This is a genomic window from Mycolicibacter kumamotonensis (assembly GCF_002086285.1).
GTDB classification, from domain to species: Bacteria; Actinomycetota; Actinomycetes; order Mycobacteriales; family Mycobacteriaceae; genus Mycobacterium; species Mycobacterium kumamotonense.
This window is the reverse complement of sequence record NZ_MVHU01000006.1, coordinates 1-115343: the sequence shown is the minus strand read 5'-3', so window position 1 is coordinate 115343 and position 115343 is coordinate 1. Positions and strand designations below refer to the sequence as shown.

Sequence of the window (115343 nt, the reverse complement as noted above, 5' to 3'; positions counted from 1 at the left end):
AGGTAGAGGTGCGACACACCGAGTTCGTCGAAATAGTCCAGCAGCTGTTCGGCGTCGGCGAAGGTGAACGCGAACCCGCTTTCCTGGCCGCGCAGCTGTAACCGGTAAGTGGACAGCACCGGGAGCGCCATACCTCAGCGCACTTTCCGCAAGACGAGCAGCGAGCGGCCCGCGACGGGCACCTCCTCGCCGGCCTGCACAGCCTGCTCGGCCGGGGCCTGCGGCTGCGCGGTGTCCAGTTCAACGGACCACTCTTGGGCGTAATCCCCGCCCGGAACCGCGAACCCGACCGTGTCGGCGTGCGCATTGAAGCACAGCAGAAATGAGTCGTCCACCACTGGCTGACCGCGCGCATCGGGCTCGCGGATCGCCTCACCGTTGAGGAAGACCATGATGCACTTGTCGAAGCCGTTGTCCCAATCGTCTTGGCTCATCTCCTGACCGGCGGGGGTGAACCAGGCGATGTCACCGATCCCGTCGCCGTGGCGTACCGGCCGGCCCTCGAAGAACCGGCGACGGCGAAACACCGGGTGGTCCTTTCGAAGCCGTGTCACGCGGCGGGTGAAGTCCAGCAGATCGGCGTTCTTCTCCGCCAGCGACCAATCCATCCAGGCGATTTCGGAATCCTGACAGTAGGCGTTGTTGTTGCCGCGCTGAGTGCGGCCCAGTTCGTCGCCGTGCGCGAGCATCGGTGTGCCTTGCGACAGCATCAGGGTGGCCATGATGTTGCGCATCTGCCGCGCCCGTAGTGCCAGGATGTCCGGGTCGTCGGTGGGCCCTTCGACGCCACAGTTCCACGACCGGTTGTGGCTCTCGCCGTCGGTGTTGTCGTCACCGTTGGCCTCATTGTGTTTTTCGTTGTAGGAGACCAGGTCATGCAGCGTGAATCCGTCGTGAGCGATGACGAAGTTGATGCTGGCGCCGGGGCGTCGTCCGGTGGCCTCGTAGAGATCCGATGACCCGGTAAGCCGGGAGGCGAACTCGCCCAACGTTTCCGGCTCGCCGCGCCAGTAATCACGCACGGTGTCGCGGTACTTGCCGTTCCATTCGGTCCACAGGCCGGGAAAGTTACCGACCTGGTAACCGCCTTCCCCCACATCCCACGGCTCGGCGATCAGCTTCACCTGGCTGACCACCGGATCCTGCTGGATCAGGTCGAAGAAGGCCGAAAGGCGGTCGACGTCATAGAACTCGCGGGCCAAGGTCGATGCCAGATCGAAGCGGAACCCGTCCACGTGCATCTCGGTCACCCAGTACCGCAGTGAATCCATGATCAGCTGCAGCGCATGCGGGTGACGCGCGTTGAGGCTGTTTCCGGTGCCGGTGTAATCCATATACATGCTGCGATCGTCGTCGACGAGCCGGTAATAGGCGGCGTTGTCGATTCCCCGGAAGTTGATGGTCGGGCCGAGGTGGTTGCCTTCGGCGGTGTGGTTGTAGACCACGTCGAGGATCACCTCGATGCCGGCCTCATGGAAGGTCCGCACCATCGTCTTGAACTCCGCGACCGCTGCGCCGGGCTGCTGATTCGCCGCGTACTGGCTATGCGGGGCGAAGAACCCGAAAGTGTTGTAACCCCAGTAGTTCCGCAGACCCATCTTCAGCAGGCGATCGTCGTGCATGAACTGGTGTACCGGCATCAGCTCGATCGCCGTGACATTGAGCGACTCGAGGTGGTCGATGATCACCGGGTGAGCCAGCCCCGCATAGGTGCCGCGCAGTTCCTCCGGGATACCCGGATGGGTCTGCGTCATGCCTTTCACATGCGTCTCGTAAATGATCGTCTCGTTGTAGGGAGTCTTGGGCGGCCGATCGGTTGCCCAGTCGAAGTACGGGTTGATCACCACGCTGGTCATGGTGTGACCGAGCGAGTCGACCCTCGGCAGGGTTTCGGTTCGCGGTGGCTCTTCGCCCGCTGCCATGTCGTAGGAGAACAGCGCCTGAGTGAAGTCGAAGTCGCCGTCGAACGCCCTGCCGTACGGGTCCAGCAGTAGCTTGCTGGAATCACAGCGGTGCCCGGCCGGCGGATCGAACGGCCCGTGCACCCGGAAGCCGTAATGCTGCCCCGGCGACACCGTCGGCAGGTAGGCGTGCCAGACGTAGCCGTCCACCTCCTCGAGCGGGATGCAGGTCTGGTTACCGCTGTCGTCGATCAGGCACAGATCGACCTGCTCGGCGATCTCGGAGAACAGGGCGAAGTTGGTTCCCCCGCCGTCGTAGCCGGCTCCGAGCGGGGCGCTGTTGCCCGGCCAGGTGCTGTGCGACACGCTCTCGGCTGAAGCCGGGGCAGCGGTGACCGTCTTCGCTGGATCTCGGGTAGCGCCCATATTCACCCAATCTCATCCAAGACTTTCGATTCCGCGACACCTCGGCCGGGGTGTGGCTACCCGCCTGCCGGGCGCTCAAACTAGGCCCGCCTACGACATTACGGTCAGGGCCGCGGTCGGCGCCGCCGATCGCGGGGTGTGAACGCTGGCACGCGCACTGTTGAAACTGCCCCAACCCGGGTATAGGCGTTGTCGTGGTGCCTGATGACCTGCGCCGGCTGGCCGCGGCACACGGTGTGGCCACCGCCTACCGCGATGAGCGGCGCGAGTTGGTGCAGGTCGACGACGACGTCGTGATCCGGGTCCTGCAGCTGCTCGAGGTCGAGGCCGGCAGCGCCGCCGACCGCCGCCACGAACTGATCAGGCTGGACGAACGCGACCGCGCAGGTCTGACACCGCCGACGGTGGCGGTGCGGGTGGCCGGGCGAACCCAGCCGTTGCCCGGGGCCGTTGCGCTGGTAAGCGAGGACGGCGAACGACGCACGGTGCGGGACGAACTGCCCGCCGATCTGTCGCCGGGCTGGTATGACCTGGCGCTGTCCGACGGCCGACAGGTCACCTTGGTGGCGGCTCCGCCTCAGGTTCGGCCCGCGCCCCTGACATGGGGATGGATGCTGCAGTCCTACGCGCTGCGCTCCGCCCGCTCGTGGGGCCTGGGCGACCTCGGCGATCTGCGGGATTGGGTGACGTGGACGGCCGCCGAGCACGGCGCCGGAGCGGTGCTGCTCAACCCGCTGCACGCGCCGGGGCCCACGCATCCGGTGCAGCCGTCACCGTATACGCCGTCGAGTCGACGCTTCGCCAACCCGCTGGCGCTGTGCATCTCCGACCTCGCCAGCTATCGGCGCGCCGACCCGGCCACCCGGGCCGAGGTCGATGCGCTGCGGGTGGCCGCCGATACCTCGCGGATCGACTACGACCTGGTCTGGTCGGCTAAACGCGCCGCCTTGGAGTTGCTGTGGCGAGCTGACGGTCGCCCCTGCCCACCGGAGTCGGACGGCAGGGCGTTGCGTGACTGGGCGACCTACTGCGCGCTGGCCGAACGCCATGGCGGTCGGTGGCCGGCATGGCCTGCGCCGCTGCACGACGCGGCCGGTGCCGCGGTGGCGGCCGCGCGGCGAGAGCTCGCCCCCCGGATCGCGTTTCACGCCTGGGTGCAGCAGCGCTGCGTCGAGCAGTTACTGGCGGTCCAGGGCGCCGCAAAGGACTCGGGTATGGCGCTGGGCGTGTTGCACGACTTGGCCGTCGGCGTCGACCCCGACGGCGCCGACGCCTGGGCGCTGGCCGACGTGCTGGCCGGCGCAGCCAGCATCGGGGCGCCCCCGGACACCTTCAGCCCGCACGGCCAGGACTGGCGGCTACCGCCCTGGCGGCCGGACCGGCTGGCGGCCACCGGCTACCGCGCGGTGCGCGACATGCTGCGGGCGGTCCTCGCCCATGCCGACGGGGTCCGCATCGATCACGTCGCCGGCTTGTGGCGGCTGTGGTGGATCCCGCCCGGGGAGAGCCCGGACCGCGGTACCTATGTGCACTACGACGCCGATGTCATGCTCGCGGTATTGGCGCTGGAAGCGCATCGCGCCAACGCGGTCGTCATCGGTGAGGACCTGGGCACAGTGGAACCGGAAGTCACCCGGGCACTGGCCGACAACGCGATGCTGGGCTGCGCGGTCTCCTGGTTCACCCGCGACGAGGCGGCTCCCGGCCGGCCCTTGCTCCGGCCGGGACAGTGGCCCTCGCGGGTGGCTGCCAGCATCTCCACCCACGATCTGCCCACCGCAGCCGGATTTCTGCGCGCCGAGCACGTGCGGGCCCGCGCCGAGCGGGGGCTGCTCGACGACGTGGCGGCCGCGCGGTCCGCCGCCGAGCGGGAACGGGCCGAGTGGCTGGCGCTGCTGCGTTCCGAAGGGTTTCTTGACGATGACGATCCGACTCCCGATGAGCCGCAGATCATCGACGCCATGCACCGCTTTCTGGCCGCCACGCCGAGCCGGCTCAAGCTGGTCTCGCCTTACGACGTCCTGGCCGAACCCTGTCAGCCCAATCTGCCCGGCACCGTCGATGAATACCCGAACTGGCGTCTGCCGCTGTCCGAGCCGCTCGAGCAACTGCGCACCGACCCGAGGATCGCAGGCACCGCGGCGTTGTTCTCCGATGGGCAAGCTCACCAGATATCCGGCCGGTAATCACGTCCGGATTGGGGTACATGTCGAGATATGGCCGCCGACGTTGACCGCGAGTTTCGCCAGGACCAAGCGGACCCCGCAGCGGGTAGCCATGTCGAGGGCGGCGTCGTGGAGCATCCGACCGCCGACGACTTCGCCGATGCGGCGGCCCCGCCCGCGGATCCCGTCTGGTTCAAGCGGGCGGTGTTCTATGAGGTGCTGGTTCGGGCGTTCTATGACTCCAACGGGGACGGCATCGGTGACCTGCGCGGCCTGACCGAGCAGCTGGACTATCTGGAGTGGCTCGGGGTCGATTGCCTGTGGTTGCCGCCGTTCTACGACTCACCGCTGCGCGATGGCGGCTACGACATCCGGGACTTCTACAAGGTGTTGCCCGAGTTCGGCACGGTCGATGATTTCGTCGAACTGATCGACGCGGCGCACCGGCGCGGCATTCGGGTCATCACCGATCTGGTGATGAACCACACCTCCGACAGCCACCCCTGGTTTCAGCAGTCCCGCCGCGACCCGGACGGCCCCTACGGCGACTACTACGTGTGGAGCGACACCAGCGAGCGCTACGCCGATGCCCGGATCATCTTCGTCGACACCGAGGAGTCCAACTGGACATTCGACGCGGTGCGCAAGCAGTTCTATTGGCACCGGTTCTTCTCCCACCAGCCCGACCTGAACTATGCCAACCCGGCGGTGCAGGAAGCCATGATCGAAGTGCTGCGGTTCTGGCTGAACCTGGGCATCGACGGTTTTCGGTTGGATGCGGTGCCATACCTGTTCGAGCGCGAAGGAACCAACTGCGAAAACCTGCCCGAGACACATGATTTCCTCAAACGCTGCCGCAAGGTGGTCGACGACGAGTTCCCGGGCCGGGTACTGCTGGCCGAGGCCAATCAGTGGCCCACCGATGTCGTGGAATATTTCGGGGACCCCGAGACCGGCGGCGACGAATGCCACATGGCATTCCACTTCCCTTTGATGCCACGCATTTTCATGGCAGTGCGCCGCGAGTCGCGCTTCCCGATTTCGGAGATCATGGCGCAGACGCCGCCGATCCCCCATCTGGCACAGTGGGGCATCTTCCTGCGCAACCACGACGAGCTGACACTGGAGATGGTCACCGACGACGAGCGCGACTACATGTACGCCGAATACGCCAAAGATCCGCGGATGAAGGCGAACGTGGGAATCCGGCGCCGGCTGGCCCCGCTACTGGACAAGGACCGCAACCAGATCGAGTTGTTCACCGCTCTGTTGTTGTCGCTACCGGGCTCCCCGATCCTCTACTACGGTGATGAGATCGGAATGGGCGACATCATCTGGCTGGGCGACCGCGACGCGGTGCGCACCCCGATGCAGTGGACACCGGACCGCAACGCCGGTTTCTCCACCGCGAACCCGGGCCGGCTCTACCTGCCCCCGATCCAAGACGCGGTCTACGGTCATCAGTCGGTCAATGTCGAAGCACAGCGCGACACGTCGACATCGCTGCTGAACTGGACGCGCACCATGCTCGCTGTTCGGCGCCGCTACGACGCCTTCGCCCTGGGCGAGTTCCGGGAGCTGGGCGGGTCCAATCCGTCGGTGCTGGCGTATGTGCGGGAGATGTCGGGCGACGACGGCGCCACCGTCCTCTGCGTCAACAACCTGTCGCGGTTTCCCCAGCCGATCGAATTGAATCTGCAGCACTGGGACGGCCACACGCCGGTGGAACTGACCGGGTCCGTGGAGTTTCCCCGGATCGGAAAACTTCCGTACCTGCTCACTCTGCCCGGATATGGCTTCTACTGGTTCCAGCTGTGCGAGCCGAAGGAGGACATGTCATGACCGATGTCACCGGCGGGCCAGCGGGTCTGCCGTGGGCGGAATGGCTGCCGACACGGCGCTGGTACGCCGGGCGTAATCGGCAGCTGGCCGGTGCAGAGCCCGTTCTGGTGGTGCAGTTGGGCGACACACTGGATCTGGTGCTGGTCGACGTCACCTACACCGAAGGGCCCGATGAGCGCTACCAGGTGTTGGTCAGCTGGGATGCCGACCTGCCACCGGAGTACGCCCAGATCGCGATGATCGGAACCCATCGGGGGCGTACCGCCTATGACGCACTGTATGACGCTGCGGCCACCCGGTTGTTGTTGTCCCTGATCGATTCGTCGGCCCAACGCGGCGACGTCACGTTCACTCCGGAGGCGGGGGCGTCGCTGCCGATCGGGGCGAGCGCTCGGGTATCAGAAGCCGAGCAGAGCAACACCAGCGTGATCGTCGAGGAGGAAGTGGTCTTCAAGGTGTTCCGCCGGTTGAAGGAAGGCATCAATCCAGATATCGAGTTGAACGCGGCGCTGGGCCGGGCGGCCAACCCGCACGTGCCGCGACTGCTGGGCTCCTATCAGATCGAGTTGCCCGGCGACTCCGGCGTTTCGCCCTACGCGCTGGGCATGGTCAGTGAGTACGCGGTGAACTCGGCGGAGGGTTGGGCGATGGCCACCGCCAGCGTGCGTGACCTGTTCGCCGAAGCCGATCTGTACGCCTACGAGGTGGGCGGCGACTTCGCCGGTGAGTCCTACCGGCTCGGTGAGGCGGTCGCGTCGGTGCACCGGGCACTGGCCGGCAGCCTGGGCACCGCTGAAGCGGTCTTCCCGGCGCAGGCTCTGCTGTCGCGGTTGGCGGCGACCGCGGCGACCGTGCCGCAGATACGCCCGCACGTCGCCGCTGTCGAACAGCGATTCCAGGAGCTGGCCGGGGAGAAGATCACCGTGCAGCGCGTCCACGGCGACCTGCATCTGGGCCAGGTGCTGCGCACCCCGAACGGTTGGCTGCTGATCGATTTCGAAGGCGAACCGGGGGCGCCGTTGTCGGAGCGCCGCCGGCCGGATTCGCCGCTGCGGGACGTCGCGGGTGTGTTGCGGTCTTATGAGTACGCGGCCTACGGAAAATTGGCCGACTTGTCGCGGGACGGGCAGGACCGGCAATTGGCCACCCGGGCCCGCGAATGGCTGGACCGCTGTCGCAGCGCCTTCTGCGACGGTTACACAGCGGAATCCGGTTCCGACCCGCGTGACCAGGCGGCGCTGCTCACCGCCTACGAAGTCGACAAGGCGGTCTATGAGGCCGGTTATGAAGCCCGGCACCGGCCGGCGTGGCTGCCGATTCCGTTGCGCGCCCTGAGCCGGCTGATCGCTGCGTAGGCGGCCGGACGTCACTCGGCAGGTTCGAGCCACAGCGCCGACAGCGGGGGCAGTACCAGCACGGCCGAGGCCGGGCGGCCGTGACGGGGCTCGTCGACGGCCTCGACGCCACCGAAGTTGCCGACGCCGCCGCCGTTGTATTCGGCGGCGTCGGTGTTGAGAATCTCGCGCCACCGGCCGGCGGACGGCAGCCCGAGGTGGTAATCGGCATGCGCCACACCGGAGAAGTTGAACACGGCGGCCAGCACCGATCCGTCGGTTCCGTAGCGCAGAAAGCTCAGCACGTTGTTGGCGGAGTCGTTGGCGTCGATCCAGGAATAGCCGGCCGGGTTGATGTCTTCACTCCACAGTGCGGGATGGTTGCGGTAGACGAGGTTGAGATCGCGTGTCAGACGCAGGATTCCGGCGGAGAAACCGGCTGCCTCACCTTCGGAGTCGAGTTGGTGCCAGTCCAATCCGCGCTCCTCGGACCATTCGGCGCGCTGGCCGAACTCCTGGCCCATGAACAGCAGCTGCTTGCCCGGGTGGGCCCACTGGTAGGCGAGCAGACTCCGGACCCCGGCGGCCTTGGCGTGATCGTCGCCGGGCATGCGGCTCCACAGCGTGCCCTTGCCGTGCACCACTTCGTCGTGGCTGATCGGCAGTACGAAGTTCTCGGTGTAGGCGTAGAGCATCGAGAAGGTCATCTCGTGGTGATGGTAGGAGCGATGCACCGGGTCGTGCCCGAGGTAGGCGAGCGTGTCATGCATCCAGCCCATGTTCCATTTCATCGAAAAGCCCAGACCGCCCAGGCTGGTCGACCTGGACACTCCCGGCCAGGAGGTCGACTCCTCGGCAATGGTCGCGATGCCGGGAGCCGACTTGTGCGCGGTCGCGTTCATCTCCTCCAGGAACTGCACCGCCTCGAGATTCTCTCGGCCGCCGTGGACGTTGGGTGTCCAGCCGCCCTCGGGCCGTGAGTAATCCAGGTAGAGCATCGACGCGACGGCATCGACTCGTAGGCCGTCGATGTGAAACTCGCTGAGCCAATACAGCGCGTTGGCCACCAGGAAGTTGCGCACCTCGGGACGGCCGAAGTCGAAAACGTAGGTGCCCCAGTCCAGTTGCTCACCGCGACGCGGATCAGCATGTTCATACAGCGCAGTACCGTCGAACCGGCCCAGCGCCCACGCGTCTTTGGGGAAGTGCGCCGGAACCCAGTCCACGATGACGCCGATGCCGGCGCGGTGCAGTGCGTCGACCAGCGCACGGAAATCGTCGGGAGAGCCGAACCGGGCGGTCGGCGCATAGTACGAGGTGACCTGATAGCCCCATGACCCGCCGAACGGATGCTCGGCGACCGGCAGGAGTTCGACGTGGGTGAACCCCTGTTCCACAACGTAATCCGTCAGCTCGGTGGCAAGCTGACGGTAGCTGCGGCCGGGACGCCAGGACCCGAGGTGAACTTCGTAGATGCTCATCGCCTCGAATACCGGGTTCGCGGTGGCACGCTGCTGCATCCACTCGTCATCGCTCCAGCTATAGCGGCTGGTGGTCACCCGGGAGGCGGTCTGAGGTGGGGTTTCGGCAGAGAACGCCATCGGGTCCGCCCGCTCGGTGACCACATCGTCCGCGCCGTGCACCCGGAACTTGTACAGGCCGCCGATCGGGAAGTCCGGCCAGAACAGTTCCCACACACCGGAAGAGCCCAGTGCCCGCATCGGTGCACCGATCCCGTCCCAGCCGGTGGCGTCGCTGACCAGACCGACGCCCTTGGCGTTGGGCGCCCACACCGCGAACGACACCCCGGTCACCGTCCCGTCCGGGGTGGTGAACGTGCGCGGATGGGCGCCGAGCACCTCCCACAGCCGTTCGTGTCGCCCCTCGGCGAACAGGTGCAGGTCCATCTCACCCAGCGTGGGCAGGAAACGATATCCGTCGGCGACGATCTGCGGTTGTCCGGCGCCGAGATAGTCGATCTGCAGCCGATAGTCGATCAGATCGACGAACGGCAACGTCGCGGCGAACAACCCGCCGCCCAGGTGTTGCATCGGCACTCGGTCGCCCCCCACCAGCACCGTCGCGACAGCCGCGCCCGGCCGCAGGGTTCGGATCACGGTACGTTCACCGTCGTCGTGGGCGCCCAGGATCGCGTGCGGATCGTGATGCACGCCGGACAGCAACCGGTCGACGTCCGCGGGCGTCACCGCCGGCCCGGGGCCGCGCGTGTGCTTACTTCGCGTCATCGGGTCTTCACCTCCGAAGCAACCGTGCTCGCGCGTCGGCGTCGATCACCGGCATGTTGACGATATGGGCGACCGCTCGGCTCGGCTCGAGTCGGACGTAATTGTCCTGCCCCCACTGGTATTCCTCCCCGCTGATCTCGTCGCGCACCCAGAACCGCTCGTAGGGTTCCATCCCCAGCACCGCCATGTCCAGCGACAATGTCGCCTCTTCGGCGGCGAACGGGTTCAACGTCACCACCACCAGCACCGTGTCGCCGCTGATCGGGTCGAACTTGCTGTAGGCCAGCAGCGCATCGTTGTCGACGTGATGGACCCGCAGGGTGCGCAGTTGCTGCAGGGCCGGGTGCTGACGGCGAATGGCGTTGAGGCGTGCAATGAACGGCTCGAGCGATCTGCCCTCCTGCACCGCGGCGGCGAAGTCACGTGGACGCAGTTCGTACTTCTCCGAGTGAAGGTATTCTTCGCTTCCCTCGTGCAGTGCCTGGTTTTCGAACAACTCGTAGCCGGAGTACACCCCCCACGACGGACCCATCGTCGCCGCCAGCACCGCGCGGATCGCGAACATGCCGGGGCCGTAATGCTGCAGGCTGGCATGCAGGATGTCCGGTGTGTTGACGAACAGATTCGGGCGTCGAAAATCGGCCAGTTCGGCGATCTCCTCGCCGAACTCGGTGAGTTCGGGCTTGGAGGTGCGCCAGGTGAAATAGGTGTAGGACTGGGTGAAGCCGAGCTTGGCCAGCCCGTACTGGCGCACCGGCGGGGTGAACGCCTCGGACAGGAACAACACGTCGGGATCGGCGGATTTGATCTTCGCGATCAGCCATGCCCAGAAGCCCGGCGGTTTGGTGTGGGGATTGTCGACCCGAAAGATCTTGACCCCGTGGTCGATCCAGTGCTGCACCACCCGGAGCACCTCGGCATACAACCCGGCGGGATCGTTGTCGAAGTTCAGCGGGTAGATGTCCTGATATTTCTTCGGCGGGTTCTCCGCGTAGGCAATCGTCCCGTCCGGCAACTCGGTGAACCACTGGCGGTGCCGGTCGGCCCAGGGGTGATCGGGAGCGCACTGCAACGCCAGGTCCAAGGCGACCTCCATGCCGAGTTCGCCTGCGCAGCTGACGAAACGGTCGAAGTCGTCGAGCGTTCCCAGATCGGGATGAACGGCGTCGTGGCCACCCTCGTCGCTGCCGATCGCCCAGGGCGAACCGACGTCACCCGGTTCGGCGGCGACGCTGTTGTTGCGGCCCTTTCGGTGCACCTTTCCGATCGGGTGGATAGGCGGCAGATAGACCACGTCGAATCCCATCTCGGCGATGCGCGGCAGCGCCGACGCCGCGGTGGCAAACGTGCCGTGCACCGGATTGCCGGCAGGGTCTCGTCCGCCGGTGGAGCGGGGGAACATCTCATACCAGGCGCCGAACCGGGCCAGCGGCCGGTCTACCCAGACCCGGAACTGTTGGCCCCGGGTGAGATGGTCACGCAGGGGGTAGTGAGTGATCAGCTCACGGATCTGCTCCGATAACGCCGGCGCCGACCGCATCACCGGGTCGCCCGGCTGACGCAAGGCCGCAGCCGCTGCCAGCAGGGTCTTCCGCATGCCGACCGGCATCGCTGCGGCGGCACGGTCGAACAGGTCGGCGCCGATCAACAGATCGTTGGACAGTTCGGCTTCGCCCTGACCGGCGTCCAATTTCGCGACCACCGCATCACGCCAGGTGCGGAAGGAATCGGTCCAGCCGTCGACCCGAAACACCCACAACCCGACCCGGTCCGGGATGAACTGGCCGTGAAACACGTACGGCTGGGCGCCGGTACTCATCGGCAGCAGCACGGGCTTGCCCCGACACGACGCGGCAACACCGTCCGACTCCTCGGCACGTATCCCGGCCGGCAGCGGGTAATCGGGTCCCAGGTAGCGCACGGCCAAGGTCGCCGCGACGGCCTCATGTCCCTCACGCCACACCCCGGCGTCGACCGGCACCACCTCCCCGACCACCGCCTTGGCGGGGTGCCTGCCGCAGGACACAACCGGCGTAACGCCATCGACCTCGATTCGGCCCGGCACCCACCCCTCCGTTCGTCGGCTGCGGTTCCGACAGTGGGTACCCGCGGGGAGGGCAAGCTACGCGAACCGACATCGGGGCTTGCGGGCCGACGCCGGGCCGACCCGACCGAACAGCGAATCGCCGCTGGTAGCGGTCGCTGCCCCGGGCGGGCGAGGGCCACCCGAATCCTGCTGGGCGACTTCGCATCGCCTGCCGTTAGGCGGTTAGGACGCGACGAACGCGCGGGTCAGCGCGGCGGGAGCTGAAGCAGTGGTCTACCCGCGCGGCAGGCCCAGCAGCCGCTCGGCGGCCAGGGTCAGCAGGATCTGTTCGGTACCGCCGGCGATCGACAGACACCGGGTGTTGAGGAAGTCGTGCACCTCGCGTCCGGCCACCGCGCCGGCCCCGTCGGTCACGTCCATCCGGAACTCGGCCAGATCCTGGCGGTAGCGCACCCCGATCAGCTTGCGCACCGAGGACTCCGAGCCGGGGTCCTGACCGCCGACGGCAAGCTGGGCGATGCGTTGGTCGAGCAGCGAGCCTGCCTGCGCGGCGATGATCAGCCGAGCCAGCCGCTCGGCGGTGGCGGTGTCCGGCTCACGATCCGCCAGCGTCTTGAGCAGTTCTTCCATCGGGTTGCCCAGCGCGGTGCCGCCGGCGATCGCGACCCGCTCATTGGCCAAGGTGGTGCGGGCCAGCCGCCAGCCGTCGTTGACGCCGCCGACAACCTGCTCGTCCGGGACGAATACGTCGTCGAGGAAGACCTCGTTGAACAGGGCCTCGCCGGTGATCTCCCGCAGCGGCCGGATGTCGATGCCCTCGGCGGCCATGTCGACCAGGAAGTAGGTGATGCCCTTGTGCTTCGGCGCCTCGGGGTCGGTTCTGGCCAGGCAGACACCCCACTGCGAGTCGTGCGCTCGCGACGTCCACACCTTCTGCCCGGTCAGGCGCCAGCCGCCGTCGACCTTGACCGCCTTGGTGCGCAGCGCCGCCAGGTCCGAGCCGGCGCCCGGCTCGGAGAACAGCTGGCACCAGAACACCTCGCCGGTCAGCGTGGCCGGGATGAAGCGCTCGATCTGCTCGGGCGTGCCGTGCTCGAGGATGGTCGGCGCCGCCCACCATCCCACCACCAGGTCGGGGCGTTGGACACCGGCCGCGGCGAGCTCCTGGTCGATCACCAGCTGCTCGGCGGGACCGGCCGCGCGGCCATACGGTGCCGGCCAGTGCGGCGCCAGCAGACCCGATTCGGCCAGCGCCACCTGGCGCTGGTCGTCCGGCAGCGCGGCGATGCGGGCCACCTCCGCGGCGATCTCGGTCCGGATTCCGGTGGCCTCACCCAGGTCGATCTCGAGCCGTCGGCGCGCCCCGGCGCGGGTCAGCGCGGCGGTGCGGTGCAGCCAGCGCTGCGATCCGCCCAGCGCCTGCCCGATACCGTAGGCCCGGCGCAGGTACAGATGAGCGTCGTGCTCCCAGGTGATGCCGATGCCGCCGAGCACCTGGATGCAGTCCTTGGCGTTGGCCTTGGCGGCGTCGATGCAGATGGCGGCGGCTACCGCCGCCGCGATCGCGAACTGCTGGTCATCGGAGTCGGCGGCGGCGCGCGCGACGTCGGCGGCGGCAACCGCAGCCTGATCGGCCCGACACAGCATCTCGGCGCACAGGTGCTTGACGGCCTGAAAGCTCCCGATCGGCTTACCGAATTGCTCGCGCACCTTGGCGTATTCGACAGCGGTGTCCAACGCCCAGCGGGCCACCCCGGCTGCCTCGGCGGACAGCACGGTGACCACCAGGTTCTCCACCCGGCTGCCCGCCTCGAGCACCACCGCCGGCGCGGCGGTCAACGTCACCTTCGCCAGCGGGCGGGAGAAGTCGGTGGCGACCAGCGGCTCGACCTGCACCCCGTCGGCGCGGGCATCCACCAGCACCCAGGTCGCGCCGTCTTTGCCGGCCGGAAGCACCAGCAGCCCGTCGGCGGTCGCGCCCAGCACCCGCGCGGCGGTGCCGGACACCCGGGCGGTCGCGGTGTCGAGGTCCAGATCGGCGTCGATCGCCGCCCCGGCGACGCGTTCGCCGCCCGCCAGCGCCTCGGCCAGCTGCGGATCGGTGACCACCAAGGTGGCCAGCGCGGTGGTCGCGACCGGTCCGGGAACCAGTGCCCGGGCCGCCTCGTCGACCATCGCGCACAGGTCTTCGAGCCGGCCGCCGGCGCCGCCGGACTCCTCGGGGACGGCCACCCCGAACAGGCCCAGGTCGGCCAGGCGAGCGAAAACCGGTTTCCAGGCATCGGTTTGACCCAGTTCGACGGCCCGGATCGCCTCGGCGGTGCCTGCTGCGGCGGCCCAGTCGCGGACCAGCTCACGAGCGGCGAGCTGTTCGTCGTTGATGGTCACGGACACGCTGGGCTCCTCGGGGTTATAACGGTGTTGAACTTCGGCGAGCGAGGAAGTCCACCCGGTTGACTAGAACGTGTTCTAATAGTGCCAGCGTCTGAGCGTCAAGTCGAACCGTTGTGGCAGGACACGCAGTATCCCGCCGGTGTTGGGAGTGAGAGAATCAGCTACGCGATGCGTATCGTTACTCGCGAGTAGGCCGACTAAAGGAGCTGCCCACCACATGTCGTCACCAGCCGACAGCAATCCAGCTCGCGGATCGGGCACCCAGCCCCGCGAGGTCACCAGCGTGGCTGTGCTGACCGAGTCGGACCTCGGCTCCGAAGCGCAGCGGGAACGCCGTAAGCGCATCCTGGACGCGACGCTGGCGATCGCCTCCAAAGGCGGCTACGACGCGGTCCAGATGCGGGCGGTTGCTGATCGGGCCGACGTGGCCGTCGGCACCCTGTACCGGTACTTCCCGTCGAAGGTCCACCTGCTGGTCTCGGCGATGGGCCGCGAGATCGCACGTGTCGATACCAAAACCGATCCGGCCACCTACGCCGAAATGACCCGGCATCAGCGGCTCAACCTGGTGGTCAACAAACTCAACCGAGCCATGCAGCGCAATCCGCTGCTCACCGAAGCCATGACCAGGGCGTACGTCTTCGCCGACGCGTCGGCGGCCGGTGAGGTCGACCACGTGCAGAAGCTGATCGACTCGATGTTCGCCGGGGCCATGAGCGACGGGGAGCCGACCGAGGAGCAGTACCACATCTCCCGGGTGATCTCCGACGTGTGGCTGTCCAACCTGCTCGCCTGGCTGACCCGGCGAGCGTCGGCCACCGACTTCACCACCCGTCTGGACCTGGCGGTCCGGCTGCTGATCGGCGACGACGACCAGCCCAAGGTCTGACCGGCTGCCCGATGCGCCTCAAGCTCGGCCGCCCCGACCTGGGCGAGTATGCGCACCGGTTCACCGTCCCGGCCGCGGCGCCGGACGCACCGCTGCGGGTGACCTGGCTCGGTGTGTCGACACAGCTGATCGACGACGGATCGTCGGCGCTGCTGACCGACGGCTATTTCTCCCGGCCTGGCCTGGCGCGCTTGCGATTCGGCAAGGTGGCCCCGATGCCGGCCCGGGTCGACGGCTGCCTGGCGCGCGCCGGGGTGCGGGACCTGGCCGCGGTCGTGGCGGTACACACCCACATCGACCACGTGCTGGATTCGGCGTTGGTCGCCGAACGCACCGGCGCGATGCTGGTCGGCGGTGAATCGGCCGCCAACGTCGGACGCGGCCACGGGTTGGCCGAAGACCGTCTGATCATCGCGACGCCGGATCAGCCGATCACGTTGGGTTCCTACGACGTCACGCTGGTCGAGTCGCGGCATTGCCCGCCGGACCGCTTCCCGGGCCACATCAGCGCCCCGGTCGTTCCCCCGGTGCGGGTGGGGGCCTACCGATGCGGTGAGGCGTGGTCGGCCGTGGTGGCCCACCGCCCGTCGGGCCGGCGACTGCTGATCGTCGGCAGCGCCGGGTTCGTTCCCGGGGCCTTGGCCGACCACCACGCCGAGGTCGTGTACCTGGGCGTGGGCCAACTCGGCTTGCAACCCCGCCAGTACCTGGTCGACTACTGGTCGGAGACGGTGCGTGCGGTAGGCGCGCGCACGGTGGTGTTGACCCACTGGGACGACTTCTTTCGGCCACTGTCAAAGCCGTTGCGCGCCTTACCCTATGCCGGGGATGACCTGGACGTATCGATGCGGATTCTCAGCGAGCTAGCCGAGGCCGATGGGATCGCCCTGCACCTGCCCACGGTGTGGCGCCGCGAAGACCCGTGGACCTGAAGCCGGCTCTTGCGCTGCTGCTGCTCGCCGTGGTGCTGGGCTTCGCGGTGGCCCGTCCGCGGGGCTGGCCAGAGGTGTTCGCCGCAGTACCGGCGGCGGCCATTCTGGTTGCAGCCGGAGCGATCTCGGTGCACGACGCCGCCGCCGAAGCCGCCGCCCTACTGCGTGTCGTCGCGTTTCTGGGTGCGGTGCTGGTGCTGGCGCAACTCTGCGACGACGAGGGCTTGTTCGAGGCCGCCGGCGCGGCGATGGCACGCGCCGATGTCGGGCCGCCCCAGCATCTGTTGCGCCGGGTCTTCGTCATCGCGGCCTGCCTGACCGCGGCGCTGAGCCTGGACGCGACGGTGGTGCTGCTGACCCCGGTGGTGTTGATGATGGCCCGCCGCCGTCACGCACCGATGCGTCCGCACGCCTACGCGACCGCGCACCTGGCCAACACGGCGTCGCTGCTGCTGCCGGTGTCCAACCTGACCAACCTGCTGGCATTCCACGAAACCGGCTTGTCCTTCATGAGATTCACCGCGTTGATGGCAACGCCGTGGCTCGCCGCGACCGCGGTCGTCTACCTGATCTTCCGGTGGTTCTTCCGCGCCGACCTGCACGCCACACCAGAGCACCACCAGGCCGGACCGCCGCCGCCGGTGCCGGTGTTCGCGCTGGTGGTGCTCGGCCTGACGCTGGCCGGGTTCGTGATCGCCGAGACGTTCGGTGTCGCTCCGGCGTGGGCGGCCGTCGCCGGTGCCACCATGCTGGCCGGGCGCGGCCTGGCTTTGCGGCGCAGCACACCGGCCGGCATCCTGCGGTCCGCCAACGTGGGTTTTCTGGTGTTCGTGCTGGCCCTCGGGGTGGTGGTGCGCGCGGTCGTCGACAACGGTCTGGGCGATCGGATGAGCGCCGTGCTGCCGGCGGGTTCGGGGCTGGTGGCGCTGCTGGCGGTCGCGACGGTGGCCGCGCTGCTGGCCAACGTGGTCAATAACCTGCCGGCGACGCTGGTGCTGGCGTCGCTGGTGGCGCCGGCCGGCCCGGTGGCGGTGCTGGCGGTGTTGATCGGTGTCAACATCGGCCCCAATCTGACCTATGCCGGTTCGCTGTCCAACCTGCTGTGGCGCCGGGTGCTGCGCCGGTATGACGTTCCGGCCAGTGTCGGCGAGTACACCCGGCTGGGGTTGTGCACGGTTCCGCCGACCCTGCTGGCGGCGGTGCTGGCGCTGTGGGCGGGTGCGCGGCTGTTGGGCGTCTAGCGGTGATCGCAAGCGCGGCGGGTCACCGCCACCGGATCAGCCTCGGCGGTAGGCCGGCGGCAGCGGCATGCCCAGCTCGGCCATGATCGTGCGCAGCCTTGCCGGGTAATCGGTGATGAGCCCGTCTACGCCGCAGGCGATCTGCTCGCGCATCGCAGCGGCGTCGTTGACCGTCCACGGGATGACCTTGAGCCCGGCCCGGTGTGCCCGCTCGACGAACGCCTGGTCCACCACCGCGTAGTCCGGGGAAACGATGTCGGCACCGACCGCTGCCGCACCGTCGATCGGATCCTGTCCGTGTTCCCACAGCGCGGCCAGGGGGATGGCCGGCTCGGTGGCGCGCACCAGCGACAGGGTGCGCCAGTCGAAGCTCTGGATCTCGATGGCGTCCAGCTTGCCGGCGGTCCGCGCCGCCGCCAGGATCACCTCGACGATCTGCTGGGGACCGTGCGCATCGACTTTGGTCTCGATGTTGTAGCGCACGTCTGCGTGATACGAGTCGGCCAGGGCGAACACCTGCGGCAGCGTCGCGATCACGTTGCCGGGCACCACTTCCGCATCGGGGAACTCCGGCTGTGGTCGGCCGCAGTCCAGGGTGTGGATCTGCACCAAGGAGAGGTCGGCCACCCGCTTGCCCACATACGGGTACTGCGGGTCGCCGGCAACGGTCGGACCGGTGTCGGCGCACTTGGACGGCTCGATCACCGGGTCGTGCCAGACCAGCGGTTGGCCCTCACGGGTCAGGACGACGTCCAATTCGAGTGTGCTGACGCCTGATTCGATCGACTTGGCGAAGCCGCGCAGCGATCCCTCGGTGGTCTCGCCGCGGCCGCCGCGATGCGCCTGCAGATCGAAGCTCTGCGGTTGCCCGGCGGCTATCGGGGCTATCGGGGCGCCCGAGACGGCCGGTGCGGCCAGTAGCGCCGAGCAGACGCAGAGTCGCACAAAGTTGCGCAGATTGATGCGATTCTCTGTCTGCTGGCGGCGCGAACTTTCCGCGGCGCGGCGGATCACCGTCGCTGACGGGCGATCTCGGCCAGCACCACCCCGGCGGCCACCGAGGCGTTGAGCGACTCGGTGGGGCCGGCCATCGGAATCGACACGATCGCATCGCAGTTCTGCCGCACCAACCGGGACAGGCCCTTGCCCTCGGACCCGACGACCAGCACCATCGGACCGGTCCCGTCCAACTCGTCGACCACGGTGTCGCCCCCGGCATCCAAACCGACCACCTGCAGCCCCCGATCCGCCCACCCCTTCAGGGTCTGGGTCAGGTTGGGCGCGCGGGCCACCGGGATGCGGGCTGCCGCACCGGCACTGGTGCGCCAGGCCACCGCGGTGACCGAGGCGGAGCGACGCTGCGGGATGAGCACGCCGTGCCCGCCGAATGCGGCCACCGACCGCACGATGGCGCCGAGGTTGCGCGGATCGGAGATGTTGTCCAAGGCGACCAGCAGCGCGGGCGCGACGTCTTCTCGCGCGGCGGCGAGCAGGTCGTCGGGGTGGGCGTAGTTGTACGGCGGCACCTGCAAAGCGATGCCCTGATGCAGGCCGTTCGTGGTCATCTTGTCCAGGTCCGATCGCGGGACCTCGAGAATCGGCAACCCGGAATCTGCTGCCCGGGTTACTGATTCGGTCAAGCGCTCGTCGGCCTCGGCGCCGAGCGCCACATACAACGCGGTCGCCGGGATCCCGGCCCGCAGGCATTCCAGCACCGGGTTGCGACCCAGCACGGTCTCGGTGTCGTCGGTGCGCTTGGTGGCCCGGTAGGCCCGCTGCTTGGCGGCGCGCTTGGCGGCTTTGGCCGCCGGGTGGTATTCCCGCTTGTGGGCCGGCGGCGTGGCGCCACGGCCCTCGAGGCCGCGGCGGCGCTGGCCGCCCGAGCCCACCGTCGGGCCCTTCTTGGTCCCCGGCTTGCGCACCGCGCCCTTGCGCTTGGAGTTGCCGGCCACCTAGCTCGCCCCGTCCACGATCAGCGACCACTGAGGGCCGTCACCGGTGTCGGTGACGTCGATGCCGGCGTCTTTGAGCCTGCCGCGAATCTCGTCGGCCAGCTGCCAATCCCGTTCGGCACGAGCGGTTTCCCGGCGTTGCAGTTCCGCTCGCACCAGCACGTCGACCGCCGCGAGCGCCGCCGACGTCTCATCGCGTGATTCCCAGCGTTCGTCGAGCGGATCACAGCCCAGCACGCCCATCATCGCCCGGATGGAGCCGGCGGCGGCCAGCGCACCCTCGTGATCGCCGGCGTCGAGGGCCCGGTTGCCTTCCGCACGGGTGCGGTGCACCTCGGCCAGCGCGATCGGCACCGACAGGTCGTCGTCGAGCGCGGCGGCGAAACGAGGCGTCCAGTCCCCGGGAATCACCGCGCCCACCCGAGAGCGGACCCGGTGCAGGAAGTCCTCGATGCCGACGTAGGCGTTGACGGCGTCGTGCAGGGCGGTCTCGGAGAATTCCAGCATCGAACGGTAGTGCGCGCTGCCCAGGTAGTAGCGCAGTTCGGCGGGCCGGACCCGTTGCAGCACCGCCGACATCGACAACACATTGCCCAGCGACTTGCTCATCTTCTCGCCACCGAGGGTGACCCAGCCGTTGTGCAGCCAGTAGTTGGCGAACCCGTCGCCGGCGGCACGACTCTGGGCGATCTCGTTCTCGTGGTGAGGAAATATGAGATCCATTCCGCCACAGTGAATGTCGAACTCGGGGCCCAGGTAGGCACGGGCCATAGCCGAACATTCCAGATGCCAGCCCGGACGGCCGGGTCCCCACGGCGTCGGCCAGCTGGGTTCACCGGGTTTGACGCCCTTCCACAGCGTGAAGTCCCGCGGATCACGTTTGCCGGTGGCCACCCCCTCCCCCTGGTGCACGTCGTCGATCTTGTGGCCGGACAACTGGCCGTACTCGGGGTAGCTGAGCACGTCGAAGTACACGTCGCCGTTGCCGGTGTAGGCGTGCCCGGACGCGATCAGGCGATCGATCAGCTCGACCATCTGGGTGATGTGTCCGGTCGCACGCGGCTCGGCCGACGGCGGCAGCACGCCCAGCGCGTCATAGGCGGCGGTGAACTCCCGCTCGTGGGTGGCGGCCCACTCCCACCACGGCCGGCGGGCTGCGGCGGCCTTGGTGAGGATCTTGTCGTCGATGTCGGTCACGTTGCGCACGAAGGCGACGTCGTAGCCGCGCGCGGTCAGCCACCGGCGCAGCACGTCGAAAGCCACACCGCTGCGGACGTGGCCGATGTGCGGCGGGGCCTGCACGGTCGCACCGCACAGGTAAATCGACGCGTGGCCGGGCCGCAGCGGAACGAAGTCACGAACGGCGCCGGTTGCCGTGTCGTGCAGCCGCAGACGGGGGCGATCGGTCACGACGGGCCAGCTTACCGGGGCGGGCCGGGCTCGGCCGTCCCGGCCGCTGCTCAGCAACCGTCGAACCCGGCTCTAACAGGCAATTGCCAGGAACGGAAACCTCTTGCCACATGTGTGGACAGGTGCGCACCGGTCGCATATATTGCCAAAGTGACCAGACTTCTGGCGGCAGCCTCGGGAACGCTTCTGGCTGTGGCCGCAATCGCCTCCTCCGCAACGGTGTACGCCGACGAGCCCACCGATCAGGGCTCACAGGTGTCAACACATTCAGCGCCAGGGGCGAATCTGGCCGGCGCGGTCCAGCCGACCGAGCCCGGCGGTGCAAACCCGGCCGATGCCGCAGCGATCGCCCCCGGTGGCGCCGCGAACCCGGCCCCGGGCGGTGCCGCGAACCCGGCTCAGGACGGCATGGCGAACCCACATGACGGCACGGCACGGCCCGAGGACGAGATGGCGCACCCGGGCGACGACGGCGGTGCTGCTGCGGCCGCTCCGGCCGCCGCGGGCGGGATGAACTCGATCGGGGCCTCGCTGGGCACCTCGATGGCGATGATGGCCCCGATGATGGCGATGTATCTGCCGATGATGGGCGCACCACTGCTGATGTCCGGCCTGGGCAGTCTCGGCGCTGCTCCGGCTACCGGCGCGGACGCCGCCGACGCCGCTTCGGCCGCGGCTTCCGACCTCGCCGGTTCGGCCGCGGCGACCGACGCGTTCGGTCTGGCCGCGCCCGTAGCCGCCGACCTGTCCAACCTCGACCTGACCCCGGTCCTCGACCCTGACCTTCTGACCGGCGCACTTGCCGACACCACCGGGCTGACGGCCGATGCGACCACCGACGCTGTCAGTGCCGCGGCAGAGGCCGCCGGCCAAGCCGCCGCCGATGCCGCCAGCGGTGTTGCCTCCGAGGTGCCCGGGGTGGCACTAGACACCACTGGGGACCTCGCCGGCGCGGGTGCCAGTGTCGGTGGCGACATCGCCTGCGGGGTGCTCGGAATCTTCGGCTGGTGCTAGCGCACACCGCGCGAACTACAGGGGTGCCACCAGCGCGGTAGCAACGGCGGCCAGCCCCTCGCCCCGACCGGTCAGTCCCAGCCCGTCGGTGGTCGTCGCGGAGACCGACACCGGTGCACCCACGAGCCCGGACAGCAGTTGTTGCGCCTCGACGCGGCGCGGTCCCACCTTCGGCCGGTTCCCGATGACCTGCACCGCGGCGTTGCCGACGGTGAAGCCGCTGTCACGCAGCAGGCCGCGTACGTGGCCGAGCATCACAGCACCTGTTACTCCTGCCCAGCGTGGATCGTCGACGCCGAACACCGTGCCCAGGTCCCCCAACCCCGCCGCCGACAGCAGCGCGTCGCACAGCGCGTGTACGGCGACGTCACCGTCGGAGTGCCCCGCACAGCCGTCGGCGTCGGGAAACAGCAACCCCAGCAGCCAGCAGGGCCGGCCCGGCTCGACCGGGTGCACATCGGTGCCGAGTCCCACCCGCGGCAGGGCGGTCACCGGCTGATCACCGCCTCGGCCAGCATCGCGTCCAGCCTGGTCGTGATCTTGAACGCCAGCGGGTCGCCGTCGACGGTCTGGACCGGACCGCCGATGTGCTCGACCATCGAGGCGTCGTCGGTGAACTGTGCTGCCGCACCGGCCTGCTGATAGGCCCGCAACAACAGATCGGCGGCGAACCCCTGCGGTGTCTGCACCGCCCGCAGACCGGCGCGCTCGGGCGTACCCAGCACCACCCCGTTGGCGTCGACCGCCTTGATCGTGTCGGGGACCGGCAGGGCGGGCACCACCGCGCGGTGCCCGTCGCGCAACGCCTCGACCACCCGGACAATCAAGTCCGGCGGAGTCAACGGACGTGCGGCGTCGTGGACCAAAACGAAATCGGCCTCGCCGGCGTTCTCCAACGCAAGCCGGACCGAGTCGACGCGGTGCGCGCCGCCGGGGACCACGGTGGCCGTCCGCCCGAGGATCAGCTTGGCCTCATCGGTGCGATCCGGTGGGACCGCGACCACCACCTGGTCGACCACCCCGGATTCCCGCAGACCCGCCACGGCGCGCTCGACCAGGGTCTGTTCGCCCAGCAGAAAGAACGCCTTGGGGACGCCAGCCCCCAGCCGCACACCCGAACCTGCGGCCGGAACCACGGCTACTGTGCTTGCCACCGAGTACCCCCGGCGGTTCAGGACGCCGCGGCCAGCACCTCGTCGAGGATGGTCTCGGCCTTGGCGTCGTCAGTGTTCTCGGCCAGCGCCAGCTCGCCCACCAGGATCTGGCGTGCCTTGGCCAGCATCCGCTTCTCGCCGGCGGACAGGCCGCGTTCCTGGTCGCGACGCCAGAGGTCACGGACGACTTCGGCCACCTTGTGCACGTCGCCGGAGGCGAGCTTTTCGAGGTTGGCCTTGTAACGGCGCGACCAGTTGGTCGGCTCCTCGGTGTGCGGGGCACGCAGTACCTGGAATACCTTGTCCAGACCCTCCTGGCCGACTACGTCACGCACGCCGACATATTCGGCATTTTCCGCGGGAACTCGAACTGTGAGGTCACCCTGAGCCACCTTGAGGACCAGATAGTCCTTCTGCTCGCCTTTGATGGTCCGGGTTTCAATCGCCTCGATTAACGCTGCACCGTGATGTGGATATACGACGGTGTCTCCGACCTTAAAGATCATCTGATTTGAGCCCCTTTCGCTACCCCATCCTAACACGTCGGCCAGACACCGGACGATCAACGGTGCAGGTCAGGGGCATCGCAGCCCTGGTCGGGGGCTTGACAGCAACGATAAACCGTGCATGACGTGGGCCACCGCGGCGCGGTTCCGGGAGCTCGATCACGCTCTGAGGCAAGGCCTAACCCTGAGCTACCGCCGCTGTAAGCGTGCTACTACAGTGCATAGTCACCAACCGCAGCGCCGAGCAGGAGGCCTTCAGTGAACCGGTTCTACAGGGTCATCACCGCGTTGGCCTTCGCCGCGGTAGTCGCCGGGTGCGGCACCGGCCAGATCTCCCAGACCGCCGACCAGGCCCCCGCGGTCAACGGCGCCTCCGCCACGGAGGGTGATCTGGCGCTGCGCGACGTGCGCATCCAGGCGGCGCAGACCGGCGATGCGCTGGAGGCCGGCCAGACGGTGGACCTGGTGTTCGTCGCCAGCAATCAGTCGACGGACACCGGTGATGAACTCACCGCGGTCACCAGCTCGGTCGGCAAGGTGTCGGTGACCGGCGGCAAGTCGGTTCCCGCCGGCGGCGTCCTGGTCGTCAGCGCCCCGGCCGGCCCGGACCTGCCGACCGCACCCGCCTCCAAGGCGCTGCCCGAGGTCTCCAACGCCAGCACCGCGGCGGCCACGGTGACACTGGACAAGGCGATCTCCAACGGGCTGACCTACGACTTCACCTTCGACTTCAAGAAGGGTGGCCCGATCCGCGTGGCCGTGCCGATCTCGGCCGGCACACTTTCACACCACTGACTCCCCGCGTCGCCGGCCGGCACTGTCGGACCCACCGGTTAGCGTCAGCGGGTGGCTAAATCCTCCAGGGCTCGATCGCTGTACCGCTGCTCGGAGTGCGGGAACACCTGCGCGAAATGGCTGGGTCGCTGCCCGGAGTGCGGCAGTTGGGGCGGTATCGACCCGGTGGCCGAGTCGGTCGCTCCATCGAACGGGCTGCAGCCGGCGACACTTGCCCGGCCCGCGGTTCCGATCAGCTCCATCGCGCCCGGCTGCGCCCGCCCCCAACAAACCGGCGTATCCGAACTGGACCGGGTGCTGGGCGGCGGGGTGGTGCCCGGGTCGGTGACGCTGATGGCCGGCGACCCCGGCGTCGGTAAGTCCACCTTGCTGCTCGAGGTCGCCCACCGCTGGGCGCTGGCGGGGCGGCGGGCGCTCTACGTCTCGGGCGAGGAGTCCGGCGGGCAGATCCGGCTGCGCGCCGAACGCACCGGGTGCAGCCATGACGAGATCTACCTGGCCGCCGAATCCGATCTGCAGACCGTGCTGGGCCATATCGAGGCGGTCCGGCCGTCGCTGGTCGTGGTGGACTCGGTGCAGACGATCGCCGCCGCCGACACCGACGGGGTGGCCGGCGGGGTCACCCAGGTGCGTGCGGTGACGGCCGCGTTGACCGCGGCCGCCAAGGGCGCCGACGTGGCCCTGATCCTGGTCGGCCATGTGACCAAGGACGGCGCGATCGCCGGCCCACGTTCACTGGAGCACCTCGTCGACGTGGTGCTGCATTTCGACGGCGACCGCAACTCGGTGCTGCGGATGGTGCGCGCAGTCAAGAACCGTTTCGGCGCCACCGATGAGGTGGGCTGTTTCCTGCTGCGCGACAGCGGAATCGAAGGAATCGCCGACCCGTCCGGACTCTTCCTGGAACAGCGCAGCGAACCGGTGCCCGGCACCGCGATCACCGTCGCCCTCGATGGCAAACGCCCGTTGATCGGCGAAGTGCAGGCCCTGCTGGCGGACCCGGTCGGCGGGTCGCCGCGCCGTGCGGTCAGCGGAATCGACCACGCCCGGGCCGCCATGATCACCGCGGTGCTCGGCAAGCACGCGAACCTGCCGATCGCGGCCGCTGACATCTACCTGTCCACCGTGGGCGGCATGCGGTTGACCGATCCGTCGACGGATCTGGCCGTCGCCATCGCCTTGGCGTCGGCGTATGCCGATCTGCCGCTGCCGGCGACCACGGTGGTGGTGGGCGAAGTGGGGCTGGCCGGCGACTTGCGCCCGGTCAGCGGCATGGACCGTCGGCTGGCCGAGGCGGCCCGGCTCGGGTTCACCACCGCGCTGACGCCGCCGGGTGCCCCGGCCTCGGTGGGCGGCCTGCGCACGGTGGCGGCGGCGAATATCGTTGCGGCGCTGCAACACCTGAAAAGCATCGCCGACCATCGCAGCAGACAGGCGCCGCTGCAGTTACTGGATCGGGCCTAGCGCTCAGTTGCCCGGCGGCACGGCATCCGGGGGGAAGTCGGCGGCCGGGGGTGGCGGCGCATCCGGCAACGGCTCGGTCAACATGAAAGGCACCGTCGCCGATCTGAGATTGCCCAGTTGAACCACCAGGTTGTAGGTGCCCGGGCCGATCGGCTGCCGCGGCAGCGGGCACTGCGGCGCCGAACCCATACCCGTCCAGGTCACCGTGGTCGTCACCTGTTCGCCGGGATCGAAGGTCTTGACCAGGGTCTCATTCGACGGCGCGCAGTCCAGGTTCGACCACAGCCGCTGGTTGTCCAGCGAGTAGACGTAGGCGGCCAGCACCGCCGCTCCCACATCCCGCTTGCAGGCGACCAGGCCGATGTTGGTGACCACCATGGTGAACTGGGGCTGCTCGCCCACCACGTACTGCGGACCGGTGATGCCCTTGACCGCCAGGGTCGAGTCGGGGCAGTCGTCGCCCTCCTTGAGCACCGGGGGCGGGATCACCGCCGCGGTCGGAGTCGGCGCTGGCGGGGGCGCCTGCTCGGCGGGCGGAACCACCGGCGTCTTGGCCTCTTCGGGCGGGGCGCCATGCGGCTTGGCGTCCTGCGCGGCGGTCGTCTTGTTCGCATCAGCGTTCTCGGCACCCGCGCTGCCGTGCATCACGGCGAAGACGATGGCCGCCACCAGCCCGATCACCGCGACCGCGATGCCCAGCGCCAGACCTCGGCGTCGCCAGTAGATCTGCGAAGGCAGCGGACCCTGCGGTTCCAAATCGAGCACGTTCTCACGGTAGGACGTGCTCAGCGCGAATTGTCCGACCCGTCTCGGCGTGTCGTTGCCGCATTGTGACCTGGCCCGAGTATTCAGACCGTCCGGCGCCGACTAGGCCGGGCCACCAGAACCAGCGGCCCAGCACGACCGGGGTGTCCCGCGACAACCCGATGCAGAGCTTCTACTCCTCGCCGATATCGCCGATGTGTTCCCGAGCCTGCACCCGCCCGTCGGACAGGTGGTAGGTGGCGCCGACGATCGCCAGCGTCCCGGCCTCGATCTGGTCGGCGATAACGGTCGATCGGCTCGCCAGTTGCCGCACGGTCTCGTTGACATGGCAGGTCTCGAACTCATCGATGCTGCGCAGGCCCTCGCGCCGGCCGACCAGGATCGACGAGGCGACCCGTTCGGCGATGTCACGCAGGTAGCCCCCCGGCACGGCACCATCGTCGAGAGCCGCCAGCGCGGCCTTGACCGCACCGCAGCTGTCGTGACCGAGCACCACGATCAGCGGCACGTCGAGCACCGCCACCCCGAATTCGATCGAGCCCAACACCGCCGAGTCGATGACATGACCCGCGGTGCGGACCACGAACATGTCGCCCAGGCCCTGGTCGAAGATGATCTCGGCGGCCACCCGGCTGTCACCACAGCCGAACACCACCGCGGTCGGCTTCTGGCCGTCGGCCAGCGCGGCACGCCGCGCCACATCCTGGCTCGGGTGCATGGGCTTGCCCGCGACGAAGCGATCGTTACCCTCCTTGAGTGCCTTCCACGCGGATATCGGGTTCGAATTCGGCATACCCGACATTGTGCACGGCCGGGCGATGACCATCGACGTCGGCGATCTCCTCGGCTGGTTCGACGTCGCCGAACGCGCACTGCCGTGGCGGGCGGACGGCGTGACCCCGTGGCAGATCCTGGTCAGCGAGTTCATGCTGCAGCAGACCCCGGTCTCGCGGGTGCTGCCGATCTGGTCGGACTGGGTGGCGCGGTGGCCGACACCGTCGGCGACGGCGGCCGCGACCCCCGCCGAGGTACTGCGGGCGTGGGGAAAGCTCGGCTACCCGCGGCGGGCGAAACGGCTCCATGAATGCGCGACGGTCATCGCCCGCGAATTCGCCGACGTGGTGCCCGACGATGTCGAGACGCTGGAACAACTGCCGGGGATCGGCAGCTACACCGCGCGGGCGGTGGCCTGTTTCGCCTACCGTCAACCGGTTCCGGTGGTCGACACCAATGTGCGCCGGGTCGTGGCCCGCGCCGTGCACGGACGTGCCGACGCCGCCGCCCCGTCGGCGAAGCGCGATCACGCCGATGTCGCCGCGCTGCTGCCCGACGCCGCTCGGGCGGCCCGGTTTTCGGCGGCGTTGATGGAGTTGGGTGCCACGGTGTGCACGGCCCGGGCGCCGCGCTGTGCTGTGTGCCCGGTGACCTCGTGCCGGTGGCGCGCGGCCGGGCACCCGCCCGGCACCGAACAGCGACGGCCCGCCCAACGATATGCCGGCACCGATCGCCAGGTCCGCGGTCGTCTGCTGGATGTGTTGCGGGACAACGTGCTACCGGTCACAAAGGCCGAACTCGACGTGGCATGGCCGGTCGATGCGGCCCAGCGCGAACGCGCCCTGGCTTCGCTGCTGGACGACGGCTTGGTCGAACGGCTCGGCGACGACCGCTACGCGCTGCCCGGTCAGGACAGAAACGACTCGACGGCCTCGCGATAGACCTGTGGGGCCTCGTCGTGCACCAGGTGGCCGGCGTCGGGCACGTGCAGGTAGGTGCTGCCCGAGGCGATGCGGTGCATCTGGCGCATCTGGCCCGGGGGCGTCACCGAGTTGCCGGCTTCGATGAGCAGGGCCGGCGCCTGCACGGCGCGCCACTGATCCCAGTAGTCGCGGGTGCCCCACTCGGCGGCGATCTGCACCCAGCGCGCGGGCAGACCGTGCAGCCGCCAGCCGGTCTCGGTGCGGTCGAAGGCTTCCAGGAAATAGCGCCCGGCGATCTCGCCGAACTCGGCGACCACCTCCTCTGCCCGGGCGAACTCGACCGGCAGGGCATGCACCCACGGCTCCCACGGTCCGGTGGTGCGGCCCCGGAAGTCCGGCGCCATGTCCTCGACCACCAGCGCGGAGACCAACTCCGGATGGCGGGCGGCCAGGCACCACGAATGCAGCGCCCCCATCGAATGGCCGACCAGGCGCACCGGGGCCGGCAACTGTTGCACCGCGGTGACCAGGTCGGCCACGAACCGTTCGGTGGAGATCGGATGCGGGTCGACGACGTCGCGGCCCCGGTGCCACGGCGCGTCATAGGTGTAGACCGCCCCGAGCCGGGTCAGCCAGGGCAATTGCCGCGGCCAGGTGCTGCCACGGCCCATCAGGCCGTGGACCAGGACCAGCGGCGCCCCGTGCCCACCGCGATAGGTCAGCAGCTCACTCGAGGCGGTATTCACCCGGGGCACGGTAGCCTAGGCCGCATGGCAGTGGTCAAGATCAATGCAATCGAGGTACCCGCCGAGGCCGGCCCCGAATTGGAAAAGCGGTTCGCACACCGCGCGCACGCGGTGGAGAACCAGCCCGGCTTCCTCGGTTTCCAACTGCTGCGCCCGGTCAAGGGTGAGGATCGCTACTTCGTGGTCACCCACTGGGAGTCCGACGAAGCGTTCCAGGCGTGGGCGCAGGGACCCGCCGTCGAAGCCCACGCCGGGCAGCGGGCCAACCCGGTGGCGACCGGCGCGTCGTTGCTGGAGTTCGAGGTCGTGCTTGACGTTGCCGGAACCGCCGCACAAGACTAGCCCCGTGCGGCGTCACCTGGCGGTATGGACGGCCACGGTAAGCATGGCGGCGCTCGCCGGCTGCGCCCCCTCCCCCGCTTCGCCTTCCGACCAGAACGCCGGCGAAGTGACGATCTCCACCAAGACCCCGCCGGGCCTGCGCGCCAAGCAGACCATGGACATGCTGAACTCCGATTGGCCGATCGGCCCGATCGGGGTGGCCACCCTGGCGGCCCCGGACAAGGTCGAGCAGGTCGTGACGACCATGGAATCGCTGTGGTGGGATCGGCCGTTCCGCCTCGACGGCGTCGACATCCGCGCCGGCGCGGCCACCCTGCACCTGACCACCTCCTACGGTGCACGCCAGGACATCAGGATCCGCACCGACGACAACGGCATGGTCGACCTGTTCAAACCGACCACCGAGGCACCGCCCATCCATTCCTGGCATGACGTCGACGCGGTGCTGAGCCGCACCGGCGCCCGCTACTCCTATCAGGCCTCCCGCATCGAGGGCGGCACGTGCAAGCCGGTGGCCGGCACCAACACGAGCCGGTCGCTGCCGCTGGCATCGATCTTCAAGCTGTATGTGCTGCTGGCCGTGGCCAACGAGGTGAAGGCCGGCACGGTGTCCTGGGACGATCCGCTGACCATCACCGGGCGGGCCAAAGTGGTCGGGTCGTCCGGACTGGAGGAACTGCCCGAGGGTTCCCACGTATCGGTGCGCAAAGCGGCCGAGAAGATGATCGCCACCAGCGACAACATGGCGACCGACCTGCTGATCGCCCACGTCGGCACCCGCGCCGTCGAGCGGGCACTGGTCGCTGCCGGCCATCACGACCCGGCCAGCATGACGCCGTTCCCGACCATGTACGAAATGTTCTCGGTCGGCTGGGGGAAACCGGACCTGCGGGAGAAATGGCAGCGCGGTTCACCCCAGGAGCGGGCAAAGCTCCTGCAGCAGGCCAACTCTCGGCCTTACGAACCGGATCCGGTCCGCGCGCACCTTCCGGCGTCGGCGTATGGCGCCGAGTGGTACGGCAGCGCCGAGGACATCTGCCGAGTGCACGTCGCGCTGCAGTCCGGGGCGGTCGGCAAGGCCGCACCGGTCAAGGAGATCCTGTCCGCGGTCCGCGGCATCGACCTGAGCCGCGCCGACTGGCCCTACATCGGCGCCAAAGCCGGCGGTCTGCCCGGCGATCTGACCTTCAGCTGGTACGCCGTCGATCGGGGCGGCCAGCCGTGGGTGGTCAGCTTTCAGCTCAACTGGCCGCGTGACCACGGCAAGAGTGTCGGCAGCTGGATGCTGCAGATCGCCAAGCAGGCCTTCGGTCTGCTGCCGGTGTAGGCCAACGCTTCGAGCCTGTAGTTAGCGCGCTGCCCTCTCGGACTTTCCCGCGCCAACTACAGGCTCGATGAAGCGTGGCTACTCGGCCGGCGCACCCGCCTGAGCGAGGTCGGCCTCCGCCGGCTTCTGACTGCCGGCGAAGGTGAACACCGCATTCTCGTGTGCGCCCTCGCCGTCCCAGTTCTCGACGTCGACGGTGACCAGCTGGCCTGGGCGGAGCTCCTCGAACAGGATCTTCTCGGAGAGCTGGTCCTCGATCTCGCGCTGGATGGTCCGCCGCAACGGACGCGCCCCCAGCACCGGGTCGAAACCACGCTTGGCCAGCAGCGACTTCGCCTTGTCGGTCAGCACGATGTCCATGTCCTTGGCCCGAAGCTGCTGGGCCACCCGCCCGATCATCAGATCGACCATCTGGATGATCTCTTCCTTGCTGAGCTGGTGGAAGACGATGATGTCATCGATGCGGTTGAGGAACTCCGGACGGAAGTGCTTCTTGAGCTCGTCATTGACCTTGAGCTTCATCCGCTCGTAGTTGTTCTCCCCACCGCCCTGGGTGAAGCCCAGCCCGACCGCCTTGGAGATGTCGGAGGTACCCAGGTTGGAGGTGAAGATCAGCACGCAGTTCTTGAAGTCCACCGTGCGGCCCTGACCGTCGGTGAGGCGGCCGTCCTCCAGCACCTGCAACAGCGAGTTGTAGATCTCCTGGTGAGCCTTCTCGATCTCGTCGAACAGCACCACCGAGAACGGCTTGCGCCGCACCTTCTCGGTCAGCTGGCCGCCCTCTTCGTAGCCGACGTAGCCCGGAGGGGCACCGAACAGCCGCGACGCGGTGAACCGGTCGTGGAACTCGCCCATGTCGATCTGGATGAGCGCGTCGTCATCACCGAAGAGGAACTCCGCCAGCGCCTTAGACAGCTCGGTCTTACCGACACCGGACGGGCCGGCGAAGATGAACGAGCCCGAGGGCCGCTTGGGGTCCTTCAGTCCGGCGCGGGTGCGACGGATGGCCTTGGAGACCGCGGCGACCGCGTCCTTCTGCCCGATGATCCGCTTGTGCAGCTCGTCTTCCATCCGCAGCAGGCGGGTGGTCTCGGCCTCGGTCAGCTTGAACACCGGAATACCGGTCCAGTTGCCCAGCACCTCGGCGATCTGCTCGTCGTCGACTTCCGCGACCACGTCCAGATCACCAGAGCGCCACTGCTTTTCACGCTCGGCACGCTGCGCGACGAGTTGCTTCTCCCGGTCGCGCAGGCTGGCGGCCTTCTCGAAGTCCTGCGCGTCGATCGCGGACTCCTTCTCGCGGCGGGCGTCGGCGATCTTCTCGTCGAACTCGCGCAGGTCCGGCGGTGCGGTCATCCGGCGGATCCGCATCCGGGCACCGGCCTCGTCGATCAAGTCGATCGCCTTGTCCGGCAAGAACCGGTCATTGATGTAGCGGTCGGCCAGGGTGGCTGCCGCCACGATCGCCGAGTCGCTGATCGAGACCCGGTGGTGGGCCTCGTAGCGGTCCCGCAGACCCTTGAGGATCTCGATGGTGTGCTCGACGGTGGGCTCACCGACCTGCACCGGCTGGAACCGGCGCTCCAGGGCGGCGTCCTTCTCGATGTACTTGCGGTACTCGTCGAGAGTCGTGGCGCCGATGGTCTGGAGTTCACCGCGGGCCAGCTTCGGCTTGAGGATCGAGGCCGCGTCGATGGCACCCTCGGCCGCGCCGGCACCGACGAGCGTGTGCAGCTCGTCGATAAACAAGATGATGTCGCCGCGAGTGTTGATCTCCTTGAGAACCTTCTTCAGGCGCTCCTCGAAGTCACCGCGGTAACGGCTGCCGGCCACCAGCGAACCCAGGTCCAGGGTGTAGAGCTGCTTGTCCTTCAGCGTCTCGGGGACCTCGCCGGCCACGATCGCCTGCGCCAGCCCCTCCACGACGGCGGTCTTGCCGACGCCGGGCTCACCGATCAGCACCGGGTTGTTCTTGGTGCGCCGGCTCAGCACCTGCATGACCCGCTCGATTTCCTTCTCCCGGCCGATCACCGGGTCGAGCTTGCCCTCCATCGCCGCGGCGGTCAGGTTGCGACCGAACTGGTCGAGCACCAGCGAGGTGGACGGCGAGCCGGACTCACCACCGCGTCCGCCGGTGCCGGCCTCCGCGGTCTCCTTGCCCTGGTAGCCACTCAGCAGCTGGATCACCTGCTGGCGGACCCGGGTCAGGTCCGCGCCCAGCTTCACCAGCACCTGGGCGGCGACGCCCTCACCCTCACGGATCAGGCCGAGCAGAATGTGCTCGGTGCCGATGTAGTTGTGGCCGAGCTGCAGCGCCTCACGCAGGCTCAGCTCGAGCACCTTTTTGGCGCGGGGGGTGAAGGGGATGTGCCCGGACGGCGCCTGCTGGCCCTGGCCGATGATCTCTTCGACCTGGCTGCGCACCCCTTCCAGGGAGATGCCCAGCGACTCCAGCGACTTGGCGGCCACGCCTTCACCCTCGTGGATCAGACCGAGCAGGATGTGCTCGGTCCCGATGTAGTTGTGGTTGAGCATCCGCGCCTCTTCCTGCGCGAGGACGACAACCCTGCGGGCCCGGTCGGTAAATCTTTCGAACATCGGCGGCTACCTGCTCTCCCTCACCATCGGCACTTGGTCGGCCTCGGCTCGGCCTCGCGTACCTGCCGTCCACTGTAATGGGCGGCCGGGCGCGCTGTGACCTGCCGGGCAATGCGTACCGAATCGAATGCTTGCGGTGACAGGCCTCGAAAGGCCCGGCACCTGATGCAAGAGAGCAACGCGCTCACCCCGGATTGCGTTCCGAAGCGTCACCTGATTCGCCAGAAGCGAAATGGGGAGTCCCGTCGGATTAGGTGGCGGCGTGAAAGGCGTCGATGATGTCGGCCGGGATACGGCCGCGGGTCGACACATTGTGGCCGTTGCGGCGAGCCCATTCGCGGATCGCGGCACTCTGTTCACGGTCGATCGCCCCCCGGCGGCCGCCACCGGAGCGCCCTCGCCGGCGCCCACCGACCCGCCGGCCCGCATCGGCCCACTTCTTCAACTCAGCGCGCAGTTTCGCGGCATTCTTGCTTGAAAGGTCGATCTCGTAGGTCACCCCGTCCAGTCCGAATTCGACTGTTTCGTCGGCGGCACCCTCACCATCGAAATCATCGATCAAGGTGACGGTCACTTTTTTCGCCATTGGTAGCCCCTCGTTAGCTTTCCCGCGCGCAAACTCTGCGCAAAGTCGTATTCGACCTCGCGGACCAATGTGCCATAAAAAATCGCCTGCTTCAACACAACAGGCACCGGCGTCGTTCAGTTGCCGTGACGCCGAACAATCGGAAACAAAACCGTGTCCCTAATTGACAGACCTGTCAGAACCATCAGCAGGCGGTCGATGCCCATTCCGGTGCCGGTGCAGGGCGGCATCGCGTGCTCCATCGCCGCCAGGAAGTCCTCGTCGAGCGCCATCGCCTCGTCGTCGCCGGCGGCCGCGGCACGCGCTTGCGCCGCAAAGCGTTCGCGCTGCACCACCGGGTCGATGAGCTCGGAGTACCCGGTGGCCAACTCGACACCGCGCATGTAGAGGTCCCACTTCTCGGTAACCCCCTCGATACTGCGATGTTGGCGGGTCAGCGGCGTCGTCTCCACCGGGAAATCGCGGACGAACGTGGGTGCGCTCAGGGCATTGCCGACCGCGTGTTCCCACAACTCTTCGACCAGCTTGCCGTGCCCATAGCCGCGGTCTCGGGGAATTGCGACTCCCCGGTCGTCGGCGATGGCCCATAACCTGTCGACCGATGTCGCCGGAGTGATCTCCTCGCCGATCGCTTCCGACAGAGACGGATACATTTCCACCGTCGCCCATTCACCGTCAATGTCGTAGATGCTGCCGTCGGGCAACGGCAGTTGACGCGTCCCGATCACCTCGTCGGCGATCTCTTGAATAATCTCCCGGGTGGCCACGGCCGAGTCGTCGTAGGTGCCATAGGCCTGATAGGTCTCCAGCATCGAGAACTCCGGCGAATGGGTTGAATCGGCACCTTCGTTGCGGAACACCCGATTGAGTTCGAAGACGCGGTCGAACCCGCCGACAACACACCGTTTCAGGAACAGTTCGGGAGCGATTCGCAGGTAAAGGTCCGCATCGAGCGCGTTCGAATGGGTGACGAACGGCCGGGCGGCCGCCCCACCGGCCAATGTCTGCAACATCGGCGTTTCGACTTCGAGGAATCCGCGGCGCTCCAGCGCGCAGCGCACCGCGCGGATGACCGCGATCCGCTGACGGGCCACGGTGCGCGCCTCCGGGCGAACGATCAGGTCGACGTAGCGTTGCCGAACCCGGGACTCCTCGCTCATCTCCTTGTGCGCGACGGGCAGTGGACGCAACGACTTGGACGCCATCTGCCAGGAGTCGGCGAGCACCGATAGTTCGCCGCGACGCGAGCTGATCACCTCGCCGTGCACGAAGACGATGTCGCCGAGATCGACATCGGCCTTCCACGCCTCCAGGTCCTGCTCGCCGACGCTGGCCAGGCTGATCATCACCTGCAGCTGGGTGCCGTCACCCTCCTGCAAGGTGGCGAAGCACAGTTTGCCGGAGTTGCGGGCGAAAACCACCCGGCCGGCCACGCCGACGACGTCGCCGGTCTCGGTGTCGGCGGCAAGGTCGGGGTAGGCGGCCCGGATCTCGGCGAGTGTGTGGGTGCGGTCCACCGCGACCGGGTACGGGTCGCGGCCCTGCGCCAGCAGCCGCGCCCGCTTGTCGCGGCGGATCCGGAACTGCTCGGGGAGGTCGGGATCGTCAGGCTGCGACTGTTCTGGGGTATCGGCGGAGCTCACGACGTGCCAGCTTAATCAACCCGTAGGAACTCAGCGCGCCGGCCGCAACCTGCCCCGTTGACTGTCGCGGTTGCGTTCGAAAACCAACCGCAGTCCGTCCAGGGTGAGGTTGGCGTCGTAGTGGTCGACGGTTTCCAGGTCGTTGAGCAACAGCGGGGCGGTGTGCCCGGTGGCCACCACGGTCACGTTGTCGGCGAAACCGGGCGTATCGTCGCGAATCCGGCGCACCAGCCCGTCGACCAGGCCGGCGAAACCGAACACCGCACCGGACTGCATGCATTCGACGGTGTTCTTGCCGATCACCGAGCGCGGGCGGGTGAGCTCTACGCGCCGCAGCCCGGCCGAGCGGGCCGCGGCGGCATCCGAGGAGATCTGCAGACCGGGCGCGATGGCGCCGCCCAGGAACTCGCCCTTGGCGGAGACCACGTCGACGCAGATCGACGAACCGAAGTCGACGACGATCGCCGCCGTGTTGAACTTGTGGAAAGCCGCCAGGCAGTTGACGATACGGTCGGCGCCGACTTCTTTGGGGTTGTCGACCAGCAGGGGGATCCCGGTGCGCACTCCCGGTTCGATCAGCACCGAGGCCACCGAGGGCCAGTACTGATCGAGCATCACTCGCACTTCGTGCAGCACCGACGGCACGGTGGACAGCGCGGCAGCGCCGGTGAGCTGTTCCCCGTCGTCGCCGATCAGACCGTCCAGCGTCAAGGCCAGCTCGTCGGCGGTGATCTCTGCTTCGGTGCGAATCCGCCACTGCTGCACGACGTTCCCGTTCTCACCCGAACCGGCGATCAGGCCGATCACGGTGTGGGTGTTACGGACGTCGATCGCCAGTAGCACGGCTATCCCACGCTTCTGGGCGAGAGCAGGTCCGCTACGTCATCCGGCACGAAGGCCGGGTCGTCGCCGAGGTCCACCTGCTTGTTGTCGGAGTCGACGAACACGATCCGGGGCCGGTAGCGACGGGCCTCGGCGTCTTCCATCGTGCCGTAGGCGATCAGAATCACCAGGTCCCCGGGATGCACCAGATGTGCTGCGGCGCCGTTGATTCCGATGACCCCGGTGCCCCGTTCGCCGGTGATGGCGTAGGTGACCAGCCGAGCGCCGTTGTCGATGTCGACGATCGTGACCTGCTCACCCTCGAGCAGGTCGGCGGCCTCCATCAGATCGGCGTCGATGGTCACCGACCCGACGTAGTGCAGGTCGGCGTGGGTGACGGTGGCACGGTGAATCTTCGACTTGAGCATCGTGCGAAACATCAATTCCTCCGGTTTTCTGCGGGATATCCATCCGAACCGACCGACGCCGCGGCGGCGGTGGTGGAAAGTCCGAGTGTTATGGCGGCGTTGTCGATCAATCGGGTCGTTCCGACGCGGGCAGCGATCAGCAGCCGCGCCGGACCTTCGGTAGGTGCCGGACCGAGGTCGACCCCGCGCACCTGCACGTAGTCGACGTCGACCGCCGGCACGGCGTCCAGTGCCGCGCCGGCCGCTGCGAGCGCCGCGGCGGCCCCGGCCGACGCGGCGTGCTCACCGGCGGCCAGCGCCGCCGACAATGCCGCCGCCGCCTCGCGCTGCACCGCATCGAGGTAGCGGTTGCGGGACGACATCGCCAGGCCGTCGGCTTCGCGCACCGTGGGCACGCCCACCACGGTCACGTCGAGGTTGAGGTCGGCGACCATCTGTCGCACCAGCACCAGCTGCTGATAGTCCTTCTCGCCGAAGAAGACCCGGTCGGGTCGCACGATCGACAGCAGTTTGCCCACCACGGTGAGCATCCCGGCGAAGTGCGTCGGGCGGGCGGCGCCTTCGAGCTCGGATCCCAGCGGACCCGGGTGCACGGCGGTGCGCGGACCGTCGGGATACATCGCTGCGGCGGTCGGTGTGAAGGCCAGCTCGACACCTTCGGCGCGCAACAGGGTCAGGTCCTGGTCGAGGGTGCGCGGATAAGCGTCGAGGTCCTCGCCGGCACCGAACTGCAGCGGGTTGACGAAGATCGAGACCACCACCACCGAACCGGGCGCCTTACGGGCGGCTCGCACCAGCGCCAGGTGCCCGTCGTGCAGGGCGCCCATCGTCGGGACCAGCATCACCCGACGACCGGTCGAGCGCAGCGCGCGGGTGACGCGGGCGACCTCATCCGGCCGGGCGTAGCAGTTGAGCGCACCGGCGGTGAAGGTGGGCGAGGCGCCCCCGGAAGCGTCGGGCCTCACCGGGCCAGCACCGTCAGCACGTCGTCGGCGGCATCGGCGCGGTGCGCCGTGCGCAGCGCGTTGGTGCGATAGGCCTCGGCCAGATCGGTGTCCACGCCGGCCAGCGCTTGCAGGTGCCGGGCCAGGGTGGCCGAGTCGCCGCGGGCCACCGGCCCGGTCAACGCGGCCCGGCCGTCGCGCAGGGTGTTGGCCAGCGCGGCCCGCACCAGCGGCCCCAGCACCCGTTCGGCGATGCCGTCGGGGTCGGGCACTTTGCTGGAGCCGAGGCGGCCCGGCAGCGCGGCCCGCAACGCTGCCAGCGCGTCGTCGATCACGGTGACCACGTGGTTGCCGCCGTGGCAGAGCGCGGCGTGGTAGAGCGTGCGGGCGGTTTCGTCGACCCGGAAGGGCTCGGCACCGATCTCCAACGTCAGCGCCTCGGCGATGGCGTAGCCGATCTCGTCGGCGGCGGTGATGCCGAAGCAGCTGTCCGCCAGCCGGTCGATGTCCTCGTCCCCGCCGGTGAAGGTCATGGCGGGGTGGATCGCCAACGGCAGACAGCCCTGCTCGGTCAGCGGCGCCAGCACACCGATCCCGGTGGCACCGGAGGTGTGCACGACGATGGTTCCGGCGCGCACCGCACCGGTGGCTGCCAGGCCGGAGACGATGCCGGCCAGTTCGGTGTCGGGAACCGACAGCAGCAGCAGTTCCGCATCGCCGGCGACATCGTGGGCCGGACGCACGAGGGTGTCGGGCAGTCGCCGCTGCGCACGCTGCCGCGAGGCTTCGGAGATGGCGCTACACGCCACCACGACGTGCTCGGCGCGCTCCAAGGCGACGCCCAACGCGGTGCCGACCCGGCCCGCCGAAATGACACCTACCTTGAGCCGAGCGGGCCGCAGTCCGTCGAACTGCACCATCGCAGACGACCTCACAAGTTCTCTTGGTTCGTTCCAGTCCCGCGCTGCGGGTACCGGACGGTCGCGGGAGAGTCTATCCCGCTCGGCGCCAGCCCGGCGAGTGACGTTCGTCGCAGGCGCGGCTCAATCCTCGCGGCGGCGACGCCGGCGGCCCACGGTGTGCGTGGGCTGCAGCCGGGCCAGCAGCTCGGCCACCGACTGGCCGCCGGTGCTCGGGTCGGCCTCGGTTCCCGGCTCGGCACCGGCGGAATGCCGTGCCGTGCCCGCGGAGGCGCCGGCGGGTTCCGGCTGGGCCGGCTGCGCCGGCTGGGTCTGCTGCGCCTGGTCGTCGGGTGAGTCCGCCGCGTGCCGGGAGCGGGCCCGCCGGCGCCCCTCCCCGTCCTGGCGGGCCGCATCGGCGCCGTTCACCGGACCCTCGGCCTCCGAACCCGGTCCGGCATGGCGGCCGCGCCGGGGCGGCGCCTCGGCACTGCGCTCGGGTGCGGCTGCCGCGTGGTCACCGGAATGCTTGGACTCGGCGCCGTGCCGGCCGGCGTCCGCGGGGGCATCCGCGGCCCAGTGGCTGCCGGGGGCGCCCGGCGGCCGCCATTCCCCCTCGGCGCCAACCGGTTTCCAAGCCGGCGGAGGCGGTGGCGCCACCCAGGGTTGCTGCGGCGCCGGTGGCGGGGGAGGTTCGGGCTCGCGGCGGGATTCCGGCGCGACGAACGGCTGCGGCGGCTGGGCCCAACGGCCTCCGGGTTGCGGGGCTTCGTCGGTGGCCCGGTGCGGGGCTTCGTCGGCGGCCCGACGATGCGATCCCCGGTGGGCCGGCTCGACCGGCGCCTTAGGCGCCTGGGGTGGCTGCGGCGCTTGAGTGGTCTGGGGCGCCGGGGGTGGTTGAGTAGGCTGCGGCGCCTGCGGTGGCTGAGATGCCGGCGGTGCCTGGGGTGCTTGTGGTGCCTGCGGCATGGGGATTCCGCCGGTGGGAATCCGCACCTCCGGAACGTCGATGATCGGGTTCTCGGCGGTCTGGCCGACCGAGTCCTCGGGGTAGAACGTCGCGGTCACCGGCGTGACCCGGGCAGTGCCGGATTCGCCGCCCGAACGGGCCCAGTCGCTGTAGGCGCGGACCGTGGTGCGCTCGGGCTCCAACGCCGGCCGCTGACTCAGGTCGGCGTCGAAGAGGATCTCCAGGTTGGTCCGCAGCGCGGCCAACTCGGCGCGCAACGCGGCGACCTCATCGGCGGCCTGGGCTCGCAGCTCCGATGCCAACTCCCGGCGCAGCTGCGACTCCACCGTCAGCTCGTACTCGCGCCGCGCCGAGATCTCCCGATCCAGTTGCAGGTCGTACACCAGCTTCAGGTCGCGGGCGCGGGCCTGATCCACGTCGCTCTGCCGCCGGTAGATCACCGACACGAACGCCGCCGCAACCGCGGCCCACAGCGCCACGATCACCGCGAGCTTCAACAGCTCCACCCGGCTGGTGAACACCAGCGCCGAACTCGCCGCGATCGCAAGGATCAGCAACGCCGTCATCAACGTCCAGCCGGGCCTGCGAGCACCACGCCGACCTGGGGCGCGGGACAGGACCGAATTCATCTGCGCCGCTCCACCTCGTCGCTTTGGCCCCCTCGCCGCTGCGCGGCCGGGGGTGCCCACACCGCAGCCGCATCATTGCTGGCCCGCATGGCCCGACTGTACCTGTACCAGGTCACTCCGCGTGTCGCCCCGCTCCGGCGATTCTCACCCCGGTTGATTTCCGGGGAGCTGCCCGGACTGTCCGGGATCCTGCGGGGACTTGCAGCAGTTCTGCAACCACAACGCGGCGACGAGCAGAGCCAGCGCGCTGGCCGCGGCGACCACGGCGCCGCCGGTGTCCTCGGCGGCGACGTGCAGGGTGGACCGGTGCGGCAGCAGGTAGCCCAGTACACCCAACCAGAAGCCCAGGACCAGCGCGCCCACCCAGGCCGAGGCCTTGGCGACCACGACGGTGCGGGCCACCGCCAACGGGTGCAGCCAGCCGGATGCGACGCCGATCTGGCCGTCATCGATCTTGGCGCGGACATAGTGGCCCCACGCCGCTTCGGCGATGGCCACCACCAGCAGCGATATCCCGGTCCACACGGTGATCGGCGGGAACCACCGATACAGCAGCTGCACCGCCAGAAAGCTCAGCACCGCGGCCACCGCCGCCGCTACGGTGACGTCTCGCTTACGGGTCGGGCCCATCAGCCGTCCCCGGCCCCGTCGCGCCGCTGCAGCACCAGGTCGGTCCGCCGCAGTTCGCTGCGGTCGGCGGGGTCCAGTTCGTCCAGCAGATCGGCCACCGCACAGTGCCGGCCGGAAACCGTCAGCTGCGCCGCCGGTTCAACCTCCAGCCACGGGACCAGCACGAACGCCCGCAGGTGGGCCAGTGGATGCGGCAGGGTCAGCCCCTTGTCCCGGGACAGCAGCTCCACCGATTCGCCGTCGGCGATGTCTCGGCAGCTGATCACGTCGACGTCGAGGGTTCGCGGTCCCCACCGTTCGCCCCGCACCCGGTCGGCTGCCTGTTCGAGCTCGTGAGCCCGGCGCAGCCACCCGTGCTCGTCTGTCGCCGGGTCCTCCACGATCAGCACCGCGTTGAGGAAACGCCCCTGGTCGACCACGCCCCACGGCTCGGTCTCGTACACCCCGGACACCTCGCGCACCGCCGCGCCGAACCCGTCGACCGCCGACTGCAAGCGGGCCAGCCGATCACCCAGGTTGGACCCGATGGAAAGAACCGCTTCGGTCATGGCGCCGCTCTCCCCCGTCGCTGGTGCTCCGCATCCTCGACAACGCGCGTCACGCCGGCACCACCGTCCCGCGCCGGTCGCGCCGGGAGCGCCGCGCCACCACGGCGACGTCGGCGAAGGTCAGTGGGATCGGGGCGTGCGGCTTGTGCAACGTCACCTCGACCGCCTGCACCCGCGCATCGGCCATGACCTCCTCGGCGATCTCGGCGGCCACGGTCTCGATGAGATCCCGGGCCGGACCCGTGACGATGTCCGCGGCGCGCTGCGCCAACACCCCGTAGTCGTAGGTGTCGGCAAGGGCATCGCTGGCGGCCGCGGCGGACAGGTCCATCCACAGCGTGATGTCGACGATGAAATCCTGACCGTCGGCCCGCTCATGGGCGAACACCCCGTGGTTTCCGCGAACCTTCAGGCCGCGCAATTCGATCCGGTCAGTCATCGCTTGTGCCTCCTCGGGTCCAGGCTTCGACGACCCTAAGCGCGTCGACCGAGCCCCGTACGTCGTGCACCCGCACGCCCCAAACCCCGTGCAGGCCGGCCAGCGCCGACACCACCGCGGTCGCCGTCTCGCGCTCATCAGGCGGCCGCGGCTGGCCATCCGCCCCGGACAGCAGGGTACCGAGAAACCGCTTGCGCGACGCCCCGACGAGAACCGGCATGCCGATTCCGACCAGCTGCGGCAATCCTTTGAGCAGAGCCCAATTGTGTTGCGCCGTTTTGGCGAAGCCCAGCCCCGGATCGACGATCAGCTTCCCCGGGTCCACACCGGCGGCGACCGCGGCGTCGACGGATGCCAGTAGATCCTTGCGGACCTCGGCGACGACGTCGCGGTAGTCCGGTACGCGATGCGGTTGCGCCGGATCGACCGGGCGCCAGTGCATCAGCACCCACCGGGCACCCGAGGAGGCCAGCAACGGCGCCATCGCCGGATCCGCGCCCCCACCGGACACGTCATTGACGATCCCGGCACCGCAGTCCAGCGCGGCCCCCGCCACCGCAGCGTTCATCGTATCGATGCTGACCGTAATACCTTGGGAAACAAGTTCTTTCACCACCGGGATCACCCGCTGCGCCTCCGCGTTCGGGTCGGCGCGCACCGCGCCGGGCCGGGTCGATTCCCCACCGACGTCGATGATCGCCGCACCCTGGGCCACCAGCGCCAAGCCATGTTCGACGGCGCGATCGACGTTCAGATAGCGGCCGCCATCGGAGAACGAGTCGGCGGTGACGTTGACCACCCCGACGACCTGGGCGCGGGTCGGGCTCACTTCCGCCGGATGAGTTCCAGGGCCTCGGCGCGCGACGCGCTGTCGGACTTGAACTGCCCACGCACCGCCGACGTCGTGGTGATCGCGCCGGGCTTGCGCACGCCGCGCATCGCCATGCACAGGTGCTCGGCCTCGACCACCACGATGACCCCGCGCGGGTCGAGTTTGCGCATCAGGGCGTCGGCGACCTGACCGGTCAACCGCTCCTGCACCTGCGGACGCTTGGCGTAGAGATCGACCACCCGCGCCAGCTTGGACAGGCCGGTGATCCGGCCGTCGGCGCCGGGAATGTAGCCGATATGCGCGACGCCGTGGAAGGAGACCAGGTGGTGCTCGCAGGTCGAGTACAGCGGGATCTCCTTGACCAGCACCAGCTCGTCATGCTGCTCGTCGAAGGTGGTCTCCAGCACCGTGTCCGGGTCGGTGTAGAGCCCGGCGAACATCTCCTGGTAGGCCCGAGCCACCCGCGCCGGCGTGTCGAGCAGACCCGGGCGGTCGGGATCTTCGCCCACCGCGTACAGCAGTTCACGCACCGCGGCCTCGGCGCGCGCCTGATCGAAGACTGTCGAAGCCATCGACGATCTCACTTTCTCAGTCGCCGGACGGCGGTTCGGACCGGTTCTTCTCGGCACCACGCTGCTGACCGTCGCCCTCGCCGGGCGGTGCCGGCGGTGGCGGTGGCGCCGCGGGATACGGCTGATAGGGCTGATAGGGCTGGGCGGGCGGGTAACCCTGTTGCGGCCACTGCTGCGGCGGGTACCAGTAGCCGGCCTGCTGCGGCTGATTCGCCGGGGGTGGCCAGCCGGGTGCATGCCAGCCCGCCGGGGCGCCGTAGTCGGGCTGAGTGCCCGCCGGCACGGCCTCGTCGCCGGCGGGCGCGCCGTTGCTGCCGTTGGACGCGCGACCGGCGGCCGCAGCCGCCTCCCGCGAGGCTTGGGCGATGGCGGCCTTGAACGCCGGCTCCGGCATCGGTTGCGGCCAGGGCTCCCCGCGTTCGATCGCCAACTCGCCCGGGGTCTTGATCGGCGGCTTGTCGGACGGGACCCGGCCGCCGAAGTCGTCGAAGATGGTCAGCCGCGGCCGCTTGGCGACGTCGGCGAAGATCTTCTCCAGATCGGCGCGATGCAGGGTCTCCTTCTCCAGCAGCTCACCGGCCAGGATGTCGAGCACATCGCGGTACTCGGTGAGAATCTCCCAGGCCTCGGTGTGGGCCGCCTCGATGAGCTTGCGCACCTCGTCGTCGATGTCGCGCGCCACCTCGTGGGAGTAGTCGGGCTGGGTGCCCATGGTGCGGCCCAGGAACGGATCGCCGTGTTCGCTGCCGTAGCGCACCGCGCCGAGTTTGGCGCTCATCCCGTATTCGGTGACCATAGCGCGGGCCACCTGGGTGGCCTTTTCGATGTCGGAGACCGCGCCGGTGGTCGGCTCGTGGAACACCAACTCCTCGGCGGCACGCCCACCCATGGCGAACACCAGCTGGGCGATCATCTCCGAGCGGGTGCGCAGCCCCTTGTCCTCTTCAGGCACCGCCACCGCGTGGCCACCGGTGCGGCCACGGGCCAGGATGGTGACCTTGTAGACCGGGTCGATGTCGGGCATCGCCCAGGCAGCCAGGGTGTGCCCGCCCTCGTGGTAGGCGGTGATCTTCTTCTCGTGCTCGCTGATGATCCGGCTCTTGCGGCGCGGCCCGCCGATCACCCGGTCCACCGCCTCCTCCAGCGCCGCCCCGGTGATGACGGTGCCGTTCTCCCGCGCCGTCAGCAGCGCCGCCTCGTTGATCACGTTGGCCAGGTCGGCACCGGACATGCCGACGGTGCGCTTGGCCAGGCCGTCCAGATCGGCGTCGGGAGCGATCGGTTTGCCCGCCGAATGCACCCGCAGCACCGCGCGCCGGCCCGCGATGTCGGGGTTGGACACCGGGATCTGGCGGTCGAACCGGCCGGGCCGCAGCAGGGCCGGGTCGAGGATGTCGGGCCGGTTGGTGGCCGCGATCAAGATGACGCCGGCGCGCTCACCGAAGCCGTCCATCTCCACCAGCAGCTGGTTGAGGGTCTGTTCCCGCTCGTCGTGCCCACCGCCCAGACCGGCGCCGCGCTGCCGTCCGACCGCATCGATCTCGTCGACGAACACGATGCACGGGCTGTTCTGCTTGGCCTGCTCGAACAGGTCACGCACCCGGGAGGCACCCACGCCGACGAACATCTCCACGAAGTCCGAGCCGGAGATGGTGAAGAACGGCACGCCCGCCTCACCGGCCACCGCTCGGGCCAGCAGCGTCTTGCCGGTGCCCGGCGGGCCGTAGAGCAGTACGCCCTTGGGGATCTTGGCGCCCAACGCCTGGTAGCGGCCGGGGTTCTGCAGGAAGTCTTTGATCTCGTAGAGCTCCTCGACCGCCTCGTCGACGCCGGCGACGTCGGCGAAGGTGGTCTTGGGCATGTCCTTGCCCAGCTGCTTGGCCCGTGACTTGCCGAATCCGAAGCCCATCCGGGCGCCGCCCTGCATCCGGGAGAACATCACGAACAGCCCGATCAGCAACAGCATCGGCAGCAGGTAGATCAGCAACGAGCCCAGCACGCTGCCCTGGTTGACGACGGTGTTGATCTCCGCCTTCTTGTTGGTCAGCGCGTTATAAAGCGGCACCGCGTACCCGGTCGGGTACTTGGCGATCAGCTTGTCGACCTTCTCGGTCTTGTCGGCGCGGCCGGGCTTGACGGAGTGGTCGCCCTTGTCGGAGATTTCGACGCTGGTGAGCGGGTTCTTCAGGACCAGCCGCAGCTGTTGTTCCCGGTCGTCGATCTGGGCGCTTTTGACGTTGCCGCTGTGGATCTGGGCGACCGCGACCGAGGTGTCGACCGGCTTGTATCCGCGGGTGTCGTCACTGAAATAAAAGAACGACCAACCGAGCAGCAGCACCACTGCGATCGCGGTGATGGTTCGGATCACGTTTTTGCGATTCATCAGGCATCGGCCGAACTCGGCCCAAATCCTTCCAGTACATGCGGCTGGGCATGTTCAGGCTACCGTCCGGGTGCTTAGACCGGGCAATCCCTTCTCCACTCCCGCCCGGGTGTGCTTTGGTGAGACCGTGGCCAACCCGATCGAACGTTTCATCGACACCAACGGCGTGACCCTGCGGGTCACCGAAGCGGGGGAGCGCGGCGCACCGGTGGTGTTACTGGCACACGGTTTCCCCGAACTGGCCTATTCCTGGCGACATCAGATCCCGGCGCTCGCCGACGCGGGTTTTCACGTATTGGCCCCCGACCAGCGCGGCTACGGCGGTTCGACGCGCCCGGATGAGCTGATCGACTACGACATCGCCGCATTGACCGGCGATCTGGTCGGGCTGCTCGACGACGTCGGGGCCGACCGCGCGGTCTGGGTCGGTCACGATTGGGGCGGCCCGGTGGTGTGGAGCGCCGCGCAGCTGCACCCCGAACGGGTCTCCGGTGTGGTAGGGCTCAGCGTTCCACCGGTGCCACGCGCCCAGGTGCCGCCGACCGAGGCGTTCAGCAAGATCTTCGGCGAGAACTTCTTCTACATGCTCTATTTCCAGCAACCCGGCGTCGCCGACGCCGAATTGGATGCCGACCCGGCGCGAACCATGCGCCGGATGATGGGCAGCCTCAGTCCGGCCGACCGCGACTCGGCGCTGCTGATGACCGCCCCCGGCCCGATGGGTTTCATCGATCGACTGGCCGAACCGGCCGCGCGGCCGGACTGGATCAGCGCCGACGAACTCGACCACTACATCGCCGAATTCACCCGCACCGGTTTCACCGGCGGGCTGAACTGGTACCGCAACCTCGACCGAAACTGGGAGATCATGGCGAACCCGCCGTCGGCCACAATTGACGTCCCCGCATTGTTCATCGCCGGAACCGCCGACCCGGTGCTGACTTTTACCCGGCGCGACCGGGCCAATGAATTGGTGAGCGGCCCCTACCGCGAGGTGTTGATCGACGGAGCCGGCCACTGGCTGCAGCAGGAACGGCCCGACGAGGTCAATGCGGCGCTGCTGGAGTTCTTGGCGGCCGTGCCGTCCGGGCGGGTGTCATGACGGCCGCGCCGCTGCGCTTCGGGGTCTTCATCACCCCGTTCCACGCGCTGGGGCAGTCGCCCACGGTGGCACTGGAATACGACTTGGAGCGCGTGGTCGCCCTGGACCGGCTGGGGTTCGACGAGGCCTGGTTCGGCGAGCACCACTCGGGCGGCTACGAGTTGATCGCCTGCCCCGAGGTGTTCATCGCGGCGGCCGCCGAACGCACCAAACACATCCGGCTCGGCACCGGGGTGGTCTCGCTGCCCTACCACCACCCGCTGATGGTGGCCGACCGCTGGGTGCTGCTGGACCACCTGACCCGCGGCCGGGTGATGTTCGGCGCCGGTCCGGGCGCCCTGCCCACCGACGCCCACATGATGGGTATCGACCCCGTCGAGCAGCGCCGGATGATGCAGGAGTCTCTGGAGGCGATCCTGGCATTGTTCCGTGCCGAGCCCGGCGAATTGATCACCCGGCACTCGGACTGGTTCACATTGCGCGACGCCGCGCTGCACATCCGGCCCTACACCTGGCCGTACCCGGAGATCTCGTGCGCGGCCATGGTCTCCCCCTCGGGCCCGCGGCTGGCCGGCGCGCTGGGCACCTCGCTGCTGTCGCTGTCGATGTCGATTCCGGGCGGCTTCGCCGCACTCGAGAGCGCCTGGGAGGTGGTGCGCGACCAGGCCGCCAAGGCCGGCCGCGAGGAACCGGACCGGGCCGACTGGCGGGTGCTGAGCATCATGCACGTCGCCGACACCCGCGAGCAGGCGGTAGCCGACTGCACCTACGGATTACAGGACTTCGCGAACTACTTCGGCGCGGCCGGGTTCGTACCGCTGGCAAGCGAAGTCGAAGGATCGCCACAGACGCCGACCGAGTTCGTCGAGGCCTACGCCGCGGCGGGCAGCTGCTGCATCGGAACCCCCGACGACGCGATCGAACACATCACCGGTCTGCTGGATCGCTCCGGCGGTTTCGGCACCCTGCTGGTCCTCGGCCACGACTGGGCCTCCCCGGAAGCTACGTATCACAGCTACGAGCTGTTGGCCCGCAAGGTGATTCCACACTTCAAGGGCCAACTCACCGCGCCCAAGGCATCACACGAATGGGCCCGCGGCATGCGCGACACGCTGTTCGGCCGAGCCGGCGAAGCGATCAAGAACGCCGTCGTCGAGCACGTGACCGAGTCGGCGTCCCCCGAAACGAATAGTTCACCCTGATGCGCGCGGCGGTGCTGCGCGACGGGCGAATGGTCTACCGCGACGATGTTCCGGAACCCACTCCCGGTCCGGGCCAAGTGCTCGTTGCGGTGACCGCCTGCGGAATATGCGGATCCGACTTGCATTTCGCCTCGCAAGGCGAGCAGGTGCTGGCGGCGACGCAGGCTATGTCGGGCAGCCCCTCCGCGCGGGCGTCCGTCGATCTGGGCGCCGATATCTTCATGGGGCACGAGTTCAGCGCGACGGTGCTCGACGCCGGTCCGGGAACCGACACCTTCGCCCCCGGAACGCCGGTCACCTCCATCCCGGTCTTGTTGGCCAACAAAGGTATTGAACCGATCGTCTATTCCAACACCACGGTGGGAGGCTACGCAGAGAAGATGCTGCTGTCGGCTCCGCTGCTGATGCCGATCCCCAACGGGCTGGATCCCCGCCACGCTGCCTTGACCGAGCCGATGGCCGTGGGACTGCATGCGGTCAACAAATCCGGTATCACGCCGGAAGAGACGGCGCTGGTGTTGGGCTGCGGACCGATCGGGATGGCGATCGTCGCGGCCTTGCGCACCGCCGGCGTGGAAGACATTGTGGCCGCAGATTATTCGCCAATCCGGCGAGAGCTTGCAACGGCGATGGGGGCGCATCGCACCTTCGACCCGGCGCAGGGTTCACCGTTCGACAGTGTCACCCCGAAAGTGATCTTCGAGGCGGTCGGCGTGCCGGGCATCATCGACGACGTGCTGCGGCGCGCACCGGTGCGCAGCCGGCTGGTCGTCGCGGGGGTGTGCATGCAGCCCGACACCGTGCACCCGTTCTTCGGTGTCGCCAAAGAGATCAGCGTGCAGTTCGTGCTGGCCTATGAGCCCGCGGAGTTCGCCGCGTCACTGCGGGCCATCGCCGAGGGCCGGATCGACGTGGCCCCGCTGATCACCGGCGAAGTCGGACTCGACGGCGTGGGCAGGGCTTTCGACGAGCTGGCCGACCCCGACCGACACTGCAAGATCCTGGTCACGCCTTAGGGAAGGCACCGGCGTCAACCAGCCGCTTCGACCATCCGCCCACCACCTCGACCAGCTCACCGAGGTTGTCGCCGAGGCGGGTGACGATCGGGGCACACGCTGCGTCAGTCGCCGTCTCGACCGACTCGCGGGCCGCGCGTCCGGCATCGCTGAGTACACCGTCACGCGCCAGGCCACGCTCGGCCAGCCGCTCCTCGCCGGCAGTCAGGTCCGCATCGCTCCACGCCCGCGACCGCACGTAGGAGCGCGGCGCCAAGCCGCGATAGAGCTCGGTGATCAGACCGATCTCGACACCGTCGAATCCGGCTGCGGCCCAGGCGTTCACGTGCGCGTCGCCACGGAACTCGCGCAGTTGATCGGCCAGCCGCCAGGCGTCGGTGAGCGGGTCCCCCGCCAGCCCGTCGGCCACCAGCCCGGAGAACAGCGGCTTGCCGGCCAGCGAGAGCCCGTCGGCGGCGCGGCGCAGCAGCTGCACCGCGCGGTCCAGCCCCTCGGGCGCGTCGCCGAGCACGCGACGCAGTTGGGCGACCGAGCCTTCGGCGCGGGCCGCGCGGATCGTCGCCGCATCGGTGAGGCTCCAGCCGTAGTCGACCGCGGGCACCACCACTGCCGGGTTGAACACGGCGAAGGCCGCGGCGATCACCTCCCCAGAGGCCTGTCCGAGCGCCGAGCCGCGACTGCAGAAGTAGGCCGGCCCGTCCGGCATCTCGACGCCCCTGGAGGTTGCGGGGCTGGGCCGGAAACCCAGTGCCGCGTAACCACGGTGACATTCCGGTGCGAAGTACACCTGCCCGGCGAAGGCTTCGATGGCGTTGGACAGTGCTCTGGCGGGCGCGATGGTCATGCCGTGACTTCCTGTTGACGGGATCTCACGACGTGATCACATCGCAGAGCCACTCGGCTTCCCTGCGCGGTGCACACCGTGGCGACATCATCAGCGAGACTACCGGTACGGGTCAGGCGGCTCCACGGCCGGTGTTGCGCCGGCTCGCCGAGGGCGTCACGTCTTGGCGGAGTTGCCGATGATCGCCTCGCTCACGCTCGGATAGATCTCCAGGACGCTGTCCAGTTTGGTGACCTGGATGGGATTGAGAACCTCCGGTTGAGTGGCGACCAGCCGCACTGATGCTCCATTGGCCGTGCCCTTCTCGTGGCAGGCGAGCACGGCGTTGAGCCCTGCGCTGCCGAAAAAGGTCACGCCCTGCAGATCGATGACAAACGGCCCCGACCCACGGTCGCCGTTCTGGGACATCACGGCCGCCAACTGCTCGGCGAACTCCCCGACGTTGCTGGAGTCGATCTCACCCACGATCCGCAGCATCACCGCGCCTTCGACACTCTCCCGCGAAACGACCAACCGCATCCCGCACGCCTCCACTTGTCCAACGTGTCAACATCGAGACAGCCGACTAACGCGAACCAGAATAGTCGCCCACGCGGTGGTCAGCTCAACTCCCGGCACCGTCTGCGCCGGCGCGCTGGTGAACGGTCAGCAGCAGGTTGTCGAACTGGCTTCGGGCGGCCGCCGGTGCCGGCGGCAGCGCGTGCATCTCCTCGATCAACCGAGTGGCCAGTGTCCGCAACTTGGTGTTGGTTTGCTGGGATCGCCACTGCAAGATCCGGAACGCCTGCCCGGCGCTGATCCGATAGACATACATCAGCGCCCCTTTCGCCTGCTCGATCGCGGCCCGGCCTTCGAGCAGCCCGGGTAGGACTTCGTCGAGGATCTCCTGGCGGGTCTCGTCGACCGTGTCGGTCAGGTCGATGTAATAGCCCTCCGTCCCGGCGACCGCGCCCCGCTCGTCATACATCCGGTCGGCGACGACGATCGCGTCGTGCTCCCGACCTGCGACGTCGATGAAGCGATGCCGGCTGGAAAACGACTCCGCCGAATGCAACGCACGGTCGAGCAGATCTTGAACGTCGCGCCGGTCATCGGGATGCTTGTGAGTCAGCACCAGCTCGGTGGTGGGAGTGATCTCGCCGGGCCGGTAGCCGTGCATTTCGGCGACCTCATCCGACCATTCCCAGCGCTGGCCGACGAACCAGAAACGAAAGGAACCAACGGTCAGATACGGCCGGGGACCGGCGAGCGCACCGTCGTCGAGCTTGTCCGTCATGTATCGAAGTATCCGCCAGCCGGGGCACCCCCGGCGGGTCCATGGACAGAATCGATGGCCACGATCGCCAGCACCGTCGCGCGACTCCGCTAGGGTGCCACTCATGCCGACACACCGCGCCCGGAAGGTACTCCGCTGGTCGACGACGCTGGCCCTGGCCGGCTTCGCGGTGGCCGGATGCGACGTTGCGCCCAGCACCGGCGGCGCCGAGCAGCCCCGCCAGGTGACCGTCATCGGATCCGGTGAGGTGCAGGGCGTTCCGGACACCTTGACCACCGAGGCGGGGATCGAGTTCGTCGCCGGCGATGTCACCAACGCGATGAACCAGACCAGCGAGCGCCAGCAGGCGGTGATCGACGCGCTGGTGGACGCCGGCGTGGACCGCAAGGACATCAGCACCACCCAGGTCAGCCTGCAGCCGCAGTACGGCAGCGCTGATCAGGGTGGGTCGGCCACCATCACCGGGTACCGGGCCGGCAACACGATAAGGGTCAAGGTGGAGCGGGATTCCGCCTCCCAGGTGCTGGCCGTGATCGTGCGGGCCGGCGGGGACGCCACCCGGATCAACGGGGTGAGCTACACCATCGAGGACGATTCGCAGCTGGTGCGCGATGCCCGCGAGCGGGCCTTCAAGGACGCCAAGGACCGCGCCGAGCAGTACGCGCAACTGTCCGGTCTGCGCCTCGGCCGGGTGCTCTCGATCTCCGAGGTGGCCGATGGCACGCCGCCGCCGTCGCCGGTCGGCATGCCGATGCCGCGTGCGATGGCCGCTCCCCCCGTGGAGCCCGGCCAGCAGACGGTGAGCTTCTCGGTGACCGCAGTGTGGGAGCTGGACTGAGCGCTGCGTGTTCCGGGCTGCCGCGCTTCGGCGCCGGAATGGCAAACCGCGGTATGCTGGCATACATGAAGCGGACAACCGTCAAGATCCCCGACGCGTTGGATGCCCGGCTGCGACACGAGGCTCGTCGACGGAACTTGAGCATCTCAGAGGTCAGCCGTGAAGCACTCGAGGCATACCTCGGCGAAACCAGTGGCCGCCGGCGCCTGAACGCAGCGGCCGCCGGCCGTAGCGGCCGAAGCGATATCTCCGAACGTATCGAAGAGATTCTCGCCGCCGAGGTCCGACGATAGGGGCCATTGTCGTCGATGCGGGCCCCCTGTACGCCTACGTCGACGCCGACGACGCGCACCATGCGTCGTCGCTGGAGCTTCTGCAGACCCATCCGGGCCCGTTGATCGTCCCGACGCTCGTCATCACCGAGGTGGTTTACCTACTGGGTACCCGGCTGGGCGTCGAAAGCGAGGTGCGGTTCCTCGGCGACTTGGCCGATGGTGCTTTCGCGGTCGAGTCGGTCGCAGCAGGAGATTGGCTGCGGATCGCGGAACTTGTTGCGCGGTACCAAGACCTCCCTCTGGGGACCGTAGACGCCTCCGTGGTAACCGTGGCTGAACGGTTAGGCATCCATGAGGTCGCGACCGTCGACCGTCGTCACTTCAGCATCGTCCGTCCGTGCCACATCGAGGCCTTCACCCTCCTCCCGTGACGCCTCAGACACCGGCGTTTTCGACGCAGGAGGTAACACTGCTGTTGCGTCCAATCGACTGATAGGCGGGCGCTTCAGCGTGGTCCAACGAGCGGTCGACGGCATCTCAAGCAGTGCTAGCCTCGCGATGTCGTATGCCACATGCAGCAGACTCCTTCATCCGGCAACCGGGCTGAAGCTAGCTCGCTTCATATGCGCTTCCTGTCCCATCGCTTTGCTGCCGCTAGAGGTCCGGGCCCGGGTAACCGGGTAGACGTAATCCGGGGCCCGGAACGTTCAGCTCTGGTAGATCCGCGGGTCCAAGGTGCCGATATAAGGCAGGTCGCGGTAGCGCTCGATGTAGTCCAGGCCGTAGCCGACCACGAAGTCGTTCGGGATGTCGAAACCGACGTAGGCGATGTCGACGCTGGCGCGCGCCGCGTCGGGTTTGCGCAGCAGCGTGCAGACCCGCAGCGACCGGGGCCGCCGGGCGGCCAGGTTGCGCAGCAGCCACGATAGGGTCAGGCCGGAGTCGACCACGTCCTCGACGATCAGCACGTCGCGGTCGCTGATGTCGCGGTCGAGGTCCTTGAGGATGCGCACCACGCCCGACGACGAGGTGGACGAACCGTAGGAGCTGACCGCCATGAACTCGAATTGGGTAGGCAGCGGGATCGCCCGGGCCAGGTCGGTGACGAACAGCACCGCGCCCTTGAGCACGGTGATCAGCACCAGGTCGCCGCTCTCGGCGCGATCGCGGCCCTCGGCGTAGTCGGCGGCGATCTGCGCGCCGAGTTCGGCCGTGCGGGCCCGGATCTGCTCCTCGGTCAGCAGGACCGATTTGATGTCACCGGCGTATGACTCGGGTGTCTCCCCCGGCGAAAACGCAGCCACCAGCACAGCGTGCCACGGGTGATGTTCGACAACCAACTGCAGCGGACAAAATCACCCTGGACTCAGATGGGTTCCCGGCGCATCCGCAGCAGTCCGTCGCTGCGGACCGCGAACAGCCGCTCACCACGCAGCTCCGATCCGACCGCCACGCCACCCTGTCCGCGCCAGTGGGTGACCAGCCGATCCACCGCCCGGATCTGCAGGTCGGTCAATCCGCGGCCGCCGCCGGCGAGCAGCCAGCGCCGGATGACCTCGCGCCGCACCGGGCCGGGCAGCGCCGCGAGGCGGGCGGTGTCCAAGCCGGCACCGGCAGTCGTCTCGGGCAGCGCCTGCCCGGCCAGCTCATCGATGAGCTCGGAGTCCTCCCGCAGCGCGATCGCGGTGCGGGCCAGGGCATCGGCCACCCCGCCGCCGAGCACGTCCTCCAGCAGCGGCAGCACCTCGGAGCGCAGCCGCGCCCGGGTGAAACGCCGATCGCTGTTGTGCGGGTCGAGCCACGGCGTCAGTCGCAGCTCGGTGCAGGCGTCTTGGGTCAGCACCCGGCGCACCCCCAGCAGCGGTCGGCACCACGGTGGGTCGTAGGGACGCATCCCGGCCATCGAGCGGGGCCCCGAGCCACGCCCCAACCCCAGCAGCACCGTCTCGGCCTGGTCGTCGAGGGTGTGACCCAACAGCACGGGAGCCCGGTCGCGGGCCTGGTCCAGGGCGGCGTAACGGGCGGTGCGTGCTGCCGCCTCGGGGCCGCCCTCGGCTCCGACGGTCACCGGAATAATCCGCGCGGCAACGCATCCCAGGTCCAGGGCCTGGCCGCGGGCGCGTTCGGCCACCTGCGCCGATCCGGCTTGCAGACCATGATCGACGATCAACGCGGTGGTGGGCCGCTCCTGCGCGGCCACAGCGGTCAGGGCCAGCGAATCCGGGCCGCCCGACAACGCCACACACCAGGGGTCCGCCTCCGGCAGCCATTGCTCGGCGAATGCCACCAGCGCGGCACGCAGCCGCCCTACAGCACGCGATCGATCCACCGCTGCGGCTCTTCGATCTCGGCGGGCAGCGGCAGGGCCTGCGGGCCCGACCAGACCGCGTTGAACCGGCCCATGCCGACCCGGCCGACCACGGCGTCGACGAAGGCCTTGCCGCGGGTGTACTGGCTGAGCTTGGCGTCGAGACCCATCAAGGCCCGCAGCAGCCGTTGCAGCGGCGGTTGGCTGCGCTGGCGACGTTCCTCGAAGCGGCTCCGGATCGTCGCCACCGACGGCACCGCTGTCGGCCCGACGGCATCCATCACGTGGTCGGCGTGCCCCTCGAGCAGCGTGCCCAGGGTCAGCAACCGATCCAGGGCGGTGCGCTGCTCGTCGGACTGCACCGCGCGCACCAGGCCCAGAACCCCCGACGGGCCCGCTGCGTCGGCGTCGTCGGGGCGGCCCCGCAGATAAGCGGCCAACCGGCCCACCACCTCGGTGACGTCCGGGCTGCTGTGGCCGGTCAGCACCGCCAGTGCCTCCGACATGTAGCCGGGTAGCCACGGGTTCACCGAGAACTGCACCCGATGGGTCACTTCGTGCAGGCACACCCACAGCCGGAAGTCGGCCGGTGTGACTCGCAACTGCCGCTCGACGGCGATCACGTTGGGATAGACCAGTAGCAGCTCTCCGCCGGCCGGGCAGAACGGGTCGTACTGGCCCAGGATGCCCGAGGAGACGAACGCCAGCAGCGCACCGGTCTGCGCCCCGGCCAGCCGGCCGGTGACGAACCCGGCGGACTGTTCGGTACCGCCCGTCATCAGCCGCATCGACTCGGCGGCGGCGGCGATCCACTGCGGCCGATCTATGACGCGTGCGTCGGGCACGGGTCCGTCGGCTCCCAGCCCGGTCACCTCACGCACCAGAGGTTCGGCCGCCCCGGCACTGCGGTGCAGGTCGTCGATGACCTGCTCGCGGGTGTAGTCGGTCATCGGCGGCGCGGGGCGCGCCAGCCAGCGGCCTACCGTCGCGGCGAACCCCCAGTCCACCGCGCGCCCGATGTCGAGCTCAGTCATGCGCATCCGCAGGTCCGCAGCACCGCGGCCAGCGCGTCGATCGCGATACGGCCGGTCGGCCCAGCGTCGTTGGAGATGAACGCGAAGGTCAGCACCCGGCGGTCGCGGTCGGTGACGATCCCGGCCAGCGCGTTGGTCCGGGTCAGGGAGCCGGTCTTGGCGCGCAGCCAGCCGGCCGCGCCTCGACCGGTCTTCGGGTTGAGGAATCGCTCGGACAGGGTCCCGCTGCCGCCCGCGACCGGCAACATGTCCAGCAGCGGACGCAGCTCGGGCTGGTCGGGGCCGGCCGCCGCCTGCACCACCGCGTCCAACGTCCGTGCCGACAACCGGTCGTCGACGGACAGCCCGCTGGCGTCCATCAGAGTGGCCCCGCTGACGGCGATGTGGGCGGTGGCCAGCCGATTGGTCACCGCGTCGACCGCACCGGCGAAGGACCGCGGCCGGCCCATCGCCGCCGCCACCTCGCGGGCGATGCATTCGGCCATCACGTTGTCCGAGGCGTTCATCATTTCGCCGAGCCGCACCACCAGCGGCGCCGAGGACACCGAAGCCAGTTCGCGCCCGGTCACCGAACTAGTGGCGATGCTGACCTTGTCGGTGTCGACGCCCAGCGCGGCGGCCAATGCCTGTCCGGCGTCCAGGGCCGGGGTCAGCGACCGCCGCGACTCGACCGTGGTCGGCTGGATGCGGCCGCCGTCGACCATCACCGACTCGATCGGGGCGATGTCGCCGCCGTCGATGTCCTCGGGATCCCAGCCCGGCGCCATGCTCGGGCCGCTGAACGCCGAGGTGTCGACCTGGACCTCGGTGGGCGTCAAGCCGCTGCGGCGGATCTGGTCGGCCAGGTCGCTGATCCGGGCGGCGTCGCGGTACCAGGTGTCCTGCCCGACGTCGGCTGTCGACAGCGTCGGATCACCGCCGCCCACCAGCACCACGACGCCAGGCTGGTCCCCGGTGATCACCCGGGTGGTGACGCGCGTGCCCAGGTCCAGCGCCAGCAGCGCGGCCGCCGCGGTGAGCACCTTGTTGGTCGACGCCGGCTGCATGGGCAGGTCTTCCTGCTGCGTCCACAGCGCCTTGCCGGTCAGGGCGTCGGTGATCCGGCCGGTGAGACGACCCAGGTTGGGGTCGGCCAGCGCGGCCGCCATGGCTGCCGCCAAGGCGCTGCCGGTCGGGATCGGGGCGTCGTCGGAGACCGGCACCACCCCCGGTTGGGCGGTCGCCGTCGGGGCCGGTGGCGCCGAACGCGCACCGGCCCCGGACTCGTCCGGGATCACGATCGCCGCCACCACCACCACGGCGGCGGCCAGCGCCAGTACCGCGGCCGCAATACCCAGATGGGTACCGGAGTGTCGCCACCGAAGGGAGTGCATGTCTCTCCTGCCTGTCCGGGCCAATTGTGCCGGACGGGCGGAGTCCGGGCGTGAATCCGGCCCGCTCTAGACTGACCCGGTGCAATTCGACGTGACCATCGAAATCCCCAAGGGCCAGCGCAACAAGTACGAGGTCGACCACGCCACCGGGCGGGTCAAGCTCGACCGCTACCTGTACACGCCGATGGGCTATCCGGCCGACTACGGGTTCATCGAGGACACCCTGGGCGAGGACGGCGACCCGCTGGACGCGATGGTGCTGCTGCCGCAATCGGTGTTTCCCGGGGTGCTGGTCGAGGCCCGTCCGGTAGGGATGTTCCGGATGACCGACGAGGCCGGCGGCGACGACAAGGTGCTGTGTGTGCCCGCCGGTGACCATCGCTGGGACCACATCAACGACATCGGCGACGTGCCGGCGCACGAGCTCGACGCGATCAAGCACTTCTTCGTGCACTACAAGGACCTCGAGCCGGGCAAGTACGTCAAGGCCGCCGATTGGGTGGGCCGCGCCGAGGCCGAAGCCGAGGTCACCCGATCGATCGAACGGTTCAAGACCTCCGGTCACTGATCCGGCGGTTCAGCGCCTTAATCCGGGCGCCGGGCGAACACCTCCAGCAGCAGGTCGAGCTGGGCATCGAACACCGCCCGCGGTTGCGTCAACGTGTCGGCGCCGTACCCGCCGAACACCTCCAAGCTGATCGCGCCGACCACGGCGGCCCACAGCAGGAAGCACTTCGCGACGACGGCGTCATCGCCGTCAAAGTCGAATTCCTCGCGGACTCGCCCGAAATCCGACGACAAATGTTGCGCGGCAACGTTGTTCATTGAGGCGATGGCTCCGGCGGCGATGCCGTCGGCGACCGCGTCGAAGAACATCCCGACGACCCGGGTGCCCGGGGCGACGGTCCGTTCCGCCGGCGCCTGATAGCCGGGCACCGGGCTGCCGTACAGCAGGGCCCACCGGGCCGGATGAGCCAGCGCCCAGTCCCGCACGGCGTGGGCAATGGTCACGATGTCGCCGCGCCACGACGGCGGCGACGCGCCAGCGCGGGCCCGGTCCACCGCATCGGCCAACTCCGAATAGGCGTCGACGAGCAGCAGCGTTAGCAACTCATCACGGCTGCCCACGTAGCGGTAGACCGCCGACGAGACCATGCCCAGTTCCCGGGCGACGGCGCGCAGCGACAGGCCCGCCGCCCCGTGGGTCAGCAGGTGGCGTCGGCCGACCTCGATGATCTGCGCCTCGATCCGTTCACGCGTCTCCTGCCGTTTGCCCACACGACGAGTCTGCCAGATCCGCGAGCACTGCTCTTGTTTTTGTGATCCGGCCGTGCCAGACTCACCGTCAAACAAGAGCACTGCTCTCTTAGTGGAAGGGGTCCGATATGACCACGCCCTACGACCGACCGGGCCGACCGGCCCGATTCGCCAATGCGGTGATCCGCCGGCTCGCCGAAGCGGGCATCAGCATCGCCGGCACCCGCGCGCTGTCCGTCCGCGGCCGCAAGACCGGCAAGCGCCGCGGCGTCGTGGTCAACGTGCTGACCGTCGACGGGGTGGACTACCTCGTCGCGCCGCGCGGCAACACCGAGTGGGTCCGCAATGTTCGCGCCGCCGGCCGAGTGCAGCTCGGACCGCGGTGGCGTCCCGTGCCCACCGTGGTCACCGAAGTCGGCGACGACGACAAGCCAGAGGTGCTGCGCGCCTATCTGCAGCGGTGGTATTGGCAGGTCAAAGGCTATATCGGCGGGCTGACGCCTCAGTCCAGCGAGGACGACCTGCGGAGCGCGGCGCCGGCGATCCCGGTGTTCTCACTCGGCTGACGATTCACTCCGGGCCCCGCGGGTGCGATACAGGCTGGCCGCCGTCGCCAGCACCAGCACCCCCACCACGACCGCCAGGCTCGCCGGGGTGGGGATCTCCGGGACGTTGAAGTTGCGGCCGGAGTTGATGAACCACACTTCGTTGGTGTGCATCGCGTGCAACACCATCCGCACCCCGATGAATCCGAGGATCAGGGCCAGGCCTTGGGACAGGTACACGAACCGGTTCAGCAGCTTGCCGAGGAGGAAGTAGAGCTGACGCAGCCCCATCAGGGCGAACACATTGGCGGTGAACACCAGATACGGCTGGCGGGTCAGCCCGTAGATCGCCGGAATGGAGTCCATCGCGAACAACAGGTCGGTGGTGCCCAACGCCAGTGCCACCAGGAACATCGGGGTGACTGCCCAGGAGCCGCCGGAGTCGCGGACGAAGAACCGCACCCCGGCCCAGCGATCGGTGGCGTTGAAGTGGGTGCGAGCGAACCGCACCACGAAGTTGTTGCCTCCGCCCGCCCCGTCGCTGACGTGATCGCCGGCGGGCCCGCCGTGGTCGCCGTGGCGGAGCAATTTGATCGCCGTGTAGGCCATGAACGCGCCGAACAGGTAGAAGGTCCAAGACAGTCGCTGCGCGGCCACACCCCCGACCGCGATGAACACCGCCCGGAACGACAGCGCCAGAACGATACCGACGAACAGCGCCTCCTGCCGGTACTTCTTGGGCACGTTGAAGCTGTTGATGATGATCACGAAGACGAACAGGTTGTCCACCGACAGGCTGTACTCGGTGAGCCAGCCGGCGAAGAACTGCATGCCGTACTTCGCGCCGTGATGGATCCACACCCAGACACCGAACGCCACCGCCAGGCTGATGTAGAACGTCAGCCGGGTTGCGACCTCGCGGATCGGCGGTTCATGCACCCGGCGGGCGACCAGGAACAGATCGAATCCCAGTACCGCGGCCAGCCCCGCGAACGTCACCAGCCATTCCAACAGCGACGGGTCCAACGGTGGGCCTCCGGTCGTTGAGCTTTGTCGAAGTGGGGCGAATCGGGGGTTGTACAGCGGGACGACCGACCGTACCCCGCCGCCCGCTTAGTATCTTCGCCGTGGTGACCGATATCGGCGGTACCGGACCCCGTCGATCCCCCAGTGGGCTGCCCGCCGGCCCCGTCACCCGGGCCAGTGTGGCCCGGGTCGGCACCGCGACACTGCTCAGCGCCCTGTGCGGCTACGCCGTGCTGTACCTGGCGGCACGCGACCTGGATCCGGCCGGATTCTCGGTGTTCAGCGTGTTTTGGGGTGCGTTCGGCCTGGTCGCCGGCGCCGCCAACGGACTGCTGCAGGAGACCACCCGGGAGGTCCGGTTCGCCCGCGAGGTCGGGCCGAGCCGCGCATCGACCCGACACACCCGGCCGCTGAAGCTGGCCGGGCTGACCGGACTGGCGGCGGCCGCGCTGGTCGCCGGTAGCTCACCACTGTGGAGCGGCCACGTCTTCGTCGAGGCGCGCTGGCTGTCGGTGGGCTTGCTGTGCTTCGGGCTGGCCAACTTCGCCGTGCACGCCACGCTGCTGGGCATGCTGGCCGGCACCAACCGGTGGACCCAGTACGGGGCGTTGATGGTGACCGATGCGGCGATCCGGGTGGCGGTGGCCACCGCGACGTTCGTCATCGGTTGGGGTCTGGTGGGTTTCTTATGGGCCACCGTCGCCGGCGCGGTGGCCTGGCTGCTGCTGCTGGCCGCATCGGGCGCGGCCCGATCGGCGGCGGGGCTGCTTACCCCGGTGGGCACGATGGATTTCCTACGGGGCGCAGCACATTCGATCACCGCGGCCGGGGCCAGCGCGATCCTCGTCATGGGTTTTCCGGTGCTGTTGCAGGCCACCTACGGCGAACTCGGCGCCGAGGGCGGCGTGGTGATCCTGGCGGTCACCGTGACCCGCGCGCCCCTGCTGGTGCCGTTGACCGCGCTGCAGGGCAATCTGATCGCGCACTTCGTCGACCAGCGCGGCCGGCGATTGCGGGCGCTGGGTACGCCGGCGGCGTCCGTCGCCGCGCTGGGAACCGCCGGCGCGGTGGCAGCCGGGCTGGCCGGTCCGTGGCTGCTGAGCACGGTGTTCGGCGGGGACTACAACACCGGCGGGCTGCTGCTGGCCTGCCTGACCATCGGGGCGACCGCGATTGCGCTGTTGACGCTCACCGGCGCGGCGACGGTGGCCGCGGCACTGCATCGCGCCTACGCGCTGGGGTGGGTGGGTGCGACGCTGGCATCCACCTTGCTGTTGCTGCTGCCGTTCGACCTGCCGACCAGAACCGTGGTCGCGCTGCTGTGCGGACCGCTGGTGGGAATCGCCGTGCATCTGACGGCGTTGCGCGCGGCGCCCGAGTAGCCGACGGTCCGGGCGCGCCGGTGCTTGAGCGCCTTCGACGAGTCGGGAGTGTATTTTTTAAGGATCGATACCCGGCCAACGACTCGCTACCCGGACGTCTGGATCATTGTCCCGGCCTTCGGCGAGGCAGCCGTCATCGGCGACGTGATCGCCGGCCTCCGGTCGGTTTTCACCGCTGTGGTCTGCGTGGATGACGGCAGCACCGACGACACCGCCGCGATCGCGCGGCGCGCCGGCGCCCATGTCGTACGCCACCCGGTCAACCTCGGTCAGGGCGCGGCCATCCAGACCGGGGTCGAGTTCGCCCGCCGGCAACCCGGGGCCCGGTTGTTCGCCACCTTCGACGCCGACGGTCAGCATCAGGTGGCCGACGTGGTGCGCATGATCGAGCGTCTCGACAGCCAAGGCCTCGACATCGTCATCGGTACCCGGTTCGCCGCGCCCGAGGCAGCCGCCGCGGTACCGCTGGTCAAACGCCTGGTGCTGCGTGCCGCGGTGTTGCTGAACCCGAGAATCCGCCGGCTGGGACTTTCCGATTCACACAACGGTCTGCGAGTGTTCAACCGTCGGGTCGCCGATCGGCTGGACCTCACCATGAACGGGATGAGCCACGCCGGGGAGTTCATCGCTTTGATCTCCGAAAACGGTTGGCGGGTAGGCGAAGAGCCGGTCGAAGTGCTCTACACCGACTACTCCAAGTCGAAGGGCCAGCCCCTGCTCAACGGCGTCAACATCATGTTCGACGGCTTGCTGCGCAAGAGAATGTCGCGATGAACGGGATCACCTGATGAACTGGATCAAGGTGCTGCTGATCGCAGCGGTGATGGCGCTGTTGATCTACCTGCTGCTGTCCCGGCGCTCCGCCCAGTCCCGGGCCTGGGTGAAGGTCGGCTACCTGGTGTTCGTGGTGGCCGGCATCTATGCGGTGCTGCGTCCCGACGACACCACCGTGGTGGCGAACTGGGTCGGGGTGCGCCGCGGCACCGACCTGATGCTCTACATCCTGATCATCGCGTTCGCGTTCACCACGCTGAGCACCTACATGCGGTTCCGCGACCTGGAACTGCGCTACGCCCGGCTGGCCCGGGTGGTGGCCCTCGCGGAGGCCCAACCGCCCGAAATCGGCGGTTCACCGCAACCACAGTAATTCGGTGACTATTGGCCTGGTGGTAACAAGAGGTTTGCCCCGCGTCTCGCTGCGGCGGTCACCCTGGGGCTTATGAAGGCGACCGAAATCCTGGCGGATCCGCTGGTCGAAGTCACGGGGGCGTTATTGACGGTGCCGGCGCGGGAGTTGTACGCGTTGCTCTGGCGTGCCGGGCTGCTTGAGGTACGGCATCCCGCACCCGAGCGCCCGGCGGCCGAAGTTCGAGAACTTCGGCCGGCCGCGTGAAGCGGCTGGGTCTTAGCGCACCAGTTCGAGCTTCGCGGGCTTCTTCGCGGACGCCTTCTTTCCCTTCTTCTTGGCAGCCGCAGTCGTCTTCGCCGGAACCTTCTTCGCCGGAGTCTTTTTGGCCGCCGGAGCTTTCTTGGCCGGGGCTTTCTTGGCCGCCACAGCTTTCTGCGCCGGGGTCTTCGTGGCCGCCGGCGCCTTGTTCGGCGTAGCCGCTTCGACCAGGTCCGCCACCGGGCCGGAGTTCTCTTCCGCGGGCGCCGAGAACCGGCTCGCCACGGCCACCGCGGTGGTGGCCGCCGCGGCCGTGCCGAGAGCCTGCGCCCAGCCGATCGGTCCGACCGGCGTGCAGCCGAGCAGCTGGCTGACGCCCGGAGTAGTGACCATTGCGGCGAACACCGCGAACGAACCGGCCGCGGTGAGCAGCACCAGCGGCGCCCGCGAATCGACCACGGTCTGACCGAGTTCGGTGGAGACCAACGAAATCAGTGCCACCGTCGAGGCCCGCTGCGACGATCCGGGCAACCCGGTAAGACTGGCCATCGCCCAGGCCGCGGTTCCCGCGGCCGCGGTGACCCCGCCCCGGAACGCCACCGCGCGCCAGAGTTTCCGCTCATCGAGACCGCGTACCGCGCCGCCGATCGGGCCCGCCGGAGTGCTGACCGCGACCGCGGTGGCCGGCAGCGCGTCGGTCAACGTGTTCATCAGCAGCAACTGTCGGGTGTTCAGCGGCGAGTTCCCGGTGACCGCCGTGCCGATGACAGAGAAGATCACCTCGCCGGCATTCCCGCCCAACAGCCCCGAGATCGCCAGCTGCACGCCCTTCCACAGCCGGCGGCCCTCATCGATCGCGTCGATCAGCGATCCGATCTTTCCGTCGGTCAGCACCACGTCGGCGGTGGCGTGCGCCGAGTCGCTGCCGTGCGCGACGACACCGAGCCCCACGGTTGCGGCCCGGATCGCGGCGGCGTCATTGGCGCCGTCGCCCACCATCGCCGACACCCGGCCGGCGCGCTCCAGCGTCTGGACGATCTGCACCTTGTTCTCCGGTGACATCCGCGCGAAGATCACCCGCTCGCAGACCACCCGCTCTTGTTCCTTGCGGTTCAACGCATTCCACTCCGAGCCGGTGATGACCTGCTCGTCGTCGACGGTGACACCCATTTCGGCGGCGATCGCGGTCGCCGTGATCGGGTGGTCGCCGGTGATCATCCGGATGTCGACCCCGCGGGCGGTCAGATCGGCGAGCAGCTTCGGGGCGTCGGCGCGGGGTGTGTCGGCCAGGCCGAGGAACCCGATCAGGGTCAACCCGGAGGCACTCACCTCGACCAGCCGGTCGGAGTCTTCCCGCACGGCCCGCACCTGCGCGGCGGTCAGCTTGCCCTGCGCCACCGCGATCACCCGCAGACCTTGCGCCGCCATCGCGGCGACCTGCTGCTCCTCCTCGGCGCCGGCGTTGTCGCAGGCCTCGAGCACCACCTCCGGTGCACCCTTGACCAGCAGCTCCGATCCCAGCACCGACGCCGAGAACGCCCGGCCGGAGCGGAACGGCAGGTGAGCGTCGGGCTCGGCCCACGGCCGCGCGCCGGCCGCGGCCGCGGCGCCCTCGACGATGGCCTGGTCGGTGGCGTGCGCGTGCGCCGCACCATCGGGAGCCGGTGCCGCCTGCGCGGCGACACCGAGCACGTCGTCATCGGTGTATCCGCGCAGCGGGCGCACCGTGGTGACCCGCAGCCGGTTCTCGGACAGTGTTCCGGTCTTGTCGAAGCAGACCACGTCGACCCGGCCGAGGGCCTCCACCGAGCGCGGGATGCGCACCAGCGCACCGGATTTGCTCAGCCGCTGCGATGACGCGTGCTGGGCCAGGGTCGCCATCAGCGGCATCCCTTCCGGCACCGCGGCGATCGCCACCGCGATCGCGTTACCCAGCGCTATGCGCAGTCCGCCCTGGCGCAGCAGCCCCAGCGCGCCGACCGCCACGCCGCCGGCGGCGCTGTAGGGGAAGGTGCGGTACATCAGCTGGGACAGGTGGTGCTGCAGACCGACCTCGGGCAGCTCACCGGAGGCCAGTTCGGAGGCCCGGCGGGTCTGGGTGTCGGCGCCCACCGCGGTCACCATCGCCAGCGCCTTTCCGGCGATCACGGTGGTGCCGGCGTAGAGCATGGAGCTGCGCTCGGCCAGCTCGGCGCCGGGCGTGGGTTCGAGCTGTTTGCCGACCGACAGCGATTCGCCGGTGAGCGACGACTCGTCGACCTCGACATCGGAGACCTCGATGACGCGCGCGTCAGCCGGCACCACCTCGTTGCTGCGCACCTCGATCAGGTCACCGGGCAGCAGTTGTTCGGCGACGATCTCGCGGTAGGTCGTAGTGCCGTCGGCTCCGGTCACAACGACCCGGGCCGGCGGAGCCTGCTGGGCGAGCAAGATGTTGAGTCGGCTCTCGGCCCGCAGCCGCTGATAGGCCGCCAGCATGGCGTTGCCGGTTAGCACCGTGCCGACCATCACGGCGTCGATCGGCGAACCCAGCATGGCGGTGGCCGCCGAGCACAGCGCCAGGATCGGCGTCATCGGGTCGGACAGCTCCTCGCGCACGGCGTGCACGTACGGCCAGAACATGCCCTGCGAGGCCGTCGCGACCGGCGCGCGCTGGTCCAGCGGCGTCACCGCGTCGGGCACCAACAACTCCCGCGCCTGCTCGACCGTCATCGCGTGCCACTCGTAGGCCGGTGCCGGCTGCGGTGCGCGAGCCCGCAACACCCGACGGGCCAGCAGGTAACCGGACAGCATGCCGGCGCCGGCTCCGACCGTCACCGGGCCGGGGCCGCGGCTCGGTCGCGCCCCGACACCGGGGATGGTGGCCCGCACTCCGCGAACCAGCAGTAGCCCGGCGATGGACGAGGCGCCGATGGAGATCGCGACACCCCGCTCGGTGGCGGCCCGGGCGGCCGGCAGCGCCCGCAGCAGCTGCCAGGCGCCGGCCAGGTCGGCCAGCAGCAGGTCGGCATAGAAAGGCGGGGCGGCGTCGGTGCTCTCGCTCGTCGGCATGACACCGAGCGCCAGGTCTGCTGCCGCCAGTGCCTGCGCGGCTGCGGTCGACAGCACCGCGACGGTCCGGCCGGCTTGCTGCAGGTCGGTTACGGCCGCGGCCAGGGCGGCATCGACATCGTCAGTGTCGGCTTCACCGGTCAGCGGGCGGATGTCGTCGAAACCGGGGCGCAGCTCTCCCAGGATCTCGGTGTCCACCGTGACCAGCTCCGCGCCGGAGGCGCGGCCCTCGAGCACCACCGCCGAGGCCAGCGCGTGGTGTGCGGGCAGGATCAGCGCCTCCACCGGATCCTTGCGACCCGCTCGTGCGGTCATTCGCGGTACCCGGTGCCAGCCCGGACGCAGCCCGGGCTTGTCGAGCAGACTTTGCGCGCTGTTCCAGGCTTGCGGCAGCTCGTGCTCGCCTGCGCCGCGGATCTGCACCACGCGGCGTTGTTCACCGGTCAGCACCCTCGGGTCGATGACCACGGTGTCGATCTTGTCGAGGCGCCGCAGCCCGTCCGGCCGCAGCGGCAACACCGCGTGCCCGTCCGCCAGCCCCTGACCCAAGGTCGCGGCGAACGCTTCGCAGCTGGTGCGCACCGCTTTGGGCGACGTGGCCAGGATCGCACTCGACGTCATGTCCAGGTTGCGGGTGAGCCCACCCACCACCCCGGCCCCGACCACTTGCGCCAGCGCCGAGCGCTTCAGGTGGCGTTCGGCCGCACCGGCCGGCCGCGGGACGGGCCGCGCGGTGCTGTACACGTCCGGATGGTCGTCGTGGGAGAAAAGCCAGCGGGCCAGCTCCGGCTCGTAGCGGTTCCAGGCGAGCGCACCGGCGCGGGTCTCGGCGGCTTTCAGACCCTCCACCATCATGTCTACCGCCAGGATCGCCGGCGACAGCGTGATGACGTGCGCGCCCAGCGAGGCCAGGGAGAGCACCGCATCGGTACGGGCGGGCCCGATCTGGCGTTCCAGCAGGCTGCGGACCAGCGGCTGGTAGCGGGCCACCGACGCGGCGGCGTCGAAGATCTTGGGTGCGGCAGGCAGGCGCATCGCACTGCCCACGGTGGCGATCGCCAGCCCTACCGCGTTGGCGCCCAACATTGCGCCCTTGGCTGCCAGCAGCAGACCATCGCCGGGCAATGCGGCGGTCTCGGTGGCGCTCAGTTCGGTGTCTTTTTCGACCGCTTCCACCGCGGCGCACAGGTCGGCCAGCGACGTGTCGTCGTCGATCTCGACGATCACCCGGGACAGCGGGCGGTTCAGCCGCACCGAGCTGACGCCGGGCCGGTTCTGCAGGGCGTCGAGCACCGCGGGGCCGATGTCGCCGCCGGGCTCATCGAGCCCGCGGACTTCGATCCAGGCGCGGCCGGCGCCGCGCCAGGTGCGCCGGCTGGTCAGGTCGGAGCGTTCACCGGCCAGGATCTTGGCGCCTTCACGCAGTGGGACGGCGGCGAGGTCCAGGCTGGCCTCCAGAATGGTGCCGACGGCGTCCAAACCGGAGCGGCCGAGCGAGAACACGTCCATGGATTTCCTCCAGCGTCATCGATGCCGCTGGAGGTCTCTTCCGCCGGTCACCGGCCCACAGCACCGGTCGTCCGATGACGGGCGACGAGTTGACGACACTGCGACGAAGGAATACTCCCCTCCGTCGAGGAAGTATGCCACAGAAGTTCAGGCCGGCTTGATCTGCCGGAAGTACGCCACGGTGCGGGCCACCCCGTCGGCCAGCGCGACCTGCGGTTGCCAACCCAAAACCTCACGGGCCCGGGAGATGTCCAGACACGACCGTTTCAGATCGCCCAGCCGGGGCGGGTGGAACTCCGGGTCGTCGGGCGCCCCGACCGCGGCGGCCACCGCCGAATGCAGTTGGCGATCAGAGGTTTCCACCCCGGTGCCGACATTGAACCGCTGCCCGTCGCCTGCTCCGCCGGCGGCCAGCACGAAGGCGTCCACCACGTCGTCGACGAACACGTAGTCGCGGGTGTTGGACCCGTCCCCGAACACCTTGGTCGGTGTGCCGTTCAGCAATGCCTGCGCGAAGATCGCCACCACACCGGCCTCGCCGTGCGGATCCTGCCGGGGGCCGTAGACGTTGGCCGGCGCGATATGGGAACACTGCAGCCCGTAGAGGTGCCGGAAGGTGTTGAGGTAGATCTCACCGGCCACCTTGCCGGCGGCATAGGGCGAAGCCGGATCAGCCGGATCGGTCTCGGCGGTCGGGTAACGCGGCGGGATGCCGTAGATCGAGCCACCCGAGGAGGTGTGCACGATCTTGCGCACGCCCGCGGCGCGGGCCGCCTCGGCGAGCCGGATCGTCCCGAGCACGTTGACCGAGGCGTCGAAGGCCGGGTCGGCGACCGAATGGCGCACGTCGATCTGGGCGGCCAGGTGGAAGATCACCTCCGGGCGATACCGTGCCAGCACCTCGTCCAGGTCGGCGGACACGATGTCGGCTTCGACGAAGCTGAAGTCGGCGTCGCCGGCCAGGTGCTCGATGTTGGTGGCCCGCCCGGTCGCGAAATTGTCCAGCCCGACCACCGGGTGTCCGTCCGCCCGCAGGCGATCGACCAGCGTGGACCCGATGAAGCCGGCTGCTCCGGTGACCAGTGCTCGCACCGGGCCACCATACCGGCAGGTATGAAAGACCCATGCGCATGCGCACCCGGATGACCACCCTGCCCTGGGTCTGCTGGGCGGCGGTGGGGCTGGTGACCGTGCAGTTGGTGGTCCGGGTGGTGGTGGCGTTCGGGGGCTACTTCTATTGGGACGACCTGATCCTGGTCGGCCGGGCCGGCACCCACGACCTGTGGTCGGCGGCGTACCTGTTCGACGATCACGACGGCCATGTGATGCCGGGGGCGTTTCTGGTGGCCGGGGCGCTGACCCGGGCCTGGCCGCTGCAGTGGGCGGCGCCGGCGGCCAGCCTGGTGGTGCTGCAGCTGCTGGCGTCGTTGGCGCTGCTGCGGGTGCTGTGGGTGATTCTGGGCTGGCGGCCGCTGCTGCTGGTGCCGCTGACATTCGGGTTGTTCTGTCCGCTGGGCCTGCCGGCGTTCGCGTGGTGGGCGGCGGCCCTGAACGCGCTGCCCATGCTGGCGGCGCTGGCCTGGGTGTGCGCCGACGCGATCCTGCTGGCGCGCACCGGAAACCGGCGCTACGCCTACACCGGGACGCTGGCCTATGCGGGCGGTCTGCTGTTCTTCGAGAAGGCCGCGGTGATCCCGTTCGTGGCGTTCACCGTGGCAGCGCTGCTGCGTTATGTGGCCGGCGAGCAGCCGTGGGAAGCGGTCGCGCGGGCGTGGCGGGCCGGGCTCCGGTTGTGGACGGCGACGCTGGTGGTGACCGCCAGCTGGATCGGGGTCTACCTGGCGGTGGTCAACCAGAAGCGGTGGAGTTTCGATCTGGACATGACCCGCGAGCTGCTGTGGCGCTCGATCACCCACGGCATCGTCCCGAGCCTGGCCGGTGGCCCGTGGACGTGGGCCCGTTGGGCGCCCGCCTCGCCGTGGGCGCTGCCGGGCCCGGTGGTGATGACGCTGGGCTGGCTGGTGCTGGCGGGTCTGCTGGCGGTGTCGCTGGCGCGCAAACACCGGCTGGTACCGGTGTGGCTGGTCGCGACCGGCTACGCCGCGGCCTGCCAAGTCCCGATCTATCTGATGCGTTCCTCGGCCTTCACCGCATTGGAGCTGGCCCAGACCCTGCGATACCTGGCCGATCTGGTCGTGGTGCTGGCGATGCTGGGTGCCGTCGGACTGTGCGCGCCCAACCGGCAGGCGTCGCGGCGGCTGGACGCCTCGCCGGCCCGGGCGGTCGCGGTGGCCGCCCTGGCGGTGGCCTTCACCGCCAGCAGCCTGTATTCGACGGCGACGTTCTTGGCCCGCTGGCGCGATGACCCGGCCCGGTCCTATCTGCAGAACGCCCGGCACGCGCTGTCCGCGGCCCGCGCCGAGTCGGATGCGCCACTGCTCGATCAGGAGGTCGACCCGCTGGTGTTGCAGCGGGTCGTCTACCCGGAGAACCTGGCCAGTCACCTGTTCGCACTGGTTCGCGACCGACCGGAGTTCGCTTCTGCGACAACGCAGTTACGGATGCTCACCAGCGCGGGGACGCTGACCGATGCACAGGTGACCTGGGTGCGGGCCATCGCGGCCGGGCCGGTGGCCAAGTGCGGGTACCTGGTGCAGCCGAGCCTGCCGGCCACGCTGGGGCTGGACGGTCCGCTGCTGCCGGCGGACTGGACGGCCGAGATCAACTACCTGGCCAATGTCGACGGTTCGATGACGCTGTCGCTGTCCGACAGCCCCGAGGTGCGGGTCAAGGTACGCCCGGGACTCAACCGCGTTTACGTGCGGCTTCCCGGCGCCGGTTACAACATCAGGGCCCGCGCCGACACCGCCGCGCTGTCGGTGTGTATCGCCTCGGGACCGGTCGGGTACGTCGCACCGCGCTGACCCGCTCGACCACGGCAGATATGCGTTTCGTATGAGTCCGTGCTGTCAGGTTGCCCGGCGGGTGCAGCCGAAAATACCTTCGGATATCGGCGATTTGAGGAGTGCCGATGAATTTTGCAGCGTTGCCCCCGGAGGTCAACTCTGCGCTGATGTATTCCGGACCCGGATCCGGCCCCATCCGTGCCGCCGCCAGCGCCTGGAAAGCCATGGCCGCCGAACTGGAATCAGCAGCCAACTCCTACCGCAGCATCATCGCCGCACTCACCGACGAAACCTGGCAAGGCCCCGCCGCCACCGCCATGGCCGCCGCCGCAGCCCCCTACGCCGCCTGGATGAGCACCACCGCCACTCAAGCCGGCCACGCCGGCACCCAGGCCAACACCGCCGCAGCCGCCTACGAAACCGCCTTCGCCATGACCGTGCCACCGGCGGTCATCGCCACCAACCGCACCCAACTGGCCACCCTGATCGCCACCAATATCCTCGGCCAAAACACCGCCGCCATCGCCGCCAACGAAGCCCTCTACGCGCAGATGTGGGCCCAAGACGCCACCGCCATGTACGGCTACGCCGGCACCGCCGCCGACTCCACCGGCGCCATCTCGCCCGGTTTGGCGTTCGATCTGGCCGGCGCGGTTCTGGAGGTGGGCAGCGTCGGTCCGTTCGGCGGAATCGGCCTGGGTGGTGCGTTCGGCGGCCTGGCGATCACCCTAGGTGAGCTCGCCTTCCCCGAGGGCGCGGAGGGCCTCGGGGCGCTGGGCGGCCTAGGCCTACTGAGCCAGACGGCGCCCGCCGTCGGCGGTCTGGGGTCGATGGCCGGCCCGGCCGGCGCGACCTGGGCGAGCATGGGCAAGGCGGTGCCCCTGGGCGCACTGTCGGTGCCGCAGGCCTGGGCCGCCGCCACACCGTCGGCGCTGCGCGAAATCACGTTAGTGTCAACCCAATCCGGTGCGGTAACTGCGACCGCTGCAGGATCCGGTGCCCCGTTCGCCGAGATGGGCCTGGCTGGCATGGCCGGACGCGCCGTGGCCGGCACCCTCCGAGCGGGACAGGCACCGACGACCACCCAACCCAACCCCAGCGCGCCACCCAAGCCCGCCGAGGAACCCGACAAGCCCGACAAACCGGTCAAGGCCAAGGCGATCGGCGTCGTGGCCGAACTGCGCGCACTCGTCGAACTGCGGAACTCCGGAATCCTGTCCCAGGAGAAATTCATCGACCGCAAGCAACGCCTTCTCGGCGAATGACCGCGAGGCCGGGTGGACAATGATGACCGATGGCGGGTAACACGGACCACCGCAGTCCGCGCAAAGCGATCCTCGGTCAACTGCCGCGGATCAATCGGCCCGACGGATCACCGATCCGGGTCCTGCTGGTCGACGACGAGCCGGCACTGACCAATCTGGTGACCATGGCCCTGCACTACGAGGGGTGGATCGTCGACGTCGCCCATAACGGGCGCGACGCGGTTACCAAGTTCCACAGCGGCGAGCCCGATCTGCTGGTGCTCGACATCATGCTGCCCGACGTCGACGGGCTGCAGATTCTGCGACGGGTCCGCGAATCCGACGCCTACATTCCGACGCTGTTCCTCACCGCCCGCGACTCGGTCACCGACCGGGTCACCGGTCTGACCTCCGGCGCCGACGACTACATGACTAAGCCGTTCAGCCTGGAGGAGCTGGTCGCGCGACTGCGCGGACTGCTGCGCCGTTCCGCGCAACTCTCGCCACCGGTCGATGAGGTGCTCACCGTCGGGGATCTGACGCTCGACGGCCCCAGCCGCCAGGTCAGCAACGGCGGCGTTCCGGTGTCACTGTCCACCACCGAGTTCGAGTTGCTGCGGTTTTTGATGCGCAATCCCGGGCGGGCGCTGCCTCGCGCGGAAATCCTGGACCGGGTGTGGAATTACGACTTCGCCGGGCGCACCAGCATCGTCGACCTCTATATCTCCTATCTGCGCAAGAAGATCGACGTCGATCCCCCGATGATCCATACCGTGCGGGGGGTGGGTTACATGCTGAAGCCGCCGCCATGACATTCGCCCGCACCTCGCCCCGGCGTCCGCGGGCGCTGCGCCGTCAGCTGGTGTTGGGGGTGTCCACCGTGGTGACGGTGGCGTTCGTGGCCGTCGGCGTGGTGTCGGTGCTGAGCCTGCGCAGCTATGTCACCGCGACCAGCGACGCCGATCTGTCCGAGTCGCTCAACGCGTTCAGCCATTCGTTTGCCAAGTATCGCCGCGTCGAGAACGCCATCGGTCCCGACGGCCTATCGACGGTCGGTCGGGCCTTGCTCGGTTTCAGTGACCAGACCCCGGGCAATGTCCTGGCGGTGCTGCGCGACGGCAGGGTGATCGGCTCGGCGGTGTTCACCGAGGAGGAGCCCTATCCGGCGCCGGCCGACGTGGTGGCCGCCGTCGACGCGCACCATTGGCGCAACGGTCCCCCGCAGACGATGGAACTGGGCAGTCTGGGCACCTACCGGGTGGAGACCCGCGTCGTCGACGACCACGACATGTTGTTTATCGGCGGGTCATTGAACCTGGCGAACCGCATTGTTGCCCGCCGAATGGCCACTGCCGCAGCGCTTTACACGGCGGCATTGCTGATCACCGCGACGCTGACGATCACGGTGGTCAGCTACGCGTTGCGCCCGCTGCGGCGGGTCGCCGCCACCGCTGCCTCGGTGGCCGCGATGCCGCTTACCGACAGCGACGAACGCATCACCGTCCGGGTGGCCGACGCCGATGTCGACCCTGACCATGAGGTCGGTATCGTCGCCGGCGCCTTGAATCGCCTGCTGGACAACGTCGATAGCGCCTTGGCCTACCGAGGCGAAGCCGACCGGCGGATGCGGCAGTTCATCACCGACGCCAGCCACGAGCTGCGCACGCCGCTGGCCGCGATCCAGGGCTACGCCGAGCTGACCCGGCAGGACAGTTCCACGCTGCCCCCGACCACCGAATACGCCCTGGCCCGCATCGAATCCGAGGCGCAGCGCATGGCGTCGCTGGTCGAGGAGCTGCTGCTGTTGTCGCGGCTCAGCGAAGGTCAGGACCTGCAGGTCGAAGACGTCGACCTCGCCGATCTGGTACTGGACGCGGTCAACGACGCCGCGGCCGCCGCACCGAGCCACCACTGGGTCAAGGACCTGCCGGAGACCCCGGTGTGGGTCCGCGGTGACCGCGCGCGGCTGCACCAGGTCGTCACCAACCTGTTGAAGAACGCCTGGGTGCACACCCCGCCCGGGGTGACGGTGACGACCGCCATCGCCGAGGACCGGGCCGGGGTGGGCGGGCCGGCCGCGGTGTTGACGGTGGCCAACGACGGGCCCGGGATCGACCCCGACATGGTTCCGCACCTGTTCGAGCGATTCGTCCGTGCAGACAAGGCCCGCTCGGGCGAGCTGGGCAGCACCGGGCTGGGCTTGGCGATCGTCGCCTCGATCGTCAGCGCGCACCGCGGTTCGGTGGACGTGGAATCGGCCGACGGGGCCACGGTGTTTCGGGTGCGGTTGCCGATCGCCGACCCGGACCTGGCGCCCGCCCCGGTGACGGCGCCTGGCGAGCGTGCACAGAATGCCGGCTAGAACGGCGTGCCGCGGTGCAAACACGCACGCTCGACGCCGACAAGGCATCACACGGTCCACACACCCGTCGCGACCGCGGCCTGAAATTCACACCCGTCGACCCAACTGAACTCGGGGCAGTCCCGTCCGTCAGCGCGCGGCTATGGCGGCCAGGGTCCGCGGTGGGCCCTGTGTCGGCTTCCGAATCCATCGGCTCTCTCAAGCGACTGGTGCTATCCGGTCCTGATGCGTGTAGACGTTCATAGTCCCCGCGCGTAGAAACCCGACCAGGGTCAGCCCGCTGTCGCCGGCCAAATCGACGGCCAGCGATGACGGTGCCGACACTGCGGCCAGAATCGGCACACCGGCCATGACTGCTTTCTGCACCAGTTCGAACGATACCCGACCGCTGACTAGTAACACATTGCCGAACAGGGGGATTCGCTGGCGTTCGACGGCCCAACCGATCACCTTGTCTACCGCGTTGTGCCGTCCGATGTCCTCGCGGATCACCAGCAACTCACCCTGCGGAGTGAACAGCCCAGCGGCGTGCAGGCCGCCGGTGCTGTCGAACACTTTCTGCGCCGCACGCAAGGTGTCGGGCAGCTGCGTGAGAACCGCAGAGGTTACGACCGTGGTATCGGCGCTGGGATGGTGTCGCGTGCGCTGAGTGATGGCCTCCAGTGACGCCTTCCCGCACACCCCACACGAAGAGGTGGTGTAGAAGTTGCGCTCGAACCCGGTCTCGGGCGGCGTCACCCCCGGCGCGAGATCCACGTCGAGCACGTTGTATGTGTTGGTTCCCTCGGCGGCACGGCTGTTGCAGTACCGCACAGTGGCAACGTCGGAGCGGTCAGTGATGAAACCTTCGGTCAGCAGAAATCCCTGCGCGAGTTCCACATCGGCGCCGGGTGTGCGCATGGTCACCGCCAGCGGGCGGCCGGCTACTCGAATCTCGAGCGGTTCCTCCACAGCCAGGGTGTCCGGCGACGCGGCGCACTGCTGGCCGGTCAGCCGGGTGATCCGGACGCGTGTGGTAACCCGACCCATCAGGCGCGACGCTCGAGACGGATGGTGACGGCCTTGGATACCGGGGTGTTGGACTTGCGGGCGGTGTGATCCAGCGGGATCAGCGGGTTGGTTTCTGGATAGTAGGCCGCCGCGTTCCCGCGCGGCGTGGGATAGGACACCAACCGGAAATCCTCGGCGCGGCGCTCCTGGATGCTCCCGTCGGGCAACGTCCACTCCGACACCAGATCCACCCGGGCGCCATCGGCGCAGCCGGCGGCGGCGATGTCGTCTGGGTGACAGAACACCACGCGGCGGCCACCTTTGACGCCGCGGTAGCGGTCGTCGAGGCCGTAGATGGTGGTGTTGTATTGGTCATGGCTGCGCATGGTCTGCAGGATCAGCCGGCCCGGCGGCACCGGCAGCCAATGCAAATCGTGGACCACGAAATTGGCCTTGCCGGTTGCCGTCTTGAACTCGCGGTTGTCCCGCGGCGGGTGGGGCAGGACGAACCCGTCGGGCTGGCGCACGCGGGTGTTGAAATCGGTGAAGCCAGGAACCACCCGGGCGATCGAGTCGCGGATACGATCGTAGTCGGCAGCGAACCGCGCCCACGGCACCGAATGATCGGGCCCAAAGAGAGCTCGTGCGACACCGCAGACGATCCCCACCTCGCTCCGCACCTCGGGACCTGGCGGTGTGAGCCTACCGCGAGACAGGTGCACCACTGACATGGAATCCTCCACGGTGACAGCTTGTTTGCGGCCCCCCGTCATATCTTTGTCGGTGCGGCCCAGCGATGGAAGGATCAGCGCGGTACGGCCGGTGACCAGATGCGATCGATTCAGCTTCGTCGAGACTTGCACAGTCAGAGCGCAATTACGCAATGCGGCCTCGGTGACGACAGTATCCGGGGTCGCGGAGACGAAGTTGCCGCCCATTGCCATGAAAACCCGGACCTTGCCGTCACGCATGGCGCGGATGGTGTTTACGGCGTCGTAGCCGTGATGGCGCGGGCTGGTGATACCGAACTCGACGTCCAAAGCGGCTAGGAATGACTCGGGCATCTTCTCCCAGATCCCCATTGTTCGGTCGCCTTGAACGTTCGAGTGACCGCGCACTGGGCATACACCCGCCCCTGGCTTTCCGATCATTCCCTGCAGGAGAAGCAGATTGGTGGCGTCCTGGATGGTGGCAACACCGTGAATCTGCTGAGTCAGGCCCATCGCCCAGCAGATGATGGTCTTCTTCGACGAGAGCAGCGCTGCGGCGGTGTCGTCGATCTGCCGGCGGGTCAAACCGGTGGCCTCGAGTACGGTGTCGAGGTCGACACCGCGGATATGCGCGGCGTACTCATCGAAACCAGCGCAGTGCTTGGCGATGAAATCGCGGTCCAGCACCGTGCCGGGGTTGCGATCCTCGGCTTCCAGCAGCAGTTTGGCCAGCCCCTGGAACAGCGCCTGGTCACCACCGATCCGGATCTGCAGCAAATCATCCGAGATGGGGATACCGTGACCGACGACTCCGTGCAGCTTCTGCGGGTCCTTGAACCGAAGCAGTCCCGCTTCAGGTAGCGGATTAATGCCGATCACCTTGGCGCCGTTGGTTTTCGCCTTCTCCAGCACCGACAGCATCCGCGGATGGTTGGTCCCGGGGTTCTGGCCGGCGACCAAGATGAGGTCAGCGTGTTCGAGGTCGGGAACTGACACCGAGCCCTTGCCGATGCCGATGCTTCCGTCGAGTGCAGCGCCCGAGGACTCGTGGCACATGTTGGAGCAGTCGGGCATGTTGTTGGTGCCGAAGCTGCGGATCAGCAGCTGGTACAGGAAGGCGGCTTCGTTGGAGGTGCGCCCAGAGGTGTAGAACGCCGCCGAATCAGGCGTGTCGAGCGCGCGGAGTTCGTCAGCGATCAGTGTGAACGCTGACTCCCAGCTGATCGGCTGATAGTGGGTTGCGCCGTCCCGCAACACCATCGGATGGGTGAGACGACCCTGCTGGCCGAGCCAGTACTCGGTGCGCTCCAGCAGATCCGCGATGGAATGCTGCGCGAAGAACTCGGGTCCCACTCGCCGAGTGGTGGCCTCCTCTGCGACGGCTTTGGCTCCGTTCTCGCAGAACTCGGCATATTTGCGATGCCCCGGGGTTTCCGGCCACGCGCAACCGGGGCAATCGAAGCCATCTCGCTGATTGAGCCGCGCCAGGGTGCGGGCGGTGCGGGTGAAACCCATCTGCCCGATACCGCGTTGCAGCGAGACCACCACTGCCTTCAACCCGGCCGCATGGGCCTTCTCGTGGGTGGCGACGACGTCATCTTCATCGAAGTCGAAATCAGCCTTAGGGCGGAACACTCAACCATTCTCAGGAGCCACATCCCCGCCCACAACGGTTTGGTGATGACCATTTCACATGCTTCGATAATTCAGACCTATCAATCAGGAGTTCACGTGAAAGCCAATGTGCAGATCGTACAACTGGAGTATCTGGTGGCACTGGCTCGGGAACGGCACTTCGGGCGGGCCGCGACCGCCTGCCACATCAGCCAGCCAACATTGTCGGTAGCGATCCGCCGTCTCGAGCGTGACCTCGGGGTACCGATCGTCCTGCGAGGACATCGATTCGAGGGGTTCACCATCGAAGGGGCACGCGTACTCAGCTGGGCACACCGCATCATTGCCGAGCGTGATGAGTTGCTCGCCGATGTAGAACGCATGCGCGGACGGCTGAATATGACCGCGCGAATCGCCGCGATTCCGACCTCAGTGTCCGCGATCCCATTGTTGACATCCCGGCTGCTCGCCTCCCACCCTGCGGCTAGCGTCCGGGTAGAAGCCCTGTCCTCACGCGAGATCGCCCGCCGATTGGCTGATTTCGAGATCGATGCCGGGGTGACCTACCTCGACGAAGAAACCCCGCCGGGCTGCCGGCAAACGCCGCTGTACCAAGAGCGTTATGTGCTACTGGCACCGCAGGACAGCGACGTGATGGCGGCACAGACCGTCACCTGGGCGCAGGCGGCCACCCTTCCGTTGTGTGTGCTCACCCCGGAGATGCGGAACCGCCGCATCCTCGACGCCTACATGGCCGCTGCCGGTGTACTGCTGCAGCCGGTACTTGAGGCTGACACGGTGGGCGCCATCTATGCGCACCTAGACCGCGCGCATCTGGCGACGATCGCCTCACACGCATGGCTGTATGCGTTCGGTGTGCCAACGGGGCTGGCGGTGCGCCCCATCGCCGAGAGCCGGGCTGGACCGACGGTCGGAGTAATCACCCCTGCCCGTGTACCCGAATCACCCGCCGCTGACGCCCTCCATACCGCAGCCGCAGAATCCGAGATGTGGACGGTGTTCGACAATCTGCTGCGACAATTTCGAACCGAGCGCTGATGCGATACGCCCCGTTGCCGGTCGGGCCGACTTGTCCGCCGTCACAACCGATTCGTCGGCCCGGCCGCTGAGCACACGCGTGTCACCATCGCTGCGATGCCCAACCGGCGCTCTGACGAAGGCATCGCCGCTCATCACGCAACCCAGCAAAGAATGCAACCCGGCGAGCAGGGGAAGATCACCACAGCCCAGCTTGGCAAGGATCTGTTCGAGGCACGGACCTACATCCGCGACACCGAGGGAGTCCGCCGAAAGATCCGTCGTACCAAGAAGTCAACCGAGGACGCTGAGCGGAATCTGCCGGTATTGCGCCGCGGTCTGCGGTTCGATAGCACCCTCGGCCGTCATTCCCGGCCAGTCTGTCACCGCAGGACACCCGCAAACACGATGCTCTACCGGTGAAAGTGGTTCCCAAAGCGGGGAGTCGAAGTGCTCACCACGTTGTATGGACCGTCGGGGCCGGCCGGACTGGTGTTGAAGAACCGCGACGGCGAACCGCCGGCACCATCGTGCGAGACCACCTCTGCGTCGAGGCCGCCCGGTAGCAGTTCGACACGCATACTTGACCACCGCCGAAGGCCACTACAGCGAGCGGAAAAACCACCGGCCCGGACGCTCGGGAAGCCCTGGACAGGTTCCTCGGTGGGGAAAGTAGCCCGTGAATGTCGTCGGAAAGGAGTCGATCCGACCGCTTGTGAAGCAACGCTTAGCTCTGCTGCCAGCGTTTCCTCTGGTAGATGGAGCCGCCTAGGAGAATCGAACTCCTGACCTATTCATTACGAGTGAATCGCTCTACCGACTGAGCTAAGGCGGCCTGCCCGGCGCTTCCGGACCAGCCGAGTTTACAGGTCGGCCCGCAGCGCCTGACCGATGGTGGCGACCATGGCGCCGACGGCGAACCGGGGCTTGACGTTCACCGCCAGCGCCTCGCGGCATTCGAGCACCGCCTCGATGCAGCGCAGCAGCGCGGTCGCCGATGAGTGGGCGGCCATCGCCGCCACCGCGTCGGTCATGTCCGGGTGATTCGGCCGGGCGGTGCCGACACTGGATGCGGTCAGCAACGCGTCCCGGAAATAGGACGCGAGATCGATCAGGGCCCGGTCCAGCGCGTCACGCGAGGCCCTGGTCTGGCGGGACTTCTGCCGCCGCTCCAGATCCTTGATCACCCCGGCGGTGCCGCGCAGCGTCCCGGCGGTGCCCTTGCCGGTGCCGCCGGCGCCCAGTGCGGTGCGCAGCTCCTCGGTCTCGGCCTCGGCCCGCTCGGCGGTCAGATCCCGGGCCTCGGACTCCGCGGCGGCCACCAGCTCGTCGACCGCGGCGAACGCCCGCGACGGGGTGGCCGCATCCCGGGCCAGCGCCAGCGCCCGCTGACGCCGCTGGCGGGCCTCGGGATCGGTGGCCAGCCGCCGGGCCCGGCCCACATGCCCGCCGCTGACCGCCGCCGCCCACGCGGCCGTCTCGGCGTCGAGGCCGTCGGTCTCGGCCAGCACCTCGGCGATCGCCGCCGGCGCCGGGGTCACCAGCGCCACGTGCCGGCACCTCGACCGCAGCGTGATCGCGATGTCCTCCGGATCGACCGAGGGCGCGCACAGCAGGAACACCGTCGACGGCGGCGGCTCCTCGACGACCTTGAGCAGGGCGTTGGCCGCACCCTCGGTGAGCCGGTCGGCGTCCTCGATCACCACGATCTGCCACCGGCCGGTCCCGGGCCGCCGGGAGGCGACCTGCACGATGGCCCGCATCTCATCGACGCCGATCGACAACCCCTCGGGCACCACCCGCCGCACATCGGCGTGCGTGCCGGCCATCGTGGTGGTGCAGGCACGGCACCGTCCGCAGCCCGGCCCACCCTCGGCGTCGTCGGCGGTGCACTGCAGCGCCGCCGCGAAGCACAGTGCCGCGATCGATCGGCCCGAACCGGGCGGCCCGGTGATCAGCCAGGCGTGCGACATCCCGCCGGCGGAGACCGCACTGTGAGCGGAATCACCCCGAGCCGAGCGGGCCGCCGCCAACAGCTCGGCCTCCACCGTCTGCTGGCCTACCAACCGCGCGAAAACCCCGGACATCACCGGTCACAGTAGCGGCTGGCCGCGACATTCGGACTCCGGCTTCGTCGCCCCGCCGGATACGGTGTCCTGGTGAGCACCAAGACCCTGGCGGGACGGATCAACCGATTCGTCCGCTGGGTGCTGCGCACGCCGTGGCCGGTGTTCACCCTGAGCATGTTGCAGGCCGACATCATCGGCTCGCTGTTCGTGTTCGGCTTCCTGCGGTTCGGGCTGCCGATCGAGGACCGGATCAATCTGCAGGACCTGCCACGCGCCAACCTGGTGTGGTTCGCCGTCACCTTGTTGTTGCTGTTCGCCTTCGGCTTCACGGTGAGCACCTCGTTGCTCATGCCGGTGTTCCGCTGGCAACGCCGAGAGGCCCTGCTCACCGACCCCGACGCCGGCGCCGACCCGGCCGACACCGAACTGGCCCGGTCCCGGGCGCTGCGGATGCCCTTCTACCGCTCGCTGATCAGCATCAGCTACTGGATGGTGGGCGGGGTGGTGTTCGTCATCGTCAGCTGGCCGGTGGCCCACGACGTGGTGCCGGTGGTGGTCACCGCCACCGCGCTGGGAGCGGCGGCCACCGCGATCATCGGCTACCTGCAGTCCGAGCGGGTGCTGCGGCCGGTGGCCGTGGCGGCACTGCGCGGTGGGGCGCCGGAGAACCTGCTGGCGCCCGGGGTCATCCTGCGCCAACTGTTGACCTGGCTGCTGTCGACCGGGGTGCCGCTGCTGGCGATCGTGCTGTCGGTGCTGGCCGCCAAGACCTCGCTGCTCAATGCCTCGGCGGACAAGCTGTTCACCCCGATCCTGTTCATGGCACTGGCCGCCCTGGGGATCGGTCTGGTCGGCACCGTGCTGGTGTCGATGTCGATCGCCGACCCGCTGCGCCAGCTGCGCTGGGCGCTCGGGGAGGTGCAACGCGGTAACTACAACGCGCACATGCAGATCTACGACGCCAGCGAACTGGGCCTGCTGCAAGCGGGGTTCAACGACATGGTGCGTGATCTTGCCGAGCGGCAGCGACTGCGCGACCTATTCGGACGCTACGTCGGCGAGGACGTGGCCCGGCGTGCGCTGGAGCGCGGCACCGAGCTGGGAGGCCAGGAACGCGATGTCGCGGTGCTGTTCATCGATCTGGTGGGTTCCACCCAGCTCGCGTCGACACGGCCGCCCAGCGAGGTGGTGAACCTGCTCAACGAGTTCTTTCGGGTGGTGGTCGAGGCCGTCGGGCGGCACGGCGGTTTCGTCAACAAGTTCCAGGGTGACGCCGCGCTGGCCATCTTCGGCGCGCCGATCGAGCACCCGGACGCCTGCAGCTCCGCTCTGGCGGCGGCGCGGGAACTGCACGACGGGCTGCTGCCGGTGCTCGGGTCGGAGGAGTTCGGCATCGGCGTCTCCGCCGGGCGGGCCATCGCCGGTCATATCGGCGCCCGGGCCCGCTTCGAGTACACCGTGATCGGCGACCCGGTCAACGAGGCCGCCCGATTGACCGAGCTGGCCAAGCTGGAGCAGGGCCATGTGCTGGCGTCGGCGGTCGCGGTCAGTGGGGCGGTCGACTCCGAGGCATTGTGCTGGGAGGTCGGCGAGATCGTCGAGCTGCGGGGCCGCGCCGTGCCCACTCAGCTGGCACGACCGGTGAATCTTGCCGTGGTCGAAGCGATCCCGACCGAAGACAGCGAGACCTCCGCCGCGGCGGACTGACTCAGCGCTTGGCGGCCTTCTTCGCCGGCGCCTTGCGGGTGGTCTTCTTGGCGGCCCGCTTGACCGGCCCCTTGGCCCGCCGGTCGGCGAGCAGTTCGGCGGCACGCTCATCGGTGATCGATGCCACCTCGTCACCTTTTCGGAGGCTGGCGTTGGTCTCACCGTCGGTCACGTAGGGACCGAACCGACCGTCCTTGATCACCATCGGCTTGCCGGTCGCCGGGTCGGCACCCAGTTCACGCAGCGGTGGCGCCGAAGCCGCTTGGCGGCCACGGCGTTTCGGCTCGGCGTAGATCTTGAGCGCTTCCTCGAGGGTGATGTCGAAGATCTGCTCCTCGGTCGACAGCGATCGAGAATCGGTGCCGCGCTTGAGATACGGGCCGTAGCGGCCGTTCTGCGCGGTGATCTCCTCACCCGATTCGGGGTCGACACCGACCACCCGCGGCAACGACAACAGTTTCAGCGCGTCGTCGAGGGTCACCGTCTGCAGATCCATGCTGCGCAGCAGCGACCCGGTGCGGGGCTTCGGTCCGGTCGGCTTCTTGCCCTTCTTGGCAGTGCTGCCGGACTCGTCGTCGGGGGGCGGGGGCAGGATTTCGGTCACGTACGGGCCGTACCGGCCGTCCTTGGCGACGATCTCGTGCCCGGTGGCCGGGTCGACACCGAGCGACCGGCCCTCCTGCGGGGTGGCGAAGCGTTCCTCGGCCAGCGCCAGGGTCAGCTCGTCCGGCGGCAGCGAGTCGTCCAGGTTGGCCCGCTGCGGGGTCGGCTCGCCGTCGTCGCCGGCGACCATGCGCTCCAGATACGGGCCGTTCTTGCCGACCCGGACATAGATCGGCCTGCCCTGCGCGTCGTCGAACAGCTTGATCGAGTTGATCTCGCGGGCGTCGATGCCCTCCAGGTTGACCCCGACCAGCTTCTTGAGGCCCCCGGCCCGCGCGATCGAGTCGTCCACGCCGTAGTCGCCGCCGAAGTAGAAATTGTGCAGCCAGTCGACCCGGCGCTGGCGCCCGGCGGCGATCGCGTCCAGCTCGTCTTCCATGGCGGCGGTGAAGTTGTAGTCGACCAGCCGGCGGAAGTGCTGTTCGAGCAGCCCGATCACGGCGAACGCGACCCAGGACGGGACCAGCGCGCTGCCCTTCTTGTAGACGTAGCCGCGGTCCTGGATGGTCTTGATGATCGACGAATAGGTCGAGGGCCGCCCGATACCCAGCTCCTCGAGCGCCTTGACCAGTGAGGCCTCGGTGTAGCGCGCGGGCGGGTTGGTCGAATGCCCGTCCGGGCTCAGCTCGGTGGCATCCACCCGCTGGCCCTGGCTCAACTGCGGCAACCGGCGCTCGGCGTCGTCGGCTTCGCCGCCGGCCAGCTCGTCGACAGTCTCCACGTAAGCCTTGAGGAACCCGGCGAAGGTGATGGTGCGGCCGCTGGCGGCGAACGTCACCTGCTCACTGCCGGATTGCCCACCGATCCGCAGGCTCAGGGTGGTGCCACGGGCGTCGGCCATCTGCGAGGCGACGGTGCGCTGCCAGATCAGCTCGTAGAGCCGGAACTCGTCGCTGCCCAGCTCGTTGCGCACCGCGTCGGGGGTCGCGAACGTCTCGCCGGCCGGCCGGATCGCCTCGTGGGCCTCCTGGGCGTTTTTGACCTTGCGGGTGTACTGCCGCGGCGAGGGTGAGACGTACTCCTCGCCGTAGAGCTGACGGGCCTGGGTACGTGCGGCATCGATGGCCGACTGCGACAGCGTCGTCGAGTCGGTACGCATGTAGGTGATGTAGCCGTTCTCGTAGAGCCGCTGGGCGATGCTCATCGTCCGTTCGGCGGAGAACCGCAGCTTGCGACCGGCTTCCTGCTGCAACGTCGAGGTCATGAACGGCGCATAGGGCCGCCGGGTGTAGGGCTTGTCCTCCACCGAGGTCACGGTCAGCGACGCGCCCTGCAGCCCGGCCGCCAGCGCGTTCGCGGCCGCCTCGTCGAGCACTCTGACCTCGTCGGGCTTCTTCAGCGCCCCCAGCGAGTCGAAATCGCGTCCACTGGCCACCCGCTGCTCGTCGACGGCCACCAGCCGGGCGGTGAAGGTGGGCGGGGATGCGGTCGGATCCGAGACGCTGGCGTCCAGTTGAGCGACCACGTCCCAGTAAGAGGCGCTGCGGAAGGCCATCCGCTCGCGTTCGCGCTGCACGATGATGCGGGTGGCCACCGATTGGACCCGGCCCGCCGACAGCTTCGGGGCGACCTTCTTCCACAGCACCGGGCTGACCTCGTAGCCGTACAGCCGGTCCAGCACGCGGCGGGTCTCCTGGGCGTCCACCAGGTCGATGTCGAGGTCACGGGGGTTCTCGGCGGCGTTGCGGATCGCCGGCTCGGTGATCTCGTGGAACACCATCCGTTTGACCGGGATGCGCGGCTTGAGGGTCTCCAGCAGGTGCCAGGCGATCGCCTCGCCCTCCCGGTCACCATCGGTGGCCAGATAGAGCTCGTCGACGTCTTTGAGCAGGCCTTTGAGTTCGGTGACGGTGCTCTTCTTGTCCGGGCTGACGATGTAGAGCGGCTCGAAGTCGGCGTCGACATTGACGCCCAGACGCGCCCAAGGTTCGGTCTTGTACTTCGCCGGCACGTCCGCGGCGTTGCGCGGCAGGTCCCGGATGTGCCCGCGAGAGGACTCGACGACATAGTTACTGCCCAGGTAACCGGCAATTTTTCGTGCCTTCGTGGGCGACTCGACAATGACGAGTCGCCGCACAGGTGAATTTGTGCCGCCGTTGCGGCCGGGGTCAGCCAACTGCGCTTACGCTCCACTTCTGTCCCCACCTGCAGGCCGCGCCGCCGGTGGACAACTGACAATCTCGCACTGACGGCCATGCCGACGCAAACCGGCGTACAGAGCGGAATTGTCTCAAAGGTGACGGAGATGGCCCGGGATCGGCGCTTCGACACGCGGCCACTGGGCCAACGCCTCGGGATCGGCCGGTGCTTCCCCGACGTTTTCCACCAGCCGGGAGAGCCTGCGTCGGCCGGTGATCCGCAACGCGGGCCGGCTGCCGCGGGTGCCGATCAGGGTGGGCGCTATCCCGACCCGCATCATGGCCGAGGCCAGCGGCGCGAAGGTTTCCGGTGCGTGGGGGTCCAGGCCGAGCAGATACCGGTCGGCTTCCGCGGCGCCGGAGGCCAGCGTCCATGCCCGCAGCGCCCGCGGGCCCGGCAGCCACCCCGGCGACACGGTCTTGACCGCTCCGCGGGTCCAGGCTTCGGCCAGTGCGCGCAATCGGGGATCCACCGCCGTCCGCACCAACGGGGTGTCCTCCTCGGTGCGGGTGATCTCCGGTAGCAGACCGGCTTCGCTGATCATCTCGGCCAGGGCCACCGCCCGCCACTGCGCATCGACCACGACCGAGAGCCGGGCGCCGCCGGCCGCCATGATGATCTGTCCCGGGCCGGCCAGCACCCCGGTGAGGTCGGCGACACTGGGCGGCACCGACTCTGCCGAAAAGAAGGAAAGCTGGCTCACGTCACCGACAGTAGGCCGGTCCGCCTTCCGGCAGCGACGGGATCGGCCCAACCGGTCCGACCCGCCCGAAACGAAACCCCCCGGTTCTGCTCCGTTGGGGGGAGCTGCCCGGGGGGTACCGAATCCAGTTGCTTAGACGGCGCGGACGCCCGTGGCCTGCGGGCCCTTGGGGCTCTGCCCGACCTCGAACTCCACGCGCTGGTTTTCCTCGAGGGTGCGAAAGCCGGACCCTTGGATCTCCGTGTAGTGGACAAACACGTCCGCTGACCCGTCTTCAGGCGCGATGAAGCCGAAGCCCTTCTCCGCGTTGAACCACTTCACAGTTCCCTGTGGCATTTGTCGATCTTTCCTTACTCTTCTTGCCCGGTGCGATGCACCGTTATTCGGGGCACCGCCCTTCGCTGCCCCGGGCCTGTTCCGGCCGCCGTACCCTGGCTGTCGACCGATGCGGGCACCGGCCCCTTCCCCGTGGGCACTGCGGCCGCAACCACAGATCCTGCGAAGGCTTACACGAACACAGAAGCTACGACCGTCCATCAGTCAACCATGTTCATCGCGTCGAGGACAGACTGCGGTGCCTAAATAGCCTGTCGAAGCTTTGAGGCGGGGTGAACAATACGGCGGCGGACTTGCCATGCGAGCGATCAGGGACGAGGCGAATGACGGTGAATTTCGGCGGTGAATTGCTGGCCGCCGCGCTCGCCGGTGTCGAACCCGGTGAACGACCGCTGCGCCACGTCGCCGACCTGCCGGCATCCGAGGGACAGCTGGGCGCCTGGCCGCAGTGGGCCGACCCCGACGTCATCGCCGCCTTCACCGGGCGCGGCATCGAGGCGCCGTGGTCGCATCAGCTGGCCGCCGCCGACCTCGCCCACGCCGGACGTCACGTGGTGATCAGCACCGGCACGGCATCGGGGAAGTCGCTGGCCTACCAGCTTCCGGTGCTGAACGCGCTGGCGGCCGATCCGCGCGCGCGGGCGCTGTATCTGTCACCGACCAAGGCGTTGGGCCACGATCAGCTGCGCACTGCCCACGCCCTGACCGCGGCGGTTTCGCGGCTGGACGGCTCCGCGGGTGTGGCCGGGGCGGTGGCCCCGACCGCCTATGACGGCGACAGCCCCGCCGAGCTGCGCCGGTTCGCCCGGGAGCGGTCGCGCTGGGTGTTCTCCAACCCGGACATGATCCATCTGTCGATGCTTCGCCACCATGCCCGCTGGGCGGTCTTCCTGCGGGGGCTGCGCTTCGTGATCGTCGACGAATGCCACTACTACCGGGGCATCTTCGGCTCACACGTGGCGATGGTGCTGCGCCGGCTGCTGCGGTTGTGTGCGCGCTACTCGACGGGGCCGGGGCCGGCGGTGATCTTCGCCAGTGCCACCACCGCCGAACCGGGCGCCAGCGCCTCGGCGTTGATCGGCCAGCCGGTCGCCGAGGTCACCCGGGACGGGTCGCCGCACGGCGCCCGGACGGTGGCGCTGTGGGAGCCGGCCCTGCGCACCGACCTGACCGGGGAGAACGGCGCACCGGTGCGCCGCGCCGCCGGCACCGAAGCGGCCCGGGTGATGGCCGACCTGATCGCCGAGGGCGCCCGCACCCTGACGTTCGTCCGGTCCCGCCGCGGCGCCGAACTCACCGCGCTGGCGGCCCGCACCCGGCTGGAATCGGTCGCCCCGGCGCTGGTCGACAAGATCGCCTCCTACCGGGCGGGTTATCTGGCCGAGGACCGCCGGGCCTTGGAACGTGCGCTGGCCGACGGTGAGCTGTACGGCCTGGCCACCACCAACGCCCTGGAGCTCGGGGTGGACATCGCGGGGCTGGACGCGGTGGTGATCGCCGGCTTCCCCGGCACCGTGACGTCGTTCTGGCAGCAGGCCGGGCGCTCGGGGCGGCGCGGCCAGACGGCGCTGATCGTGCTGATCGCCCGCGACGACCCGCTGGACAGCTACCTAGTGCATCACCCCTCAGCGCTGCTCGACAAGCCGATCGAGCAGGTGGTGATCGATCCGGCCAACCCCTATGTGCTGGGACCTCAGCTGCTGTGCGCGGCCGCCGAACTGCCGCTGACCCTCAGCGAGGTGCGCCGGCTGGGCGCCGAGCAGGTCGCCGAGGACCTGGTCGACGATGGGCTGCTGCGCCGACGGTCCGAGAAGTACTTCCCGGCACCCGGGCTCGACCCGCATCCGGCGGTGGACATCCGGGGATCGGCCGGTGGGCAGGTGGTGATCCTCGAGGCCGACACCGGCCGGCTGCTGGGCAGCGTCGACGCCGGCCGGGCGCCGGCCACCGTGCACACCGGTGCGGTGTATCTGCACCAGGGCGAGAGTTATGTGGTCGACTCGCTGGACACCGAGCGCCAGATCGCCTTCGTGCGCGCCGAGGATCCCGGCTACGCGACGTTCGCGCGGGAGATCACCGACATCGACGTGACCGGTGACGGCGAGCGCATGTTCTTCGGGCCGGTCAGCCTCGGCCTGCTGACGGTCACGGTGACCCGCCAGATCGTCGGCTACCTGCGCCGGCTGCCCACCGGCGAGGTGCTGGATTTCATCGAGCTGGACCTGCCGCCGGCGACGCTGCCGACCACGGCGGTGGTCTACACCGTCGCCGCCGAGGCGCTGGCTGAATGCGGCATCGCCGAACCGCGAATCCCCGGGGCGCTGCACGCCGCCGAGCACGCCGCGATCGGGATGCTGCCGCTGGTGGCCAGCTGCGATCGTGGTGACATCGGCGGCCTGTCGACGGCGCTGGGGCCCGGCGCGCTGGGTGGACTGCCCAGCGTGTTCGTCTACGACGGGTATCCGGGCGGTGCCGGGTTCGCCGAACGCGGTTTTCGCGCGGCACCGACCTGGTTGGCGGCCACCGCGGCGACGATCGAGTCCTGCGAATGCCCGCACGGCTGCCCGTCGTGCGTGCAATCACCCAAGTGCGGAAACGGCAACGACCCGTTGGACAAGGACGGCGCGGTGCGGGTGCTGCGATTGGTGCTCGGCGAGCTGAACCGCGCTCGCCAATGATGGCGGGAGTCGGCCGACCCCCCGAACGGCCGACTCCCCCGATCGGCTACCCCCGCAGACGCGCAGTGGGCCAAGTGCGCCACACCGAAACGCCGGCGGAGCCGCATGACGAACGCTCGAAAAGGCGAGCCGTTCCCAAACCCGGTGACAAGCCGGACGCGGCCGTAAGTTACCGGCTGTAACCGAGCGGCGCAACTCGAAACCCACTGACGCTACCTGCAGTCAGGCTGCGAAACAGGGTAAACGCCTGCCTTGGTGCTGGTAGTAAACCGTTGGCCGTAAAATCGCAGGTTATGGCACATGACTGGCTGCTGGTGGAGACACTCGGCGATGAACCGGCAGTCGTCGCACAGGGACGCCAGGTGAAGAATCTGGTGCCGATCGCGCAGTTCCTGCGTCGTAGCCCGCACCTGGCCGCGATCCAGACCGCGATCGCCGAATCGATGCGTACCGGGCAGAGCCTGGTCAGCATCACCCCCAAGCACGATCGGGTGATCCGCACCGAGCCGGTGGTGATGTCCGACGGTCACGTGCACGGCGTGCACGTCTGGAGCGGCCCGCCCGACGTCGAGCCGCCGGAGCGCCCCACCCCGGGCCCGCTGAAATGGGATCTGACGCTGGGGGTGGCCACCGACACCAAGGAATCGCTGGCCAACGGCGGCAAGGATCCCGAGGTGGAGGCCACCCACGGCCGGGCTTTCGCCGAGGAGCTGCCGGCCCGCGACTTCAGCCCGAACGAGAACAAGGTGCTGGCGTTGGCGATTCGGGCCGAGCCCGGCCAATCCATTTGCAGCAGTTGGGATATCACCGACTTCCGCGGCGAGACCATCCGGGTGGGCTTCGTGGCGCGCACCGCCTGGGAAGCCGATCCCACAAGTGGGCGTGACCATTTGGTGTCGCGCGGCATGAACTGGCGCGGGCAACTCGACGGCACCGTGCAGCGTCCCGACTTCTTGGCGCAGCAGATCCTGCACGGACTGGCCCAGCCCGGGGTGCACCGGGCCATGGTGGACCTGACCGACTGGCGACTGCTGAAGTGGCTGGACGACCCGTGTCCGTTCTACGACTGGCGCGGCACGGTGGATGCGCCACGGGTTCACCCCGACGACGAAGCCCTGATCACCCGCATGACAACCGACTTCACCCAGGGGCCGGCCACCGGGGTGCTGCGGCTGCGCCAGGCCGACGGCGGCTGGGAGCCGGTGCATGTGACGGTGAACCGGGTGGAGCTCGAGGAGGGCACCTACGCCGGTTTGATCGCGCTGCGGCTTCCCACCGCGCGGGACCTGGCCGACGCCGGGCTGGGTCCGGCCGCCGGCGCCTCCTAGCATCAGCTCCGGCCGGCCGGCCCGGCTCGGGCCGTCGCTCGGGCCGGCCCGATGCGCCAACCGGGTATGGCGACCGCGACGGTCATCACCAGATCGAGTCCGTCTACCGCACAGTCGCTTTCACCGGCACCCAGGCGGGCGGCCAGTCTCCGCGCCTGCGCGCAGGCGGTTTCCGCGCCGGCCGGGACGAGACGTGCACCGGCCAGGGCGGCCAGGTCGGCGGCCGTCTGCGCCCGGTGCCGCGCGATGACCGCCGCACCGAGCACGAAGCCGCCACCGGCGAGGCTCAGCAGCACCGCGACCATCGCGGCGGCGGCCACCGTGGCCGCGCCGGCCTCACCGCGATGGTTCCGCGGCCGACACCGCCTCGGCGGCAATGGCCAGCCCGGGCAGCAAGGCCGGCCGGACGGTGACCGTCGCGACCACGAACTCGCCGTCGGAGCGCAGCCGGATCGCGGCCCCGGCGGGCGCGATCCGCTGGGCCACGGCCGTGGCCGCCGGGGTGTCGCCGCGCGCCGCCAGCCTGGCGGCCTCCCGTGCGGCGTCGAGGCAGCGAAGCTGCGCGGAGACCGCGCTGAACCCGGCCAGGCACAACACCAGCACCGAGACCAGGGCCGCCAGCGCGAACGCCGCCTCGACCGTGCTGGCGCCGGTATCGTCGCCAAGCCGACCATTCCCGGTCAACGCCCGTCAGACCTTGGTGTTCAACGCTCGCCCGATGACCCGGGTCAACGCTGAGACAATCGAATCTCCGGTCACCACGGTGTAGAGGATCGCACCGAAGGCGGCAGCAGCGATCGTCCCGATCGCGTACTCCACCGTCGACATCCCGGACTCATCGGAGGCCAGCAGCGTCAGCCTGAGCTGGACGGCACGAAATATGTTGCGCACCTGAACTAGCTGTGTTCTCACGGAATCTCCCTTATCCCTCACCCACTCCGGGTTCTCGCGGCTCGTCCGCGAAGCAACGGCGGTCACAGCAGACCTGAGCGCAGCACGTCACCGGCCAACCCGGCGATCACCGGCACGATGCCCAGGCAGACGAAAGCCGGCAGAAAACACACCCCGAGCGGCCCGGCGATCAGCACTCCGGCCCGCTCCGCGGCGGCCGTGGCGGCGTGCGCCGCCTCGTCGCGGCAGTGAGCCGCGAGCTCCCCGAGCCCGGTCGCCAGGGCCGTGCCCGAGGAGCCCGACCGTCGGGCCAGGCGGAGCACCGCGATCGTCGACGGGTCGAGCAACCGGTCTCCCGGTACCGACCACGCGACAGCCGGATCAGCGCCCAGAGCCAACAGATCCGCACCGCGACGCAGCGCGCCTGCCAGCTCCGGCGGCGCAGACCGGGCGGTCGCGGCAGCCGCACCCGAGACCGGCATTCCGGCGGTCAGGCAGAGCGCGAACACGTCGAGGCCGGCGGCGAATGCCAGCGCGTCGGTGCCCGGCACCGGCCGGCGGTTCACCCGACGTTCCGGCCGGGGTATCCCGGCCCGGGCCCGCACCGTCGACGGGGCGGTCAGCATGGCCACCGCGAGCAGTACCGCGGCGGTGCTCACGAGACGCCACCCACACGTCCGGTGATGTGGTCCGACCACAGCAATCCGGTGCAGACCAGGCTCACTCCGACCACCGACAGCACCCCGCCCGGGCCGCCGAGCAGAAAGCCGATAGGGCGGGCGCCGATCAATTGGCCCAGCCCCACCCCGAGCACCGGCAGGCAGCCCAGGATCGAGGCGGAGGCCCGCGCACCGGCCATACCGGCATCGGCTCGCGCTGAAAACCGCTGCCGGGCAGCGATATCGCTATGCGCCGCCTGCATCAGGGTGGCCACCGCCAGGCCGTGCTGGCCGCCGAGTTCCCAGTAGACCGCGAGCCGTTCCCAGTGCGCGGGCAGCGCCGAGGACTTGGCCGCATCCCGCAGGCCGGTCGCAACGTCGGCACCCAGGCGTGCCCGCGCGACCACCGCCCGCAGGCCGGCGGCCACCGGTCCGTGGCCGGTCTCGGCGGCGGCAACGGCGAAGGCCCGCACCGGATGTGCGCCGATACGCAACTCACCGACCAGTACATCGAGCGCGCTCTCCAGGGCGCGGGCCTCCGCCACGGCACGCCGGCCGCGGCGACGACGGCGCTGACGCAGCGCCGCCGTGGCACCCAACGCCGCCCCGGCCAGGCAGGTGCTCGGCGGCAGCGTGACCGCGGCCAGCACCGCGGCGCAACCGCCCAGCGTTCCGAGAACGACCCACCGGCTGACCCGGCGACCGGGGCGGTTACTCGGTGTGAGCCGCCGGCGCGGGGAGACGCCGAGCAGTATCGCCGAGGCCAGCGCGACCGCTGTGACCTCCGAGCCGGTCACCTCGGACGCCGATCGCGCAGCAGGGCGCGGAATTCGGTGACGTGCTCACTCAGGCCCCGCTCGACCTGCCATACCGGTGCGGTCTGCACCATGCCCGAGGCGGTGCGGCGCAGCAGCGAAATGTCGGTGAGCCGCCGCCTACCGCTGAGATCACGGCCGACGTGCAACAACATTTGGACGGCAGCGGCTAGTTGGCTGTGCAATCCGGCCCGGTCCAGCCCGCCGAGCGCAGCCAGCGCTTCCAGGCGGGCCGGAACCTCGGCCGGGCTGTTGGCGTGCACGGTGCCCGCGCCGCCGTCGTGCCCGGTGTTCAACGCGGCCAACAGGTCGACCACCTCGGCGCCCCTGACCTCGCCGACCACCAGCCGGTCCGGCCGCATCCGTAGTGCCTGCCGGACGAGATCGCGCAAGCCCACCTCGCCGGCGCCTTCGACGTTGGCCGCGCGTGCCACCAGCCTGACCAGATGCGGGTGGCGGGGCTGGAGTTCGGGGGCGTCCTCGACGCAGATCAAACGCTCCTCGGCACGTACCGCCCCCAGCAGGGCCGCCAGCAGAGTGGTCTTTCCGGCGCCGGTGCCGCCGGAGACCAGAAACGCCAGCCGAGCGCTGATGATGTCGTCCAGCAGCGCCGCCGCCGGCGGTGCGATCGCGCCGGCGGTGATCAATGCGGCGACGTCCTGGGTGGCCGGGCGCAATACCCGCAGCGACAAGCAGGTCCCGTCGGCGGCGACCGGCGGCAGTATGGCGTGCAGGCGCACGGTGAACTCGCCGGTACCGATCCCGCTGAGGTGGCCGTCGACCCACGGTTGAGCGTCGTCGAGCCGGCGTCCTGCGGCCACTGCGAGCCGTTGGGCCAGCCGGCGCACCGCCGTCTCGTCAGCGAACCGGATCTCCGTGCGCCGCAGACCGTCTCCGTCGTCGACCCACACCGCATCCGGGGCGGCGACCAGCACATCGGTGGTGCCAGGCGCGCACAACAGGGGTTCCAGGATCCCGGCACCGGTCAGTTCGGTCTGCAACACCCGCAGGTTGGACAGCATCTCGGTGTCGCCGAGCACCCCGCCGGATTCGGCCCGGATCGCCGCGGCCACCGCCTGGGGACGCAGCCCGGCGGACTCCCGGGGCTCCCACGACTGTGAAGCCAGCCTCTCCCGGACTCGGTCGATCAGCGAATCCCTCATGCTGCCACGGCTTTTCGCGCGGGCAATACGCCCAGAACCCGATCGGCGGCCATCGCCAGCGCGGAGCGCCGATGCAGGCGCAAGCCCGCATGCTCGAGCCTCTCGGCCAACCGCGGCTCGGCCCGCAGCGTCGCCAGCAGCGGCAGCCCGATGATCTCGGCGACCTCGGCGGCACGAAGTCCGCCCGGAGCCGGCCCGCGCACCACCAGCCCGACGTTGGGATTGGCCGCGTGCAGACGCGGCGCCAGCACGGCGCCGGCCGCACACGACCGCACATCGCACGGGCTGACCACGACGACGAGATCGGCTGTGCCGAGTGCGGTCTCCACCGGATCACTCATGCCCCGGGGCAGATCACAGACCACGGTGATCCCGCCGCGGCGGCCCGCGTCCACCACCGCCTCCACGGTGGCAGCCTGGACCTCCGGGGCCCCGTGGTTCTCATGGCCGCGGCGAATCCCGGAAAGGACACTCACCCCGCGCTGACGGGGCAGTGCCTCGCGCAGTGCCGGCCAGGTCAGCCGCCCGCTTCGCGCGGTCAGGTCGCACCAGCGCAGGCCCGCGATGTTCTCGGTACCGGCGAGCAGGTCGATGCCGCCGCCCCAGGCGTCCAGGTCGACCAGCAATGCGTCACCGGCGCGCTGCGCCAGTGCCGTTGCCAGCAGCGAGGCTCCGGCGCCGCCGCGGGCGCCGATGACCGCGATCGCCTGGCCGCGGCACCCGCCGTCGCGCGCCGACTCGGCCGCCACGGCCAGCTCGGCGACTAGCTCGTTGCCGTCGGCGGGCAGTGTCAGGACGCGCTGCGCCCCCACCGCTACCGCGGCCTGCCAGCTGGCCGCGGTGGGCTGGGCTGAGGTGAGCACGATGACGTGCGCGCGGCGCGGCAGCCCGGCCGCGACGCAGGAGGCGGCGGCGTCCTCGTCGAGCACCGCCGCGGTGGCCGCCGTCCAGGACCTGCGGCTCGGGATGGCGGCACCGAGATGGACGACGCGCACGCCCACCGCCGCGCCCACCCGCTCCAATTCGTCACGCAATGCGGGCTGAGTGACGAGGGCCAACAGGCCGGCGGCTGTGCTCACGCCCTCACCGTGGCGGTCGGTTCGCCGCATCGCCAGCCGCTACGCGATGGATGTGGATGAAATTTGCGGCTGTGAAAAACCGTTAGGCAGCAGTCATCGGAATTTCAAGTCGAATCGGATCATAATTGCCGTTTTTGAGCACTTTCCGGAAAGTTTTTCGTCCACTCCAGCGAATAATGACCGATTAAAAAAGACGACCCCCGCCAGGGGGGGGAGGAGGCGGAGGTCGTCGTGTATCAACCCCGGGGGGTCGGGCCGATACACCCTCAGCATAAGCCGAGTGATGCCACTATACACACGACTGGCCGGTTCGGCGCAAGTGTTGCCGCCAAATGCCGACGCGTCGCCTTTGCACGGCGCTGAAGTGCTCTTTCCGGTATAGCACCGGGTCGTCCGACCCCGCGCCCCTATGCTGGAGCGGTGACCGCATCCGACCCGGGCACCCGGCCACCGCAGCCGCTGCGATCACCGAAGCAGCCGGGCAGCCGAACCCGCACCGCGGCCTTCCTGGACCTCGACCACACCGTGATCGCCAAGTCCAGCGCACTGGCTTTCAGCAAACCTTTCATGGACCAGGGACTGATCAACCGCCGCACCGTGCTCAAGTCGAGCTACGCCCAGTTCCTGATGCTGCTGTCCGGCGCCGACCACGATCAGATGGAGCGGATGCGCAGCCATCTGACCAACATGTGCACCGGCTGGAATGTCGAACAGGTCAAAGCGATCGTCAACGAGACGATGCACGACATCGTCACGCCGCTGGTGTTCGCCGAGGCGGCCCAGCTCATCGCCGACCACAAGCTGTGTGGCCGCGACGTCGTGGTGGTCTCGGCCTCCGGCGAGGAGATCGTCGCGCCGATCGCCAGGGCGCTGGGGGCCACCCACGCGATGGCGACCCGCATGGTCGTCGCCGACGGCAAGTACACCGGCGAGATCGCCTTCTACTGCTACGGCGAAGGCAAGGTGCAGGCCATCCGGGAGCTGGCCGCGCGGGAGGGCTACCCGCTGGAGCACTGCTACGCCTATTCGGATTCGATCACCGACCTGCCGATGCTCCAGGCGGTCGGCCACCCCTCGGCGGTCAACCCCGACCGGGCACTGCGCAAGGAGGCGATCGCCCACGGGTGGCCGGTGCTGACCTTCTCGCGGCCGGTGTCGCTGCGCGACCGCATCCCCGCGCCGTCCGGGGCGGCTATGGCCACCACCGCGGCGGTCGGTATCAGCGCAGTCGCCGCCGGGGCGCTGACCTACTCGCTGCTGCGCCGACTGGCGTTCTGACCTGACCTCATCGCCCGCGGGTGACCCCTTCCAGCAAACGCCGGCGGTCACAATCCGGTGACGTCGTCCCGGCCGTTGGCAATTGGGCCTTGCTGTGGCATGCGTCACGTAGTACAAAGGAAGCACGGAAGCCCGGCGAGGCCAGGGTCGACCCGGAAGAGAAGGATCGATCTCCCGAGCCGCACTTCCGAGTACGGATAGCGGTACCCACGCGGAGCCATAGCCGCGAAGATGGCAGAAGTGTTGCGGGCCTGCGTAATTGCGGAACGTGATCGGTATCGACAGCCCTTTGGGTGGGGCAGCAGCCGAAGAACACCGCATGAGCGCCGAGGCCACCCACGCAACCCACGTTGGACGCTTGGTAACCGTGTACCGTACTAGCGGGCGGCGAGCCGAATCCTTCGGAGCGCCGCCCGCTTCGCTTTGATCTCCGCCTCGCTCCAGGCCGCTGAATCAGCGCTTGGCGCCCGCCTCAGCTATCCCCAGCGCGTCCAGCGCGCCGGCGTGCATCGCGGCGCAGCACCCCAGCAGCCACGCGGTCACCCCCTCGGTGGAACCGGCTGCGAAATCCCGCGCCGCGCGGCGGTACTCGCCGGCCTTGCGCATCCAGGTCACCTCGGGCACCCCCAAGCCGTGCCGGTCCAGCCCGCTGGCGATCGTCACCAGCCGGGCCGCCCCCCGGGCCACCACGCCGTCGGCGCTGCCGAACGGGGCCAGCGTGAGCAGCTCACCGTGTACCACCGCGGCGAACACCGGCGCCGGCACCGTGCTGCCACCGGCGGCCAGATCGGCCAGCATCTCCAGCCGGCGCCCGACATCGGCGCCGCCCACCGGCCGGCCGAGGTAGTCTTCATCGACCAGATCGGCGGCGGCCAACACGTGCAGCCGGGCCAGGGCCTGCAGCGGGGCCCGCCGCCACACCTCCACCAGAGCGGTCTCCCCGCCCTCGAGGGCCTGGGCCACCCGCAGGGCGCCGGCGAACACCGGATCGGCCGCCGCTCGCGCGTCCACCGCGGTGGGGCCCCCGTCGAGCACCGACGACGCGCGGGCCGCCCGCAGGGACGCCTCGGCGGCGCTGACCCGCCAGCCCCGCACGTTGGTCTTGTGGCGATGCGCCCGCGCCAGCTCATCGCGGACCTTCTCGCTGGCCTCGGCGACGCCGGGCAATTCGAGCAGCGGGGCCAATGGGTCGGTGATCACGGGCTGTGACACTACCGCCGGGTGGTTAAGCTGCTGACCGTGAGCCGGAACCCTGACACCGCCCCCGCCGATTCGCCCTCGACGTACCCGCCCTCCCCCGACTTCGCCGCCCGCGCCAATACCGGCGCCGAGGCCTACCGCGCGGCCGAGGACGACCGGCTCGCGTTCTGGGCTGAGCAGGCTCGCCGCCTGCACTGGGACACGCCGTTCACCGAGGTGCTGGATTACTCGGCGGCGCCGTTCGCCCGCTGGTTCGCCGACGGCAAGCTGAACGTCGCCTACAACTGCGTGGATCGTCACGTGGCGGCCGGCCACGGCGACCGGGTGGCGATCCACTGGGAGGGCGAGCCGGGCGACGCCCGCACCATCACCTACGCACAGTTGCTCACCGAGGTCAGCCGGGCGGCCAATGCGCTGACCGGTCTCGGTCTGGTCGCCGGTGATCGAGTGGCGATCTACCTGCCGATGATCCCCGAGGCGATCGTCGCGATGCTGGCGTGTGCGCGGTTGGGTGTTCTGCACACCGTGGTCTTCGCCGGGTTCTCCGCGCATGCGCTGCGATCCCGCATCGATGACGCGCAGGCGAAGGTCGTGATCACCTCCGACGGGCAGTACCGGCGCGGACAGGCCGCGGCGCTCAAGCCGGCGGTCGACGAGGCGGTCACCGGTGCCGAGTCGGTGCAGCATGTGCTGGTGGTGCGCCGCACCGGCAGCGAGGTGGCGTGGGCGCCGGACCGCGACCTGTGGTGGCATGACGTGGTCGACGCGGCATCCGCGCAGCACACCCCGGAGGCGTTCGAAGCCGAGCAGCCGTTGTTTCTGCTCTACACCTCCGGCACCACCGGCAAGCCGAAAGGCATCGTGCACACCAGCGGCGGCTACCTGACCCAGGCCGCCTACACCCACTACTGCGTGTTCGACCTGCGGGCCGACACCGACGTGTTCTGGTGCACCGCCGACATCGGCTGGGTCACCGGCCACACCTACGCGGTATACGGGCCACTTGCCAACGGCGCCACCGAGGTGATCTACGAGGGCACCCCGGACTTCCCGGACCAGCACCGGCACTTCGAAATCATCGAGAAGTACGGTGTGACAATCTATTACACCGCGCCGACGCTGATCCGCACGTTCATGAAGTGGGGGCGGCAGATCCCGGACTCCCACGACCTGTCCAGTCTGCGACTACTGGGGTCGGTCGGGGAACCGATCAACCCGGAGGCCTGGCGCTGGTACCGGCGGGTGATCGGGGCGGACGCGGTGCCGGTGGTCGACACCTGGTGGCAGACCGAGACCGGCGCGACGATGATCTGCCCGCTGCCCGGTGTGGCCGCGGCCAAGCCGGGCGCGGCAATGCGGCCGCTGCCCGGGATCTCCGCGCGCATCGTCGACGACCATGGTGATCTGCTCGTAGCGAATGACGCCGCCGGCGAGCCGGTTTCGGGATATCTGGTGATCGATCAGCCGTGGCCGTCGATGGCCCGCGGAATCTGGGGCGATGAGCAGCGCTTCCTCGACACCTACTGGTCGCGGTTCGCCGAGCAGGGCTGGTACTTCGCCGGTGACGGCGCCCGCTACGACGCCGACGGCGACATCTGGGTGCTGGGCCGTATCGACGACGTGATGAATGTGTCCGGGCATCGCATCTCCACCGCCGAGGTGGAATCCGCGCTGGTCGGGCACGCCGCGGTGGCCGAGGCCGCGGTGGTCGGGGCCCTCGATGAGCAGACCGGCCAACGGATCTGCGCGTTCGTGGTGCTGGCGTCGTCTCACAGCGACGTCGGCGGCGCGATCATCGACGAACTGCGTGAACGTGTCACGGTGGAGATCTCACCGATCGCGCGGCCCCGCAACGTGCACCTGGTCCCCGAACTGCCCAAGACCCGTAGCGGCAAGATCATGCGGCGGCTGCTGCGTGACGTCGCCGACGGACGCGCACTCGGCGATACCTCAACCCTGGTGGACCCCAGCGTGTTCGACGCGATCCGGTCCGCGGACTAGGCGATCGGGACGAAACCCGAGCCCGGCCGGTCGTTGGCGCTGATATCACCCAGCACGGCGTTGATCGACACCACCACCGCGGGGGTGTGCAGCGGGATGTACTTGACCACGCAGGTGGGCAGCGCCTCGCTGAACGCCCCGTGAATCATGCCGACCAGCATGTTGTTCACCACCACGGGCCCACCGGAGTCACCCGGGCGGCCACACACCTGCATCACGATGGTTCCCGGATCCTGGCCCGGCCCCCAGGTGACGCCGCAGGAGTTGCCGGTGGTGCGGCCCTGCTTGCAGGCGATCTGGCCGAAGGACGGGTCCGGGCCGATGCCGGCGATGACGAACCCGCCGAAATTGGACACCGGCGTCACCCGCTCGGGGTCGAACTCGATCACCGCGTAGTCCAGGCCGTCGTTGCCGGCCACCATCCGGCCGATCGTGCCGCTGGCCTCCGACCCCTCGGCGGCGACCACCGCGCCGGGGCCGCCGCAGTGCGCGGACGTGAAGCCGATCAGTGCGCCGGTGTTGTCGTGGCCGATCGCCGTCAGTGTGCACATCGTGTCGCCGTCGACCACGATGCCGGCCCCGCCGCCCATCACCACCTTGTTGTCGGCGGCGGCCCGTGGGACCGGTGCGGCGAGGGGGGCCAGCGCGGTGGCGGTCGCGCACGTCACCAGCATCGCCATCATGCGCAGCAGCCAGCGGCGTGCGATCTGCACAGCGGTTCTCCCGTCCGATCAGCTCCACCCCCGTGGGGATAAAACAGCTTATCGCGAGGTCCGCCCAATCCGGCCACAGCTTTACCAGGGTCACTCCCCGGCCGCTGCCGCATGGCAACATTAAGCCGCGACGACAGCGAACGGGAGGACAGCCAGTGAGCAAGGCCGATCGCAGGAACGCAAAACGCGCCTCGAACAGATCAGCACGGGCGGACCGCAACGGGGTGCCCAACACCCTGGCGACCATCCCCCTGGCCGATCCACACGCACTGCCCGCCGACCCGTCGCTGGGGGATCTGGTCAAGGACGCCACGGCGCAGATGTCGACGCTGGTGCGAGCGGAGGTCGAACTCGCCCGAGCCGAGATCACCCGCGACGTCAAGAAGGGCCTGACCGGCAGCGTGTTCTTCATCGCGGCCCTGGTCGTGCTGTTCTACTCCACCTTCTTTTTCTTCTTCTTCCTCGCCGAGGTGCTCGACATCTGGCTGCAGACCTGGGCCTCCTACCTGATCGTCTTCGGCACCATGCTGACGGTGGCCACGGCCTTGGCGCTGCTGGGATTCCTGCGGGTTCGGCGCATCCGGGGGCCGCGCCAGACCATCGAATCGGTGCGCGAGACCCGCGACGCGCTGCGGCCCGACCCCGAACGCCTGCATTCCTCGGGGCCGCACGCGCCGGGGGCGCAGGACGGCAAGCCGACCACCGATCCCTCGGGCTGGTAGTGCCGCCACCGGATCCGTCGATCACCCGCATCGACGGGCCGTGGCGACATTGGGACATCCACGCCAACGGCATTCGCTTCCATGTCGTCGAGGCGACGGCCGACGGCCCGCCGACGGCACGGCCGCTGGTGATGCTGCTGCACGGGTTCGGCTCGTTCTGGTGGACCTGGCGCCACCAGCTGCGCGGGCTCGCCGGGGTGCGGGTCGTCGCGGTCGACCTACGCGGCTACGGCGGCAGCGACAAGCCTCCCCGCGGCTACGACGGCTGGACCCTGGCCGGCGACACCGCCGGGCTCATCCGCGCCCTGGGGCACTCCTCGGCCACCCTGATCGGCCACGCCGACGGCGGGCTGGTGTGCTGGGCGACCGCGCTGCTGCACCCGCGGCTGGTGCGCGCCATCGCCGTGGTCAGCTCACCGCACCCGGCGGCGCTGCGCAATTCGGCGCTGACCCGCGCCGATCAGGGCCGCGCGCTGCTGCCCTGGTTGCTGCGCTACCAGATACCGTTCTGGCCCGAGCACACCCTGACCCGCCGTGACGGCGCCGAAATCGAACACCTGGTACGCAGCCGAGCCGGGGCGAAATGGCAAGCCGGCGAGGATTTCTCCGAGACCATCGGGCACCTGCGCACCGCGATCCAGATTCCCTCGGCAGCACATTCTGCGCTGGAGTACCAACGCTGGGCGGTGCGCAGCCAACTGCGCTCCGAGGGCCGGCGGTTCATGAAAGCACTGGATGTGCGCACGTTGACGATCCCGCTGCTACATCTGCGCGGCGAAGACGACCCCTACGTGCTGGCGGACCCGGTCGATCGGACCCGGCGATACGCCCCGCACGGTAAGTACGTGACCTTGCCCGGCGTGGGACATTTCGCCCACGAGGAATCACCCGATGAGGTGAATGCCGAGCTGACGCGGTTCCTGGGCGAACTCGCCGGTCCGCCGGTGTAGCGGCGACCGAACCGAATCACTCGCCCCCGACGCAGGTCTGGGTCGACACGGGCTGGGTGTCACCGATCCGGGCGAGCTGGTTCGCCACCTCCTCGGCGGTCATCACGAACCCGGTGTCGGCGTCGTCAACCGCCGCGCCGAAGACCACGCCGAGCACCCGGCCTTCCATGTCGATCATGGGCCCGCCGGAATTGCCTTGCTGCACAGTCCCTCTGATGGTGTAAACCCGGCGGGTGACGGTGGCGGTGCGGTAGATGTCGGGCCCTTCGAGGTTGATCGTGTCGCGAACCCGGGCCGGGGTCGCCTCGAAGACCCCGCCGCCGGGGTAGCCCAGCACCAGGGCGTCGGTGTCGGGTTCGGCCGGCGAGGAGACGAACGCCAAGGGCGGCAACGGCAGATCCGGCACAGCCAGAATCGAGATGTCTTCCTTGGGGTCGAAGGAGATCACCGTGGCGTCGTAGGACTTGGTGCCGCTCTCCACGGTGACGCTGTCCGAGCCGGCGACCACGTGCGCATTCGTCATCACCCGGTTGGGTGAGATCACAAACCCGGTGCCCTCCAAGACTTTCTGACAGTTAGGCGCCACGCCGCGGATCCGCAGCACACTCGGCGCGGTGGCCTCGACGATCGGGCTGGCGGCCAGACCCGGGTCCGGCGCGTCGACGGCCGCGATCGGGGTCCGGCTGAAGGGTTCCAGCACGGCGGGCAGCCCGGAGTCGTCGAGCACCGCCGACAGCCGTCGCGGCACGTTCTTGAGCCAGCCCGGCGCGAGTTCGTCGACCTGACGCAAGACCCGCGAGTCGTTAACCGCGGCAGCCAGATTCGGCTGGTCGGATGCGGTCAGCGGGGTGGCCAGCAGCCAGGCCGCGATCAGCACCACCACCAACTGCAGCACCACGCCGACGATGGAGTCCAGGCCCCGGACCCCGGGGCTGCGAATCGCTCCGCGCACCGCCCGGCCCAGCACCACGCCGGCGACCTCACCGACGACCACCATGGCCAGGATCAGAAACAGCGCCGCGAACAGCTTGAGCCGGGCCCCGGCGACGTGCTCGATCAGGTGCGGTGCCAGCAGCACCCCGGCCATCGCGCCCAGCGCTACGCCGACGAAGGACAGCAGCGAGCCGAGCGCCCCGGAGCGCCAGCCGGATACTGCGGCAACGAAGGCGATCGCCAGCACGGCGATGTCCAGCCACTGCGACGACGTCATATCCCGCCTTCTCCTCCAACCAGCGCCATGGCCTCGTCCAGCCCGCGCACCTCGGTGTGGTCCCAGGGTTGCGCCCAGCCGGCCACATCCAACATCGCCGAGATCACCTGGGCGGTGAATCCCCAGACCAGCATCTCGTTGAGCCGAAACGCCGGCATGGCCCACCGCCGACTGCGCGCATCACGGTAAACCATCAACCGGTTCTCGGGGTTGATGAATGCCCGGACCGGAACCCGTGCGACCACAGCGGTCTCGGCCGGGTCCACCGCCCGCACCGGCCCGGGATCTTCGGAGTAGGCCAGCACCGGCACCACCTGAAATCCCGAGGGCGCGATGAACACCTTCTCCAGCACCGTCAGCGGTTTCACCCGGCCCGGGTCGATCCCGGTCTCCTCGTTGGCCTCCCGCAGCGCGGTGGCCACCGGTCCGGAGTCCCCGGGATCGACTGCCCCGCCCGGGAATGCGGCCTGGCCGGCGTGGTGGCGCAGCGTCGAGGAGCGCACCGTGACCAGCAGGTCGGCCGATTCGGGTATGCCGCCCGGCTGGTCGGAGGGCGGACCGGAGAACAACACCAGCACCGCCGCGTCGCGCCGGGATCCGGTGATGGTCGCCCGGGCGTGGGCCGCGGTGATCATGGTGCGCACGTCGGCGGGCAGCCGGCGCAGATAGGCCTTCGGCATCTTGTCGACGTTGTCCATCAGCGGTCGCAGCCAGGACGGGGCCAACGGCGGGGAATCGCCAGCTCTCACCGCGTCTCCCTCTGTCCCGGATCCTGGTCGGCCCACGTCAGCGCCCGCTGCCCTCCACGGCGGCGGCGATCTCCTCGGCGGTGGCGAAGGACTGCGGCAGGATGCGGGCAACGCTACCGTCCACGGCCAGCACCACGGTCGCGGGCATCACGTTGGGGACCCGCAACGCCGCCGCCACCCGGCGACGGCCGTCCTGCAGGGTGGGCAGCCGCACGCCCAGCTCGGTCAGCAGCGCCAGCCCGGCGGCCTGGTTGTCATCTTGGTGCACCGTCACCACCGTCACGTCCGGGCCGGCCCGGCGCTGGTATTCGGCCAGGGCGGGCAGCTCCTCACGGCACGGCCGGCACCAGTACGCCCACAGGTTCAGCACCACCCGCCGGCCGGCGAACATCGCCGCCACGTCCACGGGTGCACCGTCGGCCGCGCATTCGACGGTGACGTCGCGCAGGGCAGCGGGGCCGGCGTCGCCCGGGGCGACTCGGCAGGGCGGCAGGGCGGCACGTCGGCGCAGGTCGTTGAGGTCTTGTCCGGCGCCGGCAACGCCCGTGCCACCGCCGGGCGACATCGCGATCGGCTCTCGGCGCAGTTCGACAACCAGTCCGACGACCAGCGCGACCGCCACCGCGAGCACCAGCAAAGTCCAGCGGGTGGAGCTGCTCATCGAACTCATCGGCGCGGGGCCGCTACAACCCGGCCAGGGCCAGCAGGTGCTCGGTCTCGGGGCCCTTGACCAGCGCGGCGGCCTCCATCGGGTCGGTGGGCCCGATCCCGTAGGACGGGCAGTCCTTGGCCAGCACGCACACGCCGCAGGCCGGTTTACGTGAGTGACAGACCCGCCGGCCGTGGAAGATCACCCGGTGGCTGAGCAGCGTCCATTCCTTGCGTTCGATCAGCTCACCGACCGCGTGCTCGACTTTGACCGGGTCCTCCTCGGTGGTCCACCCCCACCGCCGCACCAGGCGCCCGAAGTGGGTGTCGACGGTGATACCCGGGACCCCGAAGGCGTTGCCCAGGATCACGTTGGCGGTCTTACGGCCCACCCCGGGAAGTCGCACCAATTCATCCATGCTGGCGGGCAGTTCACCGTCGTACCGCTCAACGAGCGCCTGCCCCAGGTTGATCAGAGAAGCCGCCTTGTTGCGGTAGAAACCGGTGGGCCGAATGAGCTCCTCCAGCTCGGTGCGGTCGGCCTGGGCGTAGTCCAGCGCCGTCGGGTAGCGGGCGAACAGCGCGGGCGTCGTGAGGTTCACCCGGACGTCGGTGCATTGGGCCGACAGCACCGTGGCGACGGCCAGCTCCAACGGCGTGGTGAAGTCCAGTTCGCAGTGAGCATCCGGAAACGCTTGCGCCAGAGTTCGATTCATTCGCCGGGCGCGTCGCACCAGCCCGGTTCGGGTCTCCGTCCGCGCAGCGCGGGACGATTTGTCCACTGTCACCTCCGACAGGGTACTAATTCGTGACCGCAACGAGACCTTGCCCGGGTTTACTGTCACCTTGTGTCCTGGCTGCTGATCACCGCCATACCCGTGTTGCTGATGCTGGCAGCGGTGGGGCTGGAACGCATTGAGACGGGGTTGAACCAGGTCGAGACCACGAATCCGCAGTTTCCCCGGACTCGGCGCGCCAATCGTGTGTAGCGTTGGCACGTCGCCTGGTGCCTAGCCGTAGACTCGGAGGGCTAGCCGGATAGCGGCTGGCGCTTGCGCGATTCATATTTTCATCAAGAGCACTTAAGGGGCAACGTGGACGAGATCCTGGCGAGGGCAGGAATCTTCCAGGGAGTCGAGCCCAGCGCCGTCGCCGCGCTGACCAAGCAGCTTCAGCCCGTGGACTTTCCGCGCGGACACACGGTGTTCGCCGAAGGGGAGCCCGGCGATCGGCTGTACATCATCGTCTCCGGGAAAGTGAAGATCGGCCGCCGGTCGCCAGACGGCCGGGAGAACCTGCTGACCATCATGGGTCCGTCGGACATGTTCGGTGAGTTGTCGATCTTCGACCCCGGCCCGCGGACCTCCAGCGCGACCACCATCACCGAGGTGCGGGCGGTCTCGATGGATCGCGACGCGCTCCGGTCGTGGATCTCCGACCGGCCCGAGATCGCCGAACAGCTGCTGCGGGTGCTGGCCCGCCGGCTGCGCCGCACCAACAACAACCTGGCCGACCTGATCTTCACCGACGTGCCCGGTCGCGTCGCCAAGCAGCTGCTGCAGCTGGCTCAGCGGTTCGGCACCCAGGAGGGCGGCGCCCTGCGGGTCACCCACGACCTGACCCAGGAGGAGATCGCCCAGCTGGTCGGGGCGTCGCGGGAGACGGTGAACAAGGCTTTGGCCGACTTCGCCCATCGCGGCTGGATCCGGCTGGAGGGCAAGAGCGTGCTGATCAGCGACTCCGAGCGGCTGGCCCGCCGCGCGCGGTAGTTACATTCTCCCGAGGCTGTCGTTGGCGCGGAAAAGTGCGAGTAGCGGCCGCGCTAACTACAGCCTCGCGGTTGGTCAGCCCCGCAGATAGTCCAGCTGGGCCTGCACCGACCACTCCGCGGCGCCCCACAGCTCCTCGTCGACATCGGTGTAGACGTGTTCGACGACCTGGCGCGCGGTGGCGTCCTCCCCGAGCGCGGCCAGCGCGGAGCGCACCTGGTCGAGCCGCTGTTCGCGGTGCGCCAGGTAGCCGGTGGCGGCGGCCTCGAGATCCGGCAGCTCGGGACCGTGTCCGGGCAGTACCGTGCGCGCGCCCAACCCGCGCAGCCGGCGCAAAGAGTCCAGATAGTGCGCCAGGTCGCCGTCTTCGGAATCGATGACGGTGGTGCCGCGGCCCAGCACGGTGTCAGCGGTCAGCACGGCGTCATCCAGCACGAACGACAGTGAGTCCGCGGTGTGCCCGGGTGTGGCCAGCACCGTGATGCGCAGCCCGGCCGCACGGATCACCTGACCGTCGGTCAGCCCACCGCCGAGCCGGCGCTGAAATCCGCTGCCCGCCGAATACACCGGCACCCCGACCGCGTCGGCCAGCTTGTCGATGGCGTCGGTGTGGTCGAAGTGCCGATGGCTGATCAGCACCAGCGCGATCTTGCCGACCTCCGCGAGCCGGCTGATGTGCTCGTCGTCATCGGGCCCGGGGTCGACGACCACCACCTCATCACTGCCCGGCCCGCGCAACACCCAGGTGTTGGTGCCTTCCAGCGTCATCAGGCCCGGATTGTCGGCCAGCAGCACCGACGCGGTCTCGGTGACCGGCCGCAGCCGTCCGTAGGCGGGATGACTCGGTGACACGCTTACCCGGCTGCTGCCCTGATCTCGACGATCAGCTCCACTTCCACCGGCGCGTCCAGCGGCAGCTCCGAAACCCCGACGGCCGAGCGGGCGTGCGCGCCGGCCTCGCCGAACACCTCGCCGAGCAGCTCGGATGCGCCGTTGATCACGGCCGGCTGGCCGTTGAAGTTCGGGCCCGAGGCGACGAACCCGACCACCTTGACCACCCGGGTCACCGAATCCAGCCCGACCAGGGCGTCCACGGCGGCCAGCGCATTGAGGGCGCAGATCCGGGCCAGCGCGTAGGCGTCCTCCGGGCTGACGTCAGCACCGACCTTGCCGTGGCGGGCCAATTTGCCGCCCTGCATCGGCAGCTGACCAGAGGTGTAGACCAGGTCGCCGGTCCGCACCGCCGGAACGTACGCCGCCAACGGTGCGACCATCTCGGGCAGCTCGATCCCGAGTTCGGTCAACCGGGCCCGCCAGCTCATTTCGGGCGTTTCAGGAAGGCGATGAGCTGTTCGCCGGACGGCCCGGGAAGCACGGTGACCAGCTCCCAGCCATCCTCGCCCCACTGGTCGAGGATTTGCTTGGTGGCGTGCGTGATCAAGGGGACGTTGGCGTACTCCCACACCGTGCGTTCGCTCATGGGAGCGAGCTTATCGCTAGCGCCCACACGCGCTTGGTTAGCATGCAGTGGTGACAGCCACATCCAGCGGCGAGCCCGCCATCGGCTGGCCTTCGCGATTGACCAAGGCCCGGCTGCATTTCGTGACCGGCAAGGGCGGCACCGGCAAAACGACGGTGGCGGCCGCGCTGGCGTTGTCGCTGGCGGCCGGCGGACGCCGGGTCCTGCTGGTGGAAGTCGAAGAGCGCCAAGGCATTGCGCAACTCTTCGACGTGCCGCCGCTGCCCATCACCCCGCTCAAGGTTGCCACCGCCGAAGACGGCGGGGAGGTCGATGCGCTGGCGATGGACATCGAGGCCGCGTTCCTGGAATACCTCGACTTGTTCTACAACCTGGGTATCGCCGGACGGGCGATGCGACGTGTCGGTGCCGTCGAGTTCGCCACCACCATCGCGCCGGGCCTGCGCGACGTCATTCTCACCGGCAAGATCAAATACCACGTCATCCAGACCGACAAGAGCAAGAAGCCGGTCTACGACGCGATCGTGGTCGACGCGCCGCCCACCGGCCGGATCGCCCGGTTCCTCGACGTCACCAAGGCCGTGTCACAGCTGGCCAAGGGCGGACCGGTGCATTCGCAGGCCGAAGGCGTGGTGAAGCTGCTGCACTCGGACCAGACCGCCATCCACCTGGTGACGCTGTTGGAGTCCCTGCCGATGCAGGAGACCCTGGAGGCCATCGACGAGTTGCGGGAGCTGGACCTGCCGATCGGCAGCGTGATCGTCAACCGCGACATCCCCGCCCATCTGGAGCCCGACGACCTGGCCAAGGCGGCCGAGGGTGTCGTCGACGCCGACGCGGTCCGGGCCGGCCTGACTGCGGCCGGGATCACCCTGGACGACGACGATTTCGCCGGCCTGCTGACCGAGACCATCCAGCACGCCACCCGCATCAGCGCCCGCACCGAAACCGCCGAAGAGCTGGAACAACTCAAGGTCCCGCGGCTGCATCTGCCGACCATCACCGACGGTGTCGACCTCGGCAGCCTCTACGAGCTCTCCGAGATCCTCGCCCGACAGGGGGTTCGATGACACCCGACCCGGCCGGCAAGCCGCTGGCATTGGACATGGCCGAAATCCTGGCCGACACCGCCAACCGCGTGGTGGTCTGCTGTGGCGCCGGTGGCGTCGGCAAAACGACCACGGCCGCCGCGATGGCGCTGCGGGCTGCGGAGTACGGCCGCACCGTGGTGGTGCTGACCATCGACCCGGCCCGGCGGCTGGCGCAGGCCCTGGGCATCGACGACCTCGGCAACGCCCCGCAGCGGGTGCCGCTGGCCCCGGAGGTGCCCGGTGAACTGCACGCGATGATGCTCGACATGCGCCGCACGTTCGACGAGATGGTGGTGCAGTACTCCGGCCCGGAGCGGGCGGAGGCCATTCTGAACAACCAGTTCTACCAAACGGTCGCCACCTCGCTGTCCGGTACGCAGGAGTACATGGCGATGGAGAAACTCGGCCAGCTTCTCGCCGAAGACCGCTGGGACCTGGTGGTCGTCGACACCCCGCCGTCGCGGAACGCCCTGGACTTCCTGGACGCGCCGAAGCGGCTGGGCAGTTTCATGGACAGCCGGCTGTGGAAGCTGCTGCTGGGCCCCGGGCGTGGCATCGGCAAGCTGGTCGCCGGTGCGCTCGGCTTGGCGATGAAAGCGCTGTCGACCGTGCTGGGTTCTCAGATGCTTTCCGACGCGGCCAATTTCGTTCAGTCTCTGGACGCCACCTTCGGCGGCTTCCGGGAGAAGGCCGACCGCACCTACGAGCTGCTCAAGCGCCGCGGTACCCAGTTCGTGGTGGTGTCGGCGGCCGAGCCCGACGCGCTGCGCGAGGCTTCCTTCTTCGTCGACCGGCTCTCCCAAGAGCACATGCCGCTGGCCGGGCTGATCCTCAACCGGACCCATCCCATGCTGTGTGAGCTGCCCGTCGAGCGCGCTATCGACGCCATCGAAACGTTGCAGGTAGAACCGGCCGGTGCGGCGCTGCCGGACGGGGCTAAGGCGCTGACCATCGCGGCGCTGCAGATTCACGCCGAACGGGGTGCCACCGCCAAGCGTGAGGTGCGGTTGCTGTCGCGCTTCACCCGGGCCAACCCGCGCGTTCCCATCGTCGGGGTCCCGTCGCTGCCGTTCGATGTCTCCGATCTGGAGGCACTCGGCGCGATCGCCGACCAGCTGACCGCGAAGTAGACGCGAAGAACGCTCAGCCCGGGTTCAGCCGGCCTCAACCAGCATCGCGCTGTTTGCGCTGAGCGGCGAAGTAATCCCGCCAGGAGGTCACGTCGGGGTGCTGCTTGAGCAGCGCGCGGCGTTGCCGCTCGGTCATGCCGCCCCACACGCCGAATTCGACCCGGTTGTCCAGGGCGTCGGCGAGGCATTCCAGAACCACCGGGCAGTGCCGGCAGATCACCGCTGCCTTGCGCTGCGCAGCTCCGCGCACAAAGAGTTCATCCGGGTCGGCGCCTCGGCACAGTGCCTTGGAGACCCACGCGATCCTGCCCTCGTCTTGGACCCCGCGCAGGACGGTCCGGGGAGGCGGGGGAGCTGACGTCACTGGTGTGCTGGTCTTTTGAACCGCTGGCCGTGTAACAGACACTGACGATCCTCCGTCCCGGCCGCCCCGGCAGCCACCTATTCAACATCAACGTCGACCCTAATGCGATCTACGCCACATCGTGTCATCAGTGTTACCTGAATCGCACTCGATGTCCAAGTTAGGTGGTCAGGTGGCATCTGCGCAACTGGTAGAGGCCCCCTTTTTTGGGACAACCGTGCCGTCCGATCATGATCTGGCCGGGAAACCACCGCCGCGGGCGTTTCGGATCCGGCCGTTTCTGCCATCGCGCCGGTACCGCCGCATCCGCCGGCCGCCCCGGCGTTCGGGGTCGTCGGCGAACGTCACCGGCCACCGGCGTTAGTGTGTTAGCCATGTCGGAGCGTCCCCCGACCGGCCCCACCGTGCTCAAACTGGCCGGGTGTTGTGTGCTCGCAGCAGTGCTGCTTGCTGCCCTGCTGTTCCCGGTCGCCGGCGGTATCGGCCTGATCTCCAATCGCGCCTCCGACGTGGTGGCCAACGGCTCGGCGCAGTTGGTCACCGGCGAGGTGCCCGCGGTGACGACGATGGTCGACGCCAAGGGCAACACGATCGCGTGGTTGTACTCGCAGCGCCGGTTCGAGATTCCCAGCGACAAGATCGCCGACACCATGAAGCTGGCGATCGTCTCGATCGAGGACAAGCGGTTCGCCGAGCACAGCGGGGTGGACTGGAAGGGGACGCTGACCGGGCTGGCCGGCTACGCCTCCGGGGACATCGACACCCGCGGCGGCTCCACGCTCGAGCAGCAGTACATCAAGAACTACCAGCTTCTGGTGCTGGCCCAGACCGACGCCGAGAAGCGCGCGGCCATCGAGACCACCCCGGCCCGCAAGCTGCGTGAGATCCGGATGGCGCTCACCTTGGACCGCACCTTCTCCAAGCCGCAGATCCTGACCCGCTACCTGAACCTGGTGTCGTTCGGCAACAACTCGTTCGGCATCCAGGACGCGGCCCAGACCTACTTCGGTGTCGACGCGGCGGACCTGAACTGGCAGCAGTCGGCGCTGCTGGCCGGGATGGTCCAGTCGACCAGCGCGCTGAACCCCTACACCAATCCCGAAGGCGCGCTGGCACGGCGGAACCTGGTGCTGGACACCATGATCGAGAACCTGCCCGGGGAGGCCGACGCGCTGCGGGCGGCCAAGGAGGAACCGCTGGGCATCCTGCCGCAACCCAACGAGTTGCCGCGGGGTTGCATCGCAGCGGGCGACCGGGCCTTCTTCTGCGACTACGTGCAGGAGTACCTGGCCCGCGCCGGGATCAGCAAGGAGCAGATCGCCCGCGGCGGCTACGTCATCCACACCACGCTGGACCCCGACGTACAGGGCCCGGTCAAGCAGGCGATCGACAACTTCGCCAACCCCAACGTGCAGGGCGTTGCCAGCGTGATGAGCGTGATCAAGCCGGGCAGTGAGTCGCACCCGGTGCTGGCGATGGCCAGCAACCGCACCTACGGGCTCAACGGCGACATCGGTGAGACCATGCGGCCGCAACCGTTCTCCTTGGTCGGGGACGGCGCCGGGTCGATCTTCAAGACCTTCACGGTGGCCGCCGCGCTGGAGATGGGCATGGGCATCAACGCCGAACTCGAGGTGCCCGGCCGATTCCAGACCAAGGGCATGGGCAGCGGCGGCGCCAAGGGCTGCCCCAAGGAGACCTGGTGCGTGGTCAACGTCGCGCCCTACCGGTCGCCGATGAATGTCTCCACCGCGCTGGCCACCTCGCCCAACACCGCGTTCGCCAAACTGATCTCCCAGGTCGGGGTGGGTCGCACCGTTGACATGGCGGTCAAGTTGGGGCTGCGCTCCTATGCCGATCCCGGCACCGCCCGCGACTACGACCCGGACAGCAACGAAAGCCTGGCCGACTTCGTCAAACGCCAGAACCTGGGCTCGTTCACCCTGGGCCCGATCGAGGTCAATGCGCTGGAGCTGTCCAACGTCGCGGCCACCCTGGCCTCCGGCGGCATCTGGTGCCCACCGAACCCGATCGACAAGGTCTACGACCGCAACGGCAACGAGGTGGCCGTCACCACCGAGACCTGTGACCGGGTGATTCCCGAGGGGCTGGCGAACACCTTGGCCAACGCGCTGAGCAAAGACATCCAGGGTGGCGGCACGGCGGCGCCCGCGGCCGGCTCCGTCGGCTGGGACCTGCCGATGTCGGGCAAGACCGGCACCACCGAGGCGCACCGCTCGTCGGGCTTTCTGGGGTTCACCAACCGCTACGCGGCAGCGAACTACATCTTCGACGACTCCAGCTCGCCGTCGGACCTCTGCTCGTTCCCGCTACGGCATTGCGGGGACGGTGACCTCTACGGCGGCAACGAGCCGGCCCGGACCTGGTTCGCCGCGATGAAGCCGATCGCCACCAACCTCGGCGACGTCATCATGCCGCCGACCGACCCGCGCTACGTCGACGGTGGCCCCAACTCCCGAGTGCCCAGCGTGGTCGGCCTGGACGTCGACGCCGCGCGCCTACGGCTCAAAGACAGCGGGTTCCAGGTCGCCGAGCAACCCAACTGGGTCAACAGCAGCGCCCGCTCCGGCGCGGTCGTCGGCACCTCGCCGAGCGGACAGACCATTCCCGGTTCGATCGTGACCATTGAGGTCAGCAACGGCATCCCGCCGCCACCACCACCGCCGCCGGAGGGCGGCCCGCTGGGACCGGTGGGCTCGACCGTGGTGGAGATTCCGGGGCTGCCGCCGATCACCATTCCGCTGCTGCCGCCGCCCGCGCCGGGGCAGCCGTTGCCGCCGTAACCGCGGGTCGCCTGCTGCGGCGCAGTAGTGTGAAGCCCATGGCTGCATCACCCGCTCTGACCCGGTCCCTTGTCGCCGCATCGGCTGCGCTCGGCCCGGCGGCCCTCGTGGCCTACGGCGCGATCGTCGAACGCAACGCCTTCGTGGTGCGGGAGGCGACGATGCCGGTGCTGACGCCGGGCTCGTCGCCGCTGCGGGTGCTGCACATCAGCGACATCCACATGCGGCCCGGCCAGCGCCGCAAACAGGCCTGGCTGCGCGACCTGGTCCGCCTGGAACCCGACCTGGTGGTCAACACCGGCGACAACCTGGCCCACCCGAAGGCGGTGCCGGCCGTGGTGCAGGCCTTGGGTGATCTGCTGTCGGTGCCGGGGGTGTTCGTCTTCGGCAGCAACGACTACTTCGGGCCGCGGCTGAAGAACCCGGCGAAGTACCTGACCAAGCCGACACATCGCGTCTACGGCACCCCGCTGCCATGGCAGGACCTGCGGGCGGCGTTCACCGAGCGAGGCTGGCTGGACCTGACCCACAACCGTCGCGAATTCGAGTTGGCCGGCCAGCGGATCGCCGCGGCCGGCGTCGACGACCCGCACATCGAACGGGACCGCTACGACACCATCGCCGGCCCGGCCGACCCGACCGCCACCCTGCGGCTGGGGCTGACCCATTCCCCGGAGCCGCGCGTGCTGGACCGCTTCGCCGCCGACGGCTACCAGCTGGTGATGGCCGGCCACACCCACGGCGGCCAGCTGTGCGTGCCGTTCTACGGCGCGCTGGTGACCAACTGCGGCCTGGACCGCTCGCGGGTCAAGGGGCCGTCGCAATGGGGCGCCCACATGCGCCTGCACGTCTCGGCCGGAATCGGCACCTCGCCGTTCGCGCCGGTGCGGTTCGCCTGCCGGCCCGAGGCCACCCTGCTCACGCTGGTCCCCGCGCCGACCGGCGGCGACGATTCACGGCGCACCCGCGGCTCCACGCAGCCGTCCATCTCGGCCCGCTGAACCGCACGGGACACACGTCAACAGCGGTTCCGTGCGGGCCGGGGGTTCATGGCGCGCAAGCGGGCTCCGAGAGGTCGAGATCGGCTTTCAACAGCCGGTAGACCTGCAGGGTGAGGCCATAGTACTTGTCGGTCTCGCCGACCCATTCCATGCCGATCCGCCGCGCGGTAGCCTCACCGCGGCGGTTTTCCGCCCGCACGACCGCGAAGACCTCGGTGATACCAGGGTTTTCGAATGCCTGATGGGCTACGGCATGCCCGGCTTCGGCACCGTAGCCACCGCCCCAGGCCTTCGGAACCAGCTGCCATCCGATTTCCAGGTCTGCCCCGCCCGGCGGCAGCGGAAGCAGGGCGACTCCGCCGATCACCTCTCCGGAAGCCTTGTCGGTGATCGCCCACCGTCCCAACGGCAGCCCGGTCGCGTCGCTTTCGCCGATCCACGACGCCAGGATGCGACGCATGTCGGCGCTGTCGGCGATGGGTGGCAGAACCGGGCATAGCCAGCGGGCCACTTCGGGCGCACCGTATATCGCACGCGCCGCGAGGTCGTCGTCAAGCTGCCAGTGCCGCAAGACCAGCCGGGACGTCGTGATGCGCTGCGTTTCGCAGTCCCATTCAACGTGGCGATGATCGACCATCCCGATTCCTAACGTTGCAATGCATCCGGCGAAAACCGTCTGCAAAAATGATGATTGTGACGCCTCGTTTCAACTTCGTTCTGTCACAACATTTCTGCACCAGGGTACCGGGCGCGCTCGCCGTCGCCAAGGGGTGAGGAGCGCGCCGGTATCCACTAACGCCCTTCTCACCCGGGTGAATTGGGCAAACGGATGAGGACACCTCACCCCCTTTAACGAGAAGCTGGGGACCTGAACCGGCTATCGCACCCTGAGCGGCGACAAGTGTTGATTGCCAAGGCAATAGGTTCGTACGCGTGATGACGGTGTGCGCCGGCACACACACGCCACTCACCCGGGTGAACAACCCTTTGGGTGATGACGCTCCACCCCGATCGGCTGCACTCTCGAATCGGAGCAGATCGCGACGGGCATGCGGCAGCACAGCCAGGCCTTCACGCATCAACACCGGTACACCATGATCATTTCCCACTGAGGAGACGGACGATGACCACCGAGTCGCCGCCGCTGCGGAGCCTACAAGTCCGCCGGCCATTCCCTGCGCGGCGTGGCCCCCGCGGCGATCTCATCTACCGGTTGATCACGACGACCGATCACAAGCTGATCGGGACCATGTATGTGGTCGCCTGCTTCACCTTCTTTGTCGTCGGTGGATTGATGGCGCTGCTTCTCCGTGTCGAACTGGCTGCCCCGGGGCTGGCGTTCTTGTCGAACGAACAGTACAACCAGTTATTCACCATGCACGGCACGACGATGCTGCTGTTCTATGCCACCCCGATCGTGTTCGGCTTCGCCAACCTGGTGCTGCCGCTGCAGATCGGCGCACCCGACGTGGCCTTCCCGCGGCTCAACGCGCTCTCGTTCTGGCTGTTCATCTTTGGTGCGACGATCGCACTGGCCGGTTTCATCACCCCAGGAGGCCCGGCGGATTTCGGCTGGACTGCCTACACTCCGCTCTCGAATGCGGTGCACTCAGCGGGCGCCGGAGCAGACCTGTGGATCCTGGGCCTGGCCGTCGGCGGTCTAGGCACCATCCTGGGTGGAGTCAACATGATCACCACCGTGGTCTGCATGCGCGCCCCCGGGATGACCATGTTCCGGATGCCGATCTTCACCTGGAACATCCTGGTGACAAGCATCATGGTGATAGTGGCCTTCCCGCTGCTGACCGCGGCCCTGCTGGGCCTGGCCGTCGACCGGCACCTGGGCGGACATATCTACGACTCCGCCAACGGTGGCGAGTTGCTCTGGCAACACCTGTTCTGGTTCTTCGGCCATCCCGAGGTGTACATCATCGCGCTACCGTTCTTCGGCATCATCTCCGAGATCACCCCGGTGTTCGCCCGCAAGCCCATGTTCGGCTACACCACCATGGTCTACGCGACGTTGGCCATCGCTGCGCTCTCGACGGCGGTGTGGGCACATCACATGTTCGCCACCGGCGCCGTCCTTCTCCCGTTCTTTTCGTTCACGACGCTGTTGATCGCGATCCCGACCGGGCTGAAGTTCTTCAACTGGATCGGCACCATGTGGCGGGGCCAGATGACCTTCGAGACGCCGATGCT

General features: G+C 68.9%; 107 protein-coding genes and 1 tRNA gene (1 of these 108 running past the window's edge). 44 read left to right on the top strand and 64 right to left on the bottom strand.

Going from position 1 to position 115343, the window contains the following annotated elements:
- Positions 1-131: the start of a malto-oligosyltrehalose synthase gene (treY, locus tag BST28_RS06310; RefSeq protein ID WP_083080346.1), read on the bottom strand. 2167 nt of this gene lie to the left of the window's left edge; only the first 131 of its 2298 coding nucleotides appear in the window; the start codon lies at positions 129-131; its stop codon lies beyond the left edge, outside the window.
- A gap of 3 nt (positions 132-134) precedes the next feature.
- A complete protein-coding gene (gene glgX, locus BST28_RS06305; RefSeq protein WP_234808207.1) occupies positions 135-2327 on the bottom strand; it encodes a glycogen debranching protein GlgX in 2193 nt (730 codons plus the stop codon).
- Between the two features lie 194 nt (positions 2328-2521).
- Between glgX and malQ the strand changes: the two genes are divergently transcribed.
- The 3 genes from malQ to BST28_RS06290 are packed head-to-tail and all read left to right on the top strand — an operon-like array spanning position 2522 to position 7689.
- Positions 2522-4513: a 4-alpha-glucanotransferase gene (malQ, locus tag BST28_RS06300; RefSeq protein ID WP_083080343.1), complete on the top strand. Its 1992-nt coding sequence runs from the start codon at positions 2522-2524 to the stop codon at positions 4511-4513.
- Positions 4514-4543: 30 nt separating this feature from the next.
- On the top strand, positions 4544-6334 hold the full coding sequence (gene treS, locus BST28_RS06295; RefSeq protein ID WP_083080342.1) for a maltose alpha-D-glucosyltransferase: 1791 nt from the start codon (positions 4544-4546) through the stop codon (positions 6332-6334).
- On the top strand, positions 6331-7689 hold the full coding sequence (locus BST28_RS06290) for a maltokinase N-terminal cap-like domain-containing protein (RefSeq protein ID WP_083080340.1): 1359 nt from the start codon (positions 6331-6333) through the stop codon (positions 7687-7689). The genes treS and BST28_RS06290 overlap by 4 nt, the downstream gene beginning before the upstream one ends.
- A gap of 11 nt (positions 7690-7700) precedes the next feature.
- Here the strand turns inward: BST28_RS06290 and glgB are convergent, their stop codons facing one another.
- From glgB to BST28_RS06275, 3 genes are all read right to left on the bottom strand, one after another.
- Complete coding sequence (gene glgB, locus BST28_RS06285) at positions 7701-9914, bottom strand: 1,4-alpha-glucan branching protein GlgB (RefSeq protein WP_083080339.1); 2214 nt, start codon at positions 9912-9914, stop codon at positions 7701-7703.
- Between the two features lie 7 nt (positions 9915-9921).
- A complete protein-coding gene (locus BST28_RS06280; protein ID WP_083080337.1) occupies positions 9922-11979 on the bottom strand; it encodes an alpha-1,4-glucan--maltose-1-phosphate maltosyltransferase in 2058 nt (685 codons plus the stop codon).
- 255 nt (positions 11980-12234) lie between these two features.
- Positions 12235-14355, bottom strand: coding sequence for an acyl-CoA dehydrogenase family protein (locus BST28_RS06275; protein WP_083080336.1), 2121 nt, complete (start codon positions 14353-14355; stop codon positions 12235-12237).
- A gap of 217 nt (positions 14356-14572) precedes the next feature.
- Between BST28_RS06275 and kstR the strand changes: the two genes are divergently transcribed.
- From kstR to BST28_RS06260, 3 genes are read left to right on the top strand one after another with little or no spacing between them, the layout of a single operon-like run.
- A complete protein-coding gene (gene kstR, locus BST28_RS06270; protein ID WP_019737434.1) occupies positions 14573-15244 on the top strand; it encodes a cholesterol catabolism transcriptional regulator KstR in 672 nt (223 codons plus the stop codon).
- An 11-nt stretch (positions 15245-15255) separates the two neighbouring features.
- Positions 15256-16176, top strand: coding sequence for an MBL fold metallo-hydrolase (locus tag BST28_RS06265; RefSeq protein ID WP_065287582.1), 921 nt, complete (start codon positions 15256-15258; stop codon positions 16174-16176).
- Positions 16173-17417: an SLC13 family permease gene (locus tag BST28_RS06260; protein WP_065287646.1), complete on the top strand. Its 1245-nt coding sequence runs from the start codon at positions 16173-16175 to the stop codon at positions 17415-17417. The genes BST28_RS06265 and BST28_RS06260 overlap by 4 nt, the downstream gene beginning before the upstream one ends.
- Positions 17418-17453: 36 nt before the next feature.
- Here the strand turns inward: BST28_RS06260 and BST28_RS06255 are convergent, their stop codons facing one another.
- The 3 genes from BST28_RS06255 to cysS form a co-directional block, all read right to left on the bottom strand.
- The gene (locus BST28_RS06255; protein WP_065287645.1) at positions 17454-18362 is read right to left on the bottom strand and encodes a glycerophosphodiester phosphodiesterase family protein; all 909 of its coding nucleotides are present in this window, start codon (positions 18360-18362) and stop codon (positions 17454-17456) included.
- Positions 18363-18427: 65 nt separating this feature from the next.
- Entirely contained in the window at positions 18428-19369 is a 942-nt protein-coding gene (rlmB, locus tag BST28_RS06250) for a 23S rRNA (guanosine(2251)-2'-O)-methyltransferase RlmB (protein ID WP_019737430.1), read from the bottom strand.
- A complete protein-coding gene (gene cysS / locus BST28_RS06245) occupies positions 19370-20779 on the bottom strand; it encodes a cysteine--tRNA ligase (protein WP_065287581.1) in 1410 nt (469 codons plus the stop codon).
- Positions 20780-20929: 150 nt separating this feature from the next.
- On the opposite strand from cysS, the gene BST28_RS06240 reads away from it, so the two are divergent.
- On the top strand, positions 20930-21793 hold the full coding sequence (locus BST28_RS06240; RefSeq protein WP_133054282.1) for a hypothetical protein: 864 nt from the start codon (positions 20930-20932) through the stop codon (positions 21791-21793).
- 15 nt (positions 21794-21808) lie between these two features.
- Here BST28_RS06240 and ispF read toward each other — a convergent pair whose 3' ends face one another.
- The 3 genes from ispF to carD are packed head-to-tail and all read right to left on the bottom strand — an operon-like array spanning position 21809 to position 23453.
- Positions 21809-22276, bottom strand: a complete 468-nt coding sequence (gene ispF / locus BST28_RS06235) for a 2-C-methyl-D-erythritol 2,4-cyclodiphosphate synthase (RefSeq protein ID WP_029249390.1) — start codon at positions 22274-22276, stop codon at positions 21809-21811.
- A 5-nt stretch (positions 22277-22281) separates the two neighbouring features.
- On the bottom strand, positions 22282-22947 hold the full coding sequence (gene ispD / locus BST28_RS06230; RefSeq protein WP_083080333.1) for a 2-C-methyl-D-erythritol 4-phosphate cytidylyltransferase: 666 nt from the start codon (positions 22945-22947) through the stop codon (positions 22282-22284).
- Between the two features lie 17 nt (positions 22948-22964).
- A complete protein-coding gene (gene carD, locus BST28_RS06225; protein WP_013830798.1) occupies positions 22965-23453 on the bottom strand; it encodes an RNA polymerase-binding transcription factor CarD in 489 nt (162 codons plus the stop codon).
- Positions 23454-23711: 258 nt separating this feature from the next.
- On the opposite strand from carD, the gene BST28_RS06220 reads away from it, so the two are divergent.
- Entirely contained in the window at positions 23712-24248 is a 537-nt protein-coding gene (locus tag BST28_RS06220) for a copper chaperone PCu(A)C domain-containing protein (RefSeq protein ID WP_083080331.1), read from the top strand.
- Positions 24249-24299: 51 nt separating this feature from the next.
- Positions 24300-25712, top strand: coding sequence for a DNA repair protein RadA (gene radA, locus BST28_RS06215; protein WP_083080330.1), 1413 nt, complete (start codon positions 24300-24302; stop codon positions 25710-25712).
- Positions 25713-25715: 3 nt separating this feature from the next.
- Here the strand turns inward: radA and BST28_RS06210 are convergent, their stop codons facing one another.
- Together BST28_RS06210 and BST28_RS06205 are read right to left on the bottom strand one after the other, a co-directional pair.
- The gene (locus BST28_RS06210) at positions 25716-26477 is read right to left on the bottom strand and encodes a hypothetical protein (RefSeq protein ID WP_083080328.1); all 762 of its coding nucleotides are present in this window, start codon (positions 26475-26477) and stop codon (positions 25716-25718) included.
- Between the two features lie 172 nt (positions 26478-26649).
- Positions 26650-27270 (bottom strand): carbonic anhydrase, encoded by a 621-nt coding sequence (locus tag BST28_RS06205; RefSeq protein WP_065287643.1) that lies wholly within the window; start codon positions 27268-27270, stop codon positions 26650-26652.
- A gap of 25 nt (positions 27271-27295) precedes the next feature.
- On the opposite strand from BST28_RS06205, the gene BST28_RS06200 reads away from it, so the two are divergent.
- Positions 27296-28192: an HhH-GPD family protein gene (locus BST28_RS06200; RefSeq protein WP_065287642.1), complete on the top strand. Its 897-nt coding sequence runs from the start codon at positions 27296-27298 to the stop codon at positions 28190-28192.
- Here the strand turns inward: BST28_RS06200 and BST28_RS06195 are convergent.
- Positions 28159-28920, bottom strand: coding sequence for an alpha/beta fold hydrolase (locus BST28_RS06195; protein WP_065287644.1), 762 nt, complete (start codon positions 28918-28920; stop codon positions 28159-28161). The genes BST28_RS06200 and BST28_RS06195 overlap by 34 nt on opposite strands.
- Before the next feature lie 24 nt (positions 28921-28944).
- On the opposite strand from BST28_RS06195, the gene mhuD reads away from it, so the two are divergent.
- Entirely contained in the window at positions 28945-29262 is a 318-nt protein-coding gene (mhuD, locus tag BST28_RS06190) for a mycobilin-forming heme oxygenase MhuD (protein ID WP_019738043.1), read from the top strand.
- 43 nt (positions 29263-29305) lie between these two features.
- Positions 29306-30589, top strand: coding sequence for a serine hydrolase (locus tag BST28_RS06185; RefSeq protein WP_205634578.1), 1284 nt, complete (start codon positions 29306-29308; stop codon positions 30587-30589).
- Positions 30590-30667: 78 nt separating this feature from the next.
- Here the strand turns inward: BST28_RS06185 and clpC1 are convergent, their stop codons facing one another.
- The 14 genes from clpC1 to ftsH all read right to left on the bottom strand — a co-directional run bounded on the left by clpC1 (position 30668) and on the right by ftsH (position 45512).
- Complete coding sequence (clpC1, locus tag BST28_RS06180; RefSeq protein ID WP_019738041.1) at positions 30668-33187, bottom strand: ATP-dependent protease ATP-binding subunit ClpC; 2520 nt, start codon at positions 33185-33187, stop codon at positions 30668-30670.
- A gap of 250 nt (positions 33188-33437) precedes the next feature.
- Positions 33438-33773, bottom strand: a complete 336-nt coding sequence (lsr2, locus tag BST28_RS06175; protein WP_019738040.1) for a histone-like nucleoid-structuring protein Lsr2 — start codon at positions 33771-33773, stop codon at positions 33438-33440.
- Between the two features lie 116 nt (positions 33774-33889).
- Positions 33890-35416 (bottom strand): lysine--tRNA ligase, encoded by a 1527-nt coding sequence (gene lysS / locus BST28_RS06170; RefSeq protein ID WP_065287575.1) that lies wholly within the window; start codon positions 35414-35416, stop codon positions 33890-33892.
- Positions 35417-35446: 30 nt separating this feature from the next.
- Positions 35447-36259 (bottom strand): type III pantothenate kinase, encoded by an 813-nt coding sequence (locus tag BST28_RS06165; RefSeq protein ID WP_019738038.1) that lies wholly within the window; start codon positions 36257-36259, stop codon positions 35447-35449.
- 2 nt (positions 36260-36261) lie between these two features.
- Positions 36262-36678, bottom strand: a complete 417-nt coding sequence (gene panD, locus BST28_RS06160) for an aspartate 1-decarboxylase (RefSeq protein ID WP_019738037.1) — start codon at positions 36676-36678, stop codon at positions 36262-36264.
- Positions 36678-37631, bottom strand: coding sequence for a pantoate--beta-alanine ligase (gene panC / locus BST28_RS06155; protein ID WP_083080325.1), 954 nt, complete (start codon positions 37629-37631; stop codon positions 36678-36680). Before panC ends, panD begins: the two co-directional genes overlap by 1 nt.
- Entirely contained in the window at positions 37628-38530 is a 903-nt protein-coding gene (locus tag BST28_RS06150; protein WP_065287573.1) for a Rossmann-like and DUF2520 domain-containing protein, read from the bottom strand. Before BST28_RS06150 ends, panC begins: the two co-directional genes overlap by 4 nt.
- Before the next feature lie 123 nt (positions 38531-38653).
- Positions 38654-40108 (bottom strand): DUF6779 domain-containing protein, encoded by a 1455-nt coding sequence (locus BST28_RS06145; RefSeq protein ID WP_065287572.1) that lies wholly within the window; start codon positions 40106-40108, stop codon positions 38654-38656.
- A 144-nt stretch (positions 40109-40252) separates the two neighbouring features.
- Positions 40253-40738, bottom strand: coding sequence for a DUF3180 domain-containing protein (locus BST28_RS06140; protein WP_065287571.1), 486 nt, complete (start codon positions 40736-40738; stop codon positions 40253-40255).
- A complete protein-coding gene (folK, locus tag BST28_RS06135) occupies positions 40738-41286 on the bottom strand; it encodes a 2-amino-4-hydroxy-6-hydroxymethyldihydropteridine diphosphokinase (protein WP_065287570.1) in 549 nt (182 codons plus the stop codon). The genes BST28_RS06140 and folK overlap by 1 nt, the downstream gene beginning before the upstream one ends.
- A gap of 49 nt (positions 41287-41335) precedes the next feature.
- A complete protein-coding gene (gene folB, locus BST28_RS06130) occupies positions 41336-41725 on the bottom strand; it encodes a dihydroneopterin aldolase (RefSeq protein WP_019738334.1) in 390 nt (129 codons plus the stop codon).
- A complete protein-coding gene (gene folP / locus BST28_RS06125) occupies positions 41718-42554 on the bottom strand; it encodes a dihydropteroate synthase (protein WP_065287569.1) in 837 nt (278 codons plus the stop codon). The genes folB and folP overlap by 8 nt, the downstream gene beginning before the upstream one ends.
- Positions 42551-43129: a GTP cyclohydrolase I FolE gene (gene folE / locus BST28_RS06120; RefSeq protein WP_019738336.1), complete on the bottom strand. Its 579-nt coding sequence runs from the start codon at positions 43127-43129 to the stop codon at positions 42551-42553. The genes folP and folE overlap by 4 nt, the downstream gene beginning before the upstream one ends.
- Positions 43130-43145: 16 nt before the next feature.
- Positions 43146-45512 (bottom strand): ATP-dependent zinc metalloprotease FtsH, encoded by a 2367-nt coding sequence (gene ftsH, locus BST28_RS06115; RefSeq protein ID WP_065287568.1) that lies wholly within the window; start codon positions 45510-45512, stop codon positions 43146-43148.
- A 127-nt stretch (positions 45513-45639) separates the two neighbouring features.
- Between ftsH and BST28_RS06110 the strand changes: the two genes are divergently transcribed.
- The 3 genes from BST28_RS06110 to BST28_RS06100 are packed head-to-tail and all read left to right on the top strand — an operon-like array spanning position 45640 to position 48832.
- Positions 45640-46614 (top strand): alpha/beta fold hydrolase, encoded by a 975-nt coding sequence (locus BST28_RS06110; RefSeq protein WP_109510853.1) that lies wholly within the window; start codon positions 45640-45642, stop codon positions 46612-46614.
- On the top strand, positions 46611-47816 hold the full coding sequence (locus tag BST28_RS06105; protein ID WP_065287566.1) for an LLM class flavin-dependent oxidoreductase: 1206 nt from the start codon (positions 46611-46613) through the stop codon (positions 47814-47816). The genes BST28_RS06110 and BST28_RS06105 overlap by 4 nt, the downstream gene beginning before the upstream one ends.
- The gene (locus BST28_RS06100; RefSeq protein WP_065287565.1) at positions 47816-48832 is read left to right on the top strand and encodes a zinc-binding dehydrogenase; all 1017 of its coding nucleotides are present in this window, start codon (positions 47816-47818) and stop codon (positions 48830-48832) included. The genes BST28_RS06105 and BST28_RS06100 overlap by 1 nt, the downstream gene beginning before the upstream one ends.
- On the opposite strand, the gene BST28_RS06095 is transcribed toward BST28_RS06100, so the two are convergent.
- The 3 genes from BST28_RS06095 to BST28_RS06085 form a co-directional block, all read right to left on the bottom strand.
- Positions 48822-49676 carry an SCO6745 family protein gene (locus BST28_RS06095; RefSeq protein WP_065287564.1) on the bottom strand — a complete coding sequence of 285 codons (855 nt, stop codon included), beginning with the start codon at positions 49674-49676 and terminating at the stop codon, positions 48822-48824. The two genes, BST28_RS06100 and BST28_RS06095, sit on opposite strands and share 11 nt — an antisense overlap.
- Before the next feature lie 156 nt (positions 49677-49832).
- On the bottom strand, positions 49833-50195 hold the full coding sequence (locus tag BST28_RS06090) for an STAS domain-containing protein (protein ID WP_065287563.1): 363 nt from the start codon (positions 50193-50195) through the stop codon (positions 49833-49835).
- Between the two features lie 85 nt (positions 50196-50280).
- The gene (locus BST28_RS06085; protein ID WP_083080323.1) at positions 50281-50952 is read right to left on the bottom strand and encodes a PAS and ANTAR domain-containing protein; all 672 of its coding nucleotides are present in this window, start codon (positions 50950-50952) and stop codon (positions 50281-50283) included.
- 103 nt (positions 50953-51055) lie between these two features.
- On the opposite strand from BST28_RS06085, the gene BST28_RS06080 reads away from it, so the two are divergent.
- From BST28_RS06080 to BST28_RS06070, 3 genes are all read left to right on the top strand, one after another.
- Positions 51056-51790: an SIMPL domain-containing protein gene (locus BST28_RS06080; RefSeq protein WP_065287561.1), complete on the top strand. Its 735-nt coding sequence runs from the start codon at positions 51056-51058 to the stop codon at positions 51788-51790.
- Positions 51791-51855: 65 nt separating this feature from the next.
- Positions 51856-52083: a ribbon-helix-helix domain-containing protein gene (locus tag BST28_RS06075; RefSeq protein WP_234787402.1), complete on the top strand. Its 228-nt coding sequence runs from the start codon at positions 51856-51858 to the stop codon at positions 52081-52083.
- Positions 52080-52496 (top strand): type II toxin-antitoxin system VapC family toxin, encoded by a 417-nt coding sequence (locus BST28_RS06070; RefSeq protein ID WP_029249268.1) that lies wholly within the window; start codon positions 52080-52082, stop codon positions 52494-52496. Before BST28_RS06075 ends, BST28_RS06070 begins: the two co-directional genes overlap by 4 nt.
- Before the next feature lie 276 nt (positions 52497-52772).
- On the opposite strand, the gene hpt is transcribed toward BST28_RS06070, so the two are convergent.
- Genes hpt through dacB form a run of 4 tightly spaced genes read right to left on the bottom strand, consistent with a single transcriptional unit; the run spans position 52773 to position 56780 of the window.
- Complete coding sequence (hpt, locus tag BST28_RS06065; RefSeq protein WP_205634576.1) at positions 52773-53411, bottom strand: hypoxanthine phosphoribosyltransferase; 639 nt, start codon at positions 53409-53411, stop codon at positions 52773-52775.
- Between the two features lie 20 nt (positions 53412-53431).
- Positions 53432-54394, bottom strand: coding sequence for a tRNA lysidine(34) synthetase TilS (tilS, locus tag BST28_RS06060; protein ID WP_065287560.1), 963 nt, complete (start codon positions 54392-54394; stop codon positions 53432-53434).
- Complete coding sequence (locus tag BST28_RS06055) at positions 54373-55407, bottom strand: Rv3626c family coenzyme F420 biosynthesis-associated protein (protein WP_083080382.1); 1035 nt, start codon at positions 55405-55407, stop codon at positions 54373-54375. The genes tilS and BST28_RS06055 overlap by 22 nt, the downstream gene beginning before the upstream one ends.
- The gene (dacB, locus tag BST28_RS06050) at positions 55404-56780 is read right to left on the bottom strand and encodes a D-alanyl-D-alanine carboxypeptidase/D-alanyl-D-alanine endopeptidase (RefSeq protein ID WP_083080322.1); all 1377 of its coding nucleotides are present in this window, start codon (positions 56778-56780) and stop codon (positions 55404-55406) included. Before dacB ends, BST28_RS06055 begins: the two co-directional genes overlap by 4 nt.
- 79 nt (positions 56781-56859) lie before the next feature.
- Between dacB and BST28_RS06045 the strand changes: the two genes are divergently transcribed.
- Positions 56860-57348, top strand: coding sequence for an inorganic diphosphatase (locus BST28_RS06045; RefSeq protein WP_019738229.1), 489 nt, complete (start codon positions 56860-56862; stop codon positions 57346-57348).
- A 17-nt stretch (positions 57349-57365) separates the two neighbouring features.
- Here BST28_RS06045 and BST28_RS06040 read toward each other — a convergent pair whose 3' ends face one another.
- A complete protein-coding gene (locus BST28_RS06040) occupies positions 57366-58058 on the bottom strand; it encodes a TetR/AcrR family transcriptional regulator (RefSeq protein WP_065287558.1) in 693 nt (230 codons plus the stop codon).
- 107 nt (positions 58059-58165) lie between these two features.
- Between BST28_RS06040 and BST28_RS06035 the strand changes: the two genes are divergently transcribed.
- Positions 58166-58603: a nitroreductase/quinone reductase family protein gene (locus BST28_RS06035; protein WP_019738227.1), complete on the top strand. Its 438-nt coding sequence runs from the start codon at positions 58166-58168 to the stop codon at positions 58601-58603.
- Here BST28_RS06035 and BST28_RS06030 read toward each other — a convergent pair.
- Positions 58592-59608: a TerC/Alx family metal homeostasis membrane protein gene (locus BST28_RS06030; RefSeq protein WP_065287557.1), complete on the bottom strand. Its 1017-nt coding sequence runs from the start codon at positions 59606-59608 to the stop codon at positions 58592-58594. The genes BST28_RS06035 and BST28_RS06030 overlap by 12 nt on opposite strands.
- 101 nt (positions 59609-59709) lie before the next feature.
- Between BST28_RS06030 and BST28_RS06025 the strand changes: the two genes are divergently transcribed.
- The 4 genes from BST28_RS06025 (at position 59710) to BST28_RS24005 (ending at position 62383) form a co-directional block, all read left to right on the top strand.
- Positions 59710-60990, top strand: coding sequence for a hypothetical protein (locus BST28_RS06025; protein ID WP_083080321.1), 1281 nt, complete (start codon positions 59710-59712; stop codon positions 60988-60990).
- Between the two features lie 48 nt (positions 60991-61038).
- Positions 61039-61764: a polyprenyl-phospho-N-acetylgalactosaminyl synthase PpgS gene (gene ppgS / locus BST28_RS06020; protein WP_083080320.1), complete on the top strand. Its 726-nt coding sequence runs from the start codon at positions 61039-61041 to the stop codon at positions 61762-61764.
- 13 nt (positions 61765-61777) lie between these two features.
- Positions 61778-62137, top strand: coding sequence for a DUF2304 domain-containing protein (locus BST28_RS06015; protein WP_019736170.1), 360 nt, complete (start codon positions 61778-61780; stop codon positions 62135-62137).
- A 72-nt stretch (positions 62138-62209) separates the two neighbouring features.
- Positions 62210-62383 carry an Rv1535 domain-containing protein gene (locus BST28_RS24005; protein ID WP_019736171.1) on the top strand — a complete coding sequence of 58 codons (174 nt, stop codon included), beginning with the start codon at positions 62210-62212 and terminating at the stop codon, positions 62381-62383.
- A 12-nt stretch (positions 62384-62395) separates the two neighbouring features.
- On the opposite strand, the gene BST28_RS06010 is transcribed toward BST28_RS24005, so the two are convergent.
- Together BST28_RS06010 and BST28_RS06005 are read right to left on the bottom strand one after the other, a co-directional pair.
- Positions 62396-66937, bottom strand: a complete 4542-nt coding sequence (locus tag BST28_RS06010) for a cation-translocating P-type ATPase (RefSeq protein WP_065287556.1) — start codon at positions 66935-66937, stop codon at positions 62396-62398.
- A gap of 147 nt (positions 66938-67084) precedes the next feature.
- Positions 67085-68029 (bottom strand): NAD-dependent epimerase/dehydratase family protein, encoded by a 945-nt coding sequence (locus BST28_RS06005; RefSeq protein WP_065287555.1) that lies wholly within the window; start codon positions 68027-68029, stop codon positions 67085-67087.
- Positions 68030-68067: 38 nt separating this feature from the next.
- Between BST28_RS06005 and BST28_RS06000 the strand changes: the two genes are divergently transcribed.
- The 4 genes from BST28_RS06000 to BST28_RS05985 all read left to right on the top strand — a co-directional run bounded on the left by BST28_RS06000 (position 68068) and on the right by BST28_RS05985 (position 73449).
- Positions 68068-69861, top strand: coding sequence for a hypothetical protein (locus BST28_RS06000; protein ID WP_205634575.1), 1794 nt, complete (start codon positions 68068-68070; stop codon positions 69859-69861).
- A gap of 107 nt (positions 69862-69968) precedes the next feature.
- Positions 69969-71108, top strand: coding sequence for a PPE family protein, SVP subgroup (locus BST28_RS05995; RefSeq protein ID WP_083080319.1), 1140 nt, complete (start codon positions 69969-69971; stop codon positions 71106-71108).
- A gap of 29 nt (positions 71109-71137) precedes the next feature.
- Positions 71138-71899: a response regulator transcription factor gene (locus BST28_RS05990; protein WP_065289391.1), complete on the top strand. Its 762-nt coding sequence runs from the start codon at positions 71138-71140 to the stop codon at positions 71897-71899.
- Positions 71896-73449 carry a sensor histidine kinase gene (locus BST28_RS05985; RefSeq protein WP_065289392.1) on the top strand — a complete coding sequence of 518 codons (1554 nt, stop codon included), beginning with the start codon at positions 71896-71898 and terminating at the stop codon, positions 73447-73449. The genes BST28_RS05990 and BST28_RS05985 overlap by 4 nt, the downstream gene beginning before the upstream one ends.
- Before the next feature lie 198 nt (positions 73450-73647).
- On the opposite strand, the gene fdhD is transcribed toward BST28_RS05985, so the two are convergent.
- Together fdhD and BST28_RS05975 are read right to left on the bottom strand one after the other, a co-directional pair.
- Positions 73648-74478, bottom strand: a complete 831-nt coding sequence (fdhD, locus tag BST28_RS05980) for a formate dehydrogenase accessory sulfurtransferase FdhD (RefSeq protein ID WP_065289393.1) — start codon at positions 74476-74478, stop codon at positions 73648-73650.
- On the bottom strand, positions 74478-76784 hold the full coding sequence (locus BST28_RS05975) for an FdhF/YdeP family oxidoreductase (RefSeq protein ID WP_083080318.1): 2307 nt from the start codon (positions 76782-76784) through the stop codon (positions 74478-74480). The genes fdhD and BST28_RS05975 overlap by 1 nt, the downstream gene beginning before the upstream one ends.
- Before the next feature lie 96 nt (positions 76785-76880).
- Here BST28_RS05975 and BST28_RS05970 point away from each other — a divergent pair, with 96 nt between their 5' ends.
- Together BST28_RS05970 and BST28_RS23655 are read left to right on the top strand one after the other, a co-directional pair.
- Positions 76881-77822, top strand: a complete 942-nt coding sequence (locus BST28_RS05970) for a LysR family transcriptional regulator (RefSeq protein ID WP_109510995.1) — start codon at positions 76881-76883, stop codon at positions 77820-77822.
- Positions 77823-77918: 96 nt separating this feature from the next.
- Complete coding sequence (locus tag BST28_RS23655) at positions 77919-78224, top strand: hypothetical protein (RefSeq protein WP_131813872.1); 306 nt, start codon at positions 77919-77921, stop codon at positions 78222-78224.
- Between the two features lie 336 nt (positions 78225-78560).
- On the opposite strand, the gene BST28_RS05965 is transcribed toward BST28_RS23655, so the two are convergent.
- Together BST28_RS05965 and BST28_RS05960 are read right to left on the bottom strand one after the other, a co-directional pair.
- A tRNA-Thr gene (locus BST28_RS05965) sits at positions 78561-78636 on the bottom strand.
- Between the two features lie 28 nt (positions 78637-78664).
- The gene (locus tag BST28_RS05960; RefSeq protein ID WP_065289397.1) at positions 78665-79888 is read right to left on the bottom strand and encodes a DNA polymerase III subunit delta'; all 1224 of its coding nucleotides are present in this window, start codon (positions 79886-79888) and stop codon (positions 78665-78667) included.
- A gap of 18 nt (positions 79889-79906) precedes the next feature.
- Between BST28_RS05960 and BST28_RS05955 the strand changes: the two genes are divergently transcribed.
- Positions 79907-81577: an adenylate/guanylate cyclase domain-containing protein gene (locus BST28_RS05955; protein WP_109510996.1), complete on the top strand. Its 1671-nt coding sequence runs from the start codon at positions 79907-79909 to the stop codon at positions 81575-81577.
- A 1-nt stretch (position 81578) separates the two neighbouring features.
- Here BST28_RS05955 and topA read toward each other — a convergent pair whose 3' ends face one another.
- The 3 genes from topA to BST28_RS05940 form a co-directional block, all read right to left on the bottom strand.
- The gene (topA, locus tag BST28_RS05950) at positions 81579-84356 is read right to left on the bottom strand and encodes a type I DNA topoisomerase (protein WP_083080316.1); all 2778 of its coding nucleotides are present in this window, start codon (positions 84354-84356) and stop codon (positions 81579-81581) included.
- A gap of 114 nt (positions 84357-84470) precedes the next feature.
- Positions 84471-85082, bottom strand: a complete 612-nt coding sequence (locus tag BST28_RS05945; RefSeq protein WP_083080315.1) for a hypothetical protein — start codon at positions 85080-85082, stop codon at positions 84471-84473.
- A 132-nt stretch (positions 85083-85214) separates the two neighbouring features.
- The gene (locus BST28_RS05940) at positions 85215-85418 is read right to left on the bottom strand and encodes a cold-shock protein (protein WP_005138711.1); all 204 of its coding nucleotides are present in this window, start codon (positions 85416-85418) and stop codon (positions 85215-85217) included.
- A gap of 323 nt (positions 85419-85741) precedes the next feature.
- Between BST28_RS05940 and sftH the strand changes: the two genes are divergently transcribed.
- Entirely contained in the window at positions 85742-88096 is a 2355-nt protein-coding gene (gene sftH / locus BST28_RS05935) for a DNA 3'-5' helicase SftH (protein ID WP_083080314.1), read from the top strand.
- A gap of 293 nt (positions 88097-88389) precedes the next feature.
- The gene (locus BST28_RS05930; protein ID WP_065289401.1) at positions 88390-89424 is read left to right on the top strand and encodes a PAS domain-containing protein; all 1035 of its coding nucleotides are present in this window, start codon (positions 88390-88392) and stop codon (positions 89422-89424) included.
- Between the two features lie 2 nt (positions 89425-89426).
- On the opposite strand, the gene BST28_RS24635 is transcribed toward BST28_RS05930, so the two are convergent.
- From BST28_RS24635 to ssd, 7 genes are all read right to left on the bottom strand, one after another.
- On the bottom strand, positions 89427-89744 hold the full coding sequence (locus tag BST28_RS24635; protein ID WP_234808205.1) for an Rv3654c family TadE-like protein: 318 nt from the start codon (positions 89742-89744) through the stop codon (positions 89427-89429).
- A gap of 16 nt (positions 89745-89760) precedes the next feature.
- Positions 89761-90108, bottom strand: coding sequence for a TadE family type IV pilus minor pilin (locus BST28_RS24630; RefSeq protein WP_065289402.1), 348 nt, complete (start codon positions 90106-90108; stop codon positions 89761-89763).
- Positions 90109-90114: 6 nt separating this feature from the next.
- Complete coding sequence (locus BST28_RS05920) at positions 90115-90315, bottom strand: DUF4244 domain-containing protein (RefSeq protein WP_065289407.1); 201 nt, start codon at positions 90313-90315, stop codon at positions 90115-90117.
- Positions 90316-90398: 83 nt separating this feature from the next.
- Entirely contained in the window at positions 90399-90974 is a 576-nt protein-coding gene (locus BST28_RS05915; protein ID WP_065289403.1) for a type II secretion system F family protein, read from the bottom strand.
- Complete coding sequence (locus BST28_RS05910; RefSeq protein ID WP_083080311.1) at positions 90971-91771, bottom strand: type II secretion system F family protein; 801 nt, start codon at positions 91769-91771, stop codon at positions 90971-90973. Before BST28_RS05910 ends, BST28_RS05915 begins: the two co-directional genes overlap by 4 nt.
- Positions 91768-92952: a TadA family conjugal transfer-associated ATPase gene (locus BST28_RS05905; RefSeq protein WP_065289405.1), complete on the bottom strand. Its 1185-nt coding sequence runs from the start codon at positions 92950-92952 to the stop codon at positions 91768-91770. The genes BST28_RS05910 and BST28_RS05905 overlap by 4 nt, the downstream gene beginning before the upstream one ends.
- Positions 92949-94061: a septum site-determining protein Ssd gene (ssd, locus tag BST28_RS05900; RefSeq protein WP_083080310.1), complete on the bottom strand. Its 1113-nt coding sequence runs from the start codon at positions 94059-94061 to the stop codon at positions 92949-92951. Before ssd ends, BST28_RS05905 begins: the two co-directional genes overlap by 4 nt.
- Before the next feature lie 429 nt (positions 94062-94490).
- Here ssd and BST28_RS05895 point away from each other — a divergent pair, with 429 nt between their 5' ends.
- Positions 94491-95309, top strand: a complete 819-nt coding sequence (locus BST28_RS05895) for an HAD-IB family hydrolase (RefSeq protein WP_052312168.1) — start codon at positions 94491-94493, stop codon at positions 95307-95309.
- A gap of 453 nt (positions 95310-95762) precedes the next feature.
- On the opposite strand, the gene BST28_RS05885 is transcribed toward BST28_RS05895, so the two are convergent.
- On the bottom strand, positions 95763-96509 hold the full coding sequence (locus BST28_RS05885; RefSeq protein WP_109510998.1) for a Fic family protein: 747 nt from the start codon (positions 96507-96509) through the stop codon (positions 95763-95765).
- Positions 96510-96548: 39 nt separating this feature from the next.
- On the opposite strand from BST28_RS05885, the gene acs reads away from it, so the two are divergent.
- Positions 96549-98510, top strand: coding sequence for an acetate--CoA ligase (gene acs, locus BST28_RS05880; RefSeq protein WP_109560656.1), 1962 nt, complete (start codon positions 96549-96551; stop codon positions 98508-98510).
- On the opposite strand, the gene BST28_RS05875 is transcribed toward acs, so the two are convergent.
- Positions 98507-99190 (bottom strand): chymotrypsin family serine protease, encoded by a 684-nt coding sequence (locus tag BST28_RS05875; protein WP_420093428.1) that lies wholly within the window; start codon positions 99188-99190, stop codon positions 98507-98509. The genes acs and BST28_RS05875 overlap by 4 nt on opposite strands.
- A gap of 188 nt (positions 99191-99378) precedes the next feature.
- Here BST28_RS05875 and BST28_RS05870 point away from each other — a divergent pair, with 188 nt between their 5' ends.
- Complete coding sequence (locus tag BST28_RS05870; RefSeq protein ID WP_019734634.1) at positions 99379-99945, top strand: phage holin family protein; 567 nt, start codon at positions 99379-99381, stop codon at positions 99943-99945.
- Positions 99945-100895: an alpha/beta fold hydrolase gene (locus BST28_RS05865; RefSeq protein ID WP_083080308.1), complete on the top strand. Its 951-nt coding sequence runs from the start codon at positions 99945-99947 to the stop codon at positions 100893-100895. Before BST28_RS05870 ends, BST28_RS05865 begins: the two co-directional genes overlap by 1 nt.
- 16 nt (positions 100896-100911) lie before the next feature.
- Here BST28_RS05865 and marP read toward each other — a convergent pair whose 3' ends face one another.
- The 4 genes from marP to nth all read right to left on the bottom strand — a co-directional run bounded on the left by marP (position 100912) and on the right by nth (position 104218).
- Entirely contained in the window at positions 100912-102105 is a 1194-nt protein-coding gene (gene marP / locus BST28_RS05860; RefSeq protein ID WP_019734632.1) for an acid resistance serine protease MarP, read from the bottom strand.
- Positions 102102-102803: an NUDIX hydrolase gene (locus BST28_RS05855; protein WP_052312166.1), complete on the bottom strand. Its 702-nt coding sequence runs from the start codon at positions 102801-102803 to the stop codon at positions 102102-102104. Before BST28_RS05855 ends, marP begins: the two co-directional genes overlap by 4 nt.
- An 88-nt stretch (positions 102804-102891) precedes the next feature.
- Complete coding sequence (locus BST28_RS05850) at positions 102892-103515, bottom strand: TlpA family protein disulfide reductase (protein ID WP_083080307.1); 624 nt, start codon at positions 103513-103515, stop codon at positions 102892-102894.
- Positions 103516-103537: 22 nt separating this feature from the next.
- The gene (nth, locus tag BST28_RS05845; RefSeq protein ID WP_085990261.1) at positions 103538-104218 is read right to left on the bottom strand and encodes an endonuclease III; all 681 of its coding nucleotides are present in this window, start codon (positions 104216-104218) and stop codon (positions 103538-103540) included.
- Between the two features lie 132 nt (positions 104219-104350).
- On the opposite strand from nth, the gene BST28_RS24000 reads away from it, so the two are divergent.
- Entirely contained in the window at positions 104351-104491 is a 141-nt protein-coding gene (locus BST28_RS24000) for a hypothetical protein (protein WP_019737645.1), read from the top strand.
- 105 nt (positions 104492-104596) lie between these two features.
- Positions 104597-105271 (top strand): cAMP-activated global transcriptional regulator CRP, encoded by a 675-nt coding sequence (crp, locus tag BST28_RS05840; RefSeq protein ID WP_013830875.1) that lies wholly within the window; start codon positions 104597-104599, stop codon positions 105269-105271.
- 75 nt (positions 105272-105346) lie between these two features.
- Here the strand turns inward: crp and BST28_RS05835 are convergent, their stop codons facing one another.
- The 3 genes from BST28_RS05835 to sp36 are packed head-to-tail and all read right to left on the bottom strand — an operon-like array spanning position 105347 to position 106751.
- Entirely contained in the window at positions 105347-106123 is a 777-nt protein-coding gene (locus BST28_RS05835; protein WP_019737646.1) for an MBL fold metallo-hydrolase, read from the bottom strand.
- Positions 106124-106125: 2 nt separating this feature from the next.
- Positions 106126-106593: a RidA family protein gene (locus BST28_RS05830; protein ID WP_083080305.1), complete on the bottom strand. Its 468-nt coding sequence runs from the start codon at positions 106591-106593 to the stop codon at positions 106126-106128.
- Positions 106590-106751: a Sp36 family protein gene (sp36, locus tag BST28_RS23225; protein WP_019737648.1), complete on the bottom strand. Its 162-nt coding sequence runs from the start codon at positions 106749-106751 to the stop codon at positions 106590-106592. The genes BST28_RS05830 and sp36 overlap by 4 nt, the downstream gene beginning before the upstream one ends.
- A gap of 47 nt (positions 106752-106798) precedes the next feature.
- Here sp36 and bagA point away from each other — a divergent pair, with 47 nt between their 5' ends.
- Together bagA and bagB are read left to right on the top strand one after the other, a co-directional pair.
- Entirely contained in the window at positions 106799-107821 is a 1023-nt protein-coding gene (gene bagA / locus BST28_RS05825) for an ATPase BagA (protein ID WP_019737649.1), read from the top strand.
- Entirely contained in the window at positions 107818-108972 is a 1155-nt protein-coding gene (bagB, locus tag BST28_RS05820; protein ID WP_065289544.1) for an ATPase BagB, read from the top strand. Before bagA ends, bagB begins: the two co-directional genes overlap by 4 nt.
- A 34-nt stretch (positions 108973-109006) precedes the next feature.
- Here the strand turns inward: bagB and BST28_RS05815 are convergent, their stop codons facing one another.
- Entirely contained in the window at positions 109007-109378 is a 372-nt protein-coding gene (locus BST28_RS05815) for a WhiB family transcriptional regulator (RefSeq protein ID WP_043337059.1), read from the bottom strand.
- A gap of 332 nt (positions 109379-109710) precedes the next feature.
- On the opposite strand from BST28_RS05815, the gene ponA2 reads away from it, so the two are divergent.
- Both ponA2 and BST28_RS05805 read left to right on the top strand, forming a co-directional pair.
- Positions 109711-112140, top strand: a complete 2430-nt coding sequence (gene ponA2, locus BST28_RS05810) for a transglycosylase/D,D-transpeptidase PonA2 (RefSeq protein ID WP_083080304.1) — start codon at positions 109711-109713, stop codon at positions 112138-112140.
- A 38-nt stretch (positions 112141-112178) separates the two neighbouring features.
- Positions 112179-113141: a metallophosphoesterase gene (locus BST28_RS05805; RefSeq protein ID WP_083080302.1), complete on the top strand. Its 963-nt coding sequence runs from the start codon at positions 112179-112181 to the stop codon at positions 113139-113141.
- Between the two features lie 46 nt (positions 113142-113187).
- Here BST28_RS05805 and BST28_RS05800 read toward each other — a convergent pair whose 3' ends face one another.
- Entirely contained in the window at positions 113188-113778 is a 591-nt protein-coding gene (locus BST28_RS05800; RefSeq protein ID WP_065289547.1) for a GNAT family N-acetyltransferase, read from the bottom strand.
- 486 nt (positions 113779-114264) lie between these two features.
- Between BST28_RS05800 and BST28_RS05795 the strand changes: the two genes are divergently transcribed.
- A partial coding sequence (locus BST28_RS05795) for a cbb3-type cytochrome c oxidase subunit I (RefSeq protein ID WP_207570049.1) occupies positions 114265-115343 on the top strand: 1079 nt, incomplete at its 3' end.

What these genes read in the sequence shown, in the direction of transcription:
- glgX (WP_234808207.1), bottom strand. Translation starts at nt 2,327, where the DNA reads ATGGGCGCTACCCGAGATCCAGCGAAGACGGTCACCGCTGCCCCGGCT.
- treS (WP_083080342.1), top strand. Translation starts at nt 4,544, where the DNA reads ATGGCCGCCGACGTTGACCGCGAGTTTCGCCAGGACCAAGCGGACCCC.
- BST28_RS06290 (WP_083080340.1), top strand. Translation starts at nt 6,331, where the DNA reads ATGACCGATGTCACCGGCGGGCCAGCGGGTCTGCCGTGGGCGGAATGG.
- glgB (WP_083080339.1), bottom strand. Translation starts at nt 9,914, where the DNA reads ATGACGCGAAGTAAGCACACGCGCGGCCCCGGGCCGGCGGTGACGCCC.
- kstR (WP_019737434.1), top strand. Translation starts at nt 14,573, where the DNA reads ATGTCGTCACCAGCCGACAGCAATCCAGCTCGCGGATCGGGCACCCAG.
- BST28_RS06265 (WP_065287582.1), top strand. Translation starts at nt 15,256, where the DNA reads ATGCGCCTCAAGCTCGGCCGCCCCGACCTGGGCGAGTATGCGCACCGG.
- carD (WP_013830798.1), bottom strand. Translation starts at nt 23,453, where the DNA reads ATGATCTTTAAGGTCGGAGACACCGTCGTATATCCACATCACGGTGCA.
- BST28_RS06205 (WP_065287643.1), bottom strand. Translation starts at nt 27,270, where the DNA reads ATGCCGAATTCGAACCCGATATCCGCGTGGAAGGCACTCAAGGAGGGT.
- BST28_RS06200 (WP_065287642.1), top strand. Translation starts at nt 27,296, where the DNA reads ATGACCATCGACGTCGGCGATCTCCTCGGCTGGTTCGACGTCGCCGAA.
- mhuD (WP_019738043.1), top strand. Translation starts at nt 28,945, where the DNA reads ATGGCAGTGGTCAAGATCAATGCAATCGAGGTACCCGCCGAGGCCGGC.
- BST28_RS06185 (WP_205634578.1), top strand. Translation starts at nt 29,306, where the DNA reads ATGGCGGCGCTCGCCGGCTGCGCCCCCTCCCCCGCTTCGCCTTCCGAC.
- clpC1 (WP_019738041.1), bottom strand. Translation starts at nt 33,187, where the DNA reads ATGTTCGAAAGATTTACCGACCGGGCCCGCAGGGTTGTCGTCCTCGCG.
- lsr2 (WP_019738040.1), bottom strand. Translation starts at nt 33,773, where the DNA reads ATGGCGAAAAAAGTGACCGTCACCTTGATCGATGATTTCGATGGTGAG.
- panD (WP_019738037.1), bottom strand. Translation starts at nt 36,678, where the DNA reads ATGTTTCGCACGATGCTCAAGTCGAAGATTCACCGTGCCACCGTCACC.
- BST28_RS06150 (WP_065287573.1), bottom strand. Translation starts at nt 38,530, where the DNA reads ATGGTGCAGTTCGACGGACTGCGGCCCGCTCGGCTCAAGGTAGGTGTC.
- BST28_RS06145 (WP_065287572.1), bottom strand. Translation starts at nt 40,108, where the DNA reads ATGAATTCGGTCCTGTCCCGCGCCCCAGGTCGGCGTGGTGCTCGCAGG.
- BST28_RS06140 (WP_065287571.1), bottom strand. Translation starts at nt 40,738, where the DNA reads ATGGGCCCGACCCGTAAGCGAGACGTCACCGTAGCGGCGGCGGTGGCC.
- folK (WP_065287570.1), bottom strand. Translation starts at nt 41,286, where the DNA reads ATGACCGAAGCGGTTCTTTCCATCGGGTCCAACCTGGGTGATCGGCTG.
- folB (WP_019738334.1), bottom strand. Translation starts at nt 41,725, where the DNA reads ATGACTGACCGGATCGAATTGCGCGGCCTGAAGGTTCGCGGAAACCAC.
- folE (WP_019738336.1), bottom strand. Translation starts at nt 43,129, where the DNA reads ATGGCTTCGACAGTCTTCGATCAGGCGCGCGCCGAGGCCGCGGTGCGT.
- ftsH (WP_065287568.1), bottom strand. Translation starts at nt 45,512, where the DNA reads ATGAATCGCAAAAACGTGATCCGAACCATCACCGCGATCGCAGTGGTG.
- BST28_RS06105 (WP_065287566.1), top strand. Translation starts at nt 46,611, where the DNA reads ATGACGGCCGCGCCGCTGCGCTTCGGGGTCTTCATCACCCCGTTCCAC.
- BST28_RS06100 (WP_065287565.1), top strand. Translation starts at nt 47,816, where the DNA reads ATGCGCGCGGCGGTGCTGCGCGACGGGCGAATGGTCTACCGCGACGAT.
- BST28_RS06095 (WP_065287564.1), bottom strand. Translation starts at nt 49,676, where the DNA reads ATGACCATCGCGCCCGCCAGAGCACTGTCCAACGCCATCGAAGCCTTC.
- BST28_RS06090 (WP_065287563.1), bottom strand. Translation starts at nt 50,195, where the DNA reads ATGCGGTTGGTCGTTTCGCGGGAGAGTGTCGAAGGCGCGGTGATGCTG.
- BST28_RS06085 (WP_083080323.1), bottom strand. Translation starts at nt 50,952, where the DNA reads ATGACGGACAAGCTCGACGACGGTGCGCTCGCCGGTCCCCGGCCGTAT.
- BST28_RS06080 (WP_065287561.1), top strand. Translation starts at nt 51,056, where the DNA reads ATGCCGACACACCGCGCCCGGAAGGTACTCCGCTGGTCGACGACGCTG.
- BST28_RS06075 (WP_234787402.1), top strand. Translation starts at nt 51,856, where the DNA reads ATGAAGCGGACAACCGTCAAGATCCCCGACGCGTTGGATGCCCGGCTG.
- BST28_RS06055 (WP_083080382.1), bottom strand. Translation starts at nt 55,407, where the DNA reads ATGACTGAGCTCGACATCGGGCGCGCGGTGGACTGGGGGTTCGCCGCG.
- dacB (WP_083080322.1), bottom strand. Translation starts at nt 56,780, where the DNA reads ATGCACTCCCTTCGGTGGCGACACTCCGGTACCCATCTGGGTATTGCG.
- BST28_RS06035 (WP_019738227.1), top strand. Translation starts at nt 58,166, where the DNA reads ATGACCACGCCCTACGACCGACCGGGCCGACCGGCCCGATTCGCCAAT.
- BST28_RS06015 (WP_019736170.1), top strand. Translation starts at nt 61,778, where the DNA reads ATGAACTGGATCAAGGTGCTGCTGATCGCAGCGGTGATGGCGCTGTTG.
- BST28_RS24005 (WP_019736171.1), top strand. Translation starts at nt 62,210, where the DNA reads ATGAAGGCGACCGAAATCCTGGCGGATCCGCTGGTCGAAGTCACGGGG.
- BST28_RS06010 (WP_065287556.1), bottom strand. Translation starts at nt 66,937, where the DNA reads ATGGACGTGTTCTCGCTCGGCCGCTCCGGTTTGGACGCCGTCGGCACC.
- BST28_RS06000 (WP_205634575.1), top strand. Translation starts at nt 68,068, where the DNA reads ATGCGCACCCGGATGACCACCCTGCCCTGGGTCTGCTGGGCGGCGGTG.
- BST28_RS05995 (WP_083080319.1), top strand. Translation starts at nt 69,969, where the DNA reads ATGAATTTTGCAGCGTTGCCCCCGGAGGTCAACTCTGCGCTGATGTAT.
- BST28_RS05990 (WP_065289391.1), top strand. Translation starts at nt 71,138, where the DNA reads ATGGCGGGTAACACGGACCACCGCAGTCCGCGCAAAGCGATCCTCGGT.
- BST28_RS05985 (WP_065289392.1), top strand. Translation starts at nt 71,896, where the DNA reads ATGACATTCGCCCGCACCTCGCCCCGGCGTCCGCGGGCGCTGCGCCGT.
- fdhD (WP_065289393.1), bottom strand. Translation starts at nt 74,478, where the DNA reads ATGGGTCGGGTTACCACACGCGTCCGGATCACCCGGCTGACCGGCCAG.
- BST28_RS23655 (WP_131813872.1), top strand. Translation starts at nt 77,919, where the DNA reads ATGCCCAACCGGCGCTCTGACGAAGGCATCGCCGCTCATCACGCAACC.
- BST28_RS05960 (WP_065289397.1), bottom strand. Translation starts at nt 79,888, where the DNA reads ATGTCCGGGGTTTTCGCGCGGTTGGTAGGCCAGCAGACGGTGGAGGCC.
- BST28_RS05940 (WP_005138711.1), bottom strand. Translation starts at nt 85,418, where the DNA reads ATGCCACAGGGAACTGTGAAGTGGTTCAACGCGGAGAAGGGCTTCGGC.
- sftH (WP_083080314.1), top strand. Translation starts at nt 85,742, where the DNA reads ATGACGGTGAATTTCGGCGGTGAATTGCTGGCCGCCGCGCTCGCCGGT.
- BST28_RS05930 (WP_065289401.1), top strand. Translation starts at nt 88,390, where the DNA reads ATGGCACATGACTGGCTGCTGGTGGAGACACTCGGCGATGAACCGGCA.
- BST28_RS05905 (WP_065289405.1), bottom strand. Translation starts at nt 92,952, where the DNA reads ATGAGGGATTCGCTGATCGACCGAGTCCGGGAGAGGCTGGCTTCACAG.
- ssd (WP_083080310.1), bottom strand. Translation starts at nt 94,061, where the DNA reads ATGCGGCGAACCGACCGCCACGGTGAGGGCGTGAGCACAGCCGCCGGC.
- BST28_RS05875 (WP_420093428.1), bottom strand. Translation starts at nt 99,190, where the DNA reads ATGGCGATGCTGGTGACGTGCGCGACCGCCACCGCGCTGGCCCCCCTC.
- marP (WP_019734632.1), bottom strand. Translation starts at nt 102,105, where the DNA reads ATGACGTCGTCGCAGTGGCTGGACATCGCCGTGCTGGCGATCGCCTTC.
- BST28_RS05855 (WP_052312166.1), bottom strand. Translation starts at nt 102,803, where the DNA reads ATGGACAACGTCGACAAGATGCCGAAGGCCTATCTGCGCCGGCTGCCC.
- BST28_RS05850 (WP_083080307.1), bottom strand. Translation starts at nt 103,515, where the DNA reads ATGAGCAGCTCCACCCGCTGGACTTTGCTGGTGCTCGCGGTGGCGGTC.
- nth (WP_085990261.1), bottom strand. Translation starts at nt 104,218, where the DNA reads ATGAATCGAACTCTGGCGCAAGCGTTTCCGGATGCTCACTGCGAACTG.
- BST28_RS05830 (WP_083080305.1), bottom strand. Translation starts at nt 106,593, where the DNA reads ATGAGCTGGCGGGCCCGGTTGACCGAACTCGGGATCGAGCTGCCCGAG.
- sp36 (WP_019737648.1), bottom strand. Translation starts at nt 106,751, where the DNA reads ATGAGCGAACGCACGGTGTGGGAGTACGCCAACGTCCCCTTGATCACG.
- bagB (WP_065289544.1), top strand. Translation starts at nt 107,818, where the DNA reads ATGACACCCGACCCGGCCGGCAAGCCGCTGGCATTGGACATGGCCGAA.
- ponA2 (WP_083080304.1), top strand. Translation starts at nt 109,711, where the DNA reads ATGTCGGAGCGTCCCCCGACCGGCCCCACCGTGCTCAAACTGGCCGGG.
- BST28_RS05805 (WP_083080302.1), top strand. Translation starts at nt 112,179, where the DNA reads ATGGCTGCATCACCCGCTCTGACCCGGTCCCTTGTCGCCGCATCGGCT.
- BST28_RS05800 (WP_065289547.1), bottom strand. Translation starts at nt 113,778, where the DNA reads ATGGTCGATCATCGCCACGTTGAATGGGACTGCGAAACGCAGCGCATC.